General features: G+C 38.9%; 90 protein-coding genes, 3 tRNA genes and 34 pseudogenes (2 of these 127 cut by a window edge). 48 read left to right on the forward strand and 79 right to left on the reverse strand.

The window, feature by feature from the left end; translation table 11 throughout:
* The 14 genes and pseudogenes from uspE to PN838_RS02495 all read right to left on the reverse strand — a co-directional run.
* Positions 1 to 33, reverse strand: partial view of a universal stress protein UspE gene (gene uspE / locus PN838_RS02430; protein ID WP_272179663.1) — the 5' end (the start) only. The gene continues 882 nt to the left of window position 1, outside the view; the window shows 33 of its 915 coding nt (coding positions 1-33); it begins with the start codon at positions 31 to 33; its stop codon lies off the left edge, out of view.
* A 77-nt stretch (positions 34 to 110) separates the two neighbouring features.
* Positions 111 to 814 (reverse strand): annotated as a pseudogene (fnr, locus tag PN838_RS02435) (fumarate/nitrate reduction transcriptional regulator Fnr).
* 16 nt (positions 815 to 830) lie between these two features.
* Positions 831 to 1,537 (reverse strand): annotated as a pseudogene (locus PN838_RS26940) (sulfite exporter TauE/SafE family protein).
* A pseudogene (gene ccoS, locus PN838_RS02445) lies at positions 1,497 to 1,666 on the reverse strand (cbb3-type cytochrome oxidase assembly protein CcoS). The pseudogenes PN838_RS26940 and ccoS overlap by 41 nt, the downstream one beginning before the upstream one ends.
* Before the next feature lie 4 nt (positions 1,667 to 1,670).
* Positions 1,671 to 3,377 (reverse strand): heavy metal translocating P-type ATPase, encoded by a 1,707-nt coding sequence (locus PN838_RS02450; protein ID WP_334313470.1) that lies wholly within the window; start codon positions 3,375 to 3,377, stop codon positions 1,671 to 1,673.
* A 10-nt stretch (positions 3,378 to 3,387) separates the two neighbouring features.
* Positions 3,388 to 4,107 carry a heavy metal translocating P-type ATPase metal-binding domain-containing protein gene (locus PN838_RS02455; RefSeq protein WP_272179665.1) on the reverse strand — a complete coding sequence of 240 codons (720 nt, stop codon included), beginning with the start codon at positions 4,105 to 4,107 and terminating at the stop codon, positions 3,388 to 3,390.
* Positions 4,108 to 4,113: 6 nt separating this feature from the next.
* Positions 4,114 to 4,587: a FixH family protein gene (locus PN838_RS02460; RefSeq protein WP_272179666.1), complete on the reverse strand. Its 474-nt coding sequence runs from the start codon at positions 4,585 to 4,587 to the stop codon at positions 4,114 to 4,116.
* Positions 4,588 to 4,755: 168 nt separating this feature from the next.
* A complete protein-coding gene (gene ccoP, locus PN838_RS02465) occupies positions 4,756 to 5,724 on the reverse strand; it encodes a cytochrome-c oxidase, cbb3-type subunit III (protein ID WP_272179667.1) in 969 nt (322 codons plus the stop codon).
* Positions 5,725 to 5,732: 8 nt separating this feature from the next.
* The gene (locus tag PN838_RS02470; RefSeq protein ID WP_215962948.1) at positions 5,733 to 5,900 is read right to left on the reverse strand and encodes a CcoQ/FixQ family Cbb3-type cytochrome c oxidase assembly chaperone; all 168 of its coding nucleotides are present in this window, start codon (positions 5,898 to 5,900) and stop codon (positions 5,733 to 5,735) included.
* A 5-nt stretch (positions 5,901 to 5,905) separates the two neighbouring features.
* Positions 5,906 to 6,549 (reverse strand): annotated as a pseudogene (gene ccoO / locus PN838_RS02475) (cytochrome-c oxidase, cbb3-type subunit II).
* 12 nt (positions 6,550 to 6,561) lie between these two features.
* Entirely contained in the window at positions 6,562 to 7,989 is a 1,428-nt protein-coding gene (gene ccoN / locus PN838_RS02480; protein WP_215962950.1) for a cytochrome-c oxidase, cbb3-type subunit I, read from the reverse strand.
* Between the two features lie 896 nt (positions 7,990 to 8,885).
* Positions 8,886 to 9,137 (reverse strand): BrxR family transcriptional regulator, encoded by a 252-nt coding sequence (locus PN838_RS02485; protein WP_272179668.1) that lies wholly within the window; start codon positions 9,135 to 9,137, stop codon positions 8,886 to 8,888.
* A gap of 2 nt (positions 9,138 to 9,139) precedes the next feature.
* The gene (locus PN838_RS02490; protein ID WP_272179669.1) at positions 9,140 to 9,586 is read right to left on the reverse strand and encodes a hypothetical protein; all 447 of its coding nucleotides are present in this window, start codon (positions 9,584 to 9,586) and stop codon (positions 9,140 to 9,142) included.
* On the reverse strand, positions 9,565 to 9,777 hold the full coding sequence (locus PN838_RS02495) for a BrxR family helix-turn-helix transcriptional regulator (protein ID WP_272179670.1): 213 nt from the start codon (positions 9,775 to 9,777) through the stop codon (positions 9,565 to 9,567). The genes PN838_RS02490 and PN838_RS02495 overlap by 22 nt, the downstream gene beginning before the upstream one ends.
* Before the next feature lie 661 nt (positions 9,778 to 10,438).
* Here PN838_RS02495 and PN838_RS02500 point away from each other — a divergent pair.
* Positions 10,439 to 11,325 (forward strand): annotated as a pseudogene (locus tag PN838_RS02500) (WYL domain-containing protein).
* Between the two features lie 734 nt (positions 11,326 to 12,059).
* Here the strand turns inward: PN838_RS02500 and PN838_RS02505 are convergent.
* From PN838_RS02505 to serC, 11 genes and pseudogenes are all read right to left on the reverse strand, one after another.
* Entirely contained in the window at positions 12,060 to 12,863 is an 804-nt protein-coding gene (locus PN838_RS02505; protein WP_272179671.1) for a substrate-binding periplasmic protein, read from the reverse strand.
* Between the two features lie 145 nt (positions 12,864 to 13,008).
* On the reverse strand, positions 13,009 to 13,548 hold the full coding sequence (locus tag PN838_RS02510; protein WP_272179672.1) for a DUF924 family protein: 540 nt from the start codon (positions 13,546 to 13,548) through the stop codon (positions 13,009 to 13,011).
* A 331-nt stretch (positions 13,549 to 13,879) separates the two neighbouring features.
* Positions 13,880 to 14,574: pseudogene (gene pyrF, locus PN838_RS02515) on the reverse strand (orotidine-5'-phosphate decarboxylase).
* Positions 14,575 to 14,593: 19 nt separating this feature from the next.
* Positions 14,594 to 14,893 carry a hypothetical protein gene (locus tag PN838_RS02520; protein WP_272179673.1) on the reverse strand — a complete coding sequence of 100 codons (300 nt, stop codon included), beginning with the start codon at positions 14,891 to 14,893 and terminating at the stop codon, positions 14,594 to 14,596.
* Positions 14,890 to 15,666, reverse strand: a complete 777-nt coding sequence (locus PN838_RS02525) for a hypothetical protein (protein ID WP_272179674.1) — start codon at positions 15,664 to 15,666, stop codon at positions 14,890 to 14,892. The genes PN838_RS02520 and PN838_RS02525 overlap by 4 nt, the downstream gene beginning before the upstream one ends.
* 72 nt (positions 15,667 to 15,738) lie before the next feature.
* A complete protein-coding gene (locus PN838_RS26945) occupies positions 15,739 to 15,951 on the reverse strand; it encodes a lipopolysaccharide assembly protein LapA domain-containing protein (RefSeq protein WP_215962974.1) in 213 nt (70 codons plus the stop codon).
* Positions 15,952 to 16,016: 65 nt separating this feature from the next.
* A complete protein-coding gene (locus PN838_RS02530; RefSeq protein WP_272182498.1) occupies positions 16,017 to 16,349 on the reverse strand; it encodes an integration host factor subunit beta in 333 nt (110 codons plus the stop codon).
* 27 nt (positions 16,350 to 16,376) lie between these two features.
* A pseudogene (rpsA, locus tag PN838_RS02535) lies at positions 16,377 to 18,043 on the reverse strand (30S ribosomal protein S1).
* Between the two features lie 123 nt (positions 18,044 to 18,166).
* Positions 18,167 to 18,850, reverse strand: coding sequence for a (d)CMP kinase (gene cmk, locus PN838_RS02540; RefSeq protein ID WP_215962977.1), 684 nt, complete (start codon positions 18,848 to 18,850; stop codon positions 18,167 to 18,169).
* 149 nt (positions 18,851 to 18,999) lie between these two features.
* Positions 19,000 to 20,289 carry a 3-phosphoshikimate 1-carboxyvinyltransferase gene (gene aroA, locus PN838_RS02545; protein ID WP_272179675.1) on the reverse strand — a complete coding sequence of 430 codons (1,290 nt, stop codon included), beginning with the start codon at positions 20,287 to 20,289 and terminating at the stop codon, positions 19,000 to 19,002.
* A pseudogene (serC, locus tag PN838_RS02550) lies at positions 20,282 to 21,355 on the reverse strand (3-phosphoserine/phosphohydroxythreonine transaminase). Before serC ends, aroA begins: the two are co-directional and overlap by 8 nt.
* Before the next feature lie 244 nt (positions 21,356 to 21,599).
* Between serC and PN838_RS02555 the strand changes: the two are divergent.
* A complete protein-coding gene (locus PN838_RS02555; protein ID WP_272179676.1) occupies positions 21,600 to 21,803 on the forward strand; it encodes a hypothetical protein in 204 nt (67 codons plus the stop codon).
* Between the two features lie 65 nt (positions 21,804 to 21,868).
* Here the strand turns inward: PN838_RS02555 and PN838_RS02560 are convergent, their stop codons facing one another.
* Positions 21,869 to 22,759 carry a LysR family transcriptional regulator gene (locus tag PN838_RS02560; protein ID WP_272179677.1) on the reverse strand — a complete coding sequence of 297 codons (891 nt, stop codon included), beginning with the start codon at positions 22,757 to 22,759 and terminating at the stop codon, positions 21,869 to 21,871.
* A gap of 153 nt (positions 22,760 to 22,912) precedes the next feature.
* On the opposite strand from PN838_RS02560, the gene PN838_RS02565 reads away from it, so the two are divergent.
* From PN838_RS02565 to PN838_RS02575, 3 genes are read left to right on the forward strand one after another with little or no spacing between them, the layout of a single operon-like run.
* Positions 22,913 to 23,326, forward strand: coding sequence for an MBL fold metallo-hydrolase (locus PN838_RS02565; RefSeq protein WP_272179678.1), 414 nt, complete (start codon positions 22,913 to 22,915; stop codon positions 23,324 to 23,326).
* Complete coding sequence (locus PN838_RS02570; RefSeq protein WP_272179679.1) at positions 23,317 to 23,598, forward strand: MBL fold metallo-hydrolase; 282 nt, start codon at positions 23,317 to 23,319, stop codon at positions 23,596 to 23,598. The genes PN838_RS02565 and PN838_RS02570 overlap by 10 nt, the downstream gene beginning before the upstream one ends.
* Positions 23,585 to 23,800 (forward strand): hypothetical protein, encoded by a 216-nt coding sequence (locus tag PN838_RS02575; RefSeq protein ID WP_272179680.1) that lies wholly within the window; start codon positions 23,585 to 23,587, stop codon positions 23,798 to 23,800. Before PN838_RS02570 ends, PN838_RS02575 begins: the two co-directional genes overlap by 14 nt.
* Before the next feature lie 85 nt (positions 23,801 to 23,885).
* Here PN838_RS02575 and gyrA read toward each other — a convergent pair whose 3' ends face one another.
* Positions 23,886 to 26,564, reverse strand: coding sequence for a DNA gyrase subunit A (gene gyrA, locus PN838_RS02580; RefSeq protein WP_272179681.1), 2,679 nt, complete (start codon positions 26,562 to 26,564; stop codon positions 23,886 to 23,888).
* A 262-nt stretch (positions 26,565 to 26,826) separates the two neighbouring features.
* Here gyrA and ubiG point away from each other — a divergent pair.
* The 9 genes and pseudogenes from ubiG (at position 26,827) to arsJ (ending at position 36,675) form a co-directional block, all read left to right on the forward strand.
* Positions 26,827 to 27,547 (forward strand): annotated as a pseudogene (gene ubiG, locus PN838_RS02585) (bifunctional 2-polyprenyl-6-hydroxyphenol methylase/3-demethylubiquinol 3-O-methyltransferase UbiG).
* A 401-nt stretch (positions 27,548 to 27,948) separates the two neighbouring features.
* A pseudogene (gene nrdA / locus PN838_RS02590) lies at positions 27,949 to 30,262 on the forward strand (class 1a ribonucleoside-diphosphate reductase subunit alpha).
* 63 nt (positions 30,263 to 30,325) lie between these two features.
* Positions 30,326 to 31,456 carry a class Ia ribonucleoside-diphosphate reductase subunit beta gene (gene nrdB / locus PN838_RS02595; RefSeq protein WP_215962985.1) on the forward strand — a complete coding sequence of 377 codons (1,131 nt, stop codon included), beginning with the start codon at positions 30,326 to 30,328 and terminating at the stop codon, positions 31,454 to 31,456.
* A gap of 29 nt (positions 31,457 to 31,485) precedes the next feature.
* A complete protein-coding gene (yfaE, locus tag PN838_RS02600) occupies positions 31,486 to 31,755 on the forward strand; it encodes a class I ribonucleotide reductase maintenance protein YfaE (RefSeq protein WP_215962986.1) in 270 nt (89 codons plus the stop codon).
* Between the two features lie 256 nt (positions 31,756 to 32,011).
* Positions 32,012 to 32,838: pseudogene (locus tag PN838_RS02605) on the forward strand (metalloregulator ArsR/SmtB family transcription factor).
* A 43-nt stretch (positions 32,839 to 32,881) separates the two neighbouring features.
* Positions 32,882 to 33,909 (forward strand): annotated as a pseudogene (arsB, locus tag PN838_RS02610) (ACR3 family arsenite efflux transporter).
* On the forward strand, positions 33,902 to 34,411 hold the full coding sequence (locus tag PN838_RS02615) for a phosphatase domain-containing protein (protein ID WP_272179682.1): 510 nt from the start codon (positions 33,902 to 33,904) through the stop codon (positions 34,409 to 34,411). Before arsB ends, PN838_RS02615 begins: the two are co-directional and overlap by 8 nt.
* A gap of 26 nt (positions 34,412 to 34,437) precedes the next feature.
* Entirely contained in the window at positions 34,438 to 35,448 is a 1,011-nt protein-coding gene (locus tag PN838_RS02620) for an ArsJ-associated glyceraldehyde-3-phosphate dehydrogenase (protein ID WP_272179683.1), read from the forward strand.
* Between the two features lie 16 nt (positions 35,449 to 35,464).
* Positions 35,465 to 36,675 (forward strand): annotated as a pseudogene (gene arsJ / locus PN838_RS02625) (organoarsenical effux MFS transporter ArsJ).
* A gap of 212 nt (positions 36,676 to 36,887) precedes the next feature.
* Here arsJ and PN838_RS02630 read toward each other — a convergent pair.
* The 5 genes from PN838_RS02630 to PN838_RS02650 all read right to left on the reverse strand — a co-directional run bounded on the left by PN838_RS02630 (position 36,888) and on the right by PN838_RS02650 (position 40,902).
* Positions 36,888 to 37,379: a cupin domain-containing protein gene (locus PN838_RS02630; protein ID WP_272179684.1), complete on the reverse strand. Its 492-nt coding sequence runs from the start codon at positions 37,377 to 37,379 to the stop codon at positions 36,888 to 36,890.
* Positions 37,380 to 37,962: 583 nt separating this feature from the next.
* Positions 37,963 to 38,547 carry a hypothetical protein gene (locus PN838_RS02635; protein WP_272179685.1) on the reverse strand — a complete coding sequence of 195 codons (585 nt, stop codon included), beginning with the start codon at positions 38,545 to 38,547 and terminating at the stop codon, positions 37,963 to 37,965.
* A 260-nt stretch (positions 38,548 to 38,807) separates the two neighbouring features.
* A complete protein-coding gene (locus PN838_RS02640) occupies positions 38,808 to 39,479 on the reverse strand; it encodes a DUF2987 domain-containing protein (RefSeq protein ID WP_272179686.1) in 672 nt (223 codons plus the stop codon).
* On the reverse strand, positions 39,480 to 40,283 hold the full coding sequence (locus PN838_RS02645) for a glucosaminidase domain-containing protein (RefSeq protein ID WP_272179687.1): 804 nt from the start codon (positions 40,281 to 40,283) through the stop codon (positions 39,480 to 39,482). It abuts the gene before it with no gap.
* A gap of 124 nt (positions 40,284 to 40,407) precedes the next feature.
* Positions 40,408 to 40,902 (reverse strand): hypothetical protein, encoded by a 495-nt coding sequence (locus PN838_RS02650; RefSeq protein ID WP_272179688.1) that lies wholly within the window; start codon positions 40,900 to 40,902, stop codon positions 40,408 to 40,410.
* 100 nt (positions 40,903 to 41,002) lie between these two features.
* Between PN838_RS02650 and PN838_RS02655 the strand changes: the two are divergent.
* From PN838_RS02655 to PN838_RS02690, 8 genes and pseudogenes are all read left to right on the forward strand, one after another.
* Positions 41,003 to 42,216, forward strand: a pseudogene (locus tag PN838_RS02655) (pyridoxal phosphate-dependent aminotransferase).
* A gap of 64 nt (positions 42,217 to 42,280) precedes the next feature.
* Positions 42,281 to 42,810, forward strand: a pseudogene (gene yfbR, locus PN838_RS02660) (5'-deoxynucleotidase).
* A gap of 8 nt (positions 42,811 to 42,818) precedes the next feature.
* Positions 42,819 to 44,137, forward strand: a pseudogene (locus PN838_RS02665) (anti-phage deoxyguanosine triphosphatase).
* A gap of 485 nt (positions 44,138 to 44,622) precedes the next feature.
* Complete coding sequence (locus PN838_RS02670; RefSeq protein WP_272179689.1) at positions 44,623 to 45,561, forward strand: hypothetical protein; 939 nt, start codon at positions 44,623 to 44,625, stop codon at positions 45,559 to 45,561.
* 17 nt (positions 45,562 to 45,578) lie between these two features.
* On the forward strand, positions 45,579 to 46,142 hold the full coding sequence (locus tag PN838_RS02675; RefSeq protein WP_272179690.1) for a GGDEF domain-containing protein: 564 nt from the start codon (positions 45,579 to 45,581) through the stop codon (positions 46,140 to 46,142).
* A gap of 97 nt (positions 46,143 to 46,239) precedes the next feature.
* Positions 46,240 to 47,595, forward strand: a complete 1,356-nt coding sequence (ppnN, locus tag PN838_RS02680) for a nucleotide 5'-monophosphate nucleosidase PpnN (protein ID WP_272179691.1) — start codon at positions 46,240 to 46,242, stop codon at positions 47,593 to 47,595.
* Positions 47,596 to 47,784: 189 nt separating this feature from the next.
* Positions 47,785 to 48,065: pseudogene (locus PN838_RS02685) on the forward strand (DUF3192 domain-containing protein).
* A gap of 3 nt (positions 48,066 to 48,068) precedes the next feature.
* A complete protein-coding gene (locus PN838_RS02690; RefSeq protein WP_272179692.1) occupies positions 48,069 to 49,850 on the forward strand; it encodes a hypothetical protein in 1,782 nt (593 codons plus the stop codon).
* Positions 49,851 to 49,861: 11 nt separating this feature from the next.
* Here PN838_RS02690 and PN838_RS02695 read toward each other — a convergent pair whose 3' ends face one another.
* The 3 genes from PN838_RS02695 to PN838_RS02705 are packed head-to-tail and all read right to left on the reverse strand — an operon-like array spanning position 49,862 to position 51,855.
* Positions 49,862 to 50,221, reverse strand: a complete 360-nt coding sequence (locus tag PN838_RS02695) for a DUF423 domain-containing protein (RefSeq protein WP_272179693.1) — start codon at positions 50,219 to 50,221, stop codon at positions 49,862 to 49,864.
* 31 nt (positions 50,222 to 50,252) lie between these two features.
* Positions 50,253 to 50,954 carry an alpha/beta family hydrolase gene (locus PN838_RS02700; protein WP_272179694.1) on the reverse strand — a complete coding sequence of 234 codons (702 nt, stop codon included), beginning with the start codon at positions 50,952 to 50,954 and terminating at the stop codon, positions 50,253 to 50,255.
* Positions 50,947 to 51,855, reverse strand: a complete 909-nt coding sequence (locus tag PN838_RS02705; protein ID WP_215963004.1) for a transcriptional regulator GcvA — start codon at positions 51,853 to 51,855, stop codon at positions 50,947 to 50,949. Before PN838_RS02705 ends, PN838_RS02700 begins: the two co-directional genes overlap by 8 nt.
* 237 nt (positions 51,856 to 52,092) lie before the next feature.
* Here PN838_RS02705 and cysK point away from each other — a divergent pair, with 237 nt between their 5' ends.
* On the forward strand, positions 52,093 to 53,061 hold the full coding sequence (gene cysK, locus PN838_RS02710; protein ID WP_215963005.1) for a cysteine synthase A: 969 nt from the start codon (positions 52,093 to 52,095) through the stop codon (positions 53,059 to 53,061).
* Between the two features lie 149 nt (positions 53,062 to 53,210).
* Positions 53,211 to 53,672 carry a hypothetical protein gene (locus PN838_RS02715; RefSeq protein ID WP_272179695.1) on the forward strand — a complete coding sequence of 154 codons (462 nt, stop codon included), beginning with the start codon at positions 53,211 to 53,213 and terminating at the stop codon, positions 53,670 to 53,672.
* 141 nt (positions 53,673 to 53,813) lie between these two features.
* On the opposite strand, the pseudogene PN838_RS25955 reads toward PN838_RS02715, so the two are convergent.
* Together PN838_RS25955 and PN838_RS02730 are read right to left on the reverse strand one after the other, a co-directional pair.
* Positions 53,814 to 54,961: pseudogene (locus tag PN838_RS25955) on the reverse strand (gamma-glutamyltransferase family protein).
* A gap of 10 nt (positions 54,962 to 54,971) precedes the next feature.
* Positions 54,972 to 55,577, reverse strand: a pseudogene (locus PN838_RS02730) (gamma-glutamyltransferase).
* 80 nt (positions 55,578 to 55,657) lie between these two features.
* On the opposite strand from PN838_RS02730, the gene rrtA reads away from it, so the two are divergent.
* Positions 55,658 to 56,245: a rhombosortase gene (gene rrtA, locus PN838_RS02735; RefSeq protein ID WP_215963008.1), complete on the forward strand. Its 588-nt coding sequence runs from the start codon at positions 55,658 to 55,660 to the stop codon at positions 56,243 to 56,245.
* Positions 56,246 to 56,289: 44 nt separating this feature from the next.
* Here the strand turns inward: rrtA and PN838_RS02740 are convergent, their stop codons facing one another.
* The 5 genes and pseudogenes from PN838_RS02740 to PN838_RS02760 all read right to left on the reverse strand — a co-directional run bounded on the left by PN838_RS02740 (position 56,290) and on the right by PN838_RS02760 (position 62,684).
* Positions 56,290 to 58,002: a S9 family peptidase gene (locus PN838_RS02740; protein WP_272179697.1), complete on the reverse strand. Its 1,713-nt coding sequence runs from the start codon at positions 58,000 to 58,002 to the stop codon at positions 56,290 to 56,292.
* Between the two features lie 151 nt (positions 58,003 to 58,153).
* Positions 58,154 to 58,687: a hypothetical protein gene (locus PN838_RS02745; protein WP_272179698.1), complete on the reverse strand. Its 534-nt coding sequence runs from the start codon at positions 58,685 to 58,687 to the stop codon at positions 58,154 to 58,156.
* Positions 58,688 to 58,895: 208 nt separating this feature from the next.
* Positions 58,896 to 59,974 (reverse strand): annotated as a pseudogene (gene sohB / locus PN838_RS02750) (protease SohB).
* A 65-nt stretch (positions 59,975 to 60,039) separates the two neighbouring features.
* Positions 60,040 to 61,239, reverse strand: coding sequence for a hypothetical protein (locus PN838_RS02755; protein ID WP_272179699.1), 1,200 nt, complete (start codon positions 61,237 to 61,239; stop codon positions 60,040 to 60,042).
* On the reverse strand, positions 61,233 to 62,684 hold the full coding sequence (locus tag PN838_RS02760; protein ID WP_272179700.1) for a VolA/Pla-1 family phospholipase: 1,452 nt from the start codon (positions 62,682 to 62,684) through the stop codon (positions 61,233 to 61,235). Before PN838_RS02760 ends, PN838_RS02755 begins: the two co-directional genes overlap by 7 nt.
* Before the next feature lie 216 nt (positions 62,685 to 62,900).
* Here PN838_RS02760 and PN838_RS02765 point away from each other — a divergent pair.
* Positions 62,901 to 63,648, forward strand: a pseudogene (locus PN838_RS02765) (YciK family oxidoreductase).
* Between the two features lie 8 nt (positions 63,649 to 63,656).
* Here PN838_RS02765 and PN838_RS02770 read toward each other — a convergent pair.
* The 10 genes and pseudogenes from PN838_RS02770 to PN838_RS02815 form a co-directional block, all read right to left on the reverse strand.
* Positions 63,657 to 64,922 carry an SO2930 family diheme c-type cytochrome gene (locus tag PN838_RS02770; RefSeq protein WP_272179701.1) on the reverse strand — a complete coding sequence of 422 codons (1,266 nt, stop codon included), beginning with the start codon at positions 64,920 to 64,922 and terminating at the stop codon, positions 63,657 to 63,659.
* A gap of 193 nt (positions 64,923 to 65,115) precedes the next feature.
* Positions 65,116 to 66,471, reverse strand: coding sequence for a hypothetical protein (locus PN838_RS02775; protein ID WP_272179702.1), 1,356 nt, complete (start codon positions 66,469 to 66,471; stop codon positions 65,116 to 65,118).
* Between the two features lie 59 nt (positions 66,472 to 66,530).
* On the reverse strand, positions 66,531 to 67,541 hold the full coding sequence (locus tag PN838_RS02780; protein ID WP_272179703.1) for a parallel beta-helix domain-containing protein: 1,011 nt from the start codon (positions 67,539 to 67,541) through the stop codon (positions 66,531 to 66,533).
* Positions 67,487 to 68,998 (reverse strand): parallel beta-helix domain-containing protein, encoded by a 1,512-nt coding sequence (locus PN838_RS02785; RefSeq protein WP_272182500.1) that lies wholly within the window; start codon positions 68,996 to 68,998, stop codon positions 67,487 to 67,489. The genes PN838_RS02780 and PN838_RS02785 overlap by 55 nt, the downstream gene beginning before the upstream one ends.
* Positions 68,932 to 69,573, reverse strand: coding sequence for a hypothetical protein (locus PN838_RS02790; RefSeq protein WP_272179704.1), 642 nt, complete (start codon positions 69,571 to 69,573; stop codon positions 68,932 to 68,934). The genes PN838_RS02785 and PN838_RS02790 overlap by 67 nt, the downstream gene beginning before the upstream one ends.
* A gap of 400 nt (positions 69,574 to 69,973) precedes the next feature.
* The gene (gene rluB / locus PN838_RS02795) at positions 69,974 to 70,840 is read right to left on the reverse strand and encodes a 23S rRNA pseudouridine(2605) synthase RluB (protein ID WP_215963015.1); all 867 of its coding nucleotides are present in this window, start codon (positions 70,838 to 70,840) and stop codon (positions 69,974 to 69,976) included.
* Positions 70,841 to 70,856: 16 nt separating this feature from the next.
* Positions 70,857 to 71,480 carry an SMC-Scp complex subunit ScpB gene (scpB, locus tag PN838_RS02800; protein ID WP_272179705.1) on the reverse strand — a complete coding sequence of 208 codons (624 nt, stop codon included), beginning with the start codon at positions 71,478 to 71,480 and terminating at the stop codon, positions 70,857 to 70,859.
* Between the two features lie 2 nt (positions 71,481 to 71,482).
* The gene (locus PN838_RS02805) at positions 71,483 to 72,325 is read right to left on the reverse strand and encodes a segregation and condensation protein A (protein ID WP_272179706.1); all 843 of its coding nucleotides are present in this window, start codon (positions 72,323 to 72,325) and stop codon (positions 71,483 to 71,485) included.
* Positions 72,325 to 72,946, reverse strand: a pseudogene (locus tag PN838_RS02810) (L-threonylcarbamoyladenylate synthase). Before PN838_RS02810 ends, PN838_RS02805 begins: the two are co-directional and overlap by 1 nt.
* A 45-nt stretch (positions 72,947 to 72,991) precedes the next feature.
* Positions 72,992 to 73,848, reverse strand: a pseudogene (locus PN838_RS02815) (PHP domain-containing protein).
* 286 nt (positions 73,849 to 74,134) lie between these two features.
* Here PN838_RS02815 and PN838_RS02820 point away from each other — a divergent pair.
* From PN838_RS02820 to trpA, 7 genes and pseudogenes are all read left to right on the forward strand, one after another.
* Positions 74,135 to 75,745, forward strand: coding sequence for an anthranilate synthase component 1 (locus PN838_RS02820; protein ID WP_272179707.1), 1,611 nt, complete (start codon positions 74,135 to 74,137; stop codon positions 75,743 to 75,745).
* A gap of 12 nt (positions 75,746 to 75,757) precedes the next feature.
* Positions 75,758 to 76,359, forward strand: a pseudogene (locus PN838_RS02825) (glutamine amidotransferase-related protein).
* A gap of 11 nt (positions 76,360 to 76,370) precedes the next feature.
* Positions 76,371 to 77,389 (forward strand): annotated as a pseudogene (gene trpD / locus PN838_RS02830) (anthranilate phosphoribosyltransferase).
* Positions 77,390 to 77,391: 2 nt separating this feature from the next.
* On the forward strand, positions 77,392 to 78,180 hold the full coding sequence (locus PN838_RS25960) for a hypothetical protein (protein ID WP_334313261.1): 789 nt from the start codon (positions 77,392 to 77,394) through the stop codon (positions 78,178 to 78,180).
* Positions 78,156 to 78,785, forward strand: a complete 630-nt coding sequence (gene trpF, locus PN838_RS25965) for a phosphoribosylanthranilate isomerase (protein WP_334313262.1) — start codon at positions 78,156 to 78,158, stop codon at positions 78,783 to 78,785. Before PN838_RS25960 ends, trpF begins: the two co-directional genes overlap by 25 nt.
* A 75-nt stretch (positions 78,786 to 78,860) precedes the next feature.
* A pseudogene (gene trpB / locus PN838_RS02840) lies at positions 78,861 to 80,076 on the forward strand (tryptophan synthase subunit beta).
* Complete coding sequence (gene trpA, locus PN838_RS02845) at positions 80,076 to 80,885, forward strand: tryptophan synthase subunit alpha (protein WP_215963025.1); 810 nt, start codon at positions 80,076 to 80,078, stop codon at positions 80,883 to 80,885. The pseudogene trpB and the gene trpA overlap by 1 nt, the downstream one beginning before the upstream one ends.
* 120 nt (positions 80,886 to 81,005) lie before the next feature.
* Here the strand turns inward: trpA and queE are convergent, their stop codons facing one another.
* Positions 81,006 to 81,680 (reverse strand): 7-carboxy-7-deazaguanine synthase QueE, encoded by a 675-nt coding sequence (gene queE, locus PN838_RS02850; RefSeq protein WP_272179708.1) that lies wholly within the window; start codon positions 81,678 to 81,680, stop codon positions 81,006 to 81,008.
* A gap of 159 nt (positions 81,681 to 81,839) precedes the next feature.
* Between queE and queC the strand changes: the two genes are divergently transcribed.
* The gene (queC, locus tag PN838_RS02855) at positions 81,840 to 82,499 is read left to right on the forward strand and encodes a 7-cyano-7-deazaguanine synthase QueC (protein ID WP_272179709.1); all 660 of its coding nucleotides are present in this window, start codon (positions 81,840 to 81,842) and stop codon (positions 82,497 to 82,499) included.
* A 114-nt stretch (positions 82,500 to 82,613) separates the two neighbouring features.
* Entirely contained in the window at positions 82,614 to 83,129 is a 516-nt protein-coding gene (locus tag PN838_RS02860; protein WP_272182501.1) for a DNA-J related domain-containing protein, read from the forward strand.
* 33 nt (positions 83,130 to 83,162) lie between these two features.
* Here PN838_RS02860 and PN838_RS02865 read toward each other — a convergent pair whose 3' ends face one another.
* Positions 83,163 to 83,585, reverse strand: coding sequence for a hypothetical protein (locus PN838_RS02865; RefSeq protein ID WP_272179710.1), 423 nt, complete (start codon positions 83,583 to 83,585; stop codon positions 83,163 to 83,165).
* A 50-nt stretch (positions 83,586 to 83,635) separates the two neighbouring features.
* Positions 83,636 to 83,812: a hypothetical protein gene (locus tag PN838_RS02870; protein WP_272179711.1), complete on the reverse strand. Its 177-nt coding sequence runs from the start codon at positions 83,810 to 83,812 to the stop codon at positions 83,636 to 83,638.
* 473 nt (positions 83,813 to 84,285) lie between these two features.
* On the opposite strand from PN838_RS02870, the gene PN838_RS02875 reads away from it, so the two are divergent.
* From PN838_RS02875 to PN838_RS02890, 6 genes are all read left to right on the forward strand, one after another.
* Positions 84,286 to 84,675, forward strand: a complete 390-nt coding sequence (locus tag PN838_RS02875; protein ID WP_272179712.1) for a hypothetical protein — start codon at positions 84,286 to 84,288, stop codon at positions 84,673 to 84,675.
* A complete protein-coding gene (locus PN838_RS02880; protein ID WP_272179713.1) occupies positions 84,669 to 85,886 on the forward strand; it encodes a sensor histidine kinase in 1,218 nt (405 codons plus the stop codon). The genes PN838_RS02875 and PN838_RS02880 overlap by 7 nt, the downstream gene beginning before the upstream one ends.
* 127 nt (positions 85,887 to 86,013) lie before the next feature.
* Positions 86,014 to 86,442 (forward strand): response regulator, encoded by a 429-nt coding sequence (locus PN838_RS25970; protein ID WP_334313263.1) that lies wholly within the window; start codon positions 86,014 to 86,016, stop codon positions 86,440 to 86,442.
* A gap of 26 nt (positions 86,443 to 86,468) precedes the next feature.
* A complete protein-coding gene (locus tag PN838_RS25975; protein WP_334313264.1) occupies positions 86,469 to 87,269 on the forward strand; it encodes a sigma-54 interaction domain-containing protein in 801 nt (266 codons plus the stop codon).
* Positions 87,251 to 87,361 (forward strand): helix-turn-helix domain-containing protein, encoded by a 111-nt coding sequence (locus tag PN838_RS25980; RefSeq protein WP_334313471.1) that lies wholly within the window; start codon positions 87,251 to 87,253, stop codon positions 87,359 to 87,361. Before PN838_RS25975 ends, PN838_RS25980 begins: the two co-directional genes overlap by 19 nt.
* Before the next feature lie 81 nt (positions 87,362 to 87,442).
* Positions 87,443 to 87,979, forward strand: coding sequence for a DM13 domain-containing protein (locus PN838_RS02890; RefSeq protein ID WP_272179714.1), 537 nt, complete (start codon positions 87,443 to 87,445; stop codon positions 87,977 to 87,979).
* Here the strand turns inward: PN838_RS02890 and PN838_RS02895 are convergent, their stop codons facing one another.
* Positions 87,980 to 88,231: a RepB family protein gene (locus PN838_RS02895; RefSeq protein ID WP_215963033.1), complete on the reverse strand. Its 252-nt coding sequence runs from the start codon at positions 88,229 to 88,231 to the stop codon at positions 87,980 to 87,982. It abuts the gene before it with no gap.
* 100 nt (positions 88,232 to 88,331) lie between these two features.
* On the opposite strand from PN838_RS02895, the pseudogene fabA reads away from it, so the two are divergent.
* A pseudogene (fabA, locus tag PN838_RS02900) lies at positions 88,332 to 88,847 on the forward strand (3-hydroxyacyl-[acyl-carrier-protein] dehydratase FabA).
* Positions 88,848 to 88,916: 69 nt separating this feature from the next.
* On the opposite strand, the gene rmf reads toward fabA, so the two are convergent.
* The 8 genes and pseudogenes from rmf to PN838_RS02940 form a co-directional block, all read right to left on the reverse strand.
* The gene (gene rmf, locus PN838_RS02905; RefSeq protein WP_215963035.1) at positions 88,917 to 89,090 is read right to left on the reverse strand and encodes a ribosome modulation factor; all 174 of its coding nucleotides are present in this window, start codon (positions 89,088 to 89,090) and stop codon (positions 88,917 to 88,919) included.
* A gap of 174 nt (positions 89,091 to 89,264) precedes the next feature.
* Positions 89,265 to 89,579: a DUF3466 family protein gene (locus PN838_RS02910; protein ID WP_272179715.1), complete on the reverse strand. Its 315-nt coding sequence runs from the start codon at positions 89,577 to 89,579 to the stop codon at positions 89,265 to 89,267.
* Between the two features lie 5 nt (positions 89,580 to 89,584).
* A pseudogene (locus PN838_RS02915) lies at positions 89,585 to 90,121 on the reverse strand (DUF3466 family protein); the annotation flags it as partial.
* A 16-nt stretch (positions 90,122 to 90,137) separates the two neighbouring features.
* A complete protein-coding gene (locus tag PN838_RS02920; RefSeq protein WP_272179716.1) occupies positions 90,138 to 90,968 on the reverse strand; it encodes a DUF3466 family protein in 831 nt (276 codons plus the stop codon).
* Between the two features lie 24 nt (positions 90,969 to 90,992).
* Positions 90,993 to 92,886: pseudogene (uup, locus tag PN838_RS02925) on the reverse strand (ATP-binding cassette ATPase Uup).
* Complete coding sequence (locus PN838_RS02930; RefSeq protein WP_215963038.1) at positions 92,864 to 93,124, reverse strand: glutaredoxin family protein; 261 nt, start codon at positions 93,122 to 93,124, stop codon at positions 92,864 to 92,866. Before PN838_RS02930 ends, uup begins: the two are co-directional and overlap by 23 nt.
* Entirely contained in the window at positions 93,124 to 94,008 is an 885-nt protein-coding gene (locus PN838_RS02935) for a class I SAM-dependent methyltransferase (protein WP_272179717.1), read from the reverse strand. Before PN838_RS02935 ends, PN838_RS02930 begins: the two co-directional genes overlap by 1 nt.
* 58 nt (positions 94,009 to 94,066) lie before the next feature.
* Complete coding sequence (locus PN838_RS02940; protein WP_272179718.1) at positions 94,067 to 95,239, reverse strand: THUMP domain-containing class I SAM-dependent RNA methyltransferase; 1,173 nt, start codon at positions 95,237 to 95,239, stop codon at positions 94,067 to 94,069.
* 156 nt (positions 95,240 to 95,395) lie between these two features.
* Between PN838_RS02940 and PN838_RS02945 the strand changes: the two genes are divergently transcribed.
* The 5 genes from PN838_RS02945 to PN838_RS26950 all read left to right on the forward strand — a co-directional run bounded on the left by PN838_RS02945 (position 95,396) and on the right by PN838_RS26950 (position 97,657).
* Positions 95,396 to 95,472, forward strand: a tRNA-Met gene (locus PN838_RS02945).
* 88 nt (positions 95,473 to 95,560) lie between these two features.
* Positions 95,561 to 95,651, forward strand: a tRNA-Met gene (locus PN838_RS02950).
* A 76-nt stretch (positions 95,652 to 95,727) separates the two neighbouring features.
* Positions 95,728 to 95,804 (forward strand) — tRNA-Met (locus tag PN838_RS02955).
* A 1,199-nt stretch (positions 95,805 to 97,003) separates the two neighbouring features.
* Entirely contained in the window at positions 97,004 to 97,429 is a 426-nt protein-coding gene (locus tag PN838_RS02960; protein WP_272179719.1) for a hypothetical protein, read from the forward strand.
* 141 nt (positions 97,430 to 97,570) lie between these two features.
* Positions 97,571 to 97,657 carry a PEP-CTERM sorting domain-containing protein gene (locus tag PN838_RS26950; RefSeq protein WP_370661085.1) on the forward strand — a complete coding sequence of 29 codons (87 nt, stop codon included), beginning with the start codon at positions 97,571 to 97,573 and terminating at the stop codon, positions 97,655 to 97,657.
* A 413-nt stretch (positions 97,658 to 98,070) separates the two neighbouring features.
* Here the strand turns inward: PN838_RS26950 and PN838_RS02965 are convergent, their stop codons facing one another.
* From PN838_RS02965 to PN838_RS03040, 15 genes and pseudogenes are all read right to left on the reverse strand, one after another.
* On the reverse strand, positions 98,071 to 98,574 hold the full coding sequence (locus PN838_RS02965) for a Na+/H+ antiporter NhaA (RefSeq protein ID WP_272179720.1): 504 nt from the start codon (positions 98,572 to 98,574) through the stop codon (positions 98,071 to 98,073).
* Positions 98,568 to 99,430 (reverse strand): annotated as a pseudogene (locus PN838_RS02970) (Na+/H+ antiporter NhaA). Before PN838_RS02970 ends, PN838_RS02965 begins: the two are co-directional and overlap by 7 nt.
* Positions 99,431 to 99,520: 90 nt before the next feature.
* Positions 99,521 to 100,492 carry a protease modulator HflC gene (gene hflC, locus PN838_RS02980; RefSeq protein WP_272179723.1) on the reverse strand — a complete coding sequence of 324 codons (972 nt, stop codon included), beginning with the start codon at positions 100,490 to 100,492 and terminating at the stop codon, positions 99,521 to 99,523.
* A complete protein-coding gene (gene hflK, locus PN838_RS02985; RefSeq protein WP_272179724.1) occupies positions 100,489 to 101,451 on the reverse strand; it encodes an FtsH protease activity modulator HflK in 963 nt (320 codons plus the stop codon). The genes hflC and hflK overlap by 4 nt, the downstream gene beginning before the upstream one ends.
* On the reverse strand, positions 101,448 to 101,576 hold the full coding sequence (locus PN838_RS02990) for a hypothetical protein (RefSeq protein WP_272179725.1): 129 nt from the start codon (positions 101,574 to 101,576) through the stop codon (positions 101,448 to 101,450). Before PN838_RS02990 ends, hflK begins: the two co-directional genes overlap by 4 nt.
* A gap of 136 nt (positions 101,577 to 101,712) precedes the next feature.
* Positions 101,713 to 102,102, reverse strand: a complete 390-nt coding sequence (locus tag PN838_RS02995) for a DUF302 domain-containing protein (protein WP_272179726.1) — start codon at positions 102,100 to 102,102, stop codon at positions 101,713 to 101,715.
* A gap of 186 nt (positions 102,103 to 102,288) precedes the next feature.
* Positions 102,289 to 103,652 (reverse strand): annotated as a pseudogene (locus tag PN838_RS03000) (class II fumarate hydratase).
* 2 nt (positions 103,653 to 103,654) lie between these two features.
* A pseudogene (gene acnA / locus PN838_RS03005) lies at positions 103,655 to 106,372 on the reverse strand (aconitate hydratase AcnA).
* Positions 106,373 to 106,705: 333 nt separating this feature from the next.
* Complete coding sequence (locus PN838_RS03010; protein WP_272179727.1) at positions 106,706 to 107,503, reverse strand: PRC-barrel domain-containing protein; 798 nt, start codon at positions 107,501 to 107,503, stop codon at positions 106,706 to 106,708.
* A gap of 747 nt (positions 107,504 to 108,250) precedes the next feature.
* Positions 108,251 to 108,961, reverse strand: coding sequence for a Crp/Fnr family transcriptional regulator (locus PN838_RS03015; RefSeq protein WP_272179728.1), 711 nt, complete (start codon positions 108,959 to 108,961; stop codon positions 108,251 to 108,253).
* A gap of 632 nt (positions 108,962 to 109,593) precedes the next feature.
* Positions 109,594 to 110,846 (reverse strand): annotated as a pseudogene (locus PN838_RS03020) (DEAD/DEAH box helicase).
* A 183-nt stretch (positions 110,847 to 111,029) separates the two neighbouring features.
* Entirely contained in the window at positions 111,030 to 111,569 is a 540-nt protein-coding gene (locus tag PN838_RS03025; protein WP_215961849.1) for a TrmH family RNA methyltransferase, read from the reverse strand.
* A 50-nt stretch (positions 111,570 to 111,619) separates the two neighbouring features.
* Entirely contained in the window at positions 111,620 to 111,973 is a 354-nt protein-coding gene (locus PN838_RS03030) for a 5-carboxymethyl-2-hydroxymuconate Delta-isomerase (RefSeq protein WP_272179729.1), read from the reverse strand.
* 66 nt (positions 111,974 to 112,039) lie between these two features.
* Positions 112,040 to 112,309, reverse strand: a complete 270-nt coding sequence (locus PN838_RS03035; protein WP_502592179.1) for a DUF2798 domain-containing protein — start codon at positions 112,307 to 112,309, stop codon at positions 112,040 to 112,042.
* A 217-nt stretch (positions 112,310 to 112,526) separates the two neighbouring features.
* Positions 112,527 to 113,225 (reverse strand): glutathione S-transferase, encoded by a 699-nt coding sequence (locus PN838_RS03040; protein WP_272179730.1) that lies wholly within the window; start codon positions 113,223 to 113,225, stop codon positions 112,527 to 112,529.
* 176 nt (positions 113,226 to 113,401) lie between these two features.
* On the opposite strand from PN838_RS03040, the pseudogene PN838_RS03045 reads away from it, so the two are divergent.
* Positions 113,402 to 115,343 (forward strand): annotated as a pseudogene (locus PN838_RS03045) (peptidase U32 family protein); it runs 373 nt beyond the window's last position.

The following is a 115,343-nucleotide window of genomic DNA, read 5'->3' on the forward strand; positions in this document are numbered from 1 at the left end:
GATAACAACTAATAATTTGCTAAATTGACTCATATGAAATTCACCTTAATGATTTTCTTACTTTAATTGTAGTCAATAATGCAAAAGCTTCTAATTATTTTAAGAGTTTTTTAAAGTTGATTCAAATTGTCAAAATCAATTATTTCAATTAATTTGCCATCCACTTTTATCATCATCTGTTTTTGAAACTTACTAAAGATACGAGATACAGTCTCAACGGTTAACCCTAGATAATTGCCAATGTCAGCGCGAGTCATAGACAAACGGAATGACTGTTTGGATAGATTTCGTTGGCTAAATCGATTAGCCATATCCACAATAAATCGAGCGACACGTTCTTCTGCTGTACGTTTATTTAGTTGCATAAACATCGATTGATCATGGCTAATTTCATTACTCATCAAGCGGTTCACTTGTTGACGCAATTTGGGCATCTGGTTCGACAAATCATCCATTAATGTAAATGGGATCTCACAAACCATAGAAGTCTCTAATGCCGTGCTAAAGGTTTGATGCGTCCGCTCTGCAAGGGCGTCAAAGCCAATGACATCCCCAGGTAAATGAAAAGCAGTAACTTGTGATACACCTTGCTTGTCAATTAAGTACGACTTGAAACTTCCTGATCTGACGGCAAAAAGACTTGTAAATTTTGCGCCTGCTTCAAATAACACATCACCTTTATGGAACGGTTTTTGCGATCAATAGCATTGTCTAATGTATTGAGTTCATCATCGTTTAATGAAAACGGTATGCATAACTGGCTTAGATTGCAGTTAGCACAACTTATCGAAAAAGTATTACAAGGAGTTTGCATTGCGTTATCACGACTTTTAAACATTCAATGCGTTTAGTTTATAAAAAGCGTTACTAATTTGATATAGCCCAGCGAAAGTAATTATTAAACCCAATATGATTTTAGTGTAGCTATGGCTAAAAATACGAGAGAGGTGATTAGAAAAAACAGTCATACCGACGACGGTAGGTAAAGTAGCCAATCCAAATATTGTCATTACTGAAAAAGCCGTTATTGGGCTCGGACTGACAATTGCTAAGCTCAGTGCTGTATAAACAAGACCACAGGGTAAGAAGCCCCACAATAAACCATAGGCTAAACATTTGGGAATCGTGTCAATTGGCATCAGTTTTTCTTTAGCGGCGCTAACCAAATGTCGATAAACGTACCAAGTTTTTCTAACTTTGTGACGATATTACTAATATTAGCTATATGCAATCCGATACCGACTATTAATACACCGGATAACATTGATAGATAAAATACCGTACCTGAACTTGCGACAACGATCGACTGTGTTAATAGGTTAGCAAGTAGCCCAATAAGACCGTACCCAAATACACGACCGAGGCTAACAAATAACGCATATAGCCAAAAAGTTTTCTGTTTTGGGATTGAAAATCCAAGAGCAACAGATAATGAACCACACATAGTTAAACAATGAACTGAGCCGGTTAGACCCATTATTAACGCAGTTATGACTTCATTCATTGTCTTTAGGTTTTGTCGTGTTGTCGTCTTCATCCATTAGAATGGACAAACCATGTTTTTCAATGTCGTCGAATTGCTCGTTTTTTGTTGCCCAAAAAATGCAATTACACCGATGATTAAAAATATCAGAGCAACCGGTATTAGGTAGTAAATTACTTGCAACGTTTTAATCCCGTAATAGTTTTAGTGAATTCGATACGACCAATATTGAACTTGCCGACATACCGAGCACTGCAATATAAGGTGGCACCAATCCTAACATGGCCACTGGTAAAATAATCATATTGTAAATTAAAGACCAATACAGGTTATTACGGATTGTCTGTTTTGTTTCTAATGCCGCTGTTAAAAGCGTTTCAACAGCCGTTAATTTATTGTTAAGTACTATGATATCAGCAGAGTGTTTAGTCATGTCTGCACCACTAGACATTGCAATGGATACATTAGACGCCCCAAAAACGGGTGCGTCGTTAATTCCATCCCCGATCATCAAAATATTATTGCCCTCTGACTGCAATGACACAATCTTATCCGCTTTTGATTTAGGATCACACCCTGTATAGATATGATCAAAGTTAAGCTTTTTGCCGATCACATTACCAGATTCAGATGGGTCACCGGTAACTAACAAGGTAGTTAACCCTTTTTGTTTTAGGTTACTTATTGTTATTTCACTATCTGGTTTTAGGTTATCCGTAACACTAAACTGTGCGCATAACCTATTGTCATAACTAACCAATACATTTTGCACTGTACGGTTTTTTGGCAAATGTAAAGTCGACCCGATAAACTCCGGAGTCCCTATTTTTAAGGTCTTTTCATTATAAGTTGCCGAAATACCTTGGCCAATATGACTTACAATGTCCGTTAAGTTTATTGTGCCAATATCACGATTGAGAATACCTAAGTTTTCGGTGGTAAACGCTTTAGCAATAGGGTGTTCAGAATGACATTGTAATAAGTAAACCGCAGCCGCTAATTCTGTCGTAAATTCTGAGGATAATTCTGTACCATTTGCGTTTATTTCAAATCGGCCTGTTGTTAATGTACCTGTTTTATCAAAAGCAACATGGGTTATTTCTGTCAATTGTTCAAATGCTAATGCATCTTTAACTAAGATACCCTTACGATTTAACTTACTTAAAATACAGGTATAGGCCGTTGGTGTTGCTAAACTTAACGCACAGGGGCAGGTAGCAACTAAAACCGATAAACTTATCCATATAGCGTCGTCTGGACTTACATTCAACCAAATCAAATAAGTAATAAATGCAATTATTAGTTGTCCAATAACAAAATAGTGAGCAATTTTGTCGGCAAATTGACTTAATTTAGGACGGTGTTTGGTAAATTCTTCCTGTAACTGACCAATCTTAGCTAATGTTGTATTAGACCCTAACGCCGTAATTTCTACTTTAATATTGCCATCGTTGTTAATACTGCCGGCCAACACAGGATCACCAAAATGTTTAAATATTGGAGAAAATTCACCAGTTAAAACAGATTCATTGACTGTTGTTTCGCCATTAACTATTTTACCGTCCACGGCAAACTGTTCACCAGGTTTTACTACTATGGTGTCTCCAATATTTAATTTTTGAATTAATACCGTTGTTATCTGACCGTTTTCAAATCGATTGGCAAAAATAGGGAGCGATTTATTTAGATTTGCATTGGACAATATTGCTCGACTTTTTGCTTTAAACTCTAGGTATTTTCCAATGAGTAACAACAAGGTAAACATCGAAATACTTTCGAAATATACCTCCCCACGATTACCATCAAAACCATATTTTAATAGCTGAAAAAAGCTAATAAAAAAGCACCGTAAATAGCGACCGCGACGGAAACATCCATAGATAAGTGGCGAGATTTAACCGCGGTTATTGCCCCCTTAAGAACGGCAACGCTGAATAGAATACAACTGGGATGCATAGCGCAAAACTGATCCATTTAAAGTAACTTGTTTGGTGCGACTCCATTGTCGAAAAGGCGCCAAAATACATAGCAAAAGCGAGCATCATGACTTGCATGGTGAACAACCCAGCAACGCCTAATCGTTTAATGTATTGTTTTTCCTGACGTTTGATGTTTTTTTCAGCATCAGTGACCGAAAATGGTGTGCTTGCGTAGCCAATAGATTTAAGTTTTGAAAGGAGTTGCGAAAGGTGGATTATATTTTGGTCCCATTCAATTGTCGCTCGCTCGCTAATCGTGTTTACATTAACTTTGATTATGCCATCAAGTGGCGATAATGAATGTTCAATTAACCAAGCACATGCGGCACAGTGAATATTGTCGACACTTAACGTGATCCGTTTTGTCGTCTCTTGGAGGTTCTCACAAATTAAATCAAGATATTCAGCCTGATTATAAACTTCAAAATCACTACTATCAGAAGTATCGGGTTTATTGCCAAGTTCAGTTCGGTACTGGTAATAAACACTTAGACCACTTTGATAAATGTGCTCACTAACCGCTTTACACCCATTACAACATACTTGCTGTTGTTCGGTATTAAGCTGGGCGAATAGGGGGCTTTCACCTGCCGGAATCGATTCACCACAATGAAAACACGCAGTTTTTTTGTCATTACCAGTCAATTAGTTTTATTTAATTAGTATTGTATTGCTGTTTGGAAGAGCGATTTCTTTTCGAAGTTTCCAGCTGCCATCCATAGGTTCGATGAACACTTGCCATTTACCTGAAATATCATGTTCAACCGGTGCAGTAAGTTGTCCCTTAGCGTTTGGTGTCGCAATGAAATCTAGGTCGCGATATTTTAACGTAGAGTGAACTAGCTTAATTTTAACCGCGGGAAGGTTATAAGGATTTTCCAGTGTAATCTTTTGGTCGGTAATGACCGTAGACATTTCAATGCCCAATGCTTCCGCTTGTTTGTATAATTTAAGTTCTAAATTAATGGCCTTACCTTTTTTGTAGTAGTCATCTACAACCATATCTGGTTGGTTCATGCTTGTAATGATCACTGTAGCAATACCACCGATTACCGCCGTCATCGGTAAAGTTATAACCAACCATACGTACGGGTTTTTATACCAAATATCTTGTTTTAAATTCATTAAAATTTCCTAATTGGGGAGTACGAACCTAACAGATGTTTTACTAAAATCTAGTTAGAACATAGTTAGAATTGCAATAATACGTTTAATTTAGAAAGACATTAATGTGGGGAATGTACTTCTGAATTAATAGTAAAAAAAGCCTCCGAAGAGGCTTTTTCTGAAGTCCTACTGATTAGGGTGGGACTTCCTATATATATAAGCAGAGATAACGTGTACTTTATCCGCGCCTAAAATGTCTTTCCATGCTGGCATAACACCATTACGACCACTTCGAATAGACTCTTCAACTGCACGACGTGAACCGCCATACAACCAAACGTTATCCGTAAGGTTAGGTGCACCAAACGACAGACCGTGAGCAACTGAACCACGACCATCTTGACCGTGACATGCCGCACACATGACAAACTTAGCTTTACCTGCTTCTGCTAACTTATCGTTAACTTTACGACCAGCAAGCTTTAGAACGTATTCAGTCATTTCCTGAACACCTTGCTCACCTAGTGACGCTTCCCAAGCTGGCATCGCACCAACTCGACCATGCATCAAAGTCGCTTTAATTGTTTCAGGAGCTCCACCATACAACCAATCACTGTCAGTTAAGTTAGGGAAACCACGTGAACCACGGGCATCAGAACCATGACAAAGCGCACAGTTTTGTAAGTACAAACGTTGACCAACTTTAAACGCGTCGTCGTTGTATGCTAATTCCAAAATTGGCGTATCTGCCATTGCTTTGAAGATAGGACCGTAAAGTTCTTCTGCAACAACTTCTTCTTGGTTTAATTGAACAAGTAAGCCTTCGTCTTTTGCTATTTGTGCCAGCTTTTTAGACTCAGCCATAGTCACTATACCTTGGTTCGAGCTTTTCCAACCCAAAGCACCTTCATAGTTTCCTAAACTAGGAAATAAGAAGAGGTAACCAATTGACCAAACAAGAATGAAATAGAACATATACGTCCACCACTTTGGTAGAGGGTTGTTCATTTCCTCGATGCCGTCAAACTCGTGCCCCATAGACTCGCCTTCGCCTACGTGGGTGTAGTTCTTTAAGTTAATGGTAATTATCCAAAAGCAAAGAACTAATGAAGTAACAGTGAGTATTATTACCCACCAATGCCAAAACTCAGTCATGACCATTTTTATGACTCCTTACTATTTTTCTTATCTTCAACGTCGTCTTCAAGAATAGAACTGGCGATGTCGTCAAATTTATTCTTACGTTTTTTACCGTAAGCCCAGTAAACGATAAGCAAAAATAAAACTAATAAAATTAATGTGTAAATGCCTCTATAAGTACCGTAATCCATAGTCATTACTTAAGATGAGTACCTAGTTGTTGCAAATAAGCGATTAGAGCCTGCATTTCAGTTTTACCTTCAACGGCGGCTTTCGCACCAGCAATGTCTTCTGCAGAGTACAAAGGAATGTAGTTACCCTCTGCATCTTTATGAGTTTTGCCTGAAGTTAATCTGTTAAAGACTTCAAATTTCTTTGCAATGTGTTCACCAGTCAACAGGTTTTCATCTAACCATTTAAATGAAGGCATATTAGACTGTGGAACAACAGAACGAGGATCCATTAAATGGGCATAGTGCCAATCGTCTGAATAACGTTGACCTACTCGAGCTAAGGTCAGGGCCAGTTCGTTTTGAACCCCAAAGGAAAGGGTGATCCCAAACTGATTCACCTGCAACAGAATAGTGACCGTAACGTTCTACTTCAGCGCGGAATGGACGGATCATTTGGCTGTGACAGTTATTACACCCTTCACGGATGTATATGTCACGGCCTTCCATTTCCAATGGCGTTAAAGCTCGTAATCCAGCAACGGGTTCGGTCGTATCTTTTGAAACATTAGTGGAGTAATTTCAACTAGCGCACCAAAGCTAATCGCGACAACAGTTAATATAGCCATTAACGTGACGCTTTTTCAATCTTCTCGTGATGATTTGCCATTATAATTGCTCCTTATACAGCTTGTGCTTCAGCAACAGGTTGCTTAGATGAACTGCGAACTGTTTTAATGACGTTATAAGCCATTACAAGCATACCGGCTACAACAAACAGGCCGCCTAAGAATCTAACAAAATAGAATGGGTAAGAAGCCTCAAGACTCTGTACAAAACTGTATGTTAATGTACCGTCTGAGTTTACCGCACGCCACATTAGACCTTGCATAACACCCGATATCCACATAGCAACGATATAAAGTACTACACCGACTGTGTGTAACCAGAAATGAACATTAACCAATTTAAGGTCAATCATTTGGGTTAAACCGTAAAGACGAGGAATTAAATGATAAAGCGCTCCGATAGAGATCATCGCAACCCAACCTAACGCACCAGAATGAACGTGACCGATAGTCCAGTCAGTGTAGTGTGAAAGGGCATTTACCGACTTAATCGCCATCATTGGACCTTCAAACGTCGACATACCGTAGAATGAAAGAGAAACGATTAAGAAACGTAAAACCGGGTCGGTTTTCAATTTATGCCAAGCACCTGACAAGGTCATGATACCGTTGATCATACCGCCCCATGATGGGATAAAGAGTATAACTGACATCACCATACCTAAAGATTGAGTCCAATCTGGAAGTGCTGTGTAATGTAAGTGGTGCGGACCAGCCCAAATATAAAGCGAAATTAACGCCCAAAAGTGAACAACTGACAAACGATACGAATAAACCGGACGCTCTGCTTGTTTTGGTACAAAATAATACATCATGCCAAGGAAACCAGCTGTTAGTAAGAAACCAACCGCATTGTGTCCATACCACCACTGTACCATTGCATCAACTGCACCTGAGTACATTGAATATGATTTAAACAAATGTACAGGTATTGCAGCGCTATTTACTAAATGTAAAACCGCAACGGTGATAATGAAACCGGCATAAAACCAGTTCGCTACATATATATGGCTTGTTTTACGAATCGCCAACGTGCCTAAAAATACATAAGCATAAGCTAACCATACACACGTAATCAGTATGTCGATTGGCCATTCTAACTCTGCATATTCTTTAGACGTTGTAATTCCAAGCGGCAATGTGATCACAGCTGAAATAATAACGGCCTGCCAACCCCAGAATGTAAATGCCGCGACTTTGTCGCTAATAATGCGAACTTTACAAGTACGCTGCACAACATAATAAGATGTAGCAAATAGAGCGCTCGTACCAAACGCGAAAATTACCGCATTGGTATGCAGAGGACGAAGTCGAGAGAAAGTTAACCATGGTGTATCGAAGTTTAATGCGGGCCATATCAATTGCGCTGCAATCAATACACCAACCGTCATTCCTACAATACCCCACAAAACAGTTGTTAAAGCAAATTGCTTAACAACCTTGTAATTGTACTCTGGGTGAGCAATGTTTGTTGTTGTCATATTTTAAAATTCCACTTGGGGGTGAAAATAGTTGTTTAAGGTTATTATTCTAGACCCAAAATCCAAATATTGGAGATTAATCCTAAAAAGATAAACTTAAGTTCTTTTGGGAGGGTGAATGATAATGGCTTTGGAGGTAAAATAACAGCGACTAAACACATATTATTGTTGTAGATCAATAAAGAATTGGTGCAAATGCTCAAAAAACAATCTGTTATATTTCAAACACTAACTTTTATAAGTTTCAGTTATATCTTAGGTGCGTGCACACCCGATCCCAAAACACCTAACGAGTCTCAAAATATCAGTTGTGAGGAACACAATAGTTGCCTTGTACGAAACACAAAAAACAGCACACTGATGTTTAAAACGGAACATTTATTTGTAGAGCAACTCATTCCCTTTACGATACGTTCAAATAAACCCTTAGAATCCGTTTATCTTGTTGCGACAAATATGAACATGGGGCGACTTCCTGTTAGGCTAAATAAATTAACTAAAACTGAAACTCAAGCAGAGGTTTTTTTGGCATGTGCGCAGAACCAATGATGTCGTGGAATGTAATTTTGACGTATCAAGATGGCACACAAGAGATAACGGACCTAAAAAGTTACTGGAATCAAAGAGCCATACAATAATTTATATTACAATAACTTAGTGTCGATGTTAGTCAACACCAACATGGTTACGCGATACCATTTTAACACTACTTTCATTCACTTAACTGGATTAATTTATAGAAGGCAATAACAAATATTTTAGTTTACATTGGTCCAAGTAAACACAACTTATAAAATGATAATTTGCCATTATTGACAAGTTCAGAAGTTAGATTAGGTCCAAATTTTTCGCATTTTTAGTCTTTCCTACAATAATTGTGGTTTGGGTAAGACTGTTTAAAAAACCCATCGTTTAATTGCATTTAAATTCTCTATCACTATTTTCTGTTCCGTTGGATCAGGGTGAGTGATATTGACATCAATATTGAGTTGCTTAAATAAGTAGGGAATAAAGCAAACTCGGGTATTTATTAACAAACTACCAAATTCCATATCGAATTCGTTTTCAACTACCAACTTTTGTACCGCTGATAATCTCGGATCTGGAATTACGTTGATGTTAACAAGTGTGTTCCAGTCATCATCCATTTCTACTGTATTAATATTTTGCTCACTATTATAAGTGGGTGTTCCATGTATATGACGTAATTCAAAATTACGAAACGATAATTCCCGAAAACAATATGCTCTGACATGCCATTGTTGATTGATGAAAATAATAGAATGGGGGCGATGAGCTGCATTTCGCTTGTTGGTGATTTAATTGTTCGATGATCGATATTAAGACAATGAGAATGCACGCACGCATTTAATACTTCTCTAAACGCATCCGCAGAAATTGCACGATGACCAAACTCAATGTTATGAACAATATTAACACCTAAATAAAGTGGCTTTTTGGCACTGCTTGAATTTGAGTTGTTAACAGTTCGGCAGTGTTCCAACGTATATAGATAGTCATTTAATTTGTCGTCGATCAGTTTTGCTGCAAAACCTTGAGTGACAACATATCGTTTTAGCGAAGCATCATAAACCAAGTTTCAGGTCCAATTTCCCGCAAGTATATTTTTATATCTCTAGAAGCCTGCTGTCTCTGAATTCCAAAATAATCACATAAATGTTTGGTACTTAATTCTCCCTCCCACAAGGCGAGGGTTTCTATAAATTTAAACCGTTGTAACTGGTCATAACGAAGTGCTTGGTTATTTCCTTGATGTTTTTCTTGCATGAGAACAGGCTCCAAATATATGTAACATTTTGGTACACCATAACACAAACCAAACCGAAGACCAACAAAAACAACTCAACATATGTATACAAATAACTCATATGTGGCAATTAATAACCGACTAAGTATGTATTTACCAACAGGAAGAATGCCGATTATAATGACTTTCGTGAACTTACCCACAAGTGCAGGGCGAAACCACCCACGAGACTCATTATGATACACTCTTATTTATAAGTATTTATAAGTGCCTAAAGTTAACCTGTGAATAACTTTTAAACTAACTTCGTTTACCAAGTGGTTACGAACCGTTAGTAACGTAATTTAAATTTGTGAGGGTTACAGTTTGATACAGTGAACGATACTAATTCAGCGGGATTTGGTGTCGTGAAACTACTTTAAAGGCATAGGTGATGAAGAGGCATGATCTTTAGTAATGCCATTTTATAATTATTGGTGATCGGGTATTTAATATGTTCAACCACCCTTAACAACTTGTTTCGTTTAAATTCAGAAAATAAACCAAATTACTAATTAACAACGAGGACTTTACTTTACTTTTGATGTGGTTTATTTTAAATCACATACTTAACATTAACAAAACTCCAGTAATCTCAGCGATTGAAACATTTAAGGAAATAGTGTGGCCACAAACAAAAATATAGAATTCGAAAATATTCCCTTCGCTCAAAAGCAACGCTTAGCGTTTATCGACTTTTCTTTATTTTTTAAGGGACACCTATGTCGTAATGACCTTATTAGCCAATTTGAAGTTGGTTTGTCGGCTGGAACAAGAGATTTCAACCTTTACAAAGAATATGCACCAAACAATTTATATTATGACGCAAAAGTTAAACGTTATTTTCAAGCAGAAACATTCAAACCTTTATTCCCGCATGATGCGCGTAAAACTTTAGTAAAGCTTGCGAATCAAATTTCAGATGGTTACGACTCGATAGCTAATACAGAGTTTCCAGTAGAGCAACCATCACACTTAAATGTACCCGACATATTTGTGATAGCACGTTTAGTTCAAGCAATGTTAAACGGTAATGTTGTAAATATGATCTATACCTCGTTGTCCAGTGGTTCTGCGGCAAGAGACTTTGTACCACACTCGATTATTGATAATGGGTTACGATGGCATGTTCGTGGTTACGACCGAAAATCAAACAGCTTTAGAGATTTTGTTTTGACACGAATAAGTAAAGTATCGATTCGATCAAACCAACTCGGGGTTCATGAATTACAAACCGCAGATGACGCATGGCAAAATATTTTGCAGCTCGAAATTGTACCGCATCCTAAAAACATCAAACATCCCACTGCGATAGAAATGGATTACGGCATGCTTGATGGGAAAAAATTGTTAGCGTACGCGCTGCCATGGCAGGGTATTTATTAAGAAGATGGAATGTTGACTGCACGGTTGGCGGCACCTTATCTAGTGTCGAATATCAGTTGTATTTGAACAATCGTACTGAGATTCGAGGTGCGCATAACTTATCAATTGCATCAAGGTTATTAACTCTATTTTACTTATATTAAATGGTTCGCCGTTTTTGTCAGCTTTCAGTTTTATAGACTGAGGTTTATAACGGCTAATTAAACAAGGTAAGTATCTTTATACAGAAGTGTGTCGTGTAGCAATCCAAAGGTTATGTAAACGATTGAACTACATAAACATAGTGAACAGAGCAAAGTGAAATAGATTTGGGGGTAATAGGAATTGTTAAATGGGAAGAGACAGTCAACGGAACGATATTAAAGCCACAGTGTTGGGCAGGCAATGTTGGCCAATAGCCTATTTAACATAATATACATTGTGCGCATAATAGGCATTGTTTGAAGTAGAGCACTTACAAATCAAATTGGCCTAACATTTCCCACCATTTCTATTTATATCGTTTTAATTTAGTTAGATTTTCTCTTTAAACATATTGTCTTCTTAATCTATTAACGCGCTACGTGGTTGAAATAATTTAGCTTGGCTTGTATCCGGTAAAATTTAAATACTGCACGCGCTACGTGGTTGAAATAATTTAGACTGGCTTGTTATCCGTAAAATTCAAATAGCGCACGCGCTACGTGGTTGAAATAATTTAGCCTTACTTGTATCCGGTAAAATTTAAATACGGCATCTTACTTATTTGGCTAGTTAGATATTTGTCGTATCTATTTCTTAGTCTTAGCTGTGTCTTAGCTGTGTCTTATCTATGTCGTATCATTGTATTGTCTATGTCGGCTTTAAAATAATGAATCTGGTTTAATTCGTGTCGAACTTAATTAACATCTTCAGACAATGACTTTTTCCAATTTTCGATATCTTGGTCTGTGTAATTGAACTCTTTGAAATATGAAATGACTTCTTGGGAATCTTTTATCGCGACTAAACCGTTATTTAGTTTTTTCATTATTGCTTTAGACTTTTTAGTCTTAAGACTTAAGGTATGAATAAACTTCCCGCCATAATTACCGCCAACGCGTTTTAAACAATCTCGATCTGTTGGATCTTCATAAAACATACAATAGTAATTAACTGCGCCGACAGCAAAAAATAGATAATCTAATCGGCGTTGACGTAACATATAAAAAAGTTGTTTACGTGTAACCGTTGCGTAAATGTTCTTAAATCCCAGTTCCTTTGCAATTGTTTCTTGGCTTGAATTTGCAGAAACGCCTATTGTGGCGACGTTTAGATCAATTTCAGAAACGTGATTTATTGGGTTTTCGGGCAATGTAAAAATAGACGACGTGGTTGACATTAATGGCTTTGAGAAATATCCCCACTTTGCGCGTTCCTCTGTTTTAAAAGCGGCAAAAACTAAATCGACCTTTTTCCCCTTTAACCTTTTAACACTGCCTTGCCACGAACTTTCCTGAGGTACTAACGTTATGTTTTGAGACTTTGCTGCGAGTGTAATTAGTCGCCAAGAAATACCGTATGGGCCCGAAGCCAATACGTATTTATCGTGGTCATCAAAAACGGCAATCGTAACTTCGCTGTCAGCATTAGCAGTAACTGGTAAAGTACTTAGCAGTAATAAAAAAGAATCGCCTTGTAAAATAACCTTTTCATCTTGCACCTGTTGATCTCTAAAACAACGCTCATATCGTTGTTTACTACTAACACCTCATTTACGCCCAAAACTTTATTTTTATTCTATCTGTTGGGTAAACCTATTATTGATAAACGATAAGTTTTAGACCGTTTAGCAACAATATTCACGTTTAAAATGACGAATTAGGTCCATTTAAAAATGCATTCTCTTGATCGGTACTTCTACGTCCCAAAATCGAATTTCTGTGTGGATAACGCCCGAAGCGATCTATTATTTCTTTGTGTTTATGTTCAAAATTAAGTGTGTTTTCAAGTCCAGGTTGGTCAAATATGGTCACCGCTACCTTATGAATGCTTGGTGATTCGCTGTGCATAAACGGCATATATAAAAACGACTTTTGAGGGATACTCATAGCTACATCTAAGCGGTGTGCAATTGCTTCTTGAGCTAAAACTAATGCTAAAGGATCTGATTCAAACGCCCTTTTATCATCCCTATATATATTACGTGCAAATTGGTCTAATACGATTATTTCGGCTAAACGACCCAAAGGTTCAGTACGCCACATATAAAGCTCGCCCAGTTTTGCTGCCGATAAAGTATCATCAAAACGCGTTGTAATGACTCGGTCTAACTCATCACTTTTAGAAAAGTGCTGGGCTGGTGTTAACTCGTCAAACCAAAACGCTATTACATTTTGCCAATTCATTGCTATCTTCCTTTGCAATACATCATTCAAAATCTTTTTATGCCCAATGTTTTATCAAGGTGTCTGTTATTAAACAATAGTTTAAATATCTGAATATACCTATTTTGAGTTCAAGAAAAGAATCTAATTAATTAGATTTAATATAAAACACGGGTTTCGTTTGAAATAATAACGTTGCTAGGCAATTTTGAGTGGGTTTATTAGATGGCCAATTCGCAGTATTAGTCTCGTCATGGCGTGACTAAGATGAGGTAACCCGTTGATTAATTAGCAATGTAGGACACTGTTACTAACCAACGAGTTGTCGTTAGGCAAATACAAACTAGAGGAATTAGTTTATAGATTGATAAATTGCTTTCATAGTTTCAATTGGGTTTGCAGATTGCGTAATCGCTCGACCAATAACTAAGTAGTCAGATCCTGCAGCAACCGCTTTTTGCGGTGTCATGATCCTTTTTTGATCATCAACTGACGCATCCGCAGTTCGAATTCTTGTGTTACCAATTTAAAGTTTGCGCCATAGTTTTGTTTTAACATCTGCGCTTCTTGGGCTGAACACACCACTCCGTCTAGTTCATATTTGTGTGCTAGACCGGCTAAAAAGTTAACTTGTTCACGAGGTGTGCGCGTTATACCTAACTCTATTAAATCGTCGTCAGACATACTTGTTAATACCGTAACTGCAATAAGTAATGGCGCGTCATTACCAAACGGTTGCAGTATGGTTTTGGCTGCATCCATCATTTTACCACCGCCACTAGCATGTACATTTACCATCCACACGCCAAGGTCTGCCGCTGCTTTTACGGCTTTTGCAACTGTGTTTGGTATATCATGGAATTTTAGATCGAGAAAAACGTCAAAACCTTTGTTCTGAATTTCGGTGACAAAGGTTGGTCCAAAGTGAGTAAACATTTCTTTGCCAATTTTCAAACGACATAAACTTGGGTCAAGTCTGTCGACCAGATCAGTCGTTTCTTTTTTATTGTCAAAATCCAATGCTACTACGATGTTTTTGTTATTCACGGAAATGTCTCTCTAACTTTTATATGCCGTCTAATCCGGCCAATGGTTTTATTGTTTGCCAATTATTGCATGCTGGACAACGCCAGCTGAAATGATTTGTGGTAAACCCACAACTATTACATTCATAAAGTGGCTTTAATTCAATGTAACGTGTAATTAGGGATTGCAGTTGTTTAAAATGAGGATCGGACATAAAAAATTCTTTTTCAAGTTCAATCAACTTTGCAAAACCGCGAACACTTGGCTGGTCCTGCAAATGCTCAATGATATAACTGCGCCCCGCCTCAATGCCCTTCTCTTTTACAATATAGTCAGTCATCTGACTATGTGCTGTAACACTTTTAATGTTTTTTCTTTTATTAGCCAAAATAACCAAGCTGTTTGTTCGAACTCATCGACAAAACATTCAGGCGCAATATTAAATAACGCCGGTGCAAAACTCGGTTCTTGGTCAAGAATCGTAACAACTAATTCTCTCGATTTTTGTTTGTTATTTACGATTAGGTACAATTTAGATAAAGCCAATAAACTTCTAACTGATTTTCGGTTTACCTTTAATGCCCGTTTATACGCTTGTTTTTTAGATTTGTAGTTATCGTGTGCATCGCCAATTTCACAATAAAAATGACTTACGAGTTGACGACAGTTTTCAGACAATAATTGAGCATCGGCCGCTAGATAGGACTCTACGCCCGCTTGCCATTCACGAGTTTGCTCAAATATATGGAGTAGTCCAAGTAATGCCTCTGAAGCGTGTTGCGACATTAATAAAGGCGTAAGTGTGTTTTGAGCTCGTTCTAACATGCCCGCTGACAGAAAATCCTGCGCTAATTCAAGTTGAATTTCTTCTAACTCATATTGAGGAATTGTGATCTGATCGGTTTTAACTAAACCTTCATGGATCGCGATAGCTTTGTCGATTTCGCCTTTTTTGCGAAACAGCTTTGCTAACGTTAAATAATTGTCGATATTTGAAGGCGTGTCGTCAAAATATTGGATAAGCCTGTCAAAGGCCTGTTCTTGATCTTCATTAAGTAATAACGACACACTCGAATTGATCGCATTATTAATGGTTAATTGCTGTTCTAACAATTCTTTTTTGCGCTGTGTTTACCCATAACCCAGCCATAAATGACTGCAGCAGGTAATAGCAAAAATAGTAATTCAAGCATTCTTTCGTGTAATCAACTTTTTAATAGCAGATATCACAAGCATAACAAATACGCCCAGCATAAATGTTAGGAATAATAAAACAGCTAGAGGCAGTTGTACCTTCACAACAAGTAGATTCAAATCGACCAATTGATGGTTTTCACTGCCTAATGCCAACGCGAATATGACTAGAATGAAAAATATAGCGTAACTAAGTAATTTCAAAAACTTAACCCCTGCAATTTAGGGGTACAAGGCTATTGTAAGTCTTTCATCGAGTCAATACGGAACTACTTAAAATCGACTCTTTCGCGTAATTCTTTGCTAGGTTTAAAGTGTGGGACATATTTTGCCTCCAACTCAACCGAGTCACCCGTCTTAGGATTACGTCCTGTACGCGGCGCACGATAATGCAAAGAAAAGCTACCAAACCCTCGTATTTCAATACGATCACCAGTTGATAGACATTCGGCCATGTTATCTATAATGCTCTTAACTGCAGTTTCCACTTCCTTTACAGGCACATGTGGATGTTGTTCAGATAATGTTTCTATTAATTCAGACTTTGTCATTTTCTCACCTAATATCGAGACAAAAAATAAGGGAGCGTTATGCTCCCCTATATTTATAGCTCATTTAAAATCAAATGCTTAGTCTTTTTGTGCATTTTTAAATGCAGCAGCCATCGCATTTTCAAATTCAGGCGCTTGATTTTGTAAGTTATCTAACGCAGCTTTCTCTTCTGCTTCGTCGATAGCCTTGATAGATAGGCTTATCACGCGATTCTTACGGTCAACACCAACGAACTTAGCTTCTAACTCAGAACCAGCAGTTAATACTGTAGTAGCATCTTCTACACGTTCACGAGAAAGTTCAGATACACGGATGTAACCTTCAACTTCGTTACCTAGGTCAACAGTAGCACCTTTAGCGTCAACGTCTTTTACAAGACCTTTAACCATAGTACCTTTTTGTGAGCTTCTAAGTATTCGCTAAACGGATCAGAATCCATTTGTTTAACGCCTAGAGAGATACGCTCGCGCTCTGGGTCAACTTGTAATACAACAGCTTCGATTTCGTCGCCTTTCTTGAAGTCACGTACTGCGTCTTCACCAGAAACATTCCAAGAAATGTCAGAAAGGTGTACAAGACCATCAATACCGCCGTCAAGACCGATGAAGATACCAAAGTCAGTGATTGACTTGATGTTACCAGCAACACGGTCGCCTTTGTTATGAGTCTTAGCAAATACTTCCCAAGGGTTGTCTTTACATTGTTTAAGACCAAGAGAAATACGACGACGTTCTTCGTCGATTTCAAGAACCATAACTTCAACTTCGTCGCCAAGATTAACAACTTTAGAAGGATGGATGTTCTTGTTAGTCCAATCCATTTCAGAAACGTGTACAAGACCTTCAATACCGTCTTCGATTTCAACGAAACAACCGTAGTCAGTAAGGTTAGTAACACGGCCTTTAAGACGTGAACTTTCAGGGTAACGACCAGCAATGTCGCCCCAAGGATCTGAACCAAGTTGCTTAAGACCTAGAGAAACACGGTTTTTCTCTTTGTCGAATTTAAGAACTTTAACGTCTATTTCATCACCAACTGCAACGATTTCACTTGGGTGCTTAACACGTTTCCAAGCCATATCTGTGATGTGAAGTAGTCCGTCTAGGCCACCAAGGTCAACGAACGCTCCGTAATCGGTAAGGTTCTTAACGATACCTTTAACTTCTGAACCTTCTTCAAGGTTAGCAAGAAGCTCTTCACGTTCTGCAGAGTTTTCAGTTTCGATAACTGCGCGACGTGATACAACAACGTTGTTACGTTTTTGGTCAAGTTTGATTACTTTAAAATCTAACTCTTTGCCTTCTAAGTGAGACGTGTCACGGATAGGACGTACGTCTACTAAAGAACCTAGTAAGAATGCTCGGATGCCTTCAACTTCAACAGTGAAACCGCCTTTAACTTTACCAGAGATAACACCTTTAACGATTTCTTGTTCTTCACAAGCTTTCTCAAGGCGTACCCAAGACTCGTAACGTTTCGCTTTTTCACGAGATAGAATTGTTTCACCAAATCCGTCTTCGATTGAATCTAGTGCTACGTCAACTTCATCACCAACTGCTACTTCTAATTCACCAGCGTGGTTTTTAAATTGAGCCGCAGGAATAGCAGATTCTGATTTTAAGCCAGCGTCTACGATTACAAGGTCACGATCGATAGAGATAATAGTACCTTTAACGATTGAACTAGGGCGTGTTTCGATAGCCTGAAGGCTTTCTTCAAATAACTGAGCAAAATTTTCTGTCATGATTTATCTTCATTATTGCCAAAGAGGCGTTCCAGCGACTATGGGTTGATTTTTAACTTGTTACATCCATGCTAACAAGGCTTTTAAGTTTGTTAATAAACCCTTTTAAAATAAAAAGGTTGCCTAACTACGAATAAATTTTTCTTCAACCACTTTAATAAGCAATTGATAGACTTCTTCTGCCGATAACGTAGTCGAATCAATTTCGATAGAATCCTCTGCAGGCACCATTGGTGCTACACTTCGGTTCATATCTCGGTCGTCTCGAGCTTGTATCTCGGTTAAAAGGTCGCCGATTTTAACATCGTGGCCCTTTCCTTTCAACTCTATATAGCGTCGATTTGCACGTTCTTCCGCACTTGCAGTAAGAAAAACCTTAATTGCAGCGTCTGGGAATACAACTGTCCCCATGTCTCGACCGTCTGCGATTAAACCCGGTTTTTGTCTAAAGGCGCGTTGACGACGCAATAATGCTTCGCGCACACGAGGTAAAGCTGCAATTTTAGACGCAACGCCACCGACTTCTTCATTTCGGATCGAATGTGTTACTTCTTCACCTTCAAGCACAATTTTAGTTCCAGCTTCGCTAGATAAAAATTGCACATCAAGATGAGCCGCGAGTGGGATCAAACTTTCTTCGTCACTCGGTAGTATGTTGTGATGCATTGACGCTAAGGCCAATACGCGATAGATAGCACCGCTATCAAGGATTTCCCATCCTAATTTTTCCGCTAACAGACGACATACCGTGCCTTTGCCTGCTCCACTTGGACCATCAATAGTGATGACCGGAATAGAATGCGCCATAGTTACTCCACAAAGTGAATTTCGGGCGGCATTATACGCGATTGGCTACAAATTAAAATTAAATTAGAAAGTTATTTTTCATATAAAAAATGTAACCGAGTGAATTAGAGTTAAATCACTCGGCTATAAGGTAGGTTTTTTTGCTAAAATTAGCAGACTAATGCATTAAATCTATCGAAATAGTCCGGGAAGGTTTTACTCGTTACTTTTGGATCATTAATCGTTACTGATGCTTGATCAAAACATAACAACGAGAAACACATGGCAATTCGATGATCGTTATAAGTATCTATTGCTGCGTGTTTAATTGGCGCTGGTGTAACGATAATATAGTCATGCCCTTCTTCAACAATCGCACCCGCTTTTTTAAGTTCAGTAGCCATCGCAAATAAACGGTCGGTTTCTTTAACTCGCCAATTGTAAATATTACGAATGGCTGTTGTACCCTCTGCAAATAATGCAGTAGTAGCAATCGTCATTGCGGCATCTGGAATATGATTCATATCCATATCAACTGCGGTTAGTTTACCGTTGGATGACACAGAAATATGGTCATCAAAATAGGTAATATCTGCACCCATTTTTGCAAGAACGTCCGCAAATTGGATGTCACCTTGAACACTATTTTTACCGACACCATAAACATTTACCGGACCGCCGCTAATTGCGCCAGCAGCTAAGAAATAAGATGCTGAACTTGCATCGCCTTCAACCATAAAGTCGCTAGGAGATTGATATTGAGCATCAGCATTTACCACAAAGCTTTGGTAATTATTGTTTTCTACCTCAACCCCAAATTGACGAATAATATCGATAGTTAAATCTATATAAGGTTTTGAAACCAAATCACCAATCACTTTAACCGTTATAGTTTTGTGAATTAATGGAGCTGCCATTAACAACGCCGATAAAAATTGACTTGAAACACTGCCGTCAATTTCAACAACGGTGTCGTCAGTGATCACTGCAGGCTCAATTTTAAGCGGTGGATAATTTTCGTTACCCAAGTAGGTTATTGTTGCGCCAAGTGGGCGTATTGCGTCTACCAGGTGCCCAATTGGACGTTCTGACATGCGTTCTTCGCCGGTTAATTCCGTTGTGATATTTGCAAATGCTAATACCGCCGCAAGAGGACGCATTGCCGTTCCTGCATTACCTAAAAACAATGCTTGTTGAGGCTGTTTAAATTGACCATTACAACCATGCACAACACACGTCGTTTTATCTGCTGACAACGTGGTTTTAACGCCTAATAACTCAAGCGCATTTAACATGTGTCTAATGTCATCACTGTCGAGCAAATTGGTGATGGTTGTATCACCGTCACATAACGCCGCTAATAATAACGCACGATTTGACAGACTTTTAGATCCCGGAACCGTTACGTCCCCTTTAAAACCAGAAATGTGAGGTAGCGTTAATGATTCTTGATTAGCCATGTGTACGTTCGAACTCCTGCATAAACTCAGTTAACGCTTTAACACCTTCAATAGGCATGGCGTTGTAGATACTTGCTCGCATACCGCCAACAATTCGATGTCCTTTCAGTGCAACCAGTCCTTGATTTTCAGCTTGCGCCAAAAATGTACTGTCTAATTCGCTGTTCGCCAAGAAAAACGGAACATTCATACGAGAGCGATTGGCACTTGCAATGTTATTACTATAAAAACTGGAGTTGTCGATCGTTTGATATAACAAGTCAGCTTTTTCTTATTTAATACTTCCTGTGCCGCAACACCGCCATTTTCTAATAACCAATCAAAGACTAACTTAGCTAGATAAATCGCATAAGTTGGTGGCGTATTAAACATACTGTCTTTTTCATGGGTTAATTTATAGTTAAATACAGAAGGCACGGTTTCCTGCGAACGTGCTAACAACTCTTTTTAACAACAACTAAGCTTAGCCCTGACGGACCTATGTTTTTCTGGGCGCCAGCATAAATTAAGTCAAATTTACTGCTATCGATTTCACGGGAAAAATGGTGCTCGACATATCGGCAACGACAGGCACATCAAATGAAGGCTGTTCAAATATTTCAATGCCATCGACTGTTTCATTAGGGCAGTAATGAACATAAGCGCTGTCTTGCGAAACCTGCCAATCAGACATCGAAATAACTTGTTTTTTACCACCAACAATTTCCACCGTATTTTGTTCTGTAACGGCACCAAACTTTTTGGCTTCTTCAACGGCGGCCTAGGACCATGACCCTGTTGTGACATAATTGGCCTTACCACTATTTAGCAAATTAAGCGGAACCGCAGAAAACTGACCGCGACCGCCACCGTGCATAAATAACACAGTATATTCATCGCTGAGCCCTAATAATTGCTTTATCGAGGCTATTGCCGAGTCATAAACAGCAATGAACTCTTTACTTCTGTGGCTGAGTTCCATTACAGAACAACCTGTGTTATTCCAATTAACAAACTCACTCTGAGCTTTATTCATCACGGCCTCGGGCAATTTTGCAGGGCCCGCACAGAAGTTATAAACTGTCATTCATTTTCTCGTTAGTTACAGTAAAGCTAATTTTATCGAACAATTACTCTAACGTTATTTGAATTGCGTCTCAATTGATTATTTTGCAATTAATTAATTAATTTATGACAACAACAAAATTTGTTTGTTAAATAATCTAAATAGCCAGACGTACAAGGCTTACCAACATCCTCTATGATAAATATCCTATTGAATTTTAGTATTTTACTGCCCATTTAAGTCATACAACCATTTGGAGACATTTATGGAAATATTTGAAGCAATTGGAATTACCAATGAACTTATTCAATATTTCATTACTGGTTTACTATTTTTTATGGGAGCTATGGTGATGTATAAAATGGTTCTTTGGGGTAAGAAAATGCCTAGAGGCGCGTTTCTATTTTTAGCGTTATTTCCACTTATAACAATTTTTCCTATTCCACCTCCCATATTTAAAACATGTTAAAAAAATGTGGATAGTGGCGACCCACCTGACGAGGACCTAGCATAATCATAAGAAAATGGCCGACACTAATCCCAAGGATGTTGCTTAAAATATTCAGCTAGAAAATCGATTAGTGCACGCACTGTCGGTGACAAAAACTTTCGAGAAGAATACAAAGCGTAAATATTCATATCATTCGTATTCCAATTAGGCAGTACACGAACCAAACTGCCATTTTCAATAGCGGCATTTGCCATATAAGTTGGTTGCATGCTAATTCCGGCGCCACATTGAGCTGCTTTTAATAACGTGGTTGCTTCATTAGCCGTTAACTGACAATTAACGCTAATGGCTTTATGTTCGTTTTCATTCCAAAGGTGCCAAATGTGTTTTTCAAAATTGGTATAGCTAAGGCAACGATGTTGACTTAAATCATCCGGTGCCGTGATTGCAGGCATAGAATCCAGGTAAGCTTGACTTGCCACTAAAACGGAATGACACACCGCCAATGGTTTTCCAATCAACGACGGATCTGGATTTGACGCAATTCGAATTGCTAAATCAATTCTGCTATCGACCAAATCAATTGCAGTATCTTGCAGGTCTATGTCGATAGAGACTTTCGGGTGACGTGTCATAAATTGTTGTATTGCAACCATGAGCTGCGCATGACTAAACGACATACTACACGCGAGTCGGATCCGACCGGAAAGTTGCTCAGTTGACTTTATCTCACTGATAAATTGGTCTGCTGTAGTCAGCCACTGCTCAATATCATTTAGGCATTTTTCTCCTTGCGTTGTCAGTGTCACTTTTCTAGTCGTCCTATGTAATAAACGAACTTCGAGCCAACTTTCCATCACTTCGATGTAACGCGTTACCATTGGGCGTGACATCTCCAAACGCTCCGAGGTCGCGGTAAAGCTACCTGTGCGGGCTACATCAATAAATACTTGTGCCGCTTTAACCCGATCCATACTAAACCCCGATTTCTAACAGACCAACCCACATATGTTCGATTTAAGAAACAATGTTGAACATTATTGTACATATATCATTGCAAATCAATTCTCTATTATTGCCCAACTTTCAAAATACAGTTAAACAAAACCCAAAAAATAGGAAATAAAATGAAAATAAATCTACTCAAAGGTTTCTATTTATTAGCAACATTGACAGTAACATTAATGAGCTTTTCAAGTACCGCCGATAATAAAAGTGCGCTGAGTTTAAAAGTATATAACTCGGATAAAAACAGCTTTCATGTAAATTCAACATTAGTTTATGGTGAAACAGAGGCCGTATTGATAGACACAGGTTTCACAAGAGCTGATGCACTTCGTATTGCAGCAAACGTTTTAGATTCAGGTAAAAAATTAACAACGATTTTTATTAGCCAAGCTGATCCTGATTTTTACTTTGGTATTGAAACCTTGCGACAAATATTCCCTGACGTAAATGTGATCACGACACCCGCAGTACGCAAGGCAATTAGTAAAAAATGGGAGGCAAATTGGCCTACTGGGGTCCAAAAATGGGCGTAAATGCCCCTAAAAATGTACTACTACCTGATGTATATAGTCCAAATAGCTTTACCGTAGACGGTTACAAAATCGAAGTTAAGGGAACAGAAGGCGTTTTGGCTAACCGCCCTTTTGTTTGGATCCCATCAATTAAAGCAATAGTAGGTAATATCGCAGTGTTTGGTGATTTACATGTTTGGACCGCAGATACACAATCATCTGAAACGTTAGCAGCGTGGCAACATCAACTGCAAGAAATGAAGGAATTGTCTCCAAAGGTTGTCGTGCCATAAGTCATATGAAAAAGGAACTCAACTTAATGTTCAACTAATTGACTATACCGCAACTTACTTAACTGACTTTATTGATGCTAAGCGCAAGAGTAAAAACGCACAGGCATTAATAGACATAATGACCACAAGATATCCAGATGCCGAGTTAAACCTTGCTTTAGCGATTGGCGCTAAAGTGCATATGGGCGAGATGAAATGGTAATGTATTCTAATTAACAGGGATACAGGCATAAAAAAAGGTCCATTAGGACCTTTTTTATTCTATATTTACAGTTAAAGACTGCGACTTATTCGCCCTGTTCAGGCGCTTCGTCATCTACATCTTCACTTGATTCAGCTTGTATGTCATTTGTTACTTCAGCGCTTTCGCCTTCAATAACATCCTGACCCTCGACAACTTCGCCGTCGATAAACTCGCCTTCAAGCGTTTCATCTTCTTCAATCTCTTCGACTTTAGCCAGACCGACAACCAATTCACCTTCAATTGTTCTTATCAAACGAACACCTTGAGTGTTACGTCCAACAACAGATACTTCGTGAACCCGTGTTCTTACTAATGTACCTTTATTTGAGATGATCATGATTTCGTCAGTTTCAGCAACTTGACAAGCGCCAACCACTAAACCATTACGTTCACTCACTTTAATCGAAACAACACCCTGTGTTGCTCGACTCTTAGCTGGGTAGTCAATTTGCGGTGTACGTTTACCAAAACCGTTTTCAGTGATCGTTAGGATATTGTCTTCTTCGTTAGGCACGATTAGTGATACCACTTTCGCGTCTTCAGTCAATTTAATTCCACGAACACCTGTCGCAGTACGTCCCATTGCACGAACTTGCCCTTCATCAAAACGAACAACTTTACCGTTTTGTGAGAACAACATGATTTCGTTTTGGCCATTTGTTATTGACGCACCAATGAGTTTGTCACCATCATTCAAGTTCACAGCGATAATACCGCTAGAACGAGGACGAGAATATTCGGTCAATGCTGTTTTCTTAACGGTACCGTTTGCCGTTGCCATAAATACAAACTTATCTTGTTCGAATTCTTTGACCGGCAATATTGTTGTTATCTTCTCGTCACTTTCTAGAGGTAACAAGTTAATAATTGGACGCCCACGTGATTGACGTGACGCTAATGGTAATTGGTATACCTTCAACCAATATAAACGACCGCGGTCAGAGAAACATAAGATTGTGTCATGGGTATTGGCAACTAATAGTTTTTCAATGAAATCTTCATCTTTCATCTTAGTCGCAGACTTACCACGACCACCACGGCGTTGAGCCTGATAATCAGTAAGTGGCTGATATTTGCAATAACCTTCATGAGAAAGCGTTACAACAACGTCTTCTTCATTGATTAGATCTTCAAGGTTGATATCGTGTGACGCCTCACGGATCTCCGTTTTACGTTCATCACCATAAGTATCGCGAATTAATTCTATCTCTTCACGAATAACTTCCATCAAACGCTCAGGTGAACCTAAGATCTCTAACAATTCAGCAATTAAGCCTAAAATTTCACGATATTCATCTAAGATCTTTTCGTGTTCTAGACCGGTTAATTTATGTAAACGTAATTCCAATATCGCTTGAGCTTGTTGCTCAGTCATATGGTATAAACCATCGCGAATACCGTATTCATCTTCTAGCCATTCAGGGCGAGCAGCGTCATCGCCTGCACGTTCTAACATGGCAGCAACACCACCTAGCGGCCACCCTTTAGCAGTAAGCTTTATTTTTGCTTCAGCTGGCGTTGGAGAGGTTTTAATTGTCTCGATGATTTCGTCAATATTTGCCAATGCTATTGCAAGAGCTTCTAATATATGGGCACGGTCACGTGCTTTACGTAAATCAAATACCGTACGACGCGTAACAACTTCGCGGCGGTGAGATAAAAATGCTTCAAGCATTTCTTTAAGTTTGAATATTTTTGGCTGTCCGTGATCCAGTGCAACCATATTGATACCAAATACGGTTTGCATTTGAGTCAATGCAAACAAGTGATTTAAAATCACCTCAGTTGGTTCACCACGTTTCAATTCGATAACAATACGCATCCCGTCTTTATCAGACTCATCGCGCAGTGCCGTTATTCCTTCAACCTTTTTATCTTTTACCAGCTCTGCAATTTTTTCAATCAGCTTAGCTTTGTTAACTTGATAAGGGATTTCGGTAACGATAATCGTATCCTTACCCGTTTTTTCATCCGTTTCAATTTCTGTATTTGCTCGGATATAAACCTTACCACGACCAGTACGGTACGCTTCTTCAATCCCTTTACGGCCATTGATAATCGCGCCCGTTGGAAAATCAGGACCCGGAATATGTTCCATCAACTCAGGAAGTTCCATATCAGGATTAAAAGATAAGGCTAAAACCGCACTAACAACTTCACGTAGAGAATGTGGCGGTATATTGGTTGCCATACCTACAGCGATACCAGAAGAACCATTAATGAGGAGATTTGGTACTTTTGTCGGTAAAACAGCAGGAATAAATTCAGTCCCATCGTAGTTAGGAACAAAATCGACTGTTTCTTTTTCTAAGTCAGCGAGGAGTTCATGGGCAAGCTTGTCCATTCTCACTTCGGTGTAACGCATTGCGGCTGCGGAGTCGCCGTCAACAGAACCAAAGTTACCTTGGCCGTCTACTAATGTATAACGTAAAGAAAATGGTTGCGCCATACGAACAATGGTATCGTAAACAGCTGAGTCACCATGTGGGTGATATTTACCAATTACGTCGCCCACGACACGGGCAGACTTCTTATATGGTTTATTCCAGTCATTTTTAAGTTCATTCATCGCAAATAAAACACGGCGGTGAACCGGTTTTAAACCATCACGAACATCGGGTAAAGCACGTCCTACGATTACACTCATCGCGTAATCAAGGTAACTTGTCTTTAGCTCTTCTTCGATATTAATGGGGCTAATGTTTTTGGCGAGTTCAGTCATAAACGAAAATTTCCCTGCAACTATTTAAATAGAAGTTTTTATTGTTTTTAATTAACGCGGGATTGTAACACATTCGTGTATTCGTGCTAGTGAAAATTACGTTATAAATAGTGGGGGGCTAGTGTTGTTGTCGTTAAAATCGCCTTGAGGCCATTTTGATGCGTTATTTGCTGTTTATTTAATCGATTGTTGAAATCTAGAATTCTTTTTCACCACAATATCGAGTACCCTACTCTGCGTTAATTATCTTAAAGGAACTTACATGTCGTTAGAAAACACCACAAATGTTGATCAACATGAAATTGAAAAGTTTAACTCAATCGCAAGTACATGGTGGGACCTAGAAGGTGATTTCAAACCTCTGCACATTATTAACCCTGCGCGGCTTGCCTATATACAGGAACAAACAAGCGGTTTAGCGAATAAGTCTATCCTTGATATTGGTTGCGGCGGCGGTATTTTGACCGAAAGTATGGCAAAACTGGCCGGCGACGTCGTGGGGATCGATATGGCGAGCGATTCATTACAAGTGGCTCAACTACACGCCTTAGAAACTAAGGTAACTAATGTGAGATATGAGCAAGTGCAAGCAGAACAATATTGCGCTGATAATAAACAACAGTTTGACGTTGTCACGTGTATGGAAATGTTGGAACACGTACCAGATCCGGCAGCTATTATTGAAGCCGCGGCGATGGCCTGTAAACCTGAGTGGTTCTGTTTTCTTTTCAACGTTAAATAAAACATACAAATCCTACGCTCTAGCGATAGTTGCAGCAGAAAAGCTATTAAAGATAGTGCCAAATGGAACGCATGATTACGATAAGTTTATGAAACCGTCTCAAATCATCCGTTGCGCCTCTAATTTTGATCTTAATGTAAAACATAGCATTGGCATTAATTACAACCCAATCTATAGCTCAGCCAGTTTAACGCCAAAACTTGATGTTAATTATGTGCTGCATTTTAAAAAATTGGTTTAAATGGCGACAAACCCAACGGTGACGCTGGCATCATAAAATTTACAAAAAGTGAAGTAATAATTTGGTAATTTAAATGGATTTTTCAGATAAAATTCATATAAAAAAATAGTTAAAAATCACGTTCAATTATGGATATTTTTAGTTATGTTTACACCTGTTGCTCATACTGTAAGGAGACACTTACAAGGACCCATGGTTGGTTATTTTGTAGTCATATAGATGAATATTTTAAACTTGCAATCATCTCCTCTACACTCTATCTTGTGCTATCGAATTTAAACAGACACTATATGATGTGTTTTTAGCCAAATTAGCTAATTATTATCCAGTCTGATTTAAAATTGCATCTAAATGCGATACACAAAATAATAATATATAAAAACAAAGGACAAACTGGCCCAATGAACAGCACCCTTTCTGTAACCAAACGTGACGGTGTAAAAGAACCTTTAGACCTAGATAAAATCCATAGAGTGATTACCTGGGCAGCAAAAGGTTTAGACAACGTTTCGGTATCTGAAGTAGAAATTCGTTCTCACATCCAATTTTACGATGGCATAAAAACAGAAGATATCCATGAAACCATCATAAAAGCGTCAGCGGATCTTATTGCAGAAGACACTCCAGACTATCAATATATGTCTGCACGTTTAGCGGTCTTCCATTTACGTAAAAAGCGTATGGCCAATTTGAACCACCACGTTTGTTTGATCACGTTAAACATTTAGTTGCTAATGGCCGTTATGACGAACATTTATTAGCTGATTATACAGAAGCCGAATTTGACGCTATGGATAAGTTTCTTGTCCATGACCGTGACCTAGATTTTAGTTACGCAGCCGTTAAACAGTTAGAAGGTAAGTACTTAGTACAAAACCGCGTAACAGGCCAAATTTACGAAAGTGCCCAGTTTTTATATATTTTAGTCGCCGCGTGTTTATTTGCTAAATACGACAGCGCGACTCGCTTAGACTACGTAAAACGTTTTTATGATGCGACGTCGCAATTTAAAATTTCGTTACCAACACCAATTATGTCTGGTGTTCGTACGCCAACCCGCCAGTTTAGTTCGTGTGTGTTAATTGAAGCGGGTGATAACCTAGATTCAATTAATGCAACAACATCTGCCATTGTTAAATATGTTTCGCAACGTGCAGGTATCGGTATCAATGCCGGTCGTATTCGCGCTTTAGGTAGCCCGATTAGAAATGGTGAAGCATTCCATACAGGTTGTATTCCATTTTATAAACACTTTCAAACAGCCGTAAAAAGTTGTTCACAAGGTGGTGTTCGTGGTGGTGCAGCTACCCTATTCTACCCGCTATGGCATTTAGAAGTTGAAACACTCCTTGTACTTAAAAATAACCGTGGTGTTGAAGAAAACCGAGTAAGACATTTAGATTACGGCGTGCAATTTAACCGCTTGATGTATCAACGATTAATCCAAGACGGTTTTATTACTTTATTTAGCCCGTCAGATGTTCCTGGTTTGTACGACTCGTTCTTCCAAGACCAAGATGAATTCGAACGTTTATATGTTCAATACGAACAAGACGATTCCATTCGCAAAAAACGCATTAAAGCCATTGAGTTGTTTAGCTTGTTCTTAAACGAACGTGCTAGTACAGGTCGTATCTATTTACAAAACGTTGACCATTGCAATACTCATAGTCCGTTTAATCCTAAATACGCGCCGGTTCGTCAAAGTAACTTGTGTCTTGAAATTGCCCTTCCGACTAAACCACTTCAGCATGTAAATGACGAAGAAGGTGAAATTGCCCTCTGTACATTGTCGGCATTTAACTTAGGCGCAATTGAATCATTAGACGAATTGGATGAGTTGGCTGAATTAGCTGTTCGTGCATTAGACAGTTTATTAGATTATCAAGACTACCCAGTTCCAGCCGCATTTAATGCCACTATGGGTCGTCGTACGTTGGGTGTTGGTGTTATTAACTTTGCATATTATCTTGCAAAAAATGGCGCAAAATACTCGGACGGGTCTGGAAACAACCTGATCCACAGAACTTTTGAAGCAATTCAGTTTTATTTGTTAAAAGCCTCTAATACGTTGGCTAAAGAACAAGGTGCCTGTCCGAAGTTTAACGAAACGACATATTCTCAAGGTATTTTACCAATCGATACCTATAAAAAGGCGGTTGACGGATTCTGTCAGGAGCCTTTGCATTTAGATTGGGAAACCCTAAGAAAAGATATTGTTGAGCACGGCTTACGTAATTCAACATTGTCGGCACTTATGCCGTCAGAAACATCGTCACAAATTTCTAATGCGACGAACGGCATTGAACCTCCTCGTGGTTTGATATCAGTTAAAGCAAGTAAAGACGGCGTGTTAAAGCAGGTTGTTCCTGAAATTGGGCGATTAAAAGATCAATACGAATTGTTGTGGAATATTTCAAGTAACGAAGGTTATCTGCAATTATGTGGGATCATGCAAAAATTTGTCGACCAGACAATTTCTGCCAATACAAATTACGATCCTACAGACTTTAATGATCACAAAGTACCAATGCAGCAGTTGTTAAAAGATTTATTAACAGCTTATAAATATGGCTTAAAGACTTTGTATTACCATAATACGCGGGATCAAGCAGGCACCTCTACCGACAGTAAGTCTGGTAAAAGGTCACCGCACCAACCACAGTTGTTATCGAAGACGATGAAGACTGTGAAGGCGGCGCTTGTAAAATTTAGTCATATTATTATGCCCAAACCTATGTTTGGGCAATTCAAAATTAGATTACAGAGTTTAATAAAATGCGATATACCACGTTTAATCAAAATGAAGTTAACCCGCTTAAAGAACCTATGTTTTTTGGCGAAGCCGTTAACGTTGCTCGTTACGACCAACAACGTCACGCTATTTTCGAGAAACTAATTGAAAAGCAACTGTCCTTTTTCTGGCGACCAGAAGAGATCGATGTAAGTCGCGACCGAGCTGACTTCCAAAGCATGACGGATAGTGAAAAGCACATTTTCATTTCAAATTTAAAATATCAAACGTTATTAGATTCTATTCAAGGCCGTAGCCCGAACATCGCTCTGTTGCCAATCACATCACTTCCTGAATTGGAAACATGGATCGAAACTTGGTCGTTCAGTGAAACCATTCACTCCCGCTCGTACACTCATATCGTGAGAAATTTATTTAGTGACCCGAGCGAAGTTTTTGACGACATCGTCAAGAACGAAGAGATCCTGAAGCGCGCAGCAGACATTTCTAAATATTACGATGATCTAATTTTCTATACTCAGATATTTCAAACTCTCGGTGAAGGTGAACATGTCATCGACGGTGAACGCTACGTAGTTAACCTTCGTGTTTTAAAGAAAAAATTGTATCTTGCCGTAAACTCAATTAATGCATTAGAAGCGATTCGCTTTTACGTCAGCTTTGCTTGTACGTTTGCTTTTGCTGAGCGCGAATTAATGGAAGGTAACTCTAAGATCATTCGTCTTATTGCCCGTGATGAAAACCTGCATTTAACCTCAACGCAACACATTATTAATTTGTGGGCTGATGGTCAGGATGATCCAGAAATGCAAGAGATCAGCATGGAGTGTTTCCAAGAAGCAAAAGAAATTTTTGCCAATGCAGTTGAGCAAGAAAAAGAATGGGCTAAATACCTATTTAAAGATGGCTCTATGATTGGCTTAAATGAAGAAATATTGTGTCAATATGTTGAATATATCGCTAATCACCGCTTATCTGCGATTGGTATTCCAGCGATGTATGACGTTAAAAGTAATCCGCTACCATGGATGAACAAATATTTAGAATCTGACAACGTTCAAGTTGCACCACAAGAAGCTGAGATCAGTTCTTATCTTGTTGGTCAAATTGACTCAGAAGTTGATGCGTCTGAATTTGACGGTTTTGAACTGTAATTTTAGTCAGTTCCCTACTTTAACGATTCATGTCTAAAATACGGGTTTTGAGCCAACAAGAAGTTGAAACAGAGTTTGAATTTCAATCTGGCGACAAAACCCTACTCACCTCACTCCTAAATCAAAAATTGGACGTGCTTTACCATTGCCGTGAAGGGTTTTGTGGTGCATGTCGATGTAAACTAAAAAGTGGTACAGTTGAGTACATTAACGAACCACTGGCTTTTGTTCGCAAAGGCGAAATCCTCACTTGTTGTTCCAAACCCACTACTGATATTGAGATAGAAATTAAATTTTAAGCCCCTGTCTTTACGCTGCGCCTCAGACGTAAACGTTACAAATTGACTGCAAAGAGTTTATTCAACACACGTTAGATCCAGCTCATTTTGTTATTTTTTGTCTCAAGCGTCGAGTTAAACCTCTTAAACTCATTAATATAAACAAAAACTTACCAATATAAACCTCATTTAACCGCGACATTTTTAATATAAACACTTTACATATGATTGTTTGTATATACACTATTTTATATATATTAAGTCTGTTACTAATTTTATGAAAAATCTAAATAAACAAAAAGTCCTTTTTATCTGTACTGGAAACTCGGCTAGGTCACAAATGGCAGAAGCGCTTCTAAGACATAAAGCCGCGGATTATTTTGAAGTGTATAGTGCAGGAACACAGCCTGATACAGTAGACGTGCGTGTGATTGAGGCATTAGGTCAATTTGGGATCGACACCACTGGTTTAGTTTCAAAAAATATAAATACGTTCGAAGGTCAAATTTTTGATTACGTCATCACGCTCTGTGATAAGGCAAATAATGAATGTCGTAGCTACCCAAATGCTCTCAAGCAATTAGCATGGGATTTCCCTGATCCAAAAGAACGCTCCTGCAGTAATCCATTTTCTACAACATTAACTGAACTAAATAATCGATTATCGATGTTTCTTTTAGTCGAAGGCAAAAATGCGCGATTTCAAAATGAAACCACCCATAATCGCGCAAGTGACGGAGTTAATCAGCTAATTGACCTAGAGCCGATCTCTTTTTATAAGACCCTTACGGATGATATTCGACTCAAAACATTAATGTTGACCCATTATTATGGTGAACTTTGCGTATGTGAATTAATGGAAGCGATGGATGAAGATAGCCAACCAAAAGTGTCACGCAACCTTGCCGTTTTGAAAAAGCGAATGTAATAACGGATAGGAAACACGGACAGTGGGTGTTTTACCGAATAAATCCTGAACTGCCGCTGTGGGCTAAATCAGTTATTGCACAAACAACTGAGAACAACGTTCCTCTTATCGCTAACGAAGTCAAACGTTTGGCTAATATGAAAAATAGGCCCGACAAATCCAATTTCTGTAAATAAAGATCACAAAACAATTTTTCTTCTAATTTAAAGAGGATTTTACATGGGTATTTTTGAGCGTTATTTGTCCGTATGGGTAGCTATGAGCATAAGCTTGGGGTGATTTTAGGCCTTTGGCAACCAGAGGTTTTTCAAACAATAGCGGGCTTTGAAGTAGCGCATGTAAATATTGTTGTCGCTGTTTTCATCTGGGTGATGATTTATCCTATGATGGTTCAAATAGACTTTTCAGCTATAAAGAATGTAGGTAAAAACCCAAAAGGACTGCTGCTAACTATAGTAATCAATTGGTTGATTAAACCTTTCACTATGGCCGGTTTAGGATGGCTATTTTTTAATATCTTATTTGCCGATCTGGTTGACCCAACATCAGCTCAAGAATACATAGCAGGCATGATTTTACTGGGCGTCGCACCATGCACTGCGATGGTCTTTGTGTGGTCGCAACTAACGAAAGGAGATCCAAATTATACCTTGGTACAAGTCTCAGTTAATGACGTGATCATGATCTTTGCGTTTGCGCCTATCTCTGCGTTTTTACTCGGTGTAAGTGACATTCAAGTCCCTTGGGAAACATTGCTTATTTCTGTTGCACTTTATGTATTATTGCCATTAATAGCCGGTGTTTTAACTCGCAATATGCTCAATAAAGGCCAAGGAGAACATACCGTAAATCAATTTTTGTCTTCTTTAAAGCCATGGTCGGTTATTGGGTTGTTGGCAACCGTCGTTTTATTATTTGGCTTTCAAGCAAATACAATAATTTCTGAACCTGAAACCATCGCTTTAATTGCAATTCCGTTAATGATCCAAACTTACGGTATTTTCCTCATCGCTTATTTGGCTGCGAAATGGATGAAACTCCCCCATAACATCGCTGCGCCCGCCTGCCTGATAGGTACTTCTAACTTCTTTGAACTTGCTGTTGCTGTCGCTATCTCGCTATTTGGCCTGCATTCCGGTGCTGCTTTAGCCACCGTAGTGGGCGTGCTCGTTGAAGTACCTGTCATGCTCTCGTTAGTTTATATAATAAACCATACTCAAAACTGGTTTGGAGAAAATCATGGATAATAAACCAGCCATACAAAAACACCCTTACGATATATTGCCTCTAGAAAATGGTGCGCAACTTATTTTTACACCTTGCCCTGGAACAAAAGACGCTAGTTTAAGTGACGCTATTTCAACCCTAAAACATGCAGGAACAAGCATGCTGATAACATTAATGTTTGACGATGAAATGGCAAAAAACAATGCCCAGTCTTTACCTACGGAATGTCTTAAACACGACATTGAATGGGTTCAGCTCCCTATTGTTGATGACGCCGCACCTGCGCAGGCATTTGAAAACCAATGGCACGTGCAGAAGGACAAGATCTTAGAACAACTAAAGAACAAAGGCACTATTGCGGTCCACTGCAAAGGCGGCTCCGGTAGAACAGGTTTGGTAATTGGCCTCATTCTTTTATCTATTGGTTGGCCCGCTGAAAAAATAATAAAACAAATTCAACAAAGGCGTCCTAACGCACTAAAAAATTCAAAACAGCTCAATTATTTTAACTCTTATTTGTAAATATTAAATAATACATAGGTAAATTTATGACAATCAAAATAGGTATTAATGGCTTTGGTCGAATGGGTCGATTATCAATGCGCGCCGCTTATGACTGGGACGACATTGAAATAGTACATATTAATGATCCTGCAGGTGATCCCGCAACATTAGCGCATTTAATGACGTTCGATTCGGTACATGGCAAATGGCATTACGACGTAAGTCATAACAATAACGAACTTATTATCAACGGTAAATCAATTACTTGTACGCACAATAAAGCGATTAAAGAAACTGACTGGTCAAAATGCGATGTGGTAATAGAAGCCTCTGGCAAAATGAAGACAAAAGCGCTATTAAACGACTATTTGGAGCAAGGGGTAAAACGTGTAGTGGTTACCGCTCCAGTAAAAGAAGATGGTGTTCTAAATGTTGTTATGGGAGTAAACGATCATCTGTTCAACAAGGACTTACACCCTATCGTGACCGCCGCGTCATGCACCACGAACTGCTTAGCGCCAGTCGTAAAAGTAATTCATGAAACACTAGGTATTAAACATGGGTCTATGACAACCATTCATGATATTACCAATACGCAAACTATCATTGACGCACCACACAAAGACTTACGCCGCGCTCGAGCGTGTGGTTCTAGTTTGATCCCTACCACAACAGGTTCAGCGACCGCAATTACCCATATTTTTCCTGAACTTTTGGGTAAGTTAAATGGCCACGCGATACGTGTGCCATTAACTAACGCTTCTATCACCGATTGCGTTTTTGAATTAGAACGTGAAACCAATATTGAAGAAGTAAATGCCCTATTACAACAAGCTTCTCAAGGGCAATTGCAAGGTATCTTAGGTTATGAGGAACGCCCTCTTGTTTCCATCGATTACAAAACAGATCCACGTTCAGGCATCATTGATGCGTTATCGACTATGGTGATAAACAAAACGCAACTGAAATTGTACGTTTGGTATGACAACGAATGGGGTTATGCAAATAGAACGGCAGAATTGGCACGTTTAGTCGGTATGGCAGATAAAGGCTAAGGGCAAGTTAACAAACATGGGACTTTTATCATTTAAAACACTATCGCCACAGATAAAACAATATTTATTGATCACCGCTAATTATTGGGCGTTTACATTAACTGATGGTGCACTGCGTATGCTCGTTGTGCTGTATTTTCATCAGTTAGGGTACTCACCATTAAATATTGCGATGTTATTTTTATTCTACGAAATATTTGGTGTTATCACTAACCTTGTTGGGGGTTGGTTAGGCGCTCGTTTAGGTTTAAACAAAACTATGAACATCGGGTTAGCGATTCAGATAATCGCGCTCGCTATGCTTGTAGTTCCTGCTGAAATGCTAACAATCGTCTACGTAATGGTGGCTCAAGCATTATCTGGTATCGCCAAAGATCTAAATAAAATGAGTGCTAAGAGTTCCATTAAGTTACTTGTAAGCGACGGCGCAGAAGGAAAGCTCTATCATTGGATTGCAATACTGACGGGGAGTAAAAATGCACTAAAGGGCGCTGGGTTCTTTTTAGGGGATTGCTACTTACTTTACTTGAATTTAAAGGCGCGATTATTGTTATGGCAGCCCTATTAAGTATCGTTTGGGTCGTTAGTTTAATCGCATTAAGGGAAGATCTGGGTAAAGCAAAGCACAAACCTAAATTCAGTGACATTTTTTCCAAGAGTGCATCAATAAATATTCTGTCAGCAGCGCGCATGTTTTTATTTGGGGCAAGAGATGTTTGGTTTGTAGTCGCATTACCAGTATTTTTAGCCGTAAAGTTTAATTGGGATCACTGGTGGGTTGGTGGATTTATGGCAAGTTGGGTAATCGGCTATGGTATCGTACAATCCTTCGCGCCCTATTTTACCGGAAAGAGACAGGGAAAAACGCCAACTGGAAAGTCTGCTTTTCTATGGGCAAGTTATTTGGCAATAATCCCCGCTTTTATTGCTTTGGCATTACACTTTAATTTTCACATTCTTGCGTCGATCATCATAGGACTCATTATTTTTGGCGTTGTGTTTGCCATTAATTCGTCTATGCATAGTTACCTTATCGTAAGTTACGCCGGTAACGACGGTGTGTCGCTCGACGTTGGTTTTTACTATATGGCTAATGCAATGGGCAGACTAATAGGCACTGTACTCTCAGGATGGGTATATCAAAATTTTGGCCTAGAGGCATGTTTATGGATATCAAGCTTGTTTGTTGCTACAGCGGCCTTGCTATCTTTGAAATTGAAACAATAAAAACTGTACTCACTTTCCTAAATTGAAATTAAAAAGCGTCGGGAATAATTTGGTTGATTTGATATTGATGAGCTTGTTTTATGTGCTCACAATCTTTAAGAGATCAACAATTCTGACGCTTATTTTAGGAAGTGGACGCCTCAATAATGGGCTGGTTGTAATTGGTTAAAACCAGTGACGAAGGAGCAAAAGCCAACCGTTTTTAACTTTGTTTAACAAATTGTTATGCTTTTTACCACCCTCTGGTTCTTGGATATTTTCAAAATCAACCAAATTCCATTTTTGCCCATTGCGGCGATATATTCGTTTTTAAGATTGGGGTAGTCAGCCATATCGCTATCTAGCCGCTGACCAACAACTATACATTTTAGAGTTTCAGTTCCTGTATTTTTAATGTTATGTGCTTCACCTCCAGCACGATAACCAATAAAGTCACCTGCTTTAATTTCGTATACCTCATTTCCAACAATAGCTTCACCATTCCCTTCAAGAACATATACACATTCTTCCTCAGAATAATGAACATGCGTTTCGGTAGTTACATAACCGGGTTTAACTTCAATTATGTGAAACCCAATACCACTCAGACCCGTTAAGTCTCCAAGAGATTTATTAATACGCTTTGCATTAGGATTAAGAAAATGTGTTTTATCAATACCCTCGTAGGCATCAATCTCTTCTTTAGTAACTAAATATTTATCCATCAGGTTACCTTATGAATGCACTCATTTTAATTTAAAACATAACAACTTCATCAGGAAAAAGTTTCCTCAGATCCTGAAAAAATATTTTCCCTGTGCTTATTTATCTATTATTAGCAAACTCTTTAGGGTGCTTGCAACTACTATGTCTGAGCAATGATGTTTTTGTGGAAATCAGGAAAGTTCGGTGATCCGAAGACTATCGAGGAAATAGCAGTTAGTTGTTTCTATAAGGCAATGTCCCAGTTATGTGTTGATATCGTCAAATAAACAAGTACCAAAAAGAGGGTAAAGTTGGAAAGTATGGTAATTGCCGAATCGAGTTCTTTATTTAAGGGGCGCAACAAATAAAGGCTTACAAAGGTTCAAATGCAAATTCTGTAAAAAATTCACAGGTGTAAAAAGCTCACCTTTTAAAACCCGATGCAATCAGACACGCTGATTGCTATGACAAAGAGAGTGTACCGCTTTTCACTTAGACGACTCGCTATATGAGTTTAAATATTTATCTAAATGGTTAGCAGACCCACTGTTTATAATTTGTCAGGCTAATAATAAACAGTAGTTGATACTTCTGAGGTAGAAACTAAAGTAGAAACTCAAATCGGAAATAGTTGCTTAGGTTTGAAGTTACTTCAGTACTATTAGCGCTGTAAGCAATATAATCATCCAAATCTAAGTCGATAATTACACATCCACAAACAGGGCTATAATATGCTTCAATCCCATTCCCACTGTCACCAGAAATAAAATCGGACCATTGCGCTTCGACTCTAAAAAGTAAAGGGTTGGAGTTTTCATAGTCCTGATAAAAGTAAAAAGTACCATTCACTCGCCTAACTTGTGTGTGCAACATCAATTCAGTTTCTTCGCCCGAAAGCATACTTAAATCTTTAGTCCAATCGCCATCTGCGATAAATGAAAAATCAAAATAATTCCCATTGTGGGTAAACAAGGTCTGCGAACATTCGGTATCTACACACCGCTTTTCTAATTGTTTTGGCTTAGTCAACTCAATACTGAAGTAGCCAGTTCGTTGTTCTAAATCAACCTCGGTGAACGTAGCAACCTCACTATCATTGGTAAAGGACACTTGATCAGAAAATGCGTCCTCTTCGAGAACACAGGCTGACAATAACAAAGTTAGAAGGCCCACCGTAATTAATTTCATAAACTTCTCCTTAAGGCTCAATATCAAATATAGACTTACAAGAATTAACTCAAAACGATCCATCGACAATAATATAATCATAACTATCATATAATTGGATGAAAAACAAAAAAGCCCTACCTAACTGGTTGGGCTTGTTAAACGTTAAACTGTAGTTTTAAAAAGTGTATTGATGACAAACCGACTTTGTAAAGTTTGATACCTCTAAACTCTACTTTTTAACGAAAATTGAAGATTAAAAATCACTGATTACCTTAGCTCTATGGTTTAATAAACGGAACAATCTTCGATGGTATTGAACTAAGGACAAATGGTTTTTCAGCGTTTTTAAGTATGGCTGAAGTTAATATACATTGGTTATCACTGCACCAACTTTCATCTCCGTTGATTATACTTAATTGCTCTCCAGTTTTTCCTAAAACGGTAACACCTGTGACTTTTGGTACTAAAAACGACATCATGCCTCCTAAATCCTGGAGAGCATCGTTAAAAGTTTCAACAAGACGGACTAGCTTAGTATTGTCTATGGTTGAGGCTAACAAGAAGCTGTTTTCAAGTCTCATGTTTAAGCCGCACTCTAATCCCTTTTCGGTTTCAATGACCAACTTTGCTTTATCCATGTCCAACTGTTCATCAAATGGCAATAAAACTTCACCATTTTCTAGATAGTAAACAGGCATTGATTTGATCTTAGTTTGCAACTTAGCCGAACGTATTGGACAGGCTTTTTTACTGTTAATTTGATTAAAGTAAAACGCCAATTTTATATCAACATATTCAGCTTCATCCAAATCATCCATACGATCAAAAAAGCCATCGTAGTTGAGTTCCATCGTCTTTGTTTGTTGTTCAACGTTGGCAAATAGGCTACTCGACACCAAACACATGGGGAAAATCAGTAAAAACGGTACCGCTAATTTTTTCAATGTCATTTACATATACTTTTGGTTAAAACGTAACATTTCTTGGATCTCTTCCACGTAGGCTTCGCGACGGGTTGAATATGGCAATAGCCCCTCTGCAATAACATACGGGTCCAGTTCATCATGGTTAACCCTTTGTTGATTTCTAAGTTGTCGTAACTTAGCGTATGCGTGGCCAGTATTTAAGTTATGGAAATAACTTCTGATGGAATCCGCTGGCGTTGCAAATTTACGTACTTCATAGGTTTTGCCTGCAGGTCGGCCTGTTGGAATAACGCCGCAGCCTTTGGTAAAACACCATTGACCAAATAAATTATTTGCTTCTAACGCGAATCGCGAGGTTCCCCAACCACTTTCGTTGGCGGCCTGCATCAAAACCAAATCCACTGGGATAATATCAACACGAGTTAGTAATTCAGCTTTCACTTTATGTAAGTCGTCTAATTCTTTAATTCGGTATTTTTTAGCAAGAGCAAGAAAACGCTTTTTGTCTGACGCGTTTTTACTCTGTGGACTAAATGATTCTACAAACGCGCGATGACGGCCGAGTTCTTCGTTAACTTCTAAAACAAATGGCTTCATAAAAGTAAAAAAAGCGTGCTTCTTTTCTTTCACATCACGAATGCTGGCAAAATCGGGGAGATGAACATTTTTATGAGATTTTTTAGATATGTGTTTTTCAACCGATCCAATCTCTATGTCTAGTTCGCTTTCTGAACTTGATTCTACCGGTGAATGCTGTACGAAGGGGTAAATAGCTGCATAAGCAACGACAAGGATAATGACTAATTTTTTTATTACTTGGCTTATCATAAAATTTCCGTAATTGGGTTAAGCCTGTAATTTTAGCACAACTTATCGAGGCGTCTTTACTCTATCCCAAAAATAGTTTTACCTGCTTGTAAACACAAGGCTTCATTAAGTGATTTAAATCGTGTTATTTTTTGTCGCTGTCTGTTAAACATTGGTGTACAAAACGGTGGCAATTATTATTGACCACATCGTATTCGCGATACGTATATACGTTGCTAATAGCACGTTCTCCCACGCCTTCAATTACTATCGGATTGTGGTTTTTATCGCACGCAACAAACATATTATTGCCTGATCGGTCATCTAAAAAACGTTCATAAGATATTGCTTTAACTAAGCCATTTTCACTCAATTCAATTATGGTGTCCCGGTCAATCCAAATACCGGTGTGGTCAACAAGATTATAAACTTCACAACACACAATACTGCCAAACACTGGGGTCACTGTTTGGCCATTGTCATAGGTATCTGAAGGTGTTTTAGTGATACTGGAATGATATATATTAGAATAATCGTCATTTTTACGATTTAATTCTAAATTTCTATAGTGATTTTTGGTAGATTCATGTAACGCAGCCGCGCCTAACGCTAAACCTGCTGCAATTAAAGGTAATGCCATAATTTGTCTCAAATTTAATTAGTCACCTTTATATTGTTATGTAAAAATGTATTTATGACTGTAATAAGTTGCAACAAGATGTAAATGGAAATATAACGTAATGAAAACCATAAAAAAATCGAGCAAATTAGACAACGTATGTTACGACATTCGAGGACCCGTCTTAGATGAAGCAAAACGTTTAGAAGAAGCTGGTCACAAGATCCTAAAACTAAACGTTGGTAACCCTGCCCCATTTGGTTTTCAAGCCCCTGACGACATCTTAAAAGATGTCATTGCACAATTACCTAAAGCCTAGGGTTATTCAGATTCCAAAGGTTTGTATTCAGCTCGTGTTGCTATTATGCAATATTATCAGCAAAAAGGTCTACGAGACGTAACAGTCAACGATATCTATATCGGTAATGGGGTTAGTGAATTAATTTCCATGTCGATGCAAGCTTTGTTAGATAATGGTGATGAAGTATTAGTTCCAAGTCCCGACTATCCACTATGGACAGCTACCGTCTCGGTAAGTGGTGGTAAAGCCGTCCATTACCTTTGTGATGAAAATGATGATTGGGCACCTTCAATTGAAGACATTAAATCCAAGATCACAAAAAAACCAGAGCAATTGTTTTGATTAATCCAAACAATCCAACTGGTGCGGTTTATAGCAAAAAAGTATTGTTAGAAATTGCAGACCTTGCGGCGGAACATGATTTGATCATTTTTAGTGATGAAATTTATGACAAAGTTTTATACGACGATGCTGTTCATCACAGTATTGCAGCTATGCGTCAGGACCTATTTATTGTTACGTTCAGCGGTTTGTCTAAAAACTATCGAGTCGCGGGTTTTAGAACAGGATGGATGTTGCTATCGGGCCCCAAAAAATGGGCTGGCGATTACATTGACGGCTTAAACATGCTGGCATCAATGCGACTATGTGCCAATGTGCCATGTCAAAATGCAATTCAACAAGCATTAGGTGGGTACCAAAGTATCAACGATTTGGTCGCAAAAGAAGGTCGACTATACCGTCAAATGGATTATGCCTACAAAGCATTAAATGCCATCGATGGTATTTCAGTTACTCGTCCTAAAGGCGCAATGTATTTATTTCCGAAAATTGATCTGTCAAAATTTAATATTGAAGACGATGAAAAAATGGTGCTCGACTTACTAAGGCAGAAATACATACTCGTGGTCCATGGCCGAGGCTTTAATTGGCCAAGCCCAGATCACTTTAGATTGGTGTTCCTACCGCATATAGATGAGTTGAAAAAGGCCATCTCTGACCTATCTGACTTTTTAGATGTATACCGAAAATGATAATGGAACACAGTCACTTTTTGCCAATATCGCCCGCTTGAAGTTAATTCAACGCTGGCCTTTAATGCGAACCGTCACCACCGAAAATGTGCAGGAGCATAGCCATCAAGTGGCAACTGTCGCGCACATTTTGGCATTGATCAAAAACAAAAAGTTTAATGGCAACGTCAACCCTGAAAAAGCGGCACTCGTTGCGTTATATCATGACGCTAGCGAAGTATTAACTGGCGATTTACCCAGCCCAATTAAATATCACAATGAAGATATCGCAAACGCCTATAAAAAATTGAAGCAGTAGCCGAAAAATCATTGTTGCAAATGTTACCTGCTGAATTTAGGGAAGACTTCAGTGACCTTCTATTACATGAAAATATTGATCCTGAGATGGCTCGGATTGTGAAGTCAGCGGATGTAATTTGCGGTTTAATTAAAACCTTAGAAGAACTAAGCGCAGGCAATCATGAATTTGAGAAAGCCAAAAAGAACATTAACAAAACACTACAAAAGTATCGTTGCCCGGAAGTCGACTATTTTATGGATATGTTTTTACCAAGCTTCTCGCTAAACTTTGACGAAATTTCGTCACCACTTTAAGGCTTTAGATGACTGACGTTTGGAACAATCGACAATCGGGGGATGCCAATCAAAGACCCAACGATCAACGAGACCCATTCCAACGAGATCGCGCCCGGATATTGCATTCCGCGGCGTTTCGTCGTTTACAATCCAAAACTCAGATCCTCGGCGTAGGACAAGACGATTTTTATCGGACTCGATTAACTCATTCGTTAGAAGTAGCCCAAATCGGCACGGGGTTAACCGCTCAGTTAAGACAAAATAATATCGTCCTTAACCATCAATTTCTCAAAGCTGCTTTACCATCTGATGCACTAATTGAATCTCTTTGTTTAGCACATGATTTGGGTCACCCACCATTTGGTCACGGAGGTGAAATTGCGTTAAATTATATGATGAAATCCTCCGGTGGATTCGAAGCAAACGGACAAACATTCAGAATCGCAACAAAACTTGAACCCTATACACCCGCGTTTGGTATGGATCTTACGCGTCGAACCTTACTAGGGTTGGTTAAATATCCACTTTTAATTAAACAAAACCCTGAATTTATTCAGCCAAACAATATTTCGACAATTATACGTGCTGACAGTTGGAAACCCATTAAAGGTCTATTCGACGATGACAAGGCGAGCTTTGATTGGTTATTGCAACCTCTGACAGACAAAGACCGTAGTCAATTTTTAGAAATAGATACCGATGGTGCTGCAACGGGACCGTTTCTTTCTTTAAAAGCAAAATACAAATCTCTCGACTGTTCAATTATGGAACTAGCCGACGACATCGCCTACGGTGTTCATGACTTAGAAGACGCTATCGTGTTAGGCAAGGTGACGAGCGATTTCTGGCACGACGAAGTATTACCTAGCTTGTTAACGACCGGTAACCCTTGGGCAAAAAACACGCCAAGCAACTGTCTATAATGTTATTTAGCAAAGAACATCATCAGCGAAAAAATGCAATTGGTGCCCTAGTAAATCACCTAATCACCAATATAAGCATTGTCAAACTGCCTACCCCGTTTGCCGAAACATTGCTTCAATATAACGCTCAATTACTTCCTACGGCACAACCGGTGTTGGACTTATTGAAACGATTTGTTTTTAAACATGTAATCCAAAATACCGAAATCCAACAACTGGAATTCAAGGGACAAAGAATGTTAATTTCATTATTTGAAGCCTTTTCGTGTGATCCAAAGCGCCTGTTGCCAACTCAAGTAAAACAATTATGGTTAATGAGTGAAGAACAAGGACTCAACTCTGATCGGATAATTTGCGATTATCTCGCTGGGATGTCTGATGACCACGCAATCCGTGTTTACAACCGTTTGTTTGGCATGTAGTACTAATTCATACCACAATTCAAAATTCCACTTCTATCTTCCTCTTTGAATTACACACATGACATAAAAAGTAAAGCCTCAATAAACACAACCCATTGTATTTAAACAAAAATATAAACCACCTGTGTGAGGACAGAAATAGAGTGTCTATAAGTAATTACACGAAGTCGTTATAAACACCTGTCCATTCTGTAAGTAGTCATGTAAGTAATTATGTAAGTCGACATGTAATAGTACAAAAAGACTTTCACTTTGGATAAAAAAGACTATGCTTATCGAACTAGCAAAAACTGTAAGTCAATTTTACAAGGGTGGGACAAGATCATGAATGACGAATATCAAGCGGAACCAAATTGGTTACCCTACTATCTGCTTAAAAAACAAAAGTAATTCCAGAAAAAGCCATCTTCAAGATGGCTTTTTTATACTTTAAAATTATAGTTATCTTAGTAACTTCTTTAGCTATGGATATTTAGACTACGGATATGAGTGAAAAAGATAAACAAAATCAACTGGAAGATGTGATTGTTCAACACGAGCGAGCATTAAAGCTTGCGTTAACTGTCGTAGACAAGATGGGAAGTCTAACCAAAGGTCAAGATGTAGAAGTTGACAATAAATTAACTCAACTTAGAAAAACAACAGGTAAAGGTGTTGAGCTGTCAACGCTTACGTCTCGACTTACAGAAACTCATGAATCGATAAAGTCCTTAGAAAATCAACATTATTTAAAACAGAAAGCCCTACGAGACTTTCTGTTAGAAGCTGGGGAAACCTTGCAATCCGTAAAAGGGATGGAAGAAAACGTTCGTAGGAAACTGCGCATGGTTGTAAATAAGGTAAAGTCTAAAGAGACTTTGTTATTTAATGAATTGCAACCAACGGTTGCCAATTTGGTTGAAACCTACCGCTTGGTCGCTCTGCAATTTCAACAAAAGCCTGTTGAAAACCAATCAAAAGATCAACAATTAAACCCTAAATTACTAAAGAACATAATAGTTCGCCTCGATAAGCTCTCTCAGAATGCGATTATTAAGCCGCGATTAAATGAGTTTAAAAAACGCATCGACGTTTCTACACATGATTTTGACCGTTTAGAAATTTGTCTTACGTATTTTGAAGAGTCCGTGACTCAATTTTCTGAAGAATTTTTACAAACTCAAAAACTCATTTTAAATGTGAATGCGGCATTGGCCGATGTCCACAAAACACTGATTAAGTCGATAAATTGTTCTAAAGATTACGGCAACCAACTCGAACAGTTAAATAGAAAAATAGATGGTCAAATCGACGAGTTATCTAAAAATGCCGACAGCGCTAATAGTGTTTCTAATCTTAAACAGATAATTGAAAACAAATTAAACGTTATTACCGAGTCGATTAAGCAGCGCGATGACTTGGAAAACAACGCGCTGCTGATTTAGACAATGTTTTGCAAGACATGGAATCTAAATTGGCTAATTTAGAGCAAAGAACGGAGTTTTATCGTAAAAAATGGCTCGAAGAGATCGCTAGAGCAGATTTAGATGCGCTGACCAACTTGCCAAATCGTGGCGCGTACGACAAACGATTTAACGAAGAATTTAAGCGTTGGTTACGGCACCCAGATCCGCTGTGTATTGCCGTGATTGACGTAGATCACTTTAAAAAGATAAACGATAAATATGGGCACTCTGTAGGTGACAAGACGCTACAAATTGTTGCCAAAACCCTGAGAACCTCGTTACGTGAAACTGACTTTTTAGCTCGATATGGCGGTGAAGAGTTTGTTTGCTTAATGATAAATACTGACGCGACAAATATGTTAACCCCACTTGAAAAACTGCGTAAAGCAGTCAGTTCAATTCCTTTCAAAGTAAAAAATGATCGACTAAACATAACGGTTTCAGTTGGTGTCACTATGTTAGTGGCAACGGACAACGTTCACACTGCGTTTGATAGAGCTGACAAAGCGCTATATGAAGCTAAAGATGCGGGTCGAAATAGAATTTGTTATAAAAAGTAGATCTTAAAAATAATAATTAAAAAACAATCAACATAGATGATGTAATTAAAAATACATCTTTCCTTGTTAAAACAAAGCATTAAATCAAGGAGAAGATATGAGAATACTTCTAAGTCCACTTAGTGGCATGAATTTACTATCGCAACACGAAGTTGAACAACTTAAACAATCATCCAACAGCAACCTATATAATTTATTTAGAAACTGCGCCCTAGCCGTTCTCAATGTTGGCACCGAATCTGATGACAGTTCTGAAGCACAGACAAAATACAAAGACTTTGAAATAAACTTATTAAGCCGTGAACGCGGTATTAAAATCGAATTAGTTAACCCGCCGACTTCTGCATTTGTAGACGGCAAAATTATTGTCGGTATTCAAGAACATTTACAAGCCGTTATCAGAGACATTTTGTATAACGCTAACCGCTATCCAAATGAGAGATTAGCTGAACTTGCATCGGGCGCAATTATTACTAATGAAGTTTTTGAAATGTTGCGTAATGCAAATGTGGTATCACCTACGGATCATCCTAACCTCGTCGTATGCTGGGGCGGACATTCGATAAAAGATCATGAATACCAATATACAAAAGAAGTGGGATATCAATTAGGCTTAAGAAAATTGGATATTTGCACCGGTTGTGGCCCTGGTGCAATGAAAGGCCCGATGAAAGGTGCAGCATTAGCGCACGCAAAACAACGCATAGATTCAGGCCGTTATTTAGGTCTCACGGAACCCAGTATTATAGCTGCAGAAGCCCCCAATCCAATCGTTAATGAATTAGTTATATTGCCAGACATTGAAAAGCGCCTTGAAGCCTTTGTACGTGTCGGACACGCAATTATCATCTTCCCAGGGGGCGCTGGAACAGCTGAGGAACTTTTATATATCCTAGGCATCATGTTACATCCGGATAATAAAAAACAAGTATTACCTATCGTATTGACGGGACCAAAAGAGTCGATAAGTTACTTTGAAGAAATTGCTAACTTTATCGAATTGACATTGGGCCAAGAAGCACTAGATTTAATCAAGATCATTCCAGATGATCCTAAGCAAGTTGCTCGCTATATTTCTGAAAAAATGGAAGATGTAAGGGTGTACCGCAAAGAAAATGGTGATGCTTATCAGTTTAATTGGACATTAAAAATAGATCAGGGTTTCCAACAAAGCTTTAACCCAAGTCACGAGAATATGGCAAGTTTAGATCTCCATATTAACCAAGATAAAAAAGAACTCGCTGCGAATCTACGTCGCGCATTTTCTGGCATCGTCGCTGGCAATATAAAAGAAGATGGCGTTCGTTCTGTAAAAGAGCACGGGCAATTTATATTAGATGGTGATGCTGAACTGATGTTGGCGATGGACAAGCTCCTCGAAGCTTTTGTCCAACAAGGCAGAATGAAATTACCAGGTGCCAAATACGAACCTTGTTACAAAATAGTGACTTAATATCCGAGTTAATTGTTAAACTTCTTTGACAAGGCTTGATGCTTTCAAGTTATAATGCGCGCAAAATAAAAGAGAGATTGAAGGAATGTTATGTCTAATAAAGTAGTTAAATTTGCAGGTATAGGATTTGGACTATATGTCGTATTTGCAGCTACGGTCATTACATTTTATGAAGATGATCCAGACCAAATGGACTGGGAAGATAGGCAGGCGTTTAATAAAATTTATATTAATAAATTGTCTATTAACGATCAGATCCTAAAATCTCATGTCATTGATTCGTTAGGTTCACCTGACCTTACAGAAGCAAGGCAAGTAGAAGACGGTACCATTCAGGTAATGTTCTACCGTACGCAGCATCAAAAAGTGATGGTATCACCACAAAAGACGAATGTACGCCGATGTTATTCAAGAACGGTCAGTTGATTGCTTGGGGCGCCGGTGCATATGAAAAGTTCACTCAATACTAATTTGTGCAAAACGTTCAAGAACACCTACATAACGGCCAACAGGCGCTTTCAGAGTTTTTAAAAACGCTTCGAATTTGTCAGTTGGCGGTTAAAAAACAAGACACTGCTGAAATTAATGCCAGCATAACGCTGTTAATCGATAATGCGTTTGTATTAAATAAACTAAATCCATTTTGGTTTACTTTACTTTATGGTTCAAAACTCATTGCGGTTACCCCTTTTGTTGGCGCCTTACTAAATTGTATCGTCATCGGCCTACGATTGGGTAATGCCTGTTCGTTAACAAAAGAAACTCAAAAAGAACTGTTAATTACTTGTTGTACCGTTATTTATAGCGGAAAACCGATATTTGAGAAGTTATCTATCGATCCAAAGCTAACCGCTTCGACAAAAACAAGTTTAAGTACCCTTCTAGCGCGTTCGTACAAGTACGCTTGTTCTGAGGCGTTTGCAGAAACCAATACGCATACCATATTAGGGGCTATCTTAGGTGGGTCTACTTGTAAAAATAGAAGACTAACCGTTCAAGCATTAGTTACTATTGTTATCAATTATTGTTTATCCGCGTGTCGTCATCAAAAAACTAGGAAATACAGTAGTGACCAACTACTAAGCCAAATTGCCTATGGAAATTATGTTCTACCTGTAGATTCACGTTTGTCTTCTTTCTATCAACAAATCGTGATGCAAAAACTCCATACGGATGAATCTGTCGTCTTCGTTGAACAAAACAACAAACAACTCATCGCCATACTCAATGGCAGTGTTATAGAAGCCTGCATTAGTATTGCCGAAAACCAAAAGAAGCCGAGTAACTACGTTATTCAAGAAGTGAAATTTGATGAAGAAGCACAATACGACAAAAATATTCCAATATTTAAATTGGAACAGATTAATAACTTAAGCTTGCGTTTATTACGACTCGGTTTGTCTAACAATACACCGATAGAAGTCCCTATCTTGCCAGTTGAGAACATAAGATTTAATGCGCCTATTAGTTATCCAGCGTTATATCAGCTTATTAATATTGCGCCAGTTAACAAAATAGAACAGTTTTTAAATGAACAAGCGGATATAAATTCTGTTATTGGTTACGCCCAATCTCAATCAAAAGAAGTCAGAGCAAACTTTACGTTAAAACATGCCATTGGTTTAATTGGCATTGAACGATTACCGGCTATTTTAATGAGGCAACAGTTTTTACGTATTGCCTATAGTCAAAATGATAAATTTAGCCATTTAATCATTAACAAACTCGATCAATTTATTGCAATAACATCTTTGTTGTCGAGAAAGCTAGATTTACAACAACAAAATGTCAGTGAAAAATCGGTATTAGTGTTAATCATGGCTGGTTTGATTTCCAACCCTCAAATTCTTAACAAAGATCCGTTAAAAACGTTAAAAACAAAATCGAAAATAGATTTTTCTTTATTAGATTACTTTGAGTTATCGGACAATAAAGTTTTGAAGACCCATATTTCTCAAATTTGTGTTAATTGGCATGTCGATAAACATGTTAGAAACCAACTCGATCTATATCTAAAATATATTGAAAAATCAGCGCCGCTTCGCTTAATTCCAAAGAAATATCAATTTGTCATCTTATGTATAGAGCTTGCAGGCTACATGTATTTAGCTATTAATTCAGTGAGTTATAGAGGATTGTTACGCGACGAGCAAGTGCAAAATATTATGACCGAATTAAAGCTCGATAAAGCCGATATACGTGAATTACTTAACCAAGTCGTGGAAAACGCTGCGCCTATTACTTCACTTGAGTAAATTCATATTGCCTAAAACAATGCCAAGGCAATTACGCCCCAACCTACGATCATTAACATGCCACCAAACGGCGTAAGCATTGCAATAATTTTTAACGTAAATGACACTAACATAAACAACGAAACAGAAAACGTAATCACGCCAAATAGGATCAGTTTTAATCCAAGTGTAAGTTTTGGTGACTGTGGTAAACAACTTAAAATTAAAATCCCTAAACCTTGCGAAAGCAGATAATTAGAGGCCGTTGCCCACGTTGTAAGTTCTGAGGTCGTTAATATATCTTTAAGACCATGTGCACCAAATGCTCCGGCAAGAACCGATAACGCAACTAAAACACACGCTATTGCTTTAAAATTCCAGTAATGATTCATCGTAGTCCCCTGTTAAACATTTTAATTTATCTTATTTGCCAATCACTTTGTAAATAAAGTCGTTAGACAATTTTGCCGCTAATTCTAAATTATCTTCATATGTTTTGCCCGACGACTTCAATGGTTTAAAACTATGATCACCATTTGTGATCCAGCTTATTGTAACTTGGTCTGGGAATGTTTTAGAATTTAACACAGTGGTATTACCAAACGTGTCGCGCTCACCTTGTAAAATCAACGACGAACACTGCAGGTCTTTAAAATGTTGAGTTCGAGACTCAAACTTTTCAGGCTTTCCTGATGGGATAAATGGATAACCTAAAACAATATTTCCTGCAATGTTCACGTTTTCCAATTCAGCCAACGTTTGTTGTGCAAGTGACATGCTTGAAACCAAACTCGACACTCGGCCTCCCATGCTTTTGCCAGCAACAAACAAAGGTAAATCCGCACCAAATTGTCGAGTCGCTTCACCTATTTCAGAAAAATAATGTGTTACTAGCTTATCGACTTTATTTGGCGGACGTCGTTTTTCCGTTTCATACATAATTTGCATATATGGAAAATTAAATGACCACACCGCAATATTATATTGGGCCATTAAATGGCAAAACGAATCCATAAATTCGTGCTTAAGGCCAGCGCCAGCGCCGTGGGCAATAACTAAAACAGCTTTTATATCGTTAGGGATGTAAGTTCGTCTAATTTCGCCAACCGTCGTGATCTTAATCAAGTTCAATGGCCTCTTGTTCTTGCTTAACAGCCGCTAACAACCAGTTTCTAAATGTTACGATCTTTGCCGTATCTGATTGGGCTTCGCGGCAGACTAAATAGTATGCATTTTTACTGACGAGTACTTGATCAAATGGCATTACCAAACGGCCAGAATCGATGTCAGGCTTGGCTAAAACACTATGTGCTAATGCCACTCCTTGACCATGTATCGCGGCTTGCAGCACCATAGATGAATGGGAGAATATTGGTCCTTGATTTACGTTGAGATCGGGCAGCCCCGCAACCTTCATCCATTCCTTCCAATTTTTCCTAGATGAATCATGCAGCAAAGTATGATGACGTAAATCCTCTGTCGAACGTATCGGACGATCACTTGCTAACAATAGTGGACTACACACTGGGGTCAGGTACTCGGTATGAAGTTTATCGGCATTCACTCCTTGCCAATGACCTAATCCGTAATAGATCGCTACATCAACATCATCAGTAAGTGAGCTGTCATCATGATCCTGCGCTTTAATTCGCACATCGATGTCGGGATGTAACGCAGAAAATTCAGATAAACGCGGCACTAACCACTGGATCGCAAAACTTGGCGTGAGCGCGATACTTATCGTGCCCTTCGCTCCCCGCGTTAATAACTTTTCGGTTGCTTCGTAGAGATGCGCAAAAATATCTTTAATATCGAGATAATAGCTTTGCCCTTCTTCAGTAAGTAAAAGAGATCGATTTCGACGCATAAATAACTTAATGCTTAGATGATCTTCTAATAACTTAATTTGATGGCTGATTGCTGCTTGAGTAACAAACAACTCTTCCGCGGCTTTAGTAAAACTAAGATTGCGCGCGGCAGCTTCAAATGCTTTTAATGAATTTAGCGGGGGTAAACGACGTGCCATAGTAAAATTCACATTATTATTATTAATGCCAAAGTGTAACACTTATCTAATTATCCGACAGCGTAAATTGATTTTTTTGGCCCTCAATATAGGAAAAAATAGGTGTAAAGATTTCGATATGTTTCTGCTATTAACTTAAACGAATATGTTATTTAAAAAACGAACTTTTATTTTTGCCTCTGACGTTATTTACTAGCACCGTTGCTAAAAAACTATAACCATGAAGGTATTAAAAAAATGAGCTCTATTTACGAAGATAATTCACGCTCGATAGGCAAAACGCCATTAGTTAAACTAAACCGAGTTACTGGCGGTAACGTATACGCAAAGATTGAATCAAGAAACCCTTCATTTAGTATTAAATGTCGTATCGGCGCGAATATGATTTGGGACGCAGAAAAATCTGGTCGTCTTACGCAAGATAAAGAAATTATCGAGCCTACTTCGGGTAATACGGGTATTGCACTTGCTTTTGTTGCGGCTTCTCGTGGTTATAAATTAACGTTAACAATGCCAGAAACAATGAGCTTAGAGCGTCGTAAGTTATTAGTGGCACTAGGTGCGAAACTAGTGTTAACTGAAGGTCCAAAAGGCATGGGCGGCGCAATTGCTAAAGCGCAGGAAATTGTTGCTTCAGATCCTGAAAAGTACGTTTTATTACAACAATTTGAAAACCCAGCTAATCCTCAAGTTCACTTTGAAACTACAGGCCCAGAAATTTGGGATGATACCGAAGGGACAATTGACGTCTTTGTCGCTGGTGTTGGTACTGGCGGTACGATTACAGGTGTTAGTCGCTATATTAAACAAGAAAAAGGCAAGCAAATTCAATCTGTTGCTGTAGAACCTGTTGATTCTCCGGTTATTGCTCAAAAACTTGCTGGTGAAGACTTAAAACCTGGACCACATAAAATTCAAGGTATTGGCGCAGGCTTCATTCCTAAAAACTTAGACTTAGACTTAATTGACTCAGTTGAAGCGGTTAGTAATGATGAAGCAATGGAAATGGCACACCGCTTAATGAAAGAAGAAGGCATTTTAGCAGGTATTTCTTCAGGTGCTGCAGTAGTTGCAGCTAAACGTATTGCTGAAAAACCAGAAAACAAAGATAAGGTTATTGTTGTAATCTTACCTAGTTCTGCAGAGCGTTACTTAAGTTCGCCTTTATTTGCTGAAGTATTCACTGATTCTGAACTTGTACAATAATTTGAATTAGTTTGCTTTTTAAAAGCGTTCAAAAAAACTCAAAGTTTTATAAACTTTGAGTTTTTTTTGTTTTAGGTGGATCATTTAAGTGTTCACGATAGACTAATGGAAGAAAGATTTTTATCTTTGGCCAAAAATAAGGAATTTTTGTGAATATCATCCGAACACTTGTCGTGATTTTTGTTTTTATTAATTTGTATGCTTGTAAAGAGCAAAGTAGCAATATTCCTGCATTTGCAAACCCCAATGCACCTGAATATCGTGCATTAACGTTTTTTGATGCCATTTATAACCAAAATGACATTTCTCTATTGTTAAAATATGTTACCAAAAAGCATGCTCGGATCATAAAGAGTTATGGTACGCCTAAAGGTTATTCGCGTTATGTGCTAAATATGCAATTTGATAAGGGAGTCGACTTAAAAATTGATCGAACCTTAAATCAAGTTAAAGTTGGGGACAATAACACTACGTCAGTCAATATTTTGTTCACGGGCAAATACCTCGGTGCACTTAAAAACGACCTTAGAAAAGTTAAATTTGTTAAAGAAAAAGGTGAATGGCTCATTGCCGAAATTGCCGACGACCCTTATGCAAGACAACATAAATAACCCAACAATTATCGGTTAGCATTTTGTTAGAGTTAGCGTTTCAGTTTGATTGTGATTGTGATTGTGATTGTGATTGTTGGGGACGCTAGAGAACAATAAAACGCAAGCGCACTTAGTTATACAAAAAGTGCGCCCTGACTATTAAAGCCCTTTTGCCGTACCTTCTCTACGAGGGTCTGCAGCCCCCTTCCAGCCATCTTTAGTTTTAATTATGGCGTGGATACCTGAGGTTAGTTCAGATAGCCTTATGGTGTGTCCCATCTGTTCCAATTGCGTTTTGTACTGTGCCAATATCGAATCTTTTTCCAACGTCGTATAGCCATTACGATTTGAAAACCTCGGACCGTTCACAACGTCGTCAAGATCCATCTCAAATTCCAATAGCCCAAGCAAGGCATACCCAACATAGTTTATAATACGGCTGCCACCGGGTGAGCCTAAAACCGCAAACAATTCGTCATCCTTCATGACAATCACTGGTGTCATACTGCTTCTTGGGCGTTTATTCGCTTCCACTCGATTAGCAACTAGTTTCCCGTTTACCTTTGGTGCTAATGAAAAATCGGTTAGTTGATTATTTAATAAAAACCCACCAACCATAACCGTCGAACCAAAGCCCATTTCAATACTTGTTGTCATTGAGATTGCATTACCCTCTTTATCGACAATTGATAGATGACTCGTATTAGGCTGCGCGATTGATACGTTTGCGGCATATTCTTTACGTCCAATAATGCCCGCTGTGGCTTTCCCCATATCCCGTTTTTCGTTTATTAGTGCACTGCGCTTGGTTAAATACTGTTTGTCCAACATTGCTAAGGTAGGCACATCTACAAAATCACTATCAGCGATATATTGGTCTCTGTCGGCAAATGCCAGTCTCGCTGCTTGAGAATAAAGATGTAACGTTTTGGCACTAAAAAATTCAAACCGGTGAAATCAAACGGTTCTAACATCGCTAAAATTTGCAATACCGTTATGCCGCCTGAGCTTGGTGGCCCCATGCTGCAGATATCAAAAGATGAGTCTCTTTTAGTGTAGTCTAAACATTCAACCTGACGTTCGATTGATTGATAGTTCTTAAGATCCTCAAGTGCTAATAACCCGGGGGCAACCGGAGCATTATTGACTGCTTCAACAATTTGTTTAGCGACAATCCCGTTATAAAACGCCTTAATACCATTTTTAGCAATAAGCTTTAATGTATTGGCATAAGGTTTATTAACTAACAGACTGCCTTCTTTAATGGCTTTTCCATTTGGGTAAAAATATTCTTTAGCCGGACTCAACCGAGCAAGACTAAGGATTCATATGCATGGCGACTAATTTGGCTAAACGAGGACTTACTCGAAATCCATTCTCAGCTAATTTTATCGCGGGTTGAAAAAGCTTGTGCCATTCTAATTGGCCTTTTTTTCATGTACTTGATGCAACATATGGAGAACACTAAGGTACGCCCACTGAACGTCCACCGATAACAGCATCAATCCATCTTACAGGTTTACCGTTTTCAAAGAATAATTCTGGAGTAGCCGCAGATGGGGCTTTTTCACGACCATCAAAAGAGGTCATTTGTTTTGTCTTGGCGTCATACCATAATAAAAATGCGCCACCACCTATGCCTGAGGACTGCGGTTCAACTAAAGTTAATACCAGTTGTATAGCAACAGCAGCATCAATAGCATTACCACCTTGCGCTAACATTGCTAAACCCGCATCTACAGCATGAGGATTTGCTGCACTGACCATCGCCTCACTAGCAATAGCAGACTTCTGGTAGTTCATTCCAGTAAAGGCTTCTGGTACCGCTCTAGAAACTGCATTTTCGTGAGTTTGTTCGGCCGCCATTAAAAACTGGCTAGACAGAGTTGCAATGGTGAAAGTAATAAGAGTTAATACGCGCATAGTTACTTCGAATAATTTGTTATTACCGTAATGTTATCAAATCACACATTAAACACATACTACAAAATAGGGTCATTTACATGTTAGGTCTACCGTTGCGACGTCAGTTTATAATTGGGCCGCTACTTGTATTTAGTTGCATGATCTTACTTCATTTATTTGAACCCTACTCCAGCGAATTATTAGGGTTGTTTCCAACCAAGGTACTTGATGGAGAATGGTGGCGAGTGATCACAGGCCAGCTTTTACACACCAATTTAAATCATTTGTTATTAAACTCTTCTGGATTAGTTTTAGTCTGGGCGTTACACGGTGAATATTACAGTGTTAAACACTATCTAATAGTGATGCTGCTATGCCTTACCCTCGTTGGCATAACACTCATGTTTTTTGCTAATTACAGTCATTACGCCGGTTTATCTGGGGTCCTACATAGTCTGTTAATCTACGGTGGCATTATAGATATCACCAAACAAGAAAAAACAGGTTGGTTGCTGTTACTAGGTATTGCAATTAAAGTTGCGTACGAAAATATTGTAGGGGCGTCAGCGGAAACCGAAGAGTTAATTGGTGCTTCCGTTGCAACCGAAGCACATCTGATAGGTGTTATCGTAGGGTGTGTTGTTGCCGTATTCTACTTTTATTATCAGGTAATACGGCACAAATAAAAAGGGCCTATTGGCCCTTTTAAAAACTAAACATTTTTTAAGCGTTATAAGTGAGTTTCAAACAACTTATAAATACGACGATACTCGTCTAACCAACTTGAAGGTTGAACAAACCCATGCGGTTCAACAGGATAGATAGCCGTTTCGAAATTCTCTTTTTCTAATTCTATGAGGCGCTGAACGAGTCGCACAACGTCAACAAAAAACACGTTGTTGTCGACCATTGGCGCATTAATTAGTAAAGGCTTATTGAGTCCTTCTGCAAAATATATTGGTGAACTTCGTTGATAGGCTAAAAGATCGTTTGTCGGGCGATTGAGAATATTAGACGTATAACCGTCATTGTAATGGGCCCAGTCGGAAACCGGACGCAACGCAGCCCCTGCTTGGAACAAATCAGGTGCTGTAAATAAGGCCATAAACGTCATAAAGCCGCCATATGAACCACCGTAAGTTCCAACACGTTGTCTATCAACACTGACGTTTTCTACTAGCCAGTTAACACCATCTTTTAAATCTTCTATTTCCGGTGTACCCATTTGACGATAAATTGCCGTACGCCAATCGCGGCCATACCCTTTTGATGCTCGGTAATCCATATCCATTACAACATAACCCTGTTGGGTCAAAAAGTTATGGAACATAAACTCCCTAAAATAATAGGAAAATCCATAGTCACTATTTTGGGTGTACCCGGCGCCATGATTAAAGATTACGGCTTTGTAGCTTTTAGCTGGATCATAATTTTTAGGATAATAAACTTTAGAGTAAATAGGCTGTTCTTGATTTGACGACGGTACCGCAACAATTTTTGGTGCCTGCCAATCGTAGTCAACAAATTCTTTCGATACCGTTTGAGTTAACTGCGTAACTTGATTGTTATTTGTTAAATCAACTAAGTACAACTCATTTGGGCGAGTTAGTGTTGAATGCGTTATGAGTAATTTTGTTTCATCAGGAGATATAGAAAATTCATTATTTCCTAACATCGAAGTTAACGCTTCAGGTTTACTTTGTTTTTTGCTGTCAGTTGCTACACGGTAAATTTGGTAGTCTCCTGGGTGGTTTACGTTCGCTCTAAAGAAAAACGATGAACCATCCGAGTTTACTTTTAAACTTGATACTTCAAATTTTCCATCAGTAACCTGTCGAACCTTTTTACTAGAAATCGATTTTGTATAGATATGAGAATACCCATTTTGTTCTGATAAAAAATAAAGTTTGTTTTGATTTGGTAACCAGCCAAAATCGTTAAATGTGTAGTTTATCCACGCATCGTCATGTAATTGATGTTGCTGTTTCAACTTGCTTTTATCAAAATCAACTGTGGCTATCCAACGGTCTTTATTATCCCAAGCTTCCAACATGATAGCGACATTATCACCAGACTGTTGCCACTGAATTGGGCTTTGCTCCCAGCTCCAATCAATAATCAAATTAACGGTTCTATCTTGTTTTTCACTTTTGTACTTTTTACCTAATGCCTTAGCATTCTCGGTTTTAACAGATTTAAGTACGTCTTTGTCAAAATCATCCAAATTTGAAATAGTGATCTGAGACTGTTTTCTATCTATTAAATCCACATACCAAAATGTTTGTTGATTAGGTTCAGCGTCAGCGACTCTAGATCTAACTTTTTCAGCATGAATTCGACCATCATCACCAATATAATTTGGCATGATATCGCCGTCACTTCGCCAATTTTTCTTTTTCGCAGTAACAACAATCATCTTGTCACCACGTGGTGAAATAGACACATCGACAAGTCTGTCTTCAGGTGAGAAAAAATACTCCTGAGAAAATACACTTTTATTTTTTGATTAATCATTGAACTGTAATTGAATCGCTCAACTTCATCTCTATGTTCATTCGCAACAAACTTAATTAATTTGTGCTGCTCAGTACTAATTACATCATCTTTAATTTTTGGTGCTTCAGGTTTTTTTCAAAACTTAGTTTGACCAGTTCTTTTTCAGTTTTCGAATTTAGATCAAAAACATAAGCACTAAAATCGCGCCAAAATAACAATCGATTGTCGTTCAAAAACATAGGTTCATTTTCAATTGAACTGGAAAAGGTAAGTTGCGTTACCTTGTTGATTGCAATGTCGACAGTAAATAAATTACCCTCAAAAACATAGGCTGCTAGGGTTTTATTTCGGTTAAAAACTAACTCGTCTTGGTGGTTTAAATGTAATGTTTCTATCGGCACCTTTGATTGGGATAAACTTGATAAATTCACTTTCATCAGGTTTTCAATGGCGGTTTCCGTTTCTTGCTGGAATACAACAGAATCTGATGTCGCAAGCCACGCAGCAGAAGATGGTGCGGCTCCAATCCAACTAGGATCTGACATTATTTTTTCAAGGGTTAATTCTGAACTTTCCGCAAAGGTAAATAATGGAAATAGTAGTAACGAGAGTAAAATCGATTTATTTTTCATATTGTAATCCAAAAATGAGTTGCCAATATTTAACCATTGTTTGGGTTACTTCGCCATATTGAGACGGCGAATTAACAGAATAATACTATTAACGAATATCCTAAAATGTAAACCGATTGAAAATTACGGTGGCAAAAACAAAAACGTTAGGCACCTATAGCCTAACGTTTCATTCTTTTGTTAATCGAATTAACGAGTTATATGAGTATTATTTAGTATTAGTCACCGACCACGAAGACAAAACACCAAATACCCTTTTCAAGCCAAGTTCAGCGGCTATACCAAATTTTTCCGCCAAATTATGTTTTATCTTAAACTCAATTTTATAAACGTCGTATTTTGTTAAGTTCGTTAGTACAAAATCATCACTTGTTAATATTTCGTCAACTAAACCGAGATCTTTGGCTTGAGTTCCATACCAATGTTCACCAGTTGCCACTTTATCAATATCAACCTCTGGTCTATGATCCGCTACAAACTGTTTAAATAAATCATGTGTTTCATTTAACTCTTGCTTGAATTTTTCACGCCCTGCGTCGGTATTTTCACCTAGGACAGTAAGCGTTCGTTTATAGTCGCCCGCAGTATGCTGTTCAATATCAATATCAACCTTTTTCAAAAGACGATTAATATTTGGTATTTGAGCTACCACACCAATTGAACCAATAATTGCAAAAGGTGCTGAAATTATCTTATCCGCAACACAGGCCATCATATACCCGCCACTTGCAGCCACTTTATCAACCGCAACTGTTACTTTAAGATTTGCATTTTTAAGACGATCAATTTGTGAAGCGGCAAGCCCATAGCCATGAACCACTCCACCGGGACTTTCCAAATTGATTAATACTTCATCATTTTCTTCAGCAACCGAAATAATGCAACTAATCTCTTCACGAAGAGATTCAACTTCTTGAGCATCTACGCCACCGTCGAAACGGATGACAAATAACTTAGCTTTTGTTTTAGCTTCATCATCTTTCGCTTTTGACTTTGCCTTCTTAAGTTTCTTTTCTACTTTTTCTAATGCTTTAATTTGGCTTTTATCAAGCATGGCTTTTTTACATCGTCAATCTCTTGCTCTTTTGATTCAGAGATATTTTCTAAGTACAATTCGCCCTTCTTGCTCGATTTTCCTTTCATTGCGGCACCCGCAATTAACCCAATAACAATACCAACGGCTACAACAACCGTAGCAATTTTGGCCAAAAACAAACCGTATTCGTATAAAAATTCCAATGGATTCCCCTTATATTCAACCCAACATTTGTGGGGACTTTTTTGCAAAATTCAACGTTTTGAAGTGATAAAAACAAAAAACCAGCCGAAGCTGGTCTTTTTAATTTTGGCTTTTACTGACTACACGTTTCCGGGTTGCCACCTTTAACAAGGCAAGCACCTAACGTATTGTCGCCAATCTGAACTGAAGCACCGTTACTTAAGAAATAGTAATTCATCATTAAGTTCAGGTCTTGGTTTAATAGCGCGTACAATGTTGGGTAATTACCACCTAAACTCGTCGCAGGAGACAATATTGTACTGTGAGATCCTGCCGTTAGACGGACAATACCACTTACCGAACCACTAGAGTCCATCATTGATTCAGTTATCGATTGCAGACCAATTGAGGTCGCTAGACCGCTTGTTCCTGCCATAGGATTAGTTGCTACGAAGTTTGGAACAACTAAATCTGATGGGTTGTCACCACCACGGTCAATATCGCCAACCATTTCAATCATCAATACTGGTGTTTGGGTTGCCGCTAACAAACCTGCATAGTTTGTTGGGTCAGTCGCTTCTACAATTGCCTGTGCAGCAAATGAGAACTGAGCAAATGCGGACGCCATTCCAGCTTTTTCAGCGTCACTTGCTGAGGCTACAAATGCATTGTAGGCACAAACCAAGGCAATATTTTGATCAACAACTTCAAAGTTTTCGTTAAGTGCCGCGCCACATGATGGCTCTTGAGCAACAATTAATCCATAGTTAGCAGGTTGTAAATTTAGCGCCATAGACTGGCTTAACTCATTGCCCAAACCGTAAATAACTGACGCCTTAACTAACGGACTAAACGACGCTGATTCCAATAGGAAGTTAACTAATGAACCGCCACCGTTGGCTAGGAAAGAGGCGTTAATTTTATAAGCCGCATTTATCGCTGCATCAGTTGCTGCATCACCAGTATTCGCTGGCGTATTAGCTACTGCAGTAAAAGCTGTACCTGTAATCGCACCCAGTGAGTGTCCCATGTAATAAACTCGAGTTGAGTCGATTACACCGGCATCTGGAGGTGTTACACCGTCTTGCGAATATGCCGTTACATCAGCCATTGCATTAAGTGATAAACGAAGTCGTAACGCATCGGCTACCGATTGACGGCCGTTATCACGCGCCGTTAACAAACTTTGTAAGTTTAAGTAATGCGTAGGGTTTTCAGTTGATGCATTAATAACAACACCATCATCTGTAAAACCACGACTACCATGCAAAGGATGGTCTATCGCTACCGTAGCAAATCCGAACATAGATAAGAAACCTGTCGCGGCTAGCATATCTTCTTTTTGCTTGTAATACCGTGTTGTAAAATAACAACTGGCCAACCTGCATCTGGTCTACCAGCAAGCGGCGTTAAGCCTTGTTCTGCTCGTATGGAGTTAGCATTATCCAGATTAGGAAGGGTAATTTGTACATCAACAGTTTCCATACTCTTAACTTTAGGTACAGGATTGTACTTAGTTAAATGACGTTGAGTATCAATACCAAAATCTGCCAATCCAATTTGCGCACTTGAACACAATTCGTGATTATCACCAGTATTCGCTGAAAGTGCTACAAGTTGGTCTTGAGTAAGTGATTGCAACATTACGCCACTATCACATGCCGCTTCCCAGCGTCCCGTTAATGGGCTGCCTGTTTCAGCATTCTCTAGGTAATAAGGCATGCTAATTTGAGCACCATATACATCAGCAGATGAATAGAGCTTGTAAGGCAGTGATTCAGGATCATTTTCAATAGCGCCGGCTTGAGCAAAGGCTTGAGCGACGTTAAAACCCTGTGACAACATCAAAGTCGCAACGCTTGACGGGTCAGCCGCAGCCATGCCCGAAAATTTCTGTGCGTTTAACAATTTTGTTATCTGAAGAGGATCCGTTCCCGGTACACCTGCTGATTGCACAGTAAATACTTGGGTATAAACAATCGCGTCTTTATTTGCGCCAAATGTATCAGCAAGTGTGTTTTCGAAATTATTAAACATTGTTTGTAATAATCGAATACCAGCTTGAGTTTCATTTAATTCAGACGCTGTTAGATCAGGATGTACAATAGGAAGTGTATTTATATCTTGTTCTACCGACGCGTAGGTCGAAGAAGGATTTAATGGATTACCATTAGAGTCTTTAATTTCTTTAGTTAACGCCACAGCATATGACTTGCCAGCTTTAAGCGGCTTTAACGGAACAACGGCGATGTTGCCACCAGACAGTGTTGTTACATAATCAACGCCAAACGTTAGTCTTGCAGTGCCTTTACAGATTAGACCTGCTCTAGAAGCATCGGCACAATCTGGGTCTGAAAGTTCAGGAAACTTAACAACTTCATACAATGCAACCGCATCACCAGACATTATAGAGGTTGCGTCCAACGTCACACCTGAGTCATACGCAAGTTCAATAGTGAATGGGTTTTGAGTACCCCATCCGTCTAAGGCACCCAATGCAGAAGCTGGGCTTGCCCAATTGACAGATTCACCGGCAGCTTTAGAAGCAACTTCTTCTGGCATTTCCAGAGTGAAATCTTGTGTGCCACTATAGAGTAAATCATTTGGAACACTCAGTTTGCCATTTGAAGGGTCAAACACTACCGATACTTTAGGTTGCGGTTCGTTTGCTTCAACTAGTGACGCTGAATCTTTTTGAATATTTTCTAACGTTGTATCGTCACAGGCAGTGAGCCCTAGAATACTCGTTACGGCTATACTTATTGCTAATTTTTTCATTTTTCTCCCTAGGTCCTATTTTTTTATTATCCGTTTGTAGGTACGGCTTTAATTATGGGACTTTCTAAACAGCTTAGACCAGTTAAAGTTACATGAGAAATTTAATTTTAGCTAGTCCCTAAATAAAAATTAAGAATAATAATTTTGTAACGATGATTTTATTAAATTGAAGAGGTAATATGTCGGCCTTTGATAAATAGAATTTTATTGGCCGAAATGAATCACGTAAGTTTTAAACCCGCAGCAAACGAACTCGACGGTAAAGTCATCTTAATCACCGGAGCCGGTGATGGCATTGGCAGACAAGCTGCCTTGACCTACGCAAAACTAGGTGCTGAAACCATATTATTAGGTAAAACTGTTAAAAAATTAACGGCTGTTTACGACCAAATAGTCGCGGAAGGTGGTAAAGAACCCGCTATAATTCCTCTCGATATGAAGGGCGCAACGGTTAAAAACTATAAAGATATGGCCCTAACTATTGAAAGTGAATTTGGTAAATTGGACGGATTACTTAACAATGCGTCAATTTTAAATTCGCTAAATCCCATCGATCATATCTATGAAGATGCGTTTGATAAAGTGATGAAAGTGAACTTAAAGGCGACGTTATTTTTGACACAAGCATTAATTCCGGTGCTAAAAAGGCCGATAAATCATCCGTTATATTTACATCAAGCGGCGTTGGTAAAAAGGTCGTGCGTTTTGGGGTGAATATGCAATTTCAAAATTTGCAACAGAAGGCTTAATGCAAACAATGGCGGATGAATTTGGTCATACAAATATTCGTACAAATTGCATTAACCTAGGGGCTACAAAAACAACCATGCGTTCGAAAGCCTACCCTTCTGAAGACGTATCCCTGCTTAAGTTACCAGAAGACATTATGCCAACTTATGTCTATTTAATGTCTGATCAATCAGTTGATGTTAATGGCGAATCACTAGACGCTCAACCCAAATAGCCAAAACGTTAATTGTTACAACTTACGATAGGCATACGATTAATCCAATCGTTTATCAGTTTAATGCCTTCTAAATGAACACTATGTCGTCCAATGGGCGGCATAATGTCTTTAGCGGTCGTAACCGACATTCGATAAGGCAAAATAGACTGCTCTGCATTCCTTAGCACAATGTCATATGAAAGATGATTTAGGCCTCCGTCATATCCAGGCGGCTTTTTACAAATCCCATGTTTGATTGATGTAGCGTCGCGCCAGTATTCTAATCTAAGCCCTGAAATGCCCCCAAATCCTCCGTCTTGATGACAATGAGCACAATTAACGTCAAGATAGCCTTTGGCTGCTTGATCAAGTTCAAGGTCAGTGACTGGAAATTTAGGTACTGTATTGGTCGCTGCAATGTTTGTCTCATCACCTGACAACAACCCATTAATTTGCATGTTTCTAAGTTGCGTTTCTGACTGGTTAGCTAAAGGCCAATTTAAAAAACGGGCTTTTAAACCAATGGGTAAAAACACCAACTCATTTGTGTCCGTTTCTTTTTGATGACAATTTTTACAGGTCGTCTTAGACGGAATTTCATAACGAAAATCTATTGTTTGCTGCGCGTTCGTCATAACTACGTCAACCAATGCACCATACTTAGTTAAAATAGCGTCTTCACCATCGTCGGTCCATTTAAACGGCAACGCAACCCAACCATCGGTGCGTTTGATTAATAATCGAGTTTCAATCAATCGTTCGTGTTCTGCGCCTCTAATGGCCGTATCAAATGGCATAGCAAATGTCTTAACTAAGACCGTTCCTAAAGGCATTTCAAAAGCGTCGTCAAAGGAATACGTCATTTGTGAGTTTTCAGGTAAAAACACAAACCGATACTTACTTGCGTAATCACTAAATAGTTCAGCCGACAATTGATAATATTGCCCTGCTCCATTTGCATCATATTGTGGTTGTTTAATGTTCTTGAATAACTTGTATTGGCTTAACAAATTACAATCCGCGTGACTAAGCGCATCCCAATTTACACTTGTTGAATCTTGCTGACAGTCTGCTGGAGACGCCAAAGCTAAACGCGCGAGTTTCTCTTCTAGCGTTTCTACCGCGTTTTCGTCGTCGTTTTTGTCATCATTTTCGTCGACAACAATGTCGGTGCTATCATCGTCCTTTGGCACATCGACCACATCTTCTGGTGGTGTTGTCTTCGATGTTTCACCACACGAGAATAGACAAAAGCACATGATAATATAGAAAATAAGGTGTGATTTTTTCATAAATAAAAAGCCCTTTTTAAGGGCTTTCCAATGTTAATCGCTCGTACAGGAGCTGAGATTATACGGCGCACTATTGAGGCGACTAATCCACTCCCCAATTAACAATACCCCTTCCTTATGGATTAAAGAACGGCCAATTTCTGGCATTCGAACTTTGGCCTCATTTGAGTCCATACGTGCATAAACAATTGACTCAACTGCGACACCTTAGCTCTATGTCATATCCCAATCCTTCACCACCATAAGCAATGGGTTGTTTACAAATACCATGTTTGTTTTGCTGTGAATCAAAATCTCGCCAATATTCGATGTGGAAACCTGTATTGCTTGCACTACCTTCAGGGCGATGACAATGTGAACAGTTAATATCAATATACCCTTTGGCAAATACCATTAACTCGCTACTTTCTAATGTCAGTACCGAACTGATGTCTTCGTCTTTAAAGTTTGGAATAGACTTAATAGTTGATAAATCGGATGGTGCACCGGTTAACATACCTTCGGCAGACCATTTTGCGATTTGATTTTTTGTTTCATCGTCATAGCTGAAATCATAGTTAAGTAATCGCGCTTTTGGTCCAATAGGCGCAAACCTTGAAGTGCCATCGACAATATTTCCGGCAGAATCAAGATCGGTTAATTGGTGACACTGTTTGCAGTCACTTCTCGCTGGAACAACATATGTAAAGTCATAATCTTCGCCATCATGCTTAACTTTTGTATTGGCTATTTGCTTACCGTATTTAGCCAACTTCGCATCGGTACCGTCTTCATTCCAAACATAAGGTAAGGCATCCCAACCGTCATCACGATGGATCAACAATCGTGTTTCAATCAACGTTTCGTTTTCGAACCCTCTGCTTGCCGTGTCTGCTGGCATTGAAAAGGTTTTAACTAATATAGAACCAACAGGTAAATCAAACACTTCATTTTCGTTATAATTTGCAGTTGTTCCGTCTGGCATCACAACAAATCGATATTTTGTCGCGTAATCAGTAAAAAGCGGCATGGATAAATCATAAGGTAACGAATTTGAGCCTAAAATCCCCTCAGTCGGGTTTGTCATATCGCTAAATAAATTGAAAGCAGATAGATATTCGCAATCTTCCTCCATTAGAGCATCAAAATTGACCTTGTCACTATCTGGCGTACATAAACCAGAATATTTCAATTGCGATTCTAACCAAATGTTCTGATCATTTGGTGCGAAATCAATATTGTCACCATAACCATCTTCATCTGTATCAACAGTTTCAGTTGCATCATTCGGAAATGCATCGGCATTGTCACCAACTCCGTCGTTGTCAGTGTCAGTTGTTTCTGTTGCATCGTTCGGGAATGCATCTGCGTTATCGCCAACACCATCGCTGTCAGAATCTTTTGTTTCTGTCGCATCATTTGGAAATGCATCGCTACTATCAGCAACGCCATCATTATCTGTATCAATTATCGCAACGTCTTCTTTTCCATCTGGATCAGAACCACCGCCACAGCCGGTTAAAGACAGTCCACCTAAAATAATTATTGTGAGTAATTTTTTATACATCATCGGATCCACCTAAAAAAGGGGGTCTCCCCTTTTTGTTCATCTATTGTTTCAAATTAAAATTAGTCGTCTGTTTTACACGCTACAGATGTCGTATCATCAATGCCACAACCGTAAGTTGTCCCATTAAATTCAACATCGTAAACCGGTAAAGCGTCATGACTACAATCCAACAATGACTCACTCATAGTAAAGGTATATTCACTGCCTGTCGTTGCTGGTATTACACCTGTGAAATCAAATACAGTACCAACCAATATATTCTGCATTACACCGTCTTTCATGTAACCATTATTCTGTGAACATATGGCATCGTTAGCGGTAAATGCAGCTTCACCCATATCAGCTATCGCCCCTATATTTGCCAGGTTTTCACCTAAACCGTCATATAGGATCTCAGGATATCGGCCGTTGTAGCCAAAGAAGCCAGTTACGACGTCATCAATCAACGCACCGCGAGGTCGAGTAGCATTCATAACCATTTCATTGTCGTGCATATTAATTGCTCTAGGAACTGGTCTCCAACCATCAAAAATAACGCCACCGAGTCCAGCCGGATCGGCATATTTTGCAAAGTCTGGTTCGGCTAAGAAGTAGCTCGATACTGCTATTGCATAAGATTCGTTTCCAGCAATTACATTATCAAATATTTCAACACTATTTGTACTTAGCACTATCATGCCCGAACCTGGAGGTGCGATATGCACACCTGCTGGGTTACTACTTGCATTTGCAAAGTTGTCGGTATTATTTGCAATGGATACGTTATTAAAGATACGAACTCCATTTCCGTAGTTACCATTACCAATCGGTAAATCAAATATCAAGATACCTGCGGTGTTCATATATGCATAGTTATCATAAACATCGGCATTTTTTGAGTTTTCAATTTCAATACCAGCGACATTTGCAACCGCAAAATTTCGTCTAACAACGATATCGGTTGACTGACCGACATAAACACCTGCGTCTGCGGAACCGTAACTAAAGCTGTCTTCGATAATTACATTTGACGTTTCTACAGGATATAGACCATACGCGCCATTGTCTTTGTCTGGAACACTATAGGCCAAATTGTACCGACGTGGTGCATGTAGACACCGTCTGTTTTAGTGACTTTAATGGCGTTATTATTGGAATCCAGTACTGAGAAATGTGCGAGTTCTAGATTTGCACCATTTGAAATAAGGAAGCCGTCTTTAGCTACGCTCGCACCTTTATAGTCTAAAATGGTTTTGTCTATACCATGACCCATAATCGTAACCGCAGATAAATTACTGTAATCCGCTAAATCTATGTTAAAGGTTTGATCCAGAACAAAACGCCCTTCAGGCATAACCAAAACAGCATGTGTTGGGGCCGTTGCAGCTTGATCTGCTGTATCTAGCGCTTCTAAAACAGCTTCAATTGGGTAAGTTGCTGAGTTGCCATCACTCGGCGTGGTAAAATCGAGCATAATTGCACCATCAGGGATGGTGACTGCCATTTCGTCTAAACCATAGTAAAAAGCAGTATCTGAGTCAGCGATCATTGGATAAGCATTATCAGGAACGGCAATCGTTAACTCATCAACACGAGTTGGAGCTGGTGTTGCAGCGGTACAAACTTCGCCCATATCATCAACGCCACAACCCATTTCAACACCATCAAATTTTACAGTGTAAACAGGCAGTTCGGTTAATTGACAATTAAGTAGTGATTCACCAGTTAGGTCAATTTCAAACGATGGGAAACCATTTCCTTGCATAATAGCAAAAGCGTTTGATGCCGTTGTGTGGTCAAATAATTCACCAACAGTAGCGCCGCCATTATTTGTTGCACAAATTTGTTCATTTGCTCTAAATGGCAATTCGCCCATTGGCTGAAGAATAGAATTTTCAGCTAAGTTTTGGCCAAGACCATCATACAAGATTGCAGGCATTAATCCGTTAATTCCAACAAAACCATCAATGATGGGTAAAGAAGGATCTTCAAGCAGTGCACCATTTGGGTTTCCACCAGTTTCAGCAATTCGATTGTCGTGAACGTTAATACCGCGTGGTACTGGTTTCCAGCCGTTCGCGATAACTCCGCCTAGTTGGTTTGGATCAGCATATTTTGTAAAATCTTGTTCAGCTAAAAAGTAACTTGCAATCGCAATTGCATACGAATCATTTCCTGAAATGTCGTTATCAAAAATTTCTACATTTCTAGACGCTAACACTATGATCCCAGATCCAGGAGGTGCGATATGCACACCTGCAGGATTTGCGCTGGCATTAGCAAAGTTTTCAGTGTTGTTTGCAATCGACACGTTATTAAATATACGCGTACCATCACCGTAATGATTGTTACCGATAGGAAGGTCAAAAATCAAAATACCCGCGGTATTCATAAACGCATAGTTGCTATAAACATCAGCGTCTTTGGAGTTTTCAATTTCAATACCAGCAACGTTTGCTACGGCAAAGTTATTTCTAACGACTATTTTTTCTGACTGCCCAACATAAACACCGGCATCAGCTGAACCATAAGAAAAGCTATCTTCGATGACGACATTTTTGGTTTCAACTGGGTATAAACCGTATGCGCCGTTATCTTTATCAGGTGTACTATAGGCCATATCGTGCCTAAATGATGCATATAAACACCATCGGTCTTTGTGACTTTAATAGCGTTATTGTTTGAATCTAAAACTGAGAAATGACTTAACTCTAAGTTAGCCCCATTTGATATGAGGAAACCATCTTTAGCGACACTCGCGCCTTTATAGTCAAGGGTCGTTTTATCAATACCGTGACCCATAATCGTGACGGCTGACAGATTTTCGTAGTCGGCTAAATCGATGTTGAATGTTTGATCTAACACAAAGTGCCCTTCAGGCATTACCAAAACAACTTTGGTTGGCTCAGTCGCCGCATCGTTAGCATCATCTAATGCTTTTAAGACAACTTCGATTGGATAAGTTGTTGAATTACCGCCTGATGGAGTAGTGAAATCTAGCATTATCCCAGTGTCAGGAATAACAGCAGCTTGTGCATCAATACCATAGTAAAACTTGTTGGCGCCTTCGGCGTTAAACGGATAATCACTTTCGTCATAAGCAATTGTCAAAGAATCAGTCACGCTACTTGTGTCAACATCAGGAACCTGAGGTGCTGCTCCACCTGAGCCGGTGTATACTTTGTTTTCTGTGCTTACTTGAACTTGTTCGTCGATTAATGTTTCGACATCTGGTGCGCTATCTCCACAAGCAACAATTCACGCTGCGACTGATAGTGCGACTATGGTTCTCACGAATGCAGTAGTTTGCATGACCTCTCCCTCTTAAACCTGTTTTATAATTATTTTTATATTGTAGTCTTAAAAATATATAGCGGACTGTAAATTTAACAGTCCATTTATTGACTAAAGGTACAATTATCATAACTAATGCATTGGTACAACCAGTTAGCAAAAAATATTTATACTTTTTGCACCAAACTGGTTGTCTAATAAGAGAGTGTTTTTGTGGTAGAGCGTTTGCTTATTTTCGTTTAGTCGAGCGTATCTTATGTTTTTTCACTGCACGTTTAATACGAGCGTGTTCTACCCGACGGCTTTTTGCATTGTCTTTCGTAACAACAGGATTAAACTCTTGTAACTCACGGTCTAACCCCACCTTTTTACGAAGTTTATTTAATTCATCTAACGGCAACTCGCGCCAACCGCCTTGGATTAACCGTCTATCGAGAACAACGTCAGCATAACGAGTACGAACCAGTCTGCTTACAGTTAACTCTTGAGAAGCCCATAAACGACGTACTTCACGGTTTTTACCTTCTCGTAAACTAACCGTAAACCAGCGATTACTGCTTTCATCGTTTTGGTTTGAATCCGCTTTAATTTTATCAAACTTTGCAATGCCATCTTCTAACTCAACCCCTTTGGTTAAATTTTGCAAATGGCTGTTTTCGACTTCACCAAATACACGAACCGAATATTCACGTTCTATTTCGTAACTTGGGTGCATTAATCGATTAGCTAAATCACCATCATTAGTAAATAGCAATAAACCAGAGGTATTCACGTCGAGACGACCAATACCAATCCAGCGACTATTTTTAAGTTGTGGCAATCTATCGTAGACGGTAGGGCGACCTTGAGGGTCTTTTCGGGTACACATTTCGCCTTCTGGCTTGTTGTACATAATCACTCGGCATATTTCGTCAGCAACTGGACGAATTTCAATAACATGGCCGTCAACACGAATGGTTTCTGTGCTGTCGATTCTATCCCCAAGTTTTGCAACTTTACCGTTAATGCTTACTCGATTGTTGGTAATGTATGTTTCCATTTCCCGGCGAGAGCCAACACCACAGCGTGCTAATACTTTTTGCAATTTTTCTGACATTAAATAATCTCTATTTCTAATTTGTATAATTTGTTTCAGTTGAGGTCGACGCTTCTTGGTCAACCCCCATAAATTCATTTTCTAAACGACGTGTAATCGTTTCAAGTGCTTCTGGTTCCATCAATTGTGGCAACTGCGACAAATTGCGCAACCCAAAATAGTCTAAAAATGCGTTGGTGGTGCCAAACAACGATGGTCTACCCGGTACCTCTTTATGTCCAACGACTTTTACCCAATTTCGCTCTGTTAACGTACGTATAATGTTTGTGCTAACGCTGACACCACGTACATCTTCTATTTCACCACGGGTTATTGGTTGATTGTAGGCGATTAATGCTAACGTTTCTAACAACGCTCGACTGTATTTTGCAGGCCGCTCTGTCCATAGATAACCTAACGAACTCGATATGGATTTTGCCGCTTCAAAGCGATACCCCGAAGCCACCTTGACTAAGTTAATGCCGCGGTTGTCGTAATGTTCTTGCAATTTTTCTAGCGCAATTTTCACACGTTTTGTCGTCACTTTTTGGTCGACTAACACCGTTTGTTTCATCTTCTCCACCGTCAATGGCGAATCAGCACAAAATATTGCAGCTTCGATTAATTGGAGTAATTTGTCGTCGGTCAGACTTTCGCTCATCGCTATTCTACCCTTTTATACCTAACATGTAATTGACTAAACGCTTCACTCTGAATTATCTCTAGTAATTTTTCTTTTACGAGTTCGAGTATAGCCAAAAAGGTCACGACAACGCCCTGTCTCCCCTCAGATAAATCAAACAATTCCGGGAATGGCACAAAAGAGTCAGTCTGTGACAAACGTTCTAATAATTGCGACATTCTCTCACGTGTTGATAATTTTTCCGCGGATATTTCATGATGACTAAAAGCTTCGAGCCGATTAACAACGTCTTGGAACGCTGCGACAAGTTCGTGCATATCAATTTCAGGATGTTGAACAATTGGCTCCATATTTAATGGTAAAGCTGCTTGAGCAACATAAATTTCGCGGTTTAAACGCGGCATTTCATCGATATTTGCCGCTGCTTCTTTATATATTTCATACTCTTGTAATCGACGTATCAATTCAGCTCTAGGGTCTAATTCATCGTCGTCGGCAAACTGATTGCGCGGTAATAATAATCGAGATTTGATTTCAGCTAACATGGCTGCCATTACAAGATATTCAGCAGCAAGTTCAAGTTTCATGTTTTTCATCAAATCGACGTATTCCATGTACTGCAGGGTAATTTCTTGAATTGGTAAGTCGACAATATCAAACTTTTGCTTTTTGATGAGATACAGTAAAAAATCGAGAGGCCCTTCAAATGCCTCTAAAAAAACCTCAAGGGCATCTGGTGGAATAAATAAGTCTTCAGGTCGTTCAATTACCGCTTCCCCACGGACAAACGCAAGAGGCAGCGACTGCTGCACCATTTGTGTTGTATCTATGACAGGAGGTTGAAGTTGTTCAGCGTTGGTCATTAGTCAAAATGGCTAGTATCGCCCTCACCGCGGCGCAATACCACAGGCTCGCCATCCGTAAAATCGACAACGGATGTCGGTTTCTCACCCAAAAAGCCACCATGGATAATTAAATCAACGTGTTTCTCAAGGCGTAATCGCATTTCGTCTGGATCAGACTCTGCAAATTCGTCACCTATAGTAACAACAATGACGATGACATTAATGGCTCACCTAGCTCTTCGAGCAAGGCTAATGCTATTTTGTTATTTGGTACTCGTATACCTATGGTTCGACGTTTGTCATTTAACACACGTTTTGGGACTTCTTTTGTGCCTTTAAAAATAAAGGTAAATGGCCCGGGCGTTAAATGCCTGATGATACGAAACGCAGAATTGTCGACTCGTGCAAAATTTGCGATTTCTGATAAATCTTTACAAACCAATGTAAAATTATGGTTTTTATCAACGCGTCGAATACTAATTATTCGATCCATCGCTTTTTCTCACCTAATCCACATCCAATAGCATATCCCGAATCGGTCGGATAAATAATAACACCACCGTTTCTTACAATAGCGACGGCTTGACTGATCAATCGGCCCTGCGGGTTATCTGGATGAATATGAAAAAACTGACTCATGGCTTAGGTACTTCCTTTCTCTATATATCTTACTATAACGTGCCGTTAAGCAAAGCGCCATTTAGGATGTTCCCAAACAGGTTTGCAATGTTCGCCTAACTTTAGATTTCGTCCTAACTCTATCCAACGTGCAGGACCATGAAAGTCCGAGCCTTGGGAGCTATATAAGTCATGTTGCTGGGCCAAATTACTCAAATGGGTTCGTTGGTTAGGCGTGATTTGGGTTAATCCAACTTCAAGCCCCGCCCCTGCGCTTCAGCAAACTGTGCAACTAATTTTGCTAACCACTTATTCGACATATCGTAACGAATGGGATGCGCAAGAACTGCAATACCGCCCGCAGCATTTATAGCCGCCACAGCTTCTTCTATACTTACCCATTCCGCTGCCACATAACAAGATTTACCCTTGCCTAAATATTTTTAAAGGCACCATTAAAATGGGCTACGCCACCTCTGTTTATAAGGGCCTTAGCAAAATGAGTTCGACTTATGTGATCACTTCCAGCTAAGTCATAGGCATCTTGATAAATACCAACATAACCTTTTTTCTAACTTTTCAGCAACCAGCTTAGCCCTGATCCGCCTTGCGTTTTGTTGCTTTGTAAGTAAATTATTTAAATGCTCGTTTTCAAGATCTAAACATAAACCAATGACATGTATTTCAAAACCATGCCATTTGGTGGATATTTCAACGCCATTGACTAATTTTATCTTAAGCGATTGTTCTTCAATATATTGTTTTGCTTTGACTAACCCATTGATTGTATCGTGATCAGTTATTGCCAAGGCATTAACTTGTTTAATATCGGCTCTCATTAACAGTTCTGAAACCGTTAACGAGCCATCAGATTCGGTCGTATGACTGTGTAAATCATAGGAAAAATTATCGGTATTTTGCATAGCCAACATTATTGCATATAGCGTTTAGTTCTACACGCGATAAATTCCCCTCTTGACTCTAAGTTAAATTCGCGGTTTTATATAAACACTTTTTAAAACAGACAGCTTAGGTAATCATGAATACAGTTATCTCAAATCATACAACTTGGCGTTGGTGGTTAACTTCCAATTTTGGCGGGTGAGTGCTGCGTGTCTGTTTTTTAACACGACTTTATGTAGAAACCCGCAATCAGCGGGTTTTTTATGCCCGTAAATTTAGAACATTATTTAGTAAAGAAGATTAAACATGGTATTCAGTCAAATTACGACTTCTCCGGGCGAAGTAGCCAGTATTTCAATAAATGTGGATTACATCGACAGCCCATTAAAAGCCTTTGAACTAGCAACAACTGACAGCAATTACGCTCTTTTATTAGAATCCGCAGAAATTAACAGCAAAGATAACTTAAAAAGTTTAATGCTTGTTGATACCGCCGTTGTTTTAGAATGTCGTGGAAATACAGTGACACTTGTTGCCCAGAATGAAAATGGTCAATGTGCTAATCATTATATAAAACAACAATTTGAACAATTACACTCAAGCGATGTTGTTATCGTGCAACAAGGCATGGAACTCACGCTGACCTTTTCACCACCGGATTTAAACGTCAATGAAGAACAACGTTTAAAACAAGTTAACGCCTTTGAGTCTTTACGCTTAATCATTAATCAGTTTAAACATGATGAAACCGACCCTTTTGCGGTGTTTTTAGGCGGTTGTTTTGCCTACGACATGTTAGGAAATTTTGAACAACTACCAAATGTCCCAGACGGAAATAATACTTGCCCAGACTTTGTTTATTATTTGGCCGAAACTATGGTTGTGATCGACCATCAAAATGGTACATCTGAAATAGTAGGTAATGTATTCAGTGGCGAAACCGCCTACGCAAACTGTTTTAGCATTGGCAAACGTTTAGAACACATCAAAAATATCTTTAAACAAATTTCACCTGAAATTAAAGACGTAGGTTTTGATCTGTTAAACGGCAAATTGGATTTTACGGTAAATATTTCAGATGACACATTCAAGCAAACCGTTTTACAGTTAAAAAACAACATCGTTCAGGGCGACATATTCCAAGTGGTTCCTTCACGATGTTTTTCTCTTCCTTGTGAAGACAGCCTCGACGCTTACCGCCACTTAAAACGTGATAACCCAAGCCCATATATGTTTTATCTTAAACATGCAGATTACGTGTTGTTTGGAGCGTCTCCTGAATCGGCTTTAAAGTACTGCGCGGATACACGTCAAGTCGAAGTCTACCCAATTGCAGGTACACGTAAACGTGGTTTTGACTCCAAAGGCGGGATCAATTTAGACCTAGACTCACGGGTTGAGCTTGAACTTCGTAATGATCAAAAAGAAGTCGCCGAGCATTTAATGTTAGTTGATTTAGCGCGTAATGACGTAGCTCGTATTAGTGATACGGGCACACGCTGCGTAAAAGAATTACTAAAAGTAGACCGCTATAGTTACGTAATGCATTTAGTGTCTCGAGTTGTCGGTAAGCTTAAACCAGAATTAGACGCTCTGCATGCTTACCAAGCGTGCATGAATATGGGCACCTTAGTTGGCGCGCCAAAAATTAAAGCCGCGCAATTAATTCGACAAGTAGAGAAACAGCGACGCGGTAGTTACGGTGGTGCGGTTGGATACCTTAACGGCAATGGCGATATGGATTCCTGTATCGTAATTCGAAGCGCATTTGTCCAGCACAACATGGCTCACATTCAGGCGGGTGCTGGGGTTGTTTATGATTCAGACCCACAATCTGAAGCCGACGAAACTGTCAGTAAAGCACAAGCCGTTATTCGAGCGGTTTGTGCAAGCCAAGCCCTTTTAACCTCTAAGTAAACGGAGTGACTAATGAGTAAAATATACTTTATCGACAACCAAGATTCGTTTACCTACAACCTAGTAGAAGAATTAAACGCCCTTGAACTTAACGTCGAAGTTTATCGAAATACCTTAAGTGCAGAATTTATCACGCAACGCATTGAGAACAGTATCGCGAATAACGAACAGCCTATTTTGTTTTTATCACCTATAGTCTAGGTACACCGAGTGACTCACCAACCATGATGGCGCTTATTGCAAAATTTTGTGGTGTTATTCCAATTATCGGCATTTGTTTAGGCCATCAAGCCTTAGCAGAACACTACGGTGCAACCGTCGATTTAGCCGGTGAAACCGTACATGGCAAATCGTCAGTTATTGACCTTAAAGATCATGAGATATTCAATGATTTCGGTAACGCGTTACAAGTCGCGAGATATCATTCCCTTGTTGCACGGGACCTACCGAGTGAACTCAAGCAAATTGCCATGTTTGGCGACTTGGTAATGGCGATGGTGCATGAGCAAGATAAAACCCTTGGTTTCCAATTCCACCCTGAATCTATTTTGACCACCAACGGTTCTCATTTATTAAAAAATAGCATCGCCTATTTGACCCAGAATTCAAATTAAAGGATTACGTAATGAAAGACATTGACCTTATTCATAATGTGATGGCAAATAACAATTTGTCCGCTGAACAAACAGAACAACTTTTCACGAGTGTCGTAAAAGGCCAAATGGAAGATATCCATTTAAGTGCGCTGTTAACAGCTTTAAAAATGAAAGGTGAAACGCCGGATGAAATCGCGGGCGCGGCCGCGGCACTTTCGGGTAACGCGTTACCCTTCCCAATCCCAAACTATCCTACTGCAGACAATTGCGGTACGGGCGGCGATGGCACGCATACCATTAACATTAGCACCATTAGCGCAATACTTGGTGCTGCATGTGGCGTTAAAATGGCAAAACATGGTAATCGTAAAGTATCGTCAAAGTCAGGCTCGGCCGACGTATTGTCCGAGCTTGGGATTAAATTGGATATGACGCCTGAACATGCACGTAAATGTTTAGATGAAACCAATTTAACGTTTCTTATGGCGCCGGTATACCACGCCGGTATTCGATTTGCGATGCCCGTTCGTCAAGCTCTCGAGACCCGCACCATCTTTAATATTCTTGGCCCATTAGTTAACCCTGCAAAATCTGAAATAAAAGTGATTGGCGTATACTCAGAACATTTATGTCGACCTTTAGCTGAAACGCTAAAGCTGCTTGGTAAAAAGCCGCATGGATAGTACACGGCAGTGGAATGGATGAAATTGCTGTTCATGGCCCTTCTAAAGTCGTGCAACTTCTTAATGGTGAGATAACAGAGTTCGAACTTACCCCACAACAATTTGGGTTTAAACAATACGCCTTATCTGACCTACAAGGTGGAACACCAGTAGAAAACGCCGCTAATATTAAACAAGTATTGGCGGGCGATGGTATCGACGCTCACAATACCGCTGTCATTCTAAATACCGCGCCAGTGCTATTTTTATCTGGTTTAGTGGACAGCTTTGAAGCTGCAATTGCATTGGCTAAGTCGACGTTATTAAGTGGCGCAGGGCTGACAACGCTGAATCAATTTGTCGCACTGTCGGCGCAGGACCAGTAAACATGAATGTATTAGAAAAAATCGTTGTAGATAAGCGTATTGAAGTGGCACAGCGAGAAATCAATTTTCCACTTGAGTCGTTTATAGACCAATTAACCGTGTCCGATCGTGATTTTAAACAAGCATTAATCGATGATAAACAAAACAAAGGCGCGGCATATATTTTCGAATGTAAAAAAGCCAGTCCATCTAAAGGTTTGATAAGAGAAGTATTTGACCTGAATGAAATTTGCCAAGCGTATAGTCAATATGCCAGTTGTGTTTCGGTTTTAACTGACGAAAAGTACTTTCAAGGCGAATTTGAACGATTACCGCTTGTACGCAGCAAATTGCCACAACCAGTGTTATGTAAAGATTTTTTTGTAGAGCCCTATCAAGTTTATCTCGCGCGCCATTTTGGCGGCAATGCGATTTTATTGATGCTGTCAGTATTAGACGACGAAACTTATATTCGCTTGGATACGGTAGCAAAAGAGCTTGGTATGCATGTATTGACCGAGGTCAGTAACCGTGAAGAGATGGAACGAGCCGTTGCGCTAAATTGTGATATTTTAGGCATAAATAACCGAAATTTGCGTGATCTGTCTACTGATCTAAATCAAACACCAATGTTAGTTGACCTGTTTAAAACGCTTGCCGATAAAAAACAACAGGATAATACCGTATTAATTTCTGAATCCGGCATTTATAATCACGGCCAAATTATGAGCCTCAACAAACATGTAGATGGCTATCTCGTTGGTAGTTCGTTAATGGCTCAAAAGACTTGGAAAAAGCCTGCCGTGAATTAGTGCATGGACAACATAAAGTATGTGGTATTACTCAGTCTGAAGACGCTATCGCCATTGCTAAGGCCGGTGCATCATTTGGAGGGCTCATTTTTGTTGAATCGAGTAAACGTTGTGTTACCCCAGAACAAGCAAAAGACATCATTAGCGAAACTCAGGAAGTGATAAACTTACCGTTTGTAGCCGTTGTTAGGAATAAAACAATAAACGACTTGGTTCGTTTAATTTCCCAAGTTCCAGTCAGCGCCTTACAACTTCACGGTGATGAGGATCAAAATTACATTGATGAATTACGTGAAGCACTGTCACAAGTCGGCAAAAACATCGAGATCTGGCAAGTTATTTCAGTGCCTGTCGATGGGAAATTACCAGCCCAATGGCCACAAGCTGATCGTATTTTATTAGATACCGTAACACCAGATGGCACCCAAGGTGGTAGCGGTATGACATTTAGTTGGCAAAACTTAACGTCTTTACCACTCGATATCGCGCCAATAATGTTGGCTGGCGGATTAAACCCGCAAAACATAAACGATGCGATCCAATTGCCAATTAATGGTGTGGATTTAAATTCTGGCGTAGAAACATCGCTAAGGCATCAAAAATAAAGAATTAGTTCAACAGTGTTTCGATATAATCAATCGTAAACACAGTTTACAAAGTTAAACAGTAAGGTATTTCAAATGTCACAAAAGAAAACATTAGATCCGTATTTTGGCGAATATGGCGGTATGTTTGTTCCCGAATTGTTTGTTCCTGCTTTGGAACAGCTCGAACAAGCCTATATCAACGCAATTGACGACGATGCATTTATCAAAGAGTTTAACCACTTATTAAAAGATTACGCAGGTCGTCCGACACCATTAACTTTGTGTCGTAACCTTACCAAGGGCACCAATACAAAAATCTACTTAAAACGCGAAGACTTATTACACGGTGGCGCACATAAAACCAATCAGGTTTTAGGCCAAGCCTTGTTAACAAAACGCATGGGTAAAACACGGGTTATCGCCGAAACAGGTGCCGGACAACATGGCGTTGCAACCGCCCTAGCCTGTGCGTTATTGGGTCTCGAAGCTCGTATTTATATGGGTGCAAAAGACATAGAAAGACAGCAACCTAATGTTTTTAGAATGGAGCTAATGGGGGCGAAGGTTATTCCTGTTACTGCTGGTTCTGGCACGTTAAAAGATGCAGTAAACGAAGCGATGCGTGATTGGGCTTCTAGCTACGACGACAGTCATTATTTATTGGGCACAGCAGCGGGCCCACATCCGTTCCCAACCATTGTTCGTGACTTCCAAAAGATGATTGGTGAAGAAGCAAAACAACAAATTCTTGAGCAAGAAGGTCAATTGCCAGACGCGGTTATTGCCTGTGTTGGTGGTGGTTCAAATGCAATCGGTATGTTTAATGACTTTATCCCAGAAGATGGCGTGCAACTTATTGGCGTTGAACCAAGGCGGTAAAGGCATTGAAACCGGTGAACATGGGGCAGCGCTAGCGGTTCTTGATTTAGGTATCGATTCAAAAGGGATATTGCACGGGGCTTACACCCACATTATGCAAACCGAAGATGGCGAAATTGAAGAATCTTACTCAATTTCAGCAGGACTCGATTATCCTGCTGTAGGGCCTCAACATGCGCATTTAAAATCAATTGGTCGAGCCAATTATGTTGCTATTAATGACGATGAAGCCCTTGAAGCTTTTCAAACGCTAGCCAAACGAGAAGGGATTATCCCTGCGTTGGAATCATCACATGCCCTAGCCTACGCACTTAAATTAGCCAAAGCCGATCCTGAAAAACATCAGGTTTTATTGGTTAATTTATCGGGTCGTGGTGATAAAGATCTAACTCATGTCCATAGCGTATTAACTGAAATGGGAGACAAATAATGTCAAACCGTTACTCCAACTTATTTGCAAAATTAGACCAAAACGCTGAAGGCGGGTTTATTCCTTTTGTCACGATTGCTGACCCTGATTTAGAAACCAGTTATGAGATCATTAAAACACTTATTGACGCTGGCGCAGACGCATTAGAACTCGGTATTCCGTTTTCAGACCCTATTGCCGATGGACCAACAATCCAAGCGGCAAATATTAGAGCACTTGATAATCCAATTCGTACACAAGACTGTTTGGATTTAATTCGTCGAATTCGAGACGAATACCCAGATACCCCAATTGGATTGTTGTTATATAGTAACTTGGTATTAGCAAAAGGTATCGAGCAATTTTATCAACTATGTAATGATGCAGGTGTCGACTCAGTGCTCGTCGCTGACGTACCTGTTCGTGAGTCTAAACCATTTAGATTAGCCGCTGAAAAAGCCAATATCGACGCGGTCTTTATCGTGCCGCCAAATGTGCGCGATGAAACATTACGTCAAGTGGCGAGTTACAGCCGCGGTTATACCTACTTGTTGAGTCGTTCTGGCGTCACTGGTGCAGAGTCGCAGGCAGAAATGCCGGCAGATGCTATGATAAAAACAATGAAAGCTTACCATGCAGCCCCACCTATTTTAGGCTTTGGTATATCTACGCCAAAACAGGTTGCGAGTGCTATTGCGGCCGGAGCAAAAGGTGCAATATCGGGCTCCGCTGTCGTTAAAATCATTGAGAATAATCTTAACGACAAACAAACAATGTTAAGTGAATTAGCTGCTTTTGTTCGTGATATGAAAGCTGCAACTAAACGCTAATTGGTAATGTTAACGTCTAATGCAAGCAATTGATTGCATTTGTCGTTAGACATAAAAAAGCTCATTTGTTTTAATTAACAAATGAGCTTTTTATTTGTGCCGTATCATTTAAAAATAAGACTAACTGATCCCAATATACTTATGAACTTGAATCGATAAGCGCCAGTTCTTTTTAATGCAGGTGTCTATCGCTAATTGGGTTGCAGACGGCTTTTGACTAATTGGTTGTAAATACACAAAAGCATTCTTATTAATTGGTGACTTAGCTAATAGCGCTTCTAGTTCTTCAACGTGGACTTCACGGGCCACCGGGTGCTTAATTTCATTCGCACGAGCCATACAAGAGGCCAAAACTTCATATCCGCCTTTCATATTAATCTTTGGCGAAACCGTAACCCAAGTTGTTTCAGGAGCTTTAATAACAAATGTACCACTGGTTTCAATTTGGGTTGAATAGCCATGATTATGTAACAACTCACAAAGCGGCACTAAATCAAACATACAGGGTTCACCACCTGTGATAACCACATGTTTAGCGGTATAACCTTGGTTTTTAAAAATACCTAATATTTGGTCTGCAGTTAAAGCAGTCCACGTAGGCGAGTCCGCTGGTTTAATCAATATGGTCTGCAAATCAGTTTCATCAGCTTTGTCTGTTTCCCACGTTTGTTTTGTATCGCACCAAGAACAACCCACTGGGCAACCTTGCAATCGCAAAAACAAAGAAGGCGTACCGGTATATTGCCCTTCACCTTGGATCGTTTCAAACAACTCATTTACATTGTAATTAATCATGGAATATTAACCGCTCAATCTCTGACTATTCTTTCTAATCGTTCAATAATGATTTAAAATTTACGACTATCAATAGTTAACTACTGCGCCAGTAAATATTGCGCGGTATTGTAACAAATCCAATACCTCGATGTTGGTAAATATTAAATAAGGTTAAAAATGTCTGATAAAGCAGTTGTTATCTTTTCTGGTGGAATGGATTCATTCACTGTATTAAACCGAGCAATTAGAGACGGTTTAGACGTATATGCGTTAACGTTTGATTATGGGCAACGCCATGTAAAAGAAGTTAACTTTGCTCAAAATGCCTGTGAGAAACTTGGAGTACAACACAAAATTGTCGATATTAGTGCCATTGGCGGCATCATTGCGGGTTCGTCGTTAACTGCAAATATTGACGTGCCTGAGGGTCATTACGAAGCAGAAAGCATGAAGCAGACAGTCGTGCCTAATCGGAATATGATCTTATTATCACTTGCTGTCGGTTACGCCGTGAGCTTAGAGGCTAGTAAAGTGTATTATGGCGCACATTCAGGTGACCACGCTATTTATCCAGATTGTCGACCAGAGTTTGTCAAAAAGATGCAGGACGTTTGTGCGATTTCAAACTACGATCCGATAGACATCGTCGTTCCATATTTAGAATCGAGTAAAATCGATATTCTAAAAGACGGTCTTAAAATGGGACTGGACTACGGGTTAACTTGGACCTGTTATAACGGACGTGAACATGCATGTGGCAAATGTGGTGCCTGTCAGGAACGATTAGAAGCATTTGAAAAAAATAATGTGACTGACCCACTGACTTATGAAGTCTAACGACAAAAAAGCGATAACAAATCCGCATAGGGCTACTGATGAACTCGAACAAGCTGTTTATCAGTTGCTCTTGTCCGGCGATAAATTTACCGAATTTGAATTAATCGATAAGCTATCCAAAGCGCCCTATTCTTTTTTGAGGTAGGTAGTCTATCCCAAAATCTAAGCTTGTTTCAAACGCACTTTATATTGTTTCACGCCTTGTATCGGCTCAATCAACTCGGTCACGAAACACAAACTTTTAATATAGAAATTCATGTACTTTCTATACAACTCAATGTGATTTCTGCCAACTCAACAACCGAGCCAAGCTGTTACTTAGAAAGTGACGGTTTACGTGATTATTATTTGGATTGGAATAATTTTGATAAAACTGATAGTGCAGATGTAGCGAGTTTGTTGTCTCAATTTTGGCAAAAATATAACAAAAACGCCCTTTATACGCCGCAACTTGTAGAGCAAGCTCAGGCCTATTTCGAATTTGACACAACGCCAACGATGAAGGAATTAAAGGCCAAATATCGTCATAAATCTCTAGAATATCACCCAGATAAAGGCGGAACTACCGAAAGATTTAGTGAGTTACTTAATCACTACAAGGTCATGAAAAACGCCATTACAAAATTGTAATGGCGTGACACAACCGTTGGGAAACGCTATGTTTTATTGACCGTCTAAAATAGCTCTAAGTTCAGCTTTCTCTGCTTCATCTAACTTTTCAGTTTTAACTAAATGTTTCAAGATGTGCTTTAATTTTTTCTTGCTCATTTTGCCTTTTTCTTTCGAATTACGTTTTCCGCCTCTGTCATGGTGGCCTTTTTTACCATCTTCCATCATTTTATGGATAAACATGCGTTTTTCAGAACCCGCGCCTTCGCCTTCTACGTCAATTTCAATATGTACATTTTCTTCGCCATCGGCGGTTCTGATCATATAAACTTCAGTTTCTTTATCGCCTTTAGCTATTTCGGCACTTTTTATCACAACATGTTTGGCATCGTGGTCTTTAAGTTGGCCTAAAAGTTCGACAATTTTAGATTGTGTATCTGAATCTAAGTCGCCAAGTTTGGCGGAAACATTGTCCATGCTATCTAATTCGTCAAAGCTAAAGTTGTATTCTTTTTTAACGTCTTTGTTTAAAACATAAACTTCAACACCGTCACCTGATTCAGAAACAACTTTAACGATATTTTTTCAACGTTTCTGCGATTTTCGTGATCTTTATGTTTAGAACCTGCAATGGCACCTGTTGATGTCATTGCTAACATACCGATTGTAAGACTTACAGCAGCGGCGATAGAATGTAATTTCATTTTTTCATGGTATTACTCCGTAAAATAGTAATCTAAGTTGAACAATTCGACGTTAAAAGTATTCAACTCTTTTAATGTCATTCTCAGTAAGTAACTCAATTCCTGTGCCACAAAAAATTACGACATAAATTTCAATTACTTAACTAAATTAAGTAAAAATACACGTCCTAATAAATACAAATAAATCCTGATATAAGCATGCGTTATTCCCCATATCAGGATATATTAATCTATAGTCTAGTTATGCCTTCGTTAACCTGCTGTTTTACAAAGTTTAAATATGTGGAACAAAGATTGCGTACAATTAAACAGTATCAGTATATGAAACAATATAGTTGCGAAGAGATGAAGATACTGGGCAATCGGAAAGTACCGAGTATAGGTATTCGAACGATACGCTAATACTTCATTTAATTTCGTTAGGGTTGATTTTCAGTCCGTTATTTTCAAACGACCAAACATAAGATTAAAAAATGACAATCAAGCGTTACCTATTTATTTTGCTTACCTCGTTTCTTGTTGTGATGGCCGCATCACAAATATTTTTAGTTGATCAATTAAAACAAAAGATGGAGCAAGAAATTGAATTACGAGGCAAACGATTAGCCAACCTTATCATCGATAGAACAATCGAAAATATTCCGCAAGATGCCGAAGTTGAGGTTGAAGTTCATGAATTGGAGTTCAACAAATATTCAAACAAAAATAAAACCGCTCATAAATCTAAGTCTAAATCTAAACGTTCATTAAATGCATTTCGAATTGAGATCAAAGATATGAGCAATGGTGTTCGAAATGACTATGACGTCGTTTTGCTTATAGCAAAAGCAGAAAATCTGAAGAACTCATTAATCAGTTGTTAAAAAACGAACCTAAATCAATTAGGAAAAAAATTAATTCGATGTTAAGAAAGTTCTATAGCGGTAAAGAAATTAGTACCGCGGAAGAATTCGGAAATATCCAAATCTTTATTACTAAAGATGAACGTTCAACACATCAGCTATTCAAAAAACATTTAAAGCAACAAATCGAACATTATAAAGAAATCGATCCTGACTTGTCGGAGCACAAACCCGCGCTCGTGAAAATTATTGAAAAGAGACACAAAAGCGCCAATAAAGGGCAATCGTTTTTGCTAGAAAAAATGATTAACTCAATCACCTACATCATTATATTTACTTCTATTTTAGGGATTATTTTTGTTTTTTGGTTAAGCAATAAAATCAGCCAACCGATGAATAATCTAACCCTTGGTTTTCGCAAAATAGAACAAGGCGAAAAAGACGTCGAAGTTGAAGTTTCAGGCACCAACGAAATCCAATTTGCGATTACCCAGTTTAATGCCATGAGCAAACAACTCGTATTGCTCGAACAGATGGAAACAAAATTGAGCGAACGCTCTCACCTTGAAGAAATCGGTGACGTGAGCAAAGGTATTGCGCATGCCCTTCGCAACCCACTTCATACTATTGGTTTAGCCATAGATCAGCTGCAAAAACCAGATTGCGATGAAACGACCAAACTTCAATTATTAGACAACATCAAAGTTAAGATCTCGCAACTAAACAAAAGCATTGCGGCGCTGTTAACCTTAACGTCTGGTAAAATGGAACGCGGTGCTAAAATTGATATTAACAGTTTGATTAAAGATGTAACGTTGGAACTCAAGCAATCACACCCTTCTAATACCAAACCGTTGGAAATCGAGTTTGAACTCGGCGAACAGAGCTTTGTCGTTGGCGAACTAAACGAATTGAGAAGCATATTACATACTATTATTTTTAACGGTTACGAAGCGGCAATAAGCCATAACCCAGATGTTTTAAAACTCAAAATCAACAAATATGAAAATGATGATCAAACTTGCATTACCGTTTCGGACAATGGCGGCGGTATAGATAAAAATATTGAACCACAGTTATTTGCTCCCCATGTATCTTCAAAAGCTGAAGGCGCTGGTATGGGCTTATACATTGGCAAACGTATCGCAGAACTTTATTACAATGGTTCACTAAACCTAAAAAATACGTCAGAAGGTGCAAAGGCAACGTTAATTTTGCGTAAGCAAGGATAATGTAAACCTCAGTCATTAAAATCGAGATACAAAACCAGTATTACTAAGACCAATGTTACTTTAACAACCTACGAACATATGTTTTTGATTAGGTGTTAAATATAAAATGCACGTCAAAGGGTTCCAAATGTTAGTTCTATTAGTAGAAGATGAAAAAGATCAACGAGAACTTGTCGCCGACATTCTTAAAGATCATGGCCATGAAATAGTTTCAGCCGAATCGGTTGAGTCAGCAATAGTTGAATTAAAAAACCTCGAAAAAATAGGCCAAGTGCCAAATGTTATTTTTTCTGACTGGAAGCTGGGAAGTTTAACTGGCATCAGCTTGTTGGAATATATTCGAAACAACAAGATTAACTGTGGCTTTGTGGTTGCTACGGCCTACGGTTCAGTGCAACACGCAGTAGAAGCTGTTGAAAAAGGCGCAGATGACTATCTAAGTAAGCCATTTCAAACTCAAGAACTGCTTCTGGCCATTACCAAAGCCAATACAGCAAACAATTTACGGTTACAAAACAGCGCCCTTTCAGAGCAACTCTCCGAACAAAAAACTTAGTTGAACTTGTTGGTAGCGCGCCGTGTATGCAAAAAGTATATGACCGAATAAAACGTGTTTCAAATACCAATGCTACCGTATTGATCCACGGAGAAAGTGGTACAGGTAAAGAGTTAGCGGCCAGAGCGCTGCATAAGATGTCACAACGTCACCTTAATAACTTTGTGGCAATAAACTGCGGGGCTATTCCAGAAAACCTAGCAGAAGCCGAACTATTTGGTGCTGAAAAAGGCGCCTTTACCGGCGCGACAGAACGTAAAATTGGCAAAATAGAAGCGGCCAATGGCGGAACATTATTTTTAGATGAAATTGGTGAGTTACCTATTTTACTGCAGGCCAAGTTACTCCGGTTTTTACAAGAAAATGTCATTGTCCGTTTAGGCTCAAATGAAGAGATCCAAATTGATGCCCGAGTTATCGCGGCGACCCACAGAGATATTCCAGAGTTAATCAGTTCCAATGAATTTCGTGAAGATCTCTATTATCGGTTAAACGTTGTGCCGCTTACAATGCCGGCGCTCAGAGAAAGAAAAGAAGACATACCACGGTTATTTGAACACTTTATTCAGAAGTTCGAAACTCAGTACAAAAGTAAAGCACCGCAACTGACGACAGAACAAAAACGGGCTATTTATGACTACCCTTGGCCCGGCAATGTGCGCGAGTTAAGTAATCGTATAGAACGATTCGTTTTGCTCGGGGATGCAGAAGAGTTGAGTTTTAATAGCAACAGTACCCACAAAATAGATGTTACTTCAGGTTTTGAAATCCCCCCGATGGGCTGGTTTGGGATGAGTTTGAAAAAGACATATTACAGCAATCTTTAGACCGTACCGATGGCAACCGAACGAAGTCGGCGAAACTCATCGGGTTAAACTACAAACAGTTTTTATATCGACTAGAAAAATACCAGTTGTAAAAAATAAAAGTAAATTGAAAGATTATTTAATAAACCTAGTTCTATATAGTTAACGCGTCGTTTGTATTTATAAGGTTTGTTATGTCTACTAAATTGTCCTTGTTAACACTATTGGTTTTATCATCAACTTTGCTTGGGGCCTGTTCTGATAAAATGAATGAACCAGACATAGAAATGACCGAAACGGTCATGATGGATGACACAACAACCAACGACATGGACGACGGTGGCGCAACCACAGACGACGACATAGAAAATGAATCACAATATAGCTGTGACATGGCAGATCACCCTAGCGTTGGTTCTACGGCGATATTGAGTACACTTCATCATATGGTGTCTGGAACAGTTAAGATTGAGGACAACTGCACCTTATCTGTGACTAATTTTACTTACGATGGTGAAGGTCCGTCTGTCTATTTTTATGGCGCTTTAGATGGGCAATACGACACTGAGAATGGCGGTTTTGCTATGGGTATGCAATTAAATGGTAGAGCGTATGCCAATGAAGACTTTACCGTTAAATTCACTTCGCCAGCCCCACTCGACAAAATGAATAGTATAAGTGTGTGGTGTGCCGATTTTTCGGTAAGCTTTGGAGATGGTCAGTTTCAATAGTTATTTTTTGTGCTTCACCAACCAACTATTTAATAATTTCACTTGTCCACACTGTTGAGCCGCAAACGTTAGGCGAATTGCGTTGCTCAATATTGTGCTGTCATCCCATCCCGTTTTGATACGAATTTCTTCAAGACACACTTGAGCTTCATTGGTTAAATAGCCACGAACTTCTTTTCTACCTTGCAGGATCTTCCTTTCTCGGTAGCGTTTTTGTTTCTCAGCGTTAGATAATGGTTGTTTTTTGTTCATTTGAATATTAAATTTTAGTTAAATTACTGTTCAGAGTTGTTTAGCGTACAAGTGTTCGCTAAATTAGCGACCTTTATTACACTTCTTGTTAAGAGTATTTATGTTACAGAAAAACAGCTACGATAAAAACGATTTAATCGATTGCGGTAATGGCGAGCTTTTTGGCCCGGGAAATAGCCGACTTCCGTCAGATAATATGTTAATGATGGACCGTATTGTCCATATTTCAGAAGAAGGCGGAAAATATGGTAAAGGACAGATCATAGCTGAATTGGATATTAATCCAGACCTGTGGTTTTTTGCTTGCCATTTTAAAGAAGATCCCGTCATGCTAAGGTTGTTTAGGACTTGATGCTATGTGGCAACTTGTAGGCTTTTTCTTAGGTTGGACTGGTGGCCCTGGTAAAGGTCGTGCACTGGGTGTAGGTGAAGTTAAATTTACCGGTCAAGTGCTACCTACCGCTAAAAAGTAACTTACCGTATCGACCTTAAGCGCGTTATCAAACGTAAGCTTTATATGGGATTAGGTGACGGTGTAGTTGAAGTAGATGGCAAAAAAATCTATGAAGCAAATGATTTAAAAGTTGGATTGTTTACAGACACTTCTTCATTCTAAGTTTGAAAGTTCAAACTAGTTACTAAAAAGCCCGTCATTTATGTCGGGCTTTTTTATTTCTAGTGATAGTTATTTAAAGAGACCAATATTCTTGTCTCCGATAGCCTCTCGCCATCCGCCTAACCATTGTGATTTACTTTCTGAAGATTGATAAGGACAGGCGTCTCTCGAACGTCCGGTAAGACCTGCTTTATATCCTTGTGAATGAGCTCTTTCTGAGCGATCACGTTTCTGTCTTTTCATAGGCACTTCCTCAATTTATTAGTTTGAAGTCACTTTTGAGTTTTTACTCTTTGGAGCAAAATCACATATATATGAATAGTAGATTACAAAAATATGATCAACTGTTTTAGCGGAAATAAATAGAGGAAAAAATAAGCCCATGATAGACATGGGCTTTTTTATTAGAACATTAAATTATAAAAACTTGCGTCTTATTGCGATTAAACCACTAAGTAAAATGGTAAAACTAACCGGCAAGGATAACCCTTTACGTTTATAGTCTGGTTCATCTTCAGTCGCACATTCTTCCAGTTCGCCACCATCGATTGGAGACAATAAAACGGCAACTGCCACCTGCTCTTGGTAGGCTTCACCGGTAGAAGGATCTATAACAATTTCGCCTTTATAATCTCTTGTATCAACTGTTTTAAGTGCGGTTGCGGCAATTTGACCAGCATTATTGATGGCACTTGTTGAGACAATTTCATAAATCGAATTACATTCGGTCAAATCATTTAAGTCAAAAATTCTTTTTTAACACTGTCGTAAATAAAGCCATGTTTACGACGTGTTTGGTTTGTTGTAACTTCGTATTCAGCTTGGCCAACAACAACCCCTTCGTCATTAATACCACTTGCTGTACTTTGTGCCGTGGAATAAAACGTCGTTGGCGTTTGTAACTCGCCGCTGTTTAAGTCATAGATGAAAAATTCACTATTATAAGCACTGTCAAAATACGTGTCTAAATTACCCACAATAAGATTGTTTTCATTTATGTCTAACGCATAACCACGGTCGTAATCTTCATGATCAGCCAACATTTCGGTTGTTGTGCCATTTTGAAATACCAGTGGATAATCCTGCGCAGCTGCCGACGAATCAGAATAAGGTACATGACCATAACCTACAGCAATACCAAGATCATTCACTGCAATAGCGCGACTTGAATAGGAGCCAGTTTGATTTTCGTTTGGCGTAAACACTAAATCATATTGTGTTTTACTCACAATATTACCTGAGTTATCAATTTGCCAAACAACCGGACGTGTATTGTAAAACGCACTCGACCTAAATACTGACTAAGGCACAAACTTGTTCAGGTAGCAATTCACCAGTACAGTTTTCTTCTAGTGCAGTTACAACACCAACTTGAAGACCAATAGCCTCTGAACCGGCAATAAAGTTTGAATCAGATATGTCATAAACCGTTGAATAGCCACCGTAACGAGTTTCTTCTGACATCAATTCAATGACATTACCGTCAACAATAGCAACGGCTCTAGACAAAAAGTCTTGCTGCCACATAGTTACTGGCGACTCGGCTGCAAATTCACCCGTTTGTTGAAACGAAATTTTACTGTAAGGACCAGTACCGTGACCGACTTTAATGCCATTACTATTACTTGCTCGAATTTGTTCAACATTACTATTAGTAAAGTCTCCTAAATCGTCATCAATAAAATCAAATATATTGATCAATGTACTGTCATCAGCCGTACCAAAAAACGATTTATAATCGCCAATTTTTTGATAAATAGGACTAGCGCCATAACCCACGCGATTATTAGATGTCGTTGTACGTGCTAAATCTAATTTGAGACAACCGATAGATGAAGAATCAAATTCACCTGACGTTAGTTCAGCATCCGAAAGTGCACAATAGCTGCGAAACGGTCCTGTTTCAGCGGTCAAATAGGGTTCTACATATATAGGAAAATTAAAACTGTCTCGAACCGCACCAATTAACGTGCCTTGATTATCTATGTCAATAGCAAAACTCTGACGGTATTTGTCACCAGAGTACACTTCTTTAATGTCATATTTAGCGGCGTTTGCCTGACCTACTACTGTCAATAAAGACAAGGATATTAATGAACGAACAAAATATTTATTACTCAAAATAACTACTACCTAAATTTAATTTTATTGTTTTTCTTCGAGCTCTTCCCACCGTGCAAAAGCTTCGTCAAGCTTTGACTCAGCTTCGGCCAATTGGTTCAAAGTATTTGTGGTTAACTCGGCATCTAACTTAAAAAATTCAGAGGAGTTAACAGTGAGTTGAAGCTCTGCAATTTCTTGCTCTAGGAGTTCAACCTGTTTGGGGAGTGATTCTAACTCCCTCTCCTCTTTGTATGAAAGCTTTTTCTTCTGATTATTTTTAACTTTAGTTTCCGTTACAACCGGTTTTGACGGTGTAACGGCAGGCTTTTCGTCAATAGACGGCGCAATTCGTTGCAGATATTCACGATATTCTTCGTAACCGCCAACGACTTTATTTACTAAGCCATTACCTTCAAATGCCCAAACTGTTGTGGCTGTATTGTCGATAAACTCACGATCGTGACTAACGAGAAGTACAGTACCTTCATAATTTGCCACAAGTTCTTCAAGTAATTCCAACGTTTCAACATCCAAATCATTGGTTGGCTCGTCGAGAATTAACAAATTAGATGGTTTTACAAATAGCTTGGCTAAAAGTAATCTATTTTTTCGCCACCAGAAAGCGCTTTAACTGGTGTTCTTGAACGTACCGGCGGAAATAGGAAGTCTTGTAAGTAACCTAATACATGACGACTGTTGCCATTAAACATGATTTCTTGTTTGCCATCAGCGACATTATCTTGCACCGTTTGCTCTGGATCTAGAGCCAATCTGTGCTGGTCAAAATAGGCAACTTGTAAATTTTCACCAATTTTAACGATACCGCTATCTGGCGTAAGATTACCCATCAGTAATTTAATTAATGTTGACTTACCAATCCCATTTGGACCGACTAATGCGATCCTGTCGCCGCGAGTAACTAACGCATCAAAATTTGATACTAAACGTTGGTCTTTAATTGCAAAACTGAGATCAATGGCTTCAAATACTTTTTCGCAGACTTTTCGCCCTGCTGAATTGTCATATTTGCGGTTTTTTGAACCCCTATTCTTGCGCTACGTTCATTACGTAAATCTTTTAACGCACGAACACGGCCTTCATTTCGCGTACGTCTAGCTTTAATTCCCTGACGGATCCACACTTCTTCCTGCGCTAATTTTTTATCAAATAGCGCATTTTGTTGTTCCTCAACTTCCAACAACCTTTGTTTTTCTAACAAATAGTCAAAATAGTTACTTTCAAAAGAAACGAGCTTACCTCGATCTAGGTCGACAATACGAGTTGCCATATTCCGAATAAAGGCACGGTCATGTGAAATAAAGATGATTGAACCGGCAAAGTCTTTTAAAAACTTCTCTAACCAAGCAATAGCGTCGATATCTAAATGGTTTGTTGGTTCATCTAATAGCAGCACATCAGGTTCGGTAACCAATGCTTTCGCCAAAGCGACTTTACGCAACCAACCCCCACTGAGTTTATTAACGTCTTGTGTAGGGTCTAACCCAAGCTTAGTTAATGTTTGTGCTATACGAGATTCAACAGCCCAACCATTTACACGGTCAATTTCCTGTTGAATAACTTCCATCTTATCTAGCGCAGATGGATCTTCAGCCGCTTGATAAGCTAAGTCATTATACTGAGCTACAAGGGCGATAATGTCCTTTAGCCCCTCACAAACAAATTCGTAAACGGTGCCTGTTTGACCACGTGGTGGATCTTGTTCAAGACGAGCGACCGTTATTTCATTAACAAATTGCACTTGACCATCGTCAAGGTGCATATCGCCAGTTAATATTTTTAACAATGACGACTTACCGGCACCATTACGTCCAACAATACATACCCGCTCGTGGGTATTAAGTTGAAAATTTGTCTTATCCAAAAGAGGATTTGTGCCAAATGCTAATTGGGCGTTAGTAACTCGAATCAATTCCATAGTGTATTAAATACTGCTTTAGTTGTGTTTGTTCAAAGGGCCAAAATAATGCTTGTTCAGCATTTTCTGCAATAAACACTGGTATATGGTCACCGTAAAGTGACACCAATTGCTCATCTTCGATAATATCAATTTTTTGAAATTCAATGTTATTTTGCATTAACAGCGTTTCTGCCACCTCACAGAGATGGCAACCGTCAGTACCTAATAAAAAGAAAATCCGTGGTTGCTTGTCCATTACGCGACAGACAATATCCAACAATGATGAATTTTTGCATTACGTTCAAAATCTGGTGGTAATGTATCTTTCGTAATGTCTTCTATTTTGTAGCCCAGTTCTGTAATGCCTTCAACATCAAGCTTAAAGCCACGTAAATTATTAGAGAACAATATTTGTCCGCCATCCATCAAACGGTCTTTCATTAACGTTAAGATTTCAACATGGTCACGTTGTACATCCCAAGTTCGGTCCATTTTTTTAGAATTAGAAAAACTCGGTGGATCTAAAAAGACTAAGTCAAACTTATCTCGTGTATTTGTTAACCAAGCAAGGCAATCGGCGCGGTGGAAAAAGTGGTTTTTCTTGTCCAATTTATTAATAAAGAAATTGTCTTCAGCCCATTCTAAATAAGTATTAGACATATCTACAGAGGTAACACGTTTAGCGCCATTTAACGCCGCGTGCACCGATACACTGCCGGTATAACAAAACAAATTCAAAATGCTTTTACCAGAACACATAGACGCAAAACGTTGACGTACCGAACGGTGATCTAAAAACAGGCCTGTATCTAAGTAGTCATGAATATTGACGTATAATTTTGCGCCATTCTCTTCAACAATAAAACGTTGCTGACGTTCAGCTTCTTTTTGGTACTGTTCTTTACCTTTTTGAGACTTACGTACTTTTAACGAAAACTTATCGCTAGTAAGGTCAAACTTCTCTTGTAAAATACTTAAAACATCAAGAAGGCGCTGTTCTGCTAAATTAGCATTTACCGTTTTTGGCGCTTGGTATTCGTATACCACAATGCGGCCGTCGTAATAATCAACTGCAACATTGTATTCTGGAATATCGGCATCGTAGATCCGATAGCAGCTAATGTTTTCTTTTTGATCCACTTACTAAGACGCTTTAAGTTTTTGTCGATTCGACCCGAAAATGCCTGACCATCTTTACTCAAAAATAGCCATTGGACGTAACGTTACCCATTTCACATTGTTGTTCGGTCAATTGATATTTAACCAACAGTATGTCTATCGCACCGTTTTTAAACTTATATTCTTTGTCTTTTTGAAGTTTAAGTAACTTTAAAAGTGTATTTTCAGTACACAACAACGACATGTTCCAATTAACGTAATTTGATTTTAAATTAAAGCCAAGCTTCTTAAACAACGTGAGTAATGTAATAGAGTCGCCAATACGTTCTCCATACGGAGGGTTTGATACAATCCAGCCCGGAGTGACGTCTTTACCTACAGTCGCTTTTACTGCGTCTTGTTGCGCCAGTTTAATATCACCTTCTAATCCTGCCATTGCGATATTTTCTCTAGCGATATCCAAAACGTAGCCTACAATTTCAAATCCGATAATGTCGGCACTAATTGGCTTTTCTTGAGCAATGGCTTCATCACGAATCGCTTCATACTTATGAACCAGAAATTCAGGATGCTTAACAAATGAAAACTGCCTGCGAGTTAAACCTGACGCGCGATTTTTGTTAATCATGGCCGCTTCTATTAACAAAGTACCGGAACCACAAAACAAATCGACAAAACTGGATTTACCATCCCAACCACTGCGTCTAATAATACCCGCAGCTAAATGTTCTTTTAACGGCGCAGCGCCCTGCGCTTTACGGTAACCTCGTTGGTGGAGTGATGGGCCTGAGAAATCAACATAGACATTACACTGCCCTTTAAACAATCTCGCTTGAATAATAAGATCTGGAGACTGCTTATCTACGTCTGGTCTTTTGCCGGTTTCTTCTCGGATGTTATCGACGATTGCATCTTTGACTATTTGTCCACCAAATTGGCTATTTCTTATACTTTTATCGGTTCCAACAAACTCGACGGCGAAAACCTTTGTTTTAGTAAAGAAAGGATGCCAATCAAAGCCTAAAACCCCGTCGTAAATTTTTTCTTTGCTGCTTCCTGAGACCTGAACAACATGACGTAATATACGTGTTGCAAGACGTGTCCAAAGACATATTTTTTGGGCAGTTTCAAAGCTGCAGGAAAAATGAACAGATTGTACTTTAGGGGCTACGTCGGTAGCACCGAGTTCAACAAGCTCTTCGGCAAGAAGTAATTCTATACCAGCGGATGTTAGTGCAATGAAATTGGGCATAATTTTTAAACCTTTGGGAAATTGGCGTCATTATAGCAAATTTATTCAAAAGACCTATTTATTACAGTTTTTTAAATTAATCGTTGCAATTTAAATTTAGATCGCTATTATACGCATCTCGTTGAGAGACACTAGTCGAAACAACGGAAACCCAGACGCGGGATGGAGCAGTCTGGTAGCTCGTCGGGCTCATAACCCGAAGGTCGTCGGTTCAAATCCGGCTCCCGCAACCATTTCCTTTTAAGGAAAAATGGAAGCCTGAATTCTTATCAACTGAATTAAAATGTTGTTGACTCTCTTCTCTTAGGAGAAGCATTCGGACGCGGGATGGAGCAGTCTGGTAGCTCGTCGGGCTCATAACCCGAAGGTCGTCGGTTCATTCTTTGTTTATAGAGAGTGGCTCCCGCAACCAATTTATTGGTTCTGGGAAATTCGTTACAGTCGAATTAAAATATTGTAGGCACCTTCTCTTAGGAGAAGCATTCGGACGCGGGATGGAGCAGTCTGGTAGCTCGTCGGGCTCATAACCCGAAGGTCGTCGGTTCAAATCCGGCTCCCGCAACCAATTCGAATGATCAATAACCCTTTATATTAAACATTAATTTTAAAACGACACACCATTTCAAAACAACAACATCGTCGGTTCACTCTTTACAACATCGTCGGTTCACTATTTACAAAATCAGCGGCTCCCGCAACCAATTCGAATGTTCACAATCGATTTTTAAAACGACACACCATTTCAAAACAACAACATCGTCGGTTCACTCTTTACAAAATCAGCGGCTCCCGCAACCAATTCGAATGTTCACAATCGATTTTTAAAACGACACACCATTTCAAAACGACAACATCGTCGGTTCACTCTCTACAAAATCAGCGGCTCCCGCAACCAATTCGAATGTTCACAATCAATTTTTAAAACGACACACCATTTCAAAACGACAACATCGTCGGTTCACTCTCTACAAAATCAGCGGCTCCCGCAACCAATTCGAATGAACAATAACTTTTTATATTAAACATTAATTTTAAAACGACACACCGTTTTAAAACAACAACATCGTCGGTTCACTCTTTACAAAATCAGCGGCTCCCGCAACCAATTCGAATGAACAATAACTTTTTATATTAAACATTTATTTTAAAACGACACACCATTTCAAAACGACAACATCGTCGGTTCACTCTTTACAAAATCAGCGGCTCCCGCAACCAATTCGAATGTTCACAATCAATTTTTAAAACGACACACCATTTCAAAACAACAACATCGTCGGTTCACTCTTTACAAAATCAGCGGCAATCGCAATTACCCTTTTTGTTTTATTAGAGTTATAGATTTCCATAAATACTTGTGATGTCAATTTAGCTAAATAATTTTGAAAATTAAGTAATTGGCAATTCAGAGCGAAAAATTATGGGGTTCGCACAGTTGGTAAGTATGGTTTGTAGTATGCATACCTTCTGAAACACCAAAGCCCTCTAGTCAAACTAATCAACCACGCACTGCAATATCTATAACGATTAACGCACTAAAGCGAAGAAAAATCATCCAAAATCAATGTCAGTTTTTTTACACCTCGCAAAGTTTCCCGGCCCAAATAAGGTTAAACCAATGAAATATATATATAAAAATAATCGGCACAAATAATGCCTCCACTTATTCAGGGAATACTTAAAGTTAAACTTTGAGAGTAACAGGCATTAAGCTTCGCCCTAATTCTCATGACGCTAATTTCTAGAATCAAAATAGGAAAAACGATGTTAAAACGTACTCTTTTTACATTTGTACTGGCTTTAATAATATCAAGCCAAGTAAACGCTACAATTATTGTTGACGCAGAATTTGAACAAGGGCAAAACGGCCTAGTCTCAAATGGTGGATGGTATTCAACATCATCACAAGCACCGTATTTTGGTGGTACGGCCAACCCAGAGGGCGATTGGGTCGCTCACGCAACAACAGGTAGCCAAGATATTTACACCAATGACATTTCTAACGGTGATTATACAATTCAAGAAGGCGCTTACACTATTTATTTCAATGCAGGCAATTGGAGTAATGAAAGTTTTCTTAATTTTGACATTACTTTTGCTGGAATGAATGAAAATCTGGCAACAACATCTACTAAAAATATGCTAAGGTTCGGGCCAATGGGAGTTATGGAGTTTTACATGGGAAGTTGATGCAAATTCAGCATTTATTGGCAATGCACTTTCATTTACAGCCAACTCAATTGGCACAGCTGCTAACAGTAACGGTGCAATAGACGGCGTTGGCTCCTATAGTGCACTTGGTAATGGCTTTTGGTGGACTATACGGCAAATGTGGTTCCTGAACCTTCAACGTTAGTGGTTTTTGCATTAACTATACTTGGTTTAGGTGCAAGACGTTCATTTAACAAAAACATCTAGCTTTTATTGCTTAGGCCGTTCTAAAGTTTGACTGCCTAAGCATTCTATTCTCAAATCCTTACATAACCCCTAATGAAGTGTAATATTTAAATTGACCATCAATTTGATATTGGAAATTTCAAAATAATGCAGAGTTCTAATGAGTTTTTTGCGAGTAAGTCCCATTTAGTATCCTGCGAATTACGTCGATATTTAAAGAAGCCAGACGTTGCCGCATTACGTGGTATGCAAAAATCTTGAATGTTAAGGTAGCTTTGGGCTTGCCCATCAATGATGGCACGCTATTCGTCTAGCGTTCTGTTTTTCATAATACCCCAAAAATATTTAGACGATATTTTTAACTATTCATACCGTTCTACTAGTTATGTTTATTCGGTCGCTAACAAATGAGATAATGTTTATGACCTTTGGTATTAACCATCGATGGATTTATCTATAAGCTTAGTTTTGTTTGAATTTTCTAATTCGGCAAATCGAAAATACAGTAGCCCTAAGATTGCAGCTAAACCTGAAGCAATTAAAATAGAAGTCTTGGCATTATGTAAATGTAAAGGTTGCCCATCAAAACCTAGAGCTGCTATAAACGTCGACATCGTAAAGCCTATTCCAGCCATAAGTGATACGCCTATTATATGCTTCAAATTGACGTCTTTAGGTAAACGTCCAATGCTAAAACGAAGTCCCAACCAACAAGCACCAGAGATCCCAAGGCATTTCCCAATGACTAACCCTAGGATAATACCCAACCCAACAGGTTGAGTAAGGCTTTCTAGTAAAACATTAGCATTAAATACAACACCTGCATTAGTTAAAGCAAATAGCGGTAAAATAAAGATTGCAACGGGTAGATGAAGTGCATCCTCCCAACGTCGCAGCGGAGTACTCGCATGAGCCGATATTTCGCCTATCTCTACCACATTTTCATGATCAATTTTGCTAGCCAAAACATCGATATTATCGGTATTTTTTGCATTGAGCTGATTAAGGATTTTGCATTGCCCAATAATTGTTCAGTTTCTAATTTGGGACTAGCCGGCACAGTCAAGGCAATTGCAACACCAGCCACCGTAGTGTGAACACCTGACTGAAGCATAGTCCACCATGTGGCAATCCCAGCGATGATGTAAAATAGCGGCTGTCGAACGCCTGCATAGTTAGCCAATATCAGCATCAAAATAAGTGCAAACGAGACAGATAGATAAATTATTGATATTTGTTCGGTGTAAAAGATTGCAATGACCATTATCGCACCTACATCATCGACAATAGCAAGACCAACAATAAAGGTTAACAAGTTAATAGGAATGTGTTTTCTAACTAGTGTTAGTATACCTAATGCAAAAGCCGTATCCGTTGCCATCGGTATAGCCCACCCGATTTGTGAGTCGAGTGAACTATTAAAGAATAAATAAATTAAAGCAGGTACAACCATTCCTCCCATAGCGCATAAAATTAGCATTCGTCGGTTATCAGCACTCGCAAGCTCACCAGCCAACGCTTCTCGCTTCACTTCTAAACCAAGGAAAAGAAAAATATAACCATCAATCCATCATTTATGATGTGTTTGAAAGTGGCTCGAATTTCCAGATCGCCAACAATAAAGCCAATGGGGGTATTTATTAGTTCTAAATAAAAAGCGGAGTAAGCGGAATTTGCCCACCAAAGCGCCGTAATAGTGGCGACTAACAAAAATATACTGGATGTTGTTTGCGCTCTAATAAAATTAGAAAATGGTCCATGTACTTTTTCGAGGATACATTGCAATACATTCATATGATCTAGGGATGTTTTAATGTTAAACCCCTTTGATTAGGTGACATTCGAATATGCCATGTTAGTGTTAATAATCGAAGCGTTATAAAATTATCTTTCATGTACTTGAGTATGTTGTAAGTATTGAAATAATTCACTATCAGTTGATAGCAACAATGTCGTATTTTGACTTATAGCGAGTTCGTAAGTTTGTAGTGAACGGGTAAACTCATAAAACGCTACGGACTGTGAATTTTGATTATAGGCGTCTGCATAAATTTTTGTTGCTTTTGCATCGGCTAAGCCGCGAATTTCTTCTACTTTACGGTAAGCTTCCGATTGGATTTTATTTAAGTCTCGTTCACGGTTACCCTGTATGCGTGCGGCTTCGCCTTTACCTTCTGATAAAAAGCGTTCAGCTATTTGAAGACGTTCGCTGATCATACGTTCATAAATTTTAGGTCGTACACTTTCGTTATAATTAATGCGTTTAAAACGAATATCCAGCAGTTCAATACCAAATACTTTGACCTTTTCCGCCGCTGCATTATAGATATCTTCTTCAACCAATAATCGACCTGTATTAATAGGCACCAAACTACCCATATCTTGGGCTTTTTCTGCCTCGGTCAGCAATGAATCTCTTAGTGGTAAGCGGTCTTTAGATGTGCGAATAATTTCGATTAATTCATGTTTAGCAACAGCATTACGTGTTTCGCTGCCAAAAATATCATCTAATCGAGACTGCGCACTGCGTTCATCGCCTAAACGTAAAAAATATTGCAAGGGGTCGATCACCTGCCAACGTGCGAATAAACTTACCGAAATATATAACTTGTCTTTTGTCGGCATATCAGAAGGCGTACCTTCCCACTCCAAAACGCGCTTTTCGATAGAATTAACTTGCTGAATAAAGGGCCATTTCAGTTTAATTCCAGCATTAACAACCGGCTCACCGACTGGCTTACCAAATTGTGTAATAATTACTTGAACGACTTCATTCACTGTATACACCGCACTATTTAAAGATAAACCAATAATCACCAACGAAACACCACTGACAAACCATAATGATTGTTTCATTCTGATGACTCCTCAGTTGTTAGATTTAGAAGCGGTAAAACACTTTTCACCTTTGTATCTATTATGATTTTGTTGTCAATTTTAGGTAGCACCTTTTGCATGGTTTCTAAATAAAGTCGTCTTCGGGTTACCTCTGGTGCGTTTAAATACTCTTTAAACAATGCATTAAAACGAAGTACATTGCCCTCGGCTTCATTGATACGTTTTAATCGGTAACCATCTGCTTCACGGATCCGTTGATCACTCTCACCTTCTGCTAATGGAATAACCCGATTATAGTCTCGACGAGCTTCGTTTATGAGTTTTTCTTTTTCTTGCTGTGCCTGATTGACCTTGTTAAACGAGGCTTGTACAGGTTGTGGCGGATTTATATTTTTTAGTTGTACTTGATCAATACGGATCCCCATCACATATTTTGAAGCCAATGCCTGCATTTTGCTTAATGCTTCAACTTCTATCTCTTGCCTACCAATCGTTATTACTTCATCTACAGTACGATCACCAACCACTTCCCGCATAACAGATTCAGATACGTAGCGCAGGGTTCCTGCCGGATCCCTCACTTCAAACAAATAATATTTAGGATCGGCAATTCGGTATTGAACGACCCATTCTACTAATGCCGTGTTTAAGTCCCCAGTCACCATTTGGGTTTCCCCAATTTGATTGCTCAAAAAATGAGCCTTAGATTTAGCCGAAGAATAAAAGCTATTTGGAGTGCTATTTTGATTGGGATCAGTTGCCCTATGAGTTGAAAATCCAAACTCTTGTTTTAATTGGCGTTTAGTAGGCACGATATTGACTTTATCGATACCTAAAGGCATTTTAAAGTGCAATCCCGAGGGCTTAATTACCTCAAATTTGCCAAACCTCAGTACGACCGCAACAGAGTCACTAGGGACGGTATACAAGCTAGTGTAGCCAGTTAACACCAGCAATAGCACTATACAAATAATCAATACCTTATAAAATTTTCCTTTGGGAAGCACTTTTTAAGAGTATTAAAAATAGCACGACCGGCCTTCTCAATAGCAACTACACGTTGAGCGTCTTCTATTTTATTATCTTCTTTTTCTGTAGACATTAATTTCTCACTCTATTACGGTAGTCAAAAAGTTTGTTGAAATTATCTTATAGATATGAATTTCTCATATTGTAATGATTTTTAGATCCATACTGCTCCATTAATCTTCGTTGATTAACCTCACTGTATTTTACGCCTATCGACTTAAACTACTTGCCACGCGCAGTAATAATCCTTTTACCTCTTTAGCTAATTCTTGTATTTCAGGACTATCCACTATTTGTAATACGGCTTCGGGATCCATAAAAACAACCGATATACTGCTATCTTTTTCTTCACGGACCACAACGTTACAAGGTAGTAATAAGCCAATATCTGCATCTGCCTCTATGGCACGAAGTGCTAATGATGGATTGCATGCACCTAGAATACGATATGGTCGATGCTCAACATTGATCTTCTCTTTTAAAGTTGCTTTAACGTCTATATCACTAAGTACACCAAAACCTTCTTTCTTGAGTGATTCAATAACATTGGTGATGACTAAATCGAAAGGCATTTGTAATTGTAGACTGAACCCGTACATAGGAAGCTCCTTAATAATTGCAGAGTCGATATTTATTGGCGTAGTTCATGATATAGCTGTAAATATTATTGTTCTGTACGCTAACGTACTGTTTGAATCTTTTTCGAAATTTAAGAAAAATACAAAATTGAAAAAAGTGTAAGTTTCGACTCAGGTAAAAAACAACGCAACGTTTTGATCTAATGATTATTTAAGATTTTTAGGATCTAAAAGTTCAGCTAAATAATCATGATCCAACTCTGTCATTTCTTTTGCTAGATCAAGTATTGGTCGTTTCTCAGCATAAGCCCGCTTACTAATTTCAGCAGCCTTGTTGTAACCGATCACTGTATTTAACGCAGTGATCAATATGGGATTACTTGACAAGTTCTGTTCCAGTTTTTCATTATTCACCGTAAAACCATCTATGGTATTTTTCAACGCCAGACAACTACCGGTTAATAATTGAATACTCGACAATAAGTTGTAAGCTATAACAGGCAACATTACATTCAATTGAAATTGCTTGAGCTGCCCGCTAAGGTGATTGTTGTATCATTTCCGACTACCTGCACTGCTGCCATTGCAACAGCTTCAGGCAATACGGGGTTAACTTTCCTTAGCATTATGCTGCTCCCTAGCTGAAGTGGTTTAATATTGATTTCATTCAGTCCTGCTAAGGGGCCACTGTTCATCCAACGTAAATCATTGGCTATTTTTAACAACGCTACTGCTAAGGTTTTTAACTGACCTGAAACTTCAACCGCGGTATCTTGGCAGCTAACTGCAGCAAATAAATTCTTTGCTGTACAGAACTTACTTCCGCTCAAAATTGATAGATGCTTGGCAAATAGATCTGCAAACTCTGGAGGGGCATTTATTCCAGAACCAATCGCTGTCGCCCCCTGTGCTATTTGACTTAGCCTTAATTTAGTACTGTTTATTCGTTCAATCGCTAGCGTTACTTGCGCTCTCCATGCTGATAATTCTTGAGAAAAACTCATTGGCATCGCATCCATCAGATGCGTACGACCCGTTTTTAACTGTTTCGTCAGCCCATGCTCTTTTTTGTGTATACCCTCTTGCAATGATTTTAGTGCAGGCAATAATTGCCTTTCTATACCTAGTTGAGCGCTTAGATGAATAGCTGTCGGGATAACATCGTTGCTGCTTTGGCTACAATTAATTTGGTCATTGGCGTGGATCGGTTTTTTAAGTCGCTTACTAACCATGTTTGCAATCACTTCATTGGCATTCATATTAGTACTCGTTGCAGAGCCCGTCTGATACACATCAACCGGAAATTGCTCTAGATGATGCCCGTTAGCAATCTCCATTGCTGCAACATAAATAGCTTCTGCGACCTCTGGTTCAAGTAAACCTAATTTCCCATTTACCTGTGCTGCTGTGGCCTTAATTAAGCCTATACTTTGAACAAATGTTGCTGGCATCATAAGATCACTTATAGTGAAATTATCAACCGCCCGCTGGGTCTGAGCGCCATATAACGCGGTAAAAGGAACCTTCACGTCTCCTAAACTATCCTTTTCAATACGAAATAGTGGTTGCATGATTAAGCCTTATTTTTATTGTTTAACAACACTTGGTTTAATACATAAGTCAGCACACCACCAGCACGGTAATATTCAATCTCAATACCGGTATCTAAACGGCAAAGTAACTTGATAAAGCGCTGTTCACCAGACGGATAGTGGATAATGGCGTCTAATGTTTGATTAATCACTAAAGCACCATGCACCCCCAGAATGTCAAAAGATTCATCTCCCGATATATTTAAAGACTTTCTATTCTCACCTAGTAAAAACTGCAAAGGTAGGACCCCCATACCTGCTAAGTTAGAGCGGTGTATTCGCTCGAAACTTTCGGCTATTACTGCTTTAATTCCTAGGAGTAAAGTACCTTTAGCTGCCCAATCCCTACTTGAACCAATGCCATATTCTTTGCCCGCAATAACCACACTAACCCTTTGTTGCTGTTGATAAATAATCGCGGCATCAAAGATGGGCATCACGTTAGTCTGCCCCTGTATACGTGTATACCCTCCCAATTGATTGGTGATCATTTCATTGCGAATACGAATGTTGCCAAAAGTCCCTCGTGTCATAACTTGGTAATTACCACGGCGTGCACCATAGGAATTAAAATCCACTTCTTCGACACCATGTTCTCGTAAATATTGCGCTGCAGGACTCTCAAGCGGTATAGCGCCAGCGGGAGAAATATGATCGGTTGTTACTGAATCGCCAAGTATTACCAATATAGCTGCATTAATAATGTCTGAATTGTTATCACGATACTTAGATTCAAAAAAGGCGGGCGCTGGATGTAAGTGCTATCCCTTGCAAACGTAAAGTTTATCTGCTCAGTTGACTCAATCGCTTGCCATTTGCTATCACCAGAAAACACTGCGCTGTAACGGTCTTTAAACATATCTTGATGCACGCAATTAAGTAAATTCTCAATTTCAATATTACTCGGCCAAATATCTTTTAAATATACCTTTTCGCCATTACTGCCGGTGCCAATGGCGTCTTTGCTAAGATCAATTAATGTAGTACCAGCAAGCGCATAGGCAACAATCAAGGGAGGTGATGTTAACCAAGATGCCTTTACCAGTGGATGAATTCTGCCTTCAAAATTTCGGTTACCTGACAATACGGCGCAAACAATAAGATCGTTATCTTCAATACGTTTTGTTATTTCAGGTGCTAAGGGCCCGAATTACCGATGCACGTTGTACACCCATAACCCACTAAATTAAATCCGAGTTTATCTAAAGCGTCCTGCATGCCAGCTTCCTTTAGATAATCTGTGACTACTCTTGAACCATAAGTGCAAGCGATGCTTTAACCCAAGGCGGCGTAGTTAATCCTTTATTTATCGCGTTTCTTGCTAACAAACCAGCTGCTAACATAACCGAAGGGTTAGATGTATTAGTGCAAGACGTAATAGCTGCGATGACAATATCACCATGCTTTAGTGGCGATTCGGGAAGCGGTTGGTCTATTACGGTCCGACTGGGCTCTGAACAATTAGACACAGGTGGCAATGTAACTGTTTTACCACTTAGATTAATAAAGTTTTCTGTGGCATATTTTAACTGAGGCACCGAAACACGGTCTTGTGGTCTACTTGGACCAGCAAGGCTAGCTTCAACAGTGCTTATGTCAAGACGCAAATTTTCTGAAAAATCAGGGACGACACTTGTTTCATCTCGCCACATGCCCTGTGCTTTGCAATATTCCTCAACTAAATCAATTGACGCCTGACTTCGGCCACTTAACCGTAAATAGGCTAAAGTTTGTTGATCCACCGGAAAAAAGCCACACGTTGCACCGTATTCTGGCGCCATATTTGCGATAGTAGCGCGATCGGCTAATGGCAAATGTGTTAATCCGCTGCCATAAAATTCAACAAATTTCCCAACCACTCCATGCTTTCGTAACAATTGAACAACATGCAATACCAAATCGGTCGCCGTGATCCCCTCTAATAACTTCCCGATAAGCTCAAAGCCAACTACATCCGGTATTTGCATTGAAATAGGTTGACCAAGCATAACGGCTTCTGCCTCTATTCCGCCAACGCCCCACCCTAAGACACCCAAGCCGTTTATCATTGTAGTATGGCTATCGGTACCCACTAATGTATCTGGATAAAGTAGACACTGATCATCTATGGTTTCGCTATTTACAACGTTCGCTAAGTATTCGAGATTGACTTGATGACAGATCCCAGTACCTGGAGGTACAAGTCGAAAGTTTGTAAATGCAGTCTGGCCCCATTTTAAAAATCTATATCGCTCTTTATTACGCTCCATTTCTATATTAACATTTTGTTTGAAAGCAGCAGGCGTTGAATATTTATCAACATTTACTGAGTGATCGATAACCAAATCAACCCTCGTTTTTAGATTGATATCTTGCGGATCAAATCCTTGTTTAACGAGTTCGTAACGCATTGAAGCAAGATCAACAATCGCAGGTACTCCAGTAAAGTCTTGCATCAACACCCGAACTGGGTAATAAGTAATTTCAGTTCGACTAGATTTGCCCGCACTATTAACCAACGCGCTAATTTCAGCGATTGCATTGGGGTTGCCATTTTGATGACGAAACAAATTTTCAAGAAGTATTTTGATGGATATGGGTAAACGAAAAATAGAGTTTTTTGTGTTTATATCTCCAGTATTGATCGCAAAATAATGATAGTTTTTACCATTGATATTTAATGCCGCCTTACATTTGTTGACCTCTGATCCTGTTGGCATAAGTGTATCCAGTTGAAATATTGAATTTTAAATAATTGTTTAAATTGCAAAATACATTCATTGATTCTAGAACCAGAAATATCCCATATTTGTGCTTTCATCTATTATGAGGGCGAATAAAATACAATAGTGACGCAAGATGCTTAAAATAGAACTAGAGTCCTGCCTATGACAAAGTTAAAACGTCTACCAATGTCATAAGTTTATTAAAAAAGAATTTAAGGGTAAAAGAGGTTCAAATTAACCGGAACATTTATGTACATGTCTTTATAAACCCCATGTTGTAAAAAATTTTAATAATGTAATTACAATTGCGAACTGCATTGCTTTATTTTATGCAGAAAGTGATTCGGCTTCGTCGGTCCAATATCCTTTCCTTTTGTAATGCTTATGCATAGTCACTTCCCAATCCCGATCCATTGTAGCCAGCGCTTCAAAATTAGGAGCGCCTTTTATTTCATCGCGAGTATGATTAACAAATGCCGACGAGTCTTTCCATTTTATGTCAGTAAACCACTGTGGTGGCAACAAAATATCATGGCCTGTCCACCAATGATTAGTGCGTACTACAACATAACGAACCGCATACGTTTTCTCGTCGATCAACAAATCATGAATATGCCCTATTTCACCATCAGAGCCGTTAACGACATACCCTTTTACTTCTTTCCAACTGCGTAGATGAGGATCTTCATTTTGCGTTTCAGCATATGCCTTGGCTGCTAAGGCATTGGGTTTATCGCTAATATCTTCGTCTACCGTCATTAAACCATCAGGATAAAACCCTTGACCCCATAACCCAACTCCTCCCCAATATATGGGATAACCGTAATAGCCAAAATATCGATATTCTTGTTGTCTTGAAACGGGTTCATGAACACTAATATCAGGACAATCATCAATTTGCTCTTGTGTTAAATTGACTTTAAGTGTTTTATTTAACCAGTCTGGTTTTATCAAGGAAATTGGTGAAATTAGTGCTTCTCGTTTAATAAACCAATTGTTAGTGGCCACCACTAGATAACGAATAGCCCATTCTTCGTCGTCAAAATATACATCATGTATTTTACCTAAATCCCCTTCCATAGATTGGATCTGGCAAGCGTTTAAATCGTCTGTTCTCTGCAACATAAATTTACTCTTAGTGGAAAGTCACCATTGTTCTCACTTTACAGAAGGCTAAAAAATACTCTGTGCGATAACAGACATTGGTAACGTTTGAGAAAATAACGATTCTAATATTGTCGTTTTTAACTCGTTGAAACGCCTTGGCGCTAACGACTGTCGACATGATGAAATTTCTACATTTTTCAAACCACAAAAATAAGCTTTAAATTAAAGCTACATGCTGATTTTTTAGCAGTACAGATGGCCTTGTTAAGAATTTTATTTTGTTTGCCACCCTTTTAGTTGAAATCAAAATAAGGCAAGAGTGGTTCTTGGCAATAAGCGCATAAGTAATTCTCCAATAACCTCTATCGACGAGTATTCTGACTGTACGGCATTAACAATATAAAATTGTTAAAAATTTATTGGCTACCGCCATCTGTCTTTATGTTTGTTATGTTCTAATAATGTCTTCTGAGGTTTATTTGCTGATTGTTGGGATTGAGTTTTTTGATCCGAGTAAAAAGGTTCCTCCTCGGTTATATCGAGTTCAGTTAACTTCGTTTTATCGTTTTTTTTATCAGTACCTGCATTTTTCATAATTACCTTATAATTTTCGCCGATTACAGCATCGTAATAGGCATAGATTTAAGTTTAAGGCATTATGGTTTTAGTATCTGTGCGCTAATGCACCTAGCGTTTTGAATAGCTGCTAACTGTAGTTATAAACTGTTGCCTAGCCAGTGATGAGTAGATTCTAAGAATTGCAATTTATGCTTTATTTGAAAATTCCGCTAACCTATCCGTTTCTAATTTAACCACCGCATAACACTCACAACAGAGCGTTTCAAGCATGTCTCTATTTTCGACAGTAATATGTCCACGTTTATAAGTAATAACGCCTAATTTTTGCAACTTGCCAGCAGCCTCAGTAACGCCTTCCCTCCTAACTCCGAGCATATTTGCGATCAATTCTTGAGTCATAGTTAAGTTATTTGTCCTAAGTCGATCGAGGGAAAGTAGCAACCAGCGGCAAAGTTGTTGGTCAATGGAATGATGACGATTACATACCGCAGTTTGTGCCATTTGTGCGATTAATGATTGAGTGTAACGTAATAGTAACATCCGAATAGTAGAGTCATTATTAAATTCACTTCGTAAAACTGATGCTGGAATTTGATATGCGTAACCTGCACTTTGTACCACAGCACGGTTAGGCGTACTTTCACCGCCCATAAAAACGGCAATACCAACTAAGCCTTCATTGCCTACTACAGATATCTCTGCTGATGAACCATTTTCAGTAACGTAAAGTAGAGAAACGATGCTGTCTATAGGAAAATAGACATGTGTAAGACTTTGGCCTGATTCATAAATAACTTTACCTAAGCGCAATTTAACTAATTTAAGCCTAGGAAAAATTTTATTTGTAACTTCGGTAGGGAAAAATTTTAATAACTTATTATCCGTGGGGTTATACATATGACTCCTTAAGTTAATTGATTAATCTAGTTAAGTCACGATTAAAAACTTGCAACTTTTAACGCCATTGATAGCTCACTATTTTTACCTACTTTTTATCAATTACATTGATACTAGCACACCTAGTTATCGGTAAGGTTGGTATTTTGTTGATTTCACCACGCTGAGTTAATACCAATTTCATAATTAACTCTTCATGTCAGAGCTTCATCAAACGTGGGAGAATAAGCCAAATTTTCGCCGGTTTAGTCCTTCATGGCCGGATCTTTTAAGTTAGTTGACTCCTGAGTCGCTCTACCTCCCACATCCTTGTGGTCGTAAATCTAGGGGATTTGACGTACCGCGCATTACGCGACAGGCATTTGAATTGGTATAAACTTCCAAAAGACGAGTTTAAAAACTTTCATGCTCTAATTAAGTCATTCGTTACTGACTTTTAGAAGGGACCACCTTCTCGTTATAAAAAGTCGACGGTCAATACCTTGTTTAAAAAGCTTTAAATTTCGCCGAATGATCTATTCAGTATGAAAGATTGGTATAATCCTTAACCTCAAACGATTGATTTTCTTAAAATTGGCACAAAAAACCTGCATTTAGCAGGTTTTATATTTAAGTCAGCCTAGCGGTTCAAATTAACTTTCTAATTTTCCGCGTTTAAAACGACTTGCACGTTCAATTTGAGTTTGTGTTGCTTTGTTGGTGCGGCCTGTTTTTGAGTAAGCATGGATATTTTTGATTAAAACATCACGGTTACTCACTTCAAAATCAGCGTGATGAACTCGCTTAATTTTATTGCCAATTAATTTCTCTATTTTTGCAACCGTATGTTCTTCTTCACGACTTACCAAAGAAATTGCGGTGCCTTTATTACCGGCACGGCCAGTACGACCTATGCGGTGAACATAATCTTCTGGCAAATACGGTAAATTAAAGTTAACCACGTAATCTAAGCCTTTTATATCGAGGCCACGTGCTGCAACTTCTGTTGCTATTAAGACTTGCAGTTTGGTTGATTTAAAGTCCGCTAATGCGCGTCGACGAGCGCCCTGCTTGATATCACCATGACACACGGCAACCTCAATGCGTTGCTGTTGCAATGATCCCATTAAACGGTCGGCCTGTTCTTTAGTGCTGGTGAAAACCAACACTTGAAACCAATTGTACTGTTTAAATAGTTCTAAAAAGAGTTCTACTTTGCGGCGCTCTTCCACTGGGTACATAACATGCTCAATGGTGTCGGCAGTAATGTTTTGTTTTGCGGCACTAATAACAACATGGTTTTTAATATTTTATGAGCCAAACCACTTACTGCATGGGAGATGGTCGCAGAGAACAACATCGTCTGGTGCGTAGATGACGTGTATTGGATCAATTTTTGAACATCTGTAATAAAGCCCATATCTAACATACGGTCAGCTTCGTCTAATACTACAAATTCAACTTTAGCTAAATCAACATTACATAATGAAATGTGCTCTAACAAACGACCGGGTGTGGCAATAAGAATATCAGTCCCAGCTTTCAGTTTTGCTGCCTGACCAGACATTTTGCCACCGCCGTAAACTGAAGTAACGCTAAATGGTAAAAACTGCGCGTATTCTTTAATGGTATTTGCTAATTGCTCAGCAAGCTCGCGAGTTGGCGTTAAAACAAGCGCAAGTGGACTCGAAGACATTTCAGTAACAGGCTTATCAATCAATTTTTGTAAAATGGGTAATGCAAACGCAGCGGATTTACCGGTCCCTGTTTGTGCATTAGCTAATACATCTTTTCCGCGACGTATTGATGGAATAGCCTGTTGTTGAATTGGCGTCATTTCAGAATAGCCACAAGCATCAATGGCTTGTTGTAATTCTGGGGCAAAATCTTGTGAAGAAAACTTCATACGGCATTCCTATTGGGCTAATGCAAAACGAATATTTAGCGACTAATTTGGGCATAAAAACGCCACTGCTAAATTTTGATCGCGCATTGTACAGGATTTTTTACCTTTTAACTGCTTTGTTGATAAAACAATCTAAAAATATTCAACACTGAACACAGTCGTTGGTTTTTTGGCTTTGTGAAATTAAGCTTTACGTAGATGATTCGCAACTTTCGCCAAAACTATTGCACCGGCCGTTGAAACGTTCAACGAATTTCCCATACCAAACATAGGAATATGGATATGCTGGTCGCTTATCTGCAATGCCGCTTCGCTAACACCTTTTCGTTCATTACCAAACACTAAAACGCAAGGAGACGCATAGTCCACCTCGCTATAATCAACAGACTCCTGACAAAGTTCTACACTATAAATGGTATTGCCCTGCTCTTTGAGGACATTTAAGGTCGATATCGTATCGTTACTGTATTCAATGCAAACCCATTTTGCTTCGTTTCTAGATGCTTTCTTAAATTTTTTGTCAGAGATAGTTAACTCACCGCAAATGATGATTTTTTCTATTGCAAAGGCATCTGCTAAGCGGATAAACGAACCAATGTTATAGCTATTTGTAACATTGTCTAAAACCAGTATTAACGGTGTTTTAGGTTGCGACAAATACTCTTCCCGACTTGGTTTACTTTTTCTCAGATCTTCTTTTGTCATTTGCATTCTAGATTGCATGTTTTCCACTTTAATTCAGGTCATTCCAACTACTAATTCAGTCGCAATATTTACGTCGCGATAAGCATTGCTCGGTTACAATACGTTGCTTTTTCAAAGTCATATATATTCATCGCAATATTATTAACACTTGGAAAAAGGCTCACGAGATGTTTTACAATTTCATGTGACAACATGGCTTTTTGATCGATATTCCGCCCTTCCATAATATGCGCAAATACATGAATAAAATCGCTTGTTTGCGCACCGACTAAAAAAGTATCAAATGCGTTAACACGAACTTTAATATCGCCTTCGTCGAACAACCCTGTTGAAAACGCGACTTTGTGAACGCCGCTAATTACAGACTTTTCATCATGTTGCGCCAAAACATTTTTTGAACAGTCAATGACAAAGTGTGGCATTACTTCTCCTAGCTAATCATTCTTTTCAGCCATAAACCCAAAGATTATCTAACTGACAAAAGGTTGTTAGTTTTCGTCGACTAAAACAACAGAAACAAGTTTATGAACTAAAGGCGACACCACTAAAATGGTTGGGAACGCGACAATAAAGGCAAAGCTCCAAGCCTGTAGCCAAATTGAAACGATATTTGACACAAATCCAACATTAAATACAGAGATGATAAACGACATTATGCAAGACATTAAAAATGCCATAAAAAATGAAAAAACTAATTTGTGATGTTTTCGTGAAATCATTAAAAAATCCATAAATGTTTGAACTGAAGACCGCTTCATTCGCGACCAATTCGATTATTCTACAACGGCAGTAAAGGCCAATATTCTGTTAACTGACGTAATTTGAGGCAAATTTTCATAGGGTTACTTTTTGTTTATGCACCACTATCTTTATTCACCACTATGTTTATTCACAATAATGTTAATGCTTTTGATGACTATTGTACTATCGAATTATGACTAAAGCACAAACTCCGTCAATACGCACAAATACAGTTTATATGTCGCCAAATTTAACTATTGGTTGACCCGCTTGCCACAAAGGGTATTTTGCCATCACTTTGGTAAACATAGCGCTTTGCAAATAACGGTTAAGCCAACGTTTAACATTTGGATAAGATGACTGCAGATACCACTTACGTTCGACTCTGGCAAACTGCCGAATAAACGGTAAAAGCGCAATGTCGGCCAAACTTTCGTCATCATCAATTAAATACGCATGTGAACTTAGACGTTGTTCTAACGCTTTAATATACATTTCACAGGCTTCGCGTTTTTGCTGTAAATCATCTTCGTGATAACGCTTCGCGCATTTATATTGTTCCAAACAAGTTTTAAACTCGGTATCAAAGACGTGGACCAGCGCCAATATATCCTCTAATTCTTTGCTCAGAACACTCGATACACTCGATTCAACCGGCTTGTTTTTATCGTTAAATTGAGTTCGTAACAGATTACTCGGATCGCTTTGGTTTAATACCCAAAGCATGACCTCTAAACTTTCATCAATGACCTTATTAGGGGTGACAACCAATACGGGCACCGTTGCTTTTGGCGACGCCAATAGCATTTCAGTTGGTTTGTTACTTAATACTATGTCACGTAATTCAACGGCTTGTTTCGTTCTAAAAATTGCTAATCGAGCTCGCATTGCAAAAGGACAATTTCGTAAAGAATATAAAATAGGTAACGTCATTAACTTGGTATTGCCTTGGATTTAACCGCATTTAAAATAAAAAGCCTTATTAATATACAGCGCATTAGGAAATTACCCATTTTAGCGGTATTAAGTGGCGTATTATACAGGTAAAATTGCCGTCGCAAAAATTTCAATCAGTATTTAGTTTACGTAATTAACAAGAAGTTGAATAAATGAATCCTAAAATAGAATTATTAGCCTACAGGTGGTGATATTGACGCGATAAAAGCGGCAATAATAGCGGGTGCTGACGCAGTGTATTGTGGCCTAGACACATTTAATGCCCGTAACCGCGCCTCTAACATCTCATTCGACGAACTTGTTGGTGTAATTCGTTTAGCTCATCATTACCAATGCGAAATTTTCTTAACCTTAAACATAGTTATTTTAGAGCGCGAGTTTAAGTCAATCGCTAAATTACTGAGCAAACTTGCTAATACCACACTAGATGGCGTTATCGTACAAGATATCGGTTTGTTTTACGTACTCAAAAAATACTTTCCAACCCTTGATATACATGCTTCAACACAGATGACCACACACAATGTTGGGCAAATTCCTTTCCTTAAAAAACTCGGAGCGTCTCGTGTAAACTTATCCCGAGAACTTAATTTAAAAGAAATAACCGCAATGGCCGAAACCGGCCACAGACATAATGTACTCACGGAAGTTTTTGTACATGGCTCGCTCTGTGTTGCGTTTTCAGGATTATGTTATTCAACGTCTGCAAGTGTAGGCAATTCAGGTAACCGCGGAAGATGCAGTCAGGCCTGCCGCGAAGAATACGAAACAACGCCATCGGGCAATAACTTCCCTTTAAATATAAAAGATAATTCTGCGTTTTTCGACTTACCGGCCCTTATCGAAGCAGGTGTTCATTCTTTTAAAGTTGAAGGTCGTATAAAAGGTGCAAGCTACGTACATACTGTTATTGATAGTTTTAGAAAACAAATTGATGGTTTTGTTAAAACCGGAGAATTAACCGAAAACGGTGAACGGTTATACAAAGTATTTAACCGCGATTTTTCTAACGCATTTTTACGCGGCGATTTAAACCAATCTATGTTTATCGAAAACCCACGGGATAATTCGAAAAACCATGCGATAGAAGCAAGTAATGCAATATCGGTCGTGCAAATTCATGATGTCGAACAAAACCTAAGCCAAGAAAAAGACCAAATCACTGCCTCAGTATTTGACAAAATAAGACACCTTACCATAGACAAACCGTCTCTAACGCTGGCGTTTAGTGGCGATGTGGGTACAGCATTGACGATAACAGTGACCACAGAAGAAATATTATCGCTTAGTAGTAAACCTATCATAAATACCTTTACTGTTGAGTCAACAGAGTTGTTAAAATTGTCAGGTAAAGCGCCGCTCGATCAAGCTGCAATCGACAAACGTTTCAAAAATTTAGACAGCGCTGCATTTAACCTTGGTCGCAATCGAAACAAGCGGCTTAGCAAATAACGTAAGCATTCCTTTTAGTATTTTGACGTTATTAAAAAATGAAGTTCGCTACTTATTAAATAACGGCCTTAAAGTACTGCCAGAAGTTATTTTGCCTAAACTCGAAGATCATCCTAAATCATCACCAAATAAACCAAATTCTCGTGCAAATTTATCACTACTAATTTGTGATGAAGCAGATGTTGGCTTAGCAGACATTACCGACGCCGACATTTACTTTAAATTGCCCGACGCTTATAAACGTGGTTGCACCAAATATGTCGGCTTTTTACAGGATAACCCTCGACTGATCCCTTGGTTTCCACCGGTTCTTATTGGTAAGGATTTTGACGTTGCATTAAATATTTTAGAACAAGTCAAACCTAAACTTATTGTAACCAACAATACAGGAATAGCACATCGAGCTTATGAGTTAGGTATTAAGTGGATTGCAGGGCCATTTTTAAACACGACAAACACCTATGCCTTACTCGCGATGCAAGAAGAGTTTAATTGCAGCGGTGCGTTCATTTCTAATGAAATAAATCGACCACAGTTAAAAAGCCTTTCCAGACCCAAAGGGTTTAAGTTGTTGTACAGTATTTATCATCCAATTTTATTGATGGCGAGCAGGCAGTGTTTCTTTCAACAAAGTGTCGGTTG

It is taken from the genome of Psychrosphaera algicola (assembly GCF_028401425.1).
GTDB lineage: Bacteria > Pseudomonadota > Gammaproteobacteria > Enterobacterales > Alteromonadaceae > Psychrosphaera > Psychrosphaera algicola.

Coding starts and splice junctions, on each gene's coding strand:
- PN838_RS02990 (WP_272179725.1), bottom strand. CDS start 101,576: ATGTCTACAGAAAAAGAAGATAATAAAATAGAAGACGCTCAACGTGTA.
- yfaE (WP_215962986.1), top strand. CDS start 31,486: ATGTCTAAAATACGGGTTTTGAGCCAACAAGAAGTTGAAACAGAGTTT.
- PN838_RS02870 (WP_272179711.1), bottom strand. CDS start 83,812: ATGAAATTACATTCTATCGCCGCTGCTGTAAGTCTTACAATCGGTATG.
- queC (WP_272179709.1), top strand. CDS start 81,840: ATGTCTGATAAAGCAGTTGTTATCTTTTCTGGTGGAATGGATTCATTC.
- gyrA (WP_272179681.1), bottom strand. CDS start 26,564: ATGACTGAACTCGCCAAAAACATTAGCCCCATTAATATCGAAGAAGAG.
- PN838_RS02460 (WP_272179666.1), bottom strand. CDS start 4,587: ATGAATTTAAAACAAGATATTTGGTATAAAAACCCGTACGTATGGTTG.
- PN838_RS02620 (WP_272179683.1), top strand. CDS start 34,438: ATGACAATCAAAATAGGTATTAATGGCTTTGGTCGAATGGGTCGATTA.
- rluB (WP_215963015.1), bottom strand. CDS start 70,840: ATGTCAGAAAAATTGCAAAAAGTATTAGCACGCTGTGGTGTTGGCTCT.
- PN838_RS02560 (WP_272179677.1), bottom strand. CDS start 22,759: ATGGATCGGGTTAAAGCGGCACAAGTATTTATTGATGTAGCCCGCACA.
- PN838_RS03035 (WP_502592179.1), bottom strand. CDS start 112,309: ATGAAGCGGTCTTCAGTTCAAACATTTATGGATTTTTTAATGATTTCA.
- PN838_RS02470 (WP_215962948.1), bottom strand. CDS start 5,900: ATGGATTACGGTACTTATAGAGGCATTTACACATTAATTTTATTAGTT.
- cysK (WP_215963005.1), top strand. CDS start 52,093: ATGAGCTCTATTTACGAAGATAATTCACGCTCGATAGGCAAAACGCCA.
- PN838_RS02770 (WP_272179701.1), bottom strand. CDS start 64,922: ATGAAAAAATCACACCTTATTTTCTATATTATCATGTGCTTTTGTCTA.
- PN838_RS02865 (WP_272179710.1), bottom strand. CDS start 83,585: ATGGACAATGTTTCCGCCAAACTTGGCGACTTAGATTCAGATACACAA.
- PN838_RS02510 (WP_272179672.1), bottom strand. CDS start 13,548: ATGAATTGGCAAAATGTAATAGCGTTTTGGTTTGACGAGTTAACACCA.
- PN838_RS03015 (WP_272179728.1), bottom strand. CDS start 108,961: ATGTATAACCCCACGGATAATAAGTTATTAAAATTTTTCCCTACCGAA.
- PN838_RS02650 (WP_272179688.1), bottom strand. CDS start 40,902: ATGGCATTACCTTTAATTGCAGCAGGTTTAGCGTTAGGCGCGGCTGCG.
- PN838_RS02670 (WP_272179689.1), top strand. CDS start 44,623: ATGAGTGAAAAAGATAAACAAAATCAACTGGAAGATGTGATTGTTCAA.
- PN838_RS02570 (WP_272179679.1), top strand. CDS start 23,317: ATGGGCGTAAATGCCCCTAAAAATGTACTACTACCTGATGTATATAGT.
- PN838_RS02805 (WP_272179706.1), bottom strand. CDS start 72,325: ATGACCAACGCTGAACAACTTCAACCTCCTGTCATAGATACAACACAA.
- PN838_RS03025 (WP_215961849.1), bottom strand. CDS start 111,569: ATGCAATCTAGAATGCAAATGACAAAAGAAGATCTGAGAAAAAGTAAA.
- PN838_RS02745 (WP_272179698.1), bottom strand. CDS start 58,687: ATGAAAAATAAATCGATTTTACTCTCGTTACTACTATTTCCATTATTT.
- PN838_RS02820 (WP_272179707.1), top strand. CDS start 74,135: ATGGTATTCAGTCAAATTACGACTTCTCCGGGCGAAGTAGCCAGTATT.
- PN838_RS02760 (WP_272179700.1), bottom strand. CDS start 62,684: ATGAAAAAATTAGCAATAAGTATAGCCGTAACGAGTATTCTAGGGCTC.
- PN838_RS02555 (WP_272179676.1), top strand. CDS start 21,600: ATGGAAATATTTGAAGCAATTGGAATTACCAATGAACTTATTCAATAT.
- PN838_RS02940 (WP_272179718.1), bottom strand. CDS start 95,239: ATGCCCAATTTCATTGCACTAACATCCGCTGGTATAGAATTACTTCTT.
- PN838_RS03010 (WP_272179727.1), bottom strand. CDS start 107,503: ATGTTGCAGAGAACAGACGATTTAAACGCTTGCCAGATCCAATCTATG.
- trpA (WP_215963025.1), top strand. CDS start 80,076: ATGTCAAACCGTTACTCCAACTTATTTGCAAAATTAGACCAAAACGCT.
- PN838_RS02775 (WP_272179702.1), bottom strand. CDS start 66,471: ATGATGTATAAAAAATTACTCACAATAATTATTTTAGGTGGACTGTCT.
- PN838_RS02675 (WP_272179690.1), top strand. CDS start 45,579: ATGGAATCTAAATTGGCTAATTTAGAGCAAAGAACGGAGTTTTATCGT.
- ppnN (WP_272179691.1), top strand. CDS start 46,240: ATGAGAATACTTCTAAGTCCACTTAGTGGCATGAATTTACTATCGCAA.
- PN838_RS02705 (WP_215963004.1), bottom strand. CDS start 51,855: ATGGCACGTCGTTTACCCCCGCTAAATTCATTAAAAGCATTTGAAGCT.
- PN838_RS02615 (WP_272179682.1), top strand. CDS start 33,902: ATGGATAATAAACCAGCCATACAAAAACACCCTTACGATATATTGCCT.
- PN838_RS02640 (WP_272179686.1), bottom strand. CDS start 39,479: ATGACATTGAAAAAATTAGCGGTACCGTTTTTACTGATTTTCCCCATG.
- scpB (WP_272179705.1), bottom strand. CDS start 71,480: ATGAGCGAAAGTCTGACCGACGACAAATTACTCCAATTAATCGAAGCT.
- PN838_RS02995 (WP_272179726.1), bottom strand. CDS start 102,102: ATGTACGGGTTCAGTCTACAATTACAAATGCCTTTCGATTTAGTCATC.
- PN838_RS02875 (WP_272179712.1), top strand. CDS start 84,286: ATGACAATCAAGCGTTACCTATTTATTTTGCTTACCTCGTTTCTTGTT.
- PN838_RS02755 (WP_272179699.1), bottom strand. CDS start 61,239: ATGCTAGCCGCGACAGGTTTCTTATCTATGTTCGGATTTGCTACGGTA.
- queE (WP_272179708.1), bottom strand. CDS start 81,680: ATGATTAATTACAATGTAAATGAGTTGTTTGAAACGATCCAAGGTGAA.
- PN838_RS03030 (WP_272179729.1), bottom strand. CDS start 111,973: ATGCCACACTTTGTCATTGACTGTTCAAAAAATGTTTTGGCGCAACAT.
- PN838_RS02565 (WP_272179678.1), top strand. CDS start 22,913: ATGAAAATAAATCTACTCAAAGGTTTCTATTTATTAGCAACATTGACA.
- PN838_RS25975 (WP_334313264.1), top strand. CDS start 86,469: ATGCAAAAAGTATATGACCGAATAAAACGTGTTTCAAATACCAATGCT.
- PN838_RS02485 (WP_272179668.1), bottom strand. CDS start 9,137: ATGGATGATGACTGGAACACACTTGTTAACATCAACGTAATTCCAGAT.
- hflC (WP_272179723.1), bottom strand. CDS start 100,492: ATGAAACAATCATTATGGTTTGTCAGTGGTGTTTCGTTGGTGATTATT.
- ccoN (WP_215962950.1), bottom strand. CDS start 7,989: ATGACAACAACAAACATTGCTCACCCAGAGTACAATTACAAGGTTGTT.
- PN838_RS03040 (WP_272179730.1), bottom strand. CDS start 113,225: ATGACGTTACCTATTTTATATTCTTTACGAAATTGTCCTTTTGCAATG.
- rmf (WP_215963035.1), bottom strand. CDS start 89,090: ATGAAAAGACAGAAACGTGATCGCTCAGAAAGAGCTCATTCACAAGGA.
- PN838_RS02930 (WP_215963038.1), bottom strand. CDS start 93,124: ATGGACAAGCAACCACGGATTTTCTTTTTATTAGGTACTGACGGTTGC.
- aroA (WP_272179675.1), bottom strand. CDS start 20,289: ATGGCTAATCAAGAATCATTAACGCTACCTCACATTTCTGGTTTTAAA.
- PN838_RS02645 (WP_272179687.1), bottom strand. CDS start 40,283: ATGATAAGCCAAGTAATAAAAAAATTAGTCATTATCCTTGTCGTTGCT.
- cmk (WP_215962977.1), bottom strand. CDS start 18,850: ATGGCGCATTCTATTCCGGTCATCACTATTGATGGTCCAAGTGGAGCA.
- rrtA (WP_215963008.1), top strand. CDS start 55,658: ATGTTAGGTCTACCGTTGCGACGTCAGTTTATAATTGGGCCGCTACTT.
- PN838_RS25960 (WP_334313261.1), top strand. CDS start 77,392: ATGAATGTATTAGAAAAAATCGTTGTAGATAAGCGTATTGAAGTGGCA.
- PN838_RS02895 (WP_215963033.1), bottom strand. CDS start 88,231: ATGAACAAAAAACAACCATTATCTAACGCTGAGAAACAAAAACGCTAC.
- PN838_RS02630 (WP_272179684.1), bottom strand. CDS start 37,379: ATGGATAAATATTTAGTTACTAAAGAAGAGATTGATGCCTACGAGGGT.
- PN838_RS25970 (WP_334313263.1), top strand. CDS start 86,014: ATGTTAGTTCTATTAGTAGAAGATGAAAAAGATCAACGAGAACTTGTC.
- PN838_RS02635 (WP_272179685.1), bottom strand. CDS start 38,547: ATGAAATTAATTACGGTGGGCCTTCTAACTTTGTTATTGTCAGCCTGT.
- nrdB (WP_215962985.1), top strand. CDS start 30,326: ATGCGATATACCACGTTTAATCAAAATGAAGTTAACCCGCTTAAAGAA.
- PN838_RS02520 (WP_272179673.1), bottom strand. CDS start 14,893: ATGACTGACTATATTGTAAAAGAGAAGGGCATTGAGGCGGGGCGCAGT.
- PN838_RS02495 (WP_272179670.1), bottom strand. CDS start 9,777: ATGCAAGAAAAACATCAAGGAAATAACCAAGCACTTCGTTATGACCAG.
- PN838_RS02695 (WP_272179693.1), bottom strand. CDS start 50,221: ATGAATCATTACTGGAATTTTAAAGCAATAGCGTGTGTTTTAGTTGCG.
- PN838_RS02960 (WP_272179719.1), top strand. CDS start 97,004: ATGTTAAAACGTACTCTTTTTACATTTGTACTGGCTTTAATAATATCA.
- PN838_RS02890 (WP_272179714.1), top strand. CDS start 87,443: ATGTCTACTAAATTGTCCTTGTTAACACTATTGGTTTTATCATCAACT.
- ccoP (WP_272179667.1), bottom strand. CDS start 5,724: ATGACTGAGTTTTGGCATTGGTGGGTAATAATACTCACTGTTACTTCA.